100 protein-coding genes, 1 tRNA gene, 1 rRNA gene and 4 pseudogenes are annotated in these 106,774 nt (G+C 55.7%); 35 read left to right on the forward strand and 71 right to left on the reverse strand.

Annotated elements, in window-relative coordinates:
* Positions 1-47: 47 nt before the first annotated feature.
* Positions 48-743 carry a response regulator transcription factor gene (locus GE107_RS22130; protein ID WP_219643200.1) on the reverse strand — a complete coding sequence of 232 codons (696 nt, stop codon included), beginning with the start codon at positions 741-743 and terminating at the stop codon, positions 48-50.
* A 253-nt stretch (positions 744-996) separates the two neighbouring features.
* Here GE107_RS22130 and GE107_RS22135 point away from each other — a divergent pair, with 253 nt between their 5' ends.
* The 3 genes and pseudogenes from GE107_RS22135 to GE107_RS22145 all read left to right on the forward strand — a co-directional run bounded on the left by GE107_RS22135 (position 997) and on the right by GE107_RS22145 (position 3,684).
* Complete coding sequence (locus tag GE107_RS22135; RefSeq protein ID WP_219643203.1) at positions 997-1,701, forward strand: TVP38/TMEM64 family protein; 705 nt, start codon at positions 997-999, stop codon at positions 1,699-1,701.
* Between the two features lie 156 nt (positions 1,702-1,857).
* Positions 1,858-3,058: pseudogene (locus GE107_RS22140) on the forward strand (DUF418 domain-containing protein).
* 59 nt (positions 3,059-3,117) lie between these two features.
* Positions 3,118-3,684, forward strand: a complete 567-nt coding sequence (locus GE107_RS22145; protein ID WP_219643206.1) for a GNAT family N-acetyltransferase — start codon at positions 3,118-3,120, stop codon at positions 3,682-3,684.
* 168 nt (positions 3,685-3,852) lie between these two features.
* On the opposite strand, the gene GE107_RS22150 is transcribed toward GE107_RS22145, so the two are convergent.
* From GE107_RS22150 to GE107_RS22160, 3 genes and pseudogenes are all read right to left on the reverse strand, one after another.
* Positions 3,853-4,362 (reverse strand): GNAT family N-acetyltransferase, encoded by a 510-nt coding sequence (locus tag GE107_RS22150; RefSeq protein WP_370636491.1) that lies wholly within the window; start codon positions 4,360-4,362, stop codon positions 3,853-3,855.
* A 16-nt stretch (positions 4,363-4,378) separates the two neighbouring features.
* Complete coding sequence (locus GE107_RS22155; protein WP_219643212.1) at positions 4,379-4,912, reverse strand: DUF1572 family protein; 534 nt, start codon at positions 4,910-4,912, stop codon at positions 4,379-4,381.
* A pseudogene (locus tag GE107_RS22160) lies at positions 4,905-5,721 on the reverse strand (PhzF family phenazine biosynthesis protein). The gene GE107_RS22155 and the pseudogene GE107_RS22160 overlap by 8 nt, the downstream one beginning before the upstream one ends.
* Before the next feature lie 115 nt (positions 5,722-5,836).
* Here GE107_RS22160 and GE107_RS22165 point away from each other — a divergent pair.
* Complete coding sequence (locus GE107_RS22165) at positions 5,837-6,706, forward strand: LysR family transcriptional regulator (RefSeq protein WP_255570756.1); 870 nt, start codon at positions 5,837-5,839, stop codon at positions 6,704-6,706.
* Between the two features lie 196 nt (positions 6,707-6,902).
* On the opposite strand, the gene GE107_RS22170 is transcribed toward GE107_RS22165, so the two are convergent.
* Positions 6,903-7,844, reverse strand: a complete 942-nt coding sequence (locus GE107_RS22170) for a helix-turn-helix transcriptional regulator (protein ID WP_219643215.1) — start codon at positions 7,842-7,844, stop codon at positions 6,903-6,905.
* Between the two features lie 104 nt (positions 7,845-7,948).
* Between GE107_RS22170 and GE107_RS22175 the strand changes: the two genes are divergently transcribed.
* The gene (locus tag GE107_RS22175) at positions 7,949-8,731 is read left to right on the forward strand and encodes an alpha/beta fold hydrolase (RefSeq protein WP_255570757.1); all 783 of its coding nucleotides are present in this window, start codon (positions 7,949-7,951) and stop codon (positions 8,729-8,731) included.
* A gap of 517 nt (positions 8,732-9,248) precedes the next feature.
* Here GE107_RS22175 and GE107_RS22180 read toward each other — a convergent pair.
* On the reverse strand, positions 9,249-9,503 hold the full coding sequence (locus GE107_RS22180; RefSeq protein WP_219643218.1) for a hypothetical protein: 255 nt from the start codon (positions 9,501-9,503) through the stop codon (positions 9,249-9,251).
* A 409-nt stretch (positions 9,504-9,912) separates the two neighbouring features.
* Entirely contained in the window at positions 9,913-10,698 is a 786-nt protein-coding gene (locus GE107_RS22185) for a glycosyltransferase family 2 protein (RefSeq protein ID WP_219643221.1), read from the reverse strand.
* A gap of 204 nt (positions 10,699-10,902) precedes the next feature.
* Here GE107_RS22185 and GE107_RS22190 point away from each other — a divergent pair, with 204 nt between their 5' ends.
* Together GE107_RS22190 and GE107_RS22195 are read left to right on the forward strand one after the other, a co-directional pair.
* A complete protein-coding gene (locus GE107_RS22190; RefSeq protein ID WP_219643485.1) occupies positions 10,903-11,163 on the forward strand; it encodes a hypothetical protein in 261 nt (86 codons plus the stop codon).
* Complete coding sequence (locus GE107_RS22195) at positions 11,105-11,413, forward strand: effector binding domain-containing protein (RefSeq protein ID WP_255570758.1); 309 nt, start codon at positions 11,105-11,107, stop codon at positions 11,411-11,413. The genes GE107_RS22190 and GE107_RS22195 overlap by 59 nt, the downstream gene beginning before the upstream one ends.
* 163 nt (positions 11,414-11,576) lie before the next feature.
* Here the strand turns inward: GE107_RS22195 and GE107_RS22200 are convergent, their stop codons facing one another.
* The 3 genes from GE107_RS22200 to GE107_RS22210 all read right to left on the reverse strand — a co-directional run bounded on the left by GE107_RS22200 (position 11,577) and on the right by GE107_RS22210 (position 14,756).
* Positions 11,577-12,980 carry an MFS transporter gene (locus GE107_RS22200; protein WP_219643225.1) on the reverse strand — a complete coding sequence of 468 codons (1,404 nt, stop codon included), beginning with the start codon at positions 12,978-12,980 and terminating at the stop codon, positions 11,577-11,579.
* Between the two features lie 219 nt (positions 12,981-13,199).
* Positions 13,200-13,685, reverse strand: coding sequence for a MarR family transcriptional regulator (locus tag GE107_RS22205; RefSeq protein WP_219643228.1), 486 nt, complete (start codon positions 13,683-13,685; stop codon positions 13,200-13,202).
* 438 nt (positions 13,686-14,123) lie between these two features.
* Positions 14,124-14,756 carry an NAD(P)H-binding protein gene (locus tag GE107_RS22210; protein ID WP_219643230.1) on the reverse strand — a complete coding sequence of 211 codons (633 nt, stop codon included), beginning with the start codon at positions 14,754-14,756 and terminating at the stop codon, positions 14,124-14,126.
* A gap of 425 nt (positions 14,757-15,181) precedes the next feature.
* On the opposite strand from GE107_RS22210, the gene GE107_RS22215 reads away from it, so the two are divergent.
* A complete protein-coding gene (locus tag GE107_RS22215; RefSeq protein WP_219643232.1) occupies positions 15,182-15,931 on the forward strand; it encodes a class I SAM-dependent methyltransferase in 750 nt (249 codons plus the stop codon).
* A 240-nt stretch (positions 15,932-16,171) separates the two neighbouring features.
* Here GE107_RS22215 and GE107_RS22220 read toward each other — a convergent pair whose 3' ends face one another.
* The 6 genes from GE107_RS22220 to GE107_RS22245 form a co-directional block, all read right to left on the reverse strand.
* Positions 16,172-16,564, reverse strand: coding sequence for a VOC family protein (locus GE107_RS22220; protein WP_219643235.1), 393 nt, complete (start codon positions 16,562-16,564; stop codon positions 16,172-16,174).
* A gap of 60 nt (positions 16,565-16,624) precedes the next feature.
* Positions 16,625-17,023 carry a VOC family protein gene (locus tag GE107_RS22225; RefSeq protein ID WP_219643238.1) on the reverse strand — a complete coding sequence of 133 codons (399 nt, stop codon included), beginning with the start codon at positions 17,021-17,023 and terminating at the stop codon, positions 16,625-16,627.
* A 71-nt stretch (positions 17,024-17,094) separates the two neighbouring features.
* Positions 17,095-17,814 (reverse strand): sigma-70 family RNA polymerase sigma factor, encoded by a 720-nt coding sequence (locus GE107_RS22230; protein WP_219643240.1) that lies wholly within the window; start codon positions 17,812-17,814, stop codon positions 17,095-17,097.
* A 290-nt stretch (positions 17,815-18,104) separates the two neighbouring features.
* A complete protein-coding gene (rlmH, locus tag GE107_RS22235; protein WP_219643242.1) occupies positions 18,105-18,584 on the reverse strand; it encodes a 23S rRNA (pseudouridine(1915)-N(3))-methyltransferase RlmH in 480 nt (159 codons plus the stop codon).
* The gene (locus GE107_RS22240) at positions 18,584-18,817 is read right to left on the reverse strand and encodes a YwbE family protein (protein ID WP_219643245.1); all 234 of its coding nucleotides are present in this window, start codon (positions 18,815-18,817) and stop codon (positions 18,584-18,586) included. The genes rlmH and GE107_RS22240 overlap by 1 nt, the downstream gene beginning before the upstream one ends.
* A 19-nt stretch (positions 18,818-18,836) precedes the next feature.
* Entirely contained in the window at positions 18,837-19,298 is a 462-nt protein-coding gene (locus tag GE107_RS22245) for a MarR family winged helix-turn-helix transcriptional regulator (protein ID WP_483298241.1), read from the reverse strand.
* Positions 19,299-19,494: 196 nt separating this feature from the next.
* Here GE107_RS22245 and trxB point away from each other — a divergent pair, with 196 nt between their 5' ends.
* The 3 genes from trxB to GE107_RS22260 all read left to right on the forward strand — a co-directional run bounded on the left by trxB (position 19,495) and on the right by GE107_RS22260 (position 21,299).
* Positions 19,495-20,421, forward strand: a complete 927-nt coding sequence (gene trxB / locus GE107_RS22250) for a thioredoxin-disulfide reductase (protein ID WP_219643251.1) — start codon at positions 19,495-19,497, stop codon at positions 20,419-20,421.
* A 66-nt stretch (positions 20,422-20,487) separates the two neighbouring features.
* Positions 20,488-21,009 (forward strand): thiol peroxidase, encoded by a 522-nt coding sequence (tpx, locus tag GE107_RS22255; RefSeq protein ID WP_219643459.1) that lies wholly within the window; start codon positions 20,488-20,490, stop codon positions 21,007-21,009.
* A gap of 95 nt (positions 21,010-21,104) precedes the next feature.
* Positions 21,105-21,299 carry a DUF2524 domain-containing protein gene (locus GE107_RS22260; protein WP_219643460.1) on the forward strand — a complete coding sequence of 65 codons (195 nt, stop codon included), beginning with the start codon at positions 21,105-21,107 and terminating at the stop codon, positions 21,297-21,299.
* A gap of 81 nt (positions 21,300-21,380) precedes the next feature.
* Here GE107_RS22260 and GE107_RS22265 read toward each other — a convergent pair whose 3' ends face one another.
* Both GE107_RS22265 and GE107_RS22270 read right to left on the reverse strand, forming a co-directional pair.
* Positions 21,381-23,492: a methyl-accepting chemotaxis protein gene (locus tag GE107_RS22265; RefSeq protein ID WP_219643254.1), complete on the reverse strand. Its 2,112-nt coding sequence runs from the start codon at positions 23,490-23,492 to the stop codon at positions 21,381-21,383.
* Between the two features lie 421 nt (positions 23,493-23,913).
* Positions 23,914-25,431 carry a DEAD/DEAH box helicase gene (locus GE107_RS22270; RefSeq protein WP_219643256.1) on the reverse strand — a complete coding sequence of 506 codons (1,518 nt, stop codon included), beginning with the start codon at positions 25,429-25,431 and terminating at the stop codon, positions 23,914-23,916.
* Positions 25,432-25,690: 259 nt separating this feature from the next.
* Here GE107_RS22270 and GE107_RS22275 point away from each other — a divergent pair, with 259 nt between their 5' ends.
* A complete protein-coding gene (locus GE107_RS22275; protein WP_219643260.1) occupies positions 25,691-25,846 on the forward strand; it encodes a DUF1540 domain-containing protein in 156 nt (51 codons plus the stop codon).
* 193 nt (positions 25,847-26,039) lie between these two features.
* On the opposite strand, the gene GE107_RS22280 is transcribed toward GE107_RS22275, so the two are convergent.
* The gene (locus tag GE107_RS22280) at positions 26,040-26,708 is read right to left on the reverse strand and encodes a hypothetical protein (RefSeq protein ID WP_219643263.1); all 669 of its coding nucleotides are present in this window, start codon (positions 26,706-26,708) and stop codon (positions 26,040-26,042) included.
* Positions 26,709-26,898: 190 nt separating this feature from the next.
* Here GE107_RS22280 and GE107_RS27300 point away from each other — a divergent pair, with 190 nt between their 5' ends.
* Genes GE107_RS27300 through GE107_RS22295 form a run of 3 tightly spaced genes read left to right on the forward strand, consistent with a single transcriptional unit; the run spans position 26,899 to position 30,207 of the window.
* A complete protein-coding gene (locus GE107_RS27300; RefSeq protein WP_219643266.1) occupies positions 26,899-29,109 on the forward strand; it encodes a GAF domain-containing sensor histidine kinase in 2,211 nt (736 codons plus the stop codon).
* Positions 29,106-29,774, forward strand: coding sequence for a response regulator (locus GE107_RS22290; RefSeq protein WP_219643269.1), 669 nt, complete (start codon positions 29,106-29,108; stop codon positions 29,772-29,774). Before GE107_RS27300 ends, GE107_RS22290 begins: the two co-directional genes overlap by 4 nt.
* 40 nt (positions 29,775-29,814) lie before the next feature.
* On the forward strand, positions 29,815-30,207 hold the full coding sequence (locus GE107_RS22295) for a DnaJ family domain-containing protein (RefSeq protein WP_219643272.1): 393 nt from the start codon (positions 29,815-29,817) through the stop codon (positions 30,205-30,207).
* A gap of 669 nt (positions 30,208-30,876) precedes the next feature.
* Here the strand turns inward: GE107_RS22295 and GE107_RS22300 are convergent.
* From GE107_RS22300 to GE107_RS22310, 3 genes and pseudogenes are all read right to left on the reverse strand, one after another.
* Positions 30,877-32,370: pseudogene (locus GE107_RS22300) on the reverse strand (lamin tail domain-containing protein); the annotation flags it as partial.
* A 300-nt stretch (positions 32,371-32,670) separates the two neighbouring features.
* A complete protein-coding gene (locus tag GE107_RS22305) occupies positions 32,671-34,689 on the reverse strand; it encodes an ABC transporter ATP-binding protein (protein WP_219643277.1) in 2,019 nt (672 codons plus the stop codon).
* Between the two features lie 27 nt (positions 34,690-34,716).
* Positions 34,717-36,468 carry an ABC transporter ATP-binding protein gene (locus tag GE107_RS22310; protein WP_219643279.1) on the reverse strand — a complete coding sequence of 584 codons (1,752 nt, stop codon included), beginning with the start codon at positions 36,466-36,468 and terminating at the stop codon, positions 34,717-34,719.
* A gap of 528 nt (positions 36,469-36,996) precedes the next feature.
* On the opposite strand from GE107_RS22310, the gene GE107_RS22315 reads away from it, so the two are divergent.
* A complete protein-coding gene (locus GE107_RS22315; RefSeq protein WP_219643281.1) occupies positions 36,997-37,494 on the forward strand; it encodes a DinB family protein in 498 nt (165 codons plus the stop codon).
* Positions 37,495-37,555: 61 nt separating this feature from the next.
* A complete protein-coding gene (locus GE107_RS22320; protein WP_255570759.1) occupies positions 37,556-37,870 on the forward strand; it encodes a putative quinol monooxygenase in 315 nt (104 codons plus the stop codon).
* Between the two features lie 412 nt (positions 37,871-38,282).
* On the opposite strand, the gene GE107_RS22325 is transcribed toward GE107_RS22320, so the two are convergent.
* Both GE107_RS22325 and GE107_RS22330 read right to left on the reverse strand, forming a co-directional pair.
* Positions 38,283-38,450, reverse strand: a complete 168-nt coding sequence (locus GE107_RS22325; protein ID WP_219643286.1) for a CxxH/CxxC protein — start codon at positions 38,448-38,450, stop codon at positions 38,283-38,285.
* Between the two features lie 32 nt (positions 38,451-38,482).
* A complete protein-coding gene (locus tag GE107_RS22330) occupies positions 38,483-39,805 on the reverse strand; it encodes a S1C family serine protease (protein WP_219643465.1) in 1,323 nt (440 codons plus the stop codon).
* A 154-nt stretch (positions 39,806-39,959) separates the two neighbouring features.
* Between GE107_RS22330 and GE107_RS22335 the strand changes: the two genes are divergently transcribed.
* Entirely contained in the window at positions 39,960-40,160 is a 201-nt protein-coding gene (locus GE107_RS22335) for a hypothetical protein (protein WP_219643290.1), read from the forward strand.
* Between the two features lie 15 nt (positions 40,161-40,175).
* On the opposite strand, the gene GE107_RS22340 is transcribed toward GE107_RS22335, so the two are convergent.
* The 13 genes from GE107_RS22340 to GE107_RS22400 all read right to left on the reverse strand — a co-directional run bounded on the left by GE107_RS22340 (position 40,176) and on the right by GE107_RS22400 (position 53,764).
* A complete protein-coding gene (locus GE107_RS22340; protein WP_219643293.1) occupies positions 40,176-40,979 on the reverse strand; it encodes an MBL fold metallo-hydrolase in 804 nt (267 codons plus the stop codon).
* A 32-nt stretch (positions 40,980-41,011) separates the two neighbouring features.
* On the reverse strand, positions 41,012-41,794 hold the full coding sequence (yycI, locus tag GE107_RS22345) for a two-component system regulatory protein YycI (protein ID WP_219643296.1): 783 nt from the start codon (positions 41,792-41,794) through the stop codon (positions 41,012-41,014).
* 34 nt (positions 41,795-41,828) lie between these two features.
* Positions 41,829-43,145, reverse strand: a complete 1,317-nt coding sequence (gene yycH, locus GE107_RS22350) for a two-component system activity regulator YycH (RefSeq protein ID WP_219643300.1) — start codon at positions 43,143-43,145, stop codon at positions 41,829-41,831.
* Entirely contained in the window at positions 43,142-44,971 is a 1,830-nt protein-coding gene (gene walK / locus GE107_RS22355) for a cell wall metabolism sensor histidine kinase WalK (RefSeq protein WP_219643304.1), read from the reverse strand. Before walK ends, yycH begins: the two co-directional genes overlap by 4 nt.
* Positions 44,968-45,714: a response regulator YycF gene (gene yycF, locus GE107_RS22360; RefSeq protein ID WP_219643307.1), complete on the reverse strand. Its 747-nt coding sequence runs from the start codon at positions 45,712-45,714 to the stop codon at positions 44,968-44,970. The genes walK and yycF overlap by 4 nt, the downstream gene beginning before the upstream one ends.
* Before the next feature lie 154 nt (positions 45,715-45,868).
* Positions 45,869-47,440, reverse strand: coding sequence for a M23 family metallopeptidase (locus tag GE107_RS22365; protein WP_219643311.1), 1,572 nt, complete (start codon positions 47,438-47,440; stop codon positions 45,869-45,871).
* Between the two features lie 175 nt (positions 47,441-47,615).
* A complete protein-coding gene (locus GE107_RS22370; protein ID WP_219643313.1) occupies positions 47,616-48,377 on the reverse strand; it encodes a hypothetical protein in 762 nt (253 codons plus the stop codon).
* Positions 48,378-48,526: 149 nt separating this feature from the next.
* Positions 48,527-49,381: a metallophosphoesterase family protein gene (locus tag GE107_RS22375; RefSeq protein WP_219643316.1), complete on the reverse strand. Its 855-nt coding sequence runs from the start codon at positions 49,379-49,381 to the stop codon at positions 48,527-48,529.
* Between the two features lie 26 nt (positions 49,382-49,407).
* Positions 49,408-49,731 (reverse strand): DMT family transporter, encoded by a 324-nt coding sequence (locus tag GE107_RS22380; RefSeq protein ID WP_255570760.1) that lies wholly within the window; start codon positions 49,729-49,731, stop codon positions 49,408-49,410.
* Between the two features lie 14 nt (positions 49,732-49,745).
* The gene (locus GE107_RS22385) at positions 49,746-50,543 is read right to left on the reverse strand and encodes an HAD family hydrolase (RefSeq protein ID WP_219643322.1); all 798 of its coding nucleotides are present in this window, start codon (positions 50,541-50,543) and stop codon (positions 49,746-49,748) included.
* Between the two features lie 10 nt (positions 50,544-50,553).
* Complete coding sequence (locus GE107_RS22390) at positions 50,554-51,936, reverse strand: extracellular solute-binding protein (protein WP_219643325.1); 1,383 nt, start codon at positions 51,934-51,936, stop codon at positions 50,554-50,556.
* 75 nt (positions 51,937-52,011) lie between these two features.
* On the reverse strand, positions 52,012-52,854 hold the full coding sequence (locus tag GE107_RS22395) for a carbohydrate ABC transporter permease (RefSeq protein ID WP_219643327.1): 843 nt from the start codon (positions 52,852-52,854) through the stop codon (positions 52,012-52,014).
* Between the two features lie 28 nt (positions 52,855-52,882).
* The gene (locus GE107_RS22400) at positions 52,883-53,764 is read right to left on the reverse strand and encodes a carbohydrate ABC transporter permease (protein WP_219643330.1); all 882 of its coding nucleotides are present in this window, start codon (positions 53,762-53,764) and stop codon (positions 52,883-52,885) included.
* 223 nt (positions 53,765-53,987) lie between these two features.
* Here GE107_RS22400 and GE107_RS22405 point away from each other — a divergent pair, with 223 nt between their 5' ends.
* Positions 53,988-54,512, forward strand: a complete 525-nt coding sequence (locus tag GE107_RS22405; protein ID WP_219643468.1) for a GbsR/MarR family transcriptional regulator — start codon at positions 53,988-53,990, stop codon at positions 54,510-54,512.
* Between the two features lie 71 nt (positions 54,513-54,583).
* On the opposite strand, the gene GE107_RS22410 is transcribed toward GE107_RS22405, so the two are convergent.
* The 8 genes from GE107_RS22410 to GE107_RS22445 all read right to left on the reverse strand — a co-directional run bounded on the left by GE107_RS22410 (position 54,584) and on the right by GE107_RS22445 (position 65,563).
* Positions 54,584-55,867: an adenylosuccinate synthase gene (locus GE107_RS22410; protein WP_219643469.1), complete on the reverse strand. Its 1,284-nt coding sequence runs from the start codon at positions 55,865-55,867 to the stop codon at positions 54,584-54,586.
* Positions 55,868-56,818: 951 nt separating this feature from the next.
* Positions 56,819-58,183 (reverse strand): replicative DNA helicase, encoded by a 1,365-nt coding sequence (gene dnaB, locus GE107_RS22415; protein WP_219643332.1) that lies wholly within the window; start codon positions 58,181-58,183, stop codon positions 56,819-56,821.
* A gap of 4 nt (positions 58,184-58,187) precedes the next feature.
* Complete coding sequence (gene rplI, locus GE107_RS22420; RefSeq protein WP_219643336.1) at positions 58,188-58,631, reverse strand: 50S ribosomal protein L9; 444 nt, start codon at positions 58,629-58,631, stop codon at positions 58,188-58,190.
* Positions 58,628-60,598, reverse strand: a complete 1,971-nt coding sequence (locus GE107_RS22425; RefSeq protein WP_219643339.1) for a DHH family phosphoesterase — start codon at positions 60,596-60,598, stop codon at positions 58,628-58,630. The genes rplI and GE107_RS22425 overlap by 4 nt, the downstream gene beginning before the upstream one ends.
* A 69-nt stretch (positions 60,599-60,667) precedes the next feature.
* A complete protein-coding gene (locus tag GE107_RS22430) occupies positions 60,668-61,582 on the reverse strand; it encodes a DUF2232 domain-containing protein (RefSeq protein ID WP_219643342.1) in 915 nt (304 codons plus the stop codon).
* A gap of 513 nt (positions 61,583-62,095) precedes the next feature.
* Entirely contained in the window at positions 62,096-63,949 is a 1,854-nt protein-coding gene (locus GE107_RS22435) for an amidohydrolase family protein (RefSeq protein WP_255570761.1), read from the reverse strand.
* 130 nt (positions 63,950-64,079) lie between these two features.
* Positions 64,080-64,520, reverse strand: a complete 441-nt coding sequence (locus GE107_RS22440; protein ID WP_219643348.1) for a CBS domain-containing protein — start codon at positions 64,518-64,520, stop codon at positions 64,080-64,082.
* A gap of 23 nt (positions 64,521-64,543) precedes the next feature.
* The gene (locus tag GE107_RS22445) at positions 64,544-65,563 is read right to left on the reverse strand and encodes an LCP family protein (RefSeq protein WP_219643352.1); all 1,020 of its coding nucleotides are present in this window, start codon (positions 65,561-65,563) and stop codon (positions 64,544-64,546) included.
* 269 nt (positions 65,564-65,832) lie between these two features.
* Here GE107_RS22445 and GE107_RS27305 point away from each other — a divergent pair, with 269 nt between their 5' ends.
* The 4 genes from GE107_RS27305 to crcB (GE107_RS22465) all read left to right on the forward strand — a co-directional run bounded on the left by GE107_RS27305 (position 65,833) and on the right by crcB (GE107_RS22465) (position 70,818).
* Positions 65,833-68,880, forward strand: a complete 3,048-nt coding sequence (locus GE107_RS27305; protein ID WP_219643355.1) for a hybrid sensor histidine kinase/response regulator — start codon at positions 65,833-65,835, stop codon at positions 68,878-68,880.
* Positions 68,858-69,994 (forward strand): response regulator, encoded by a 1,137-nt coding sequence (locus GE107_RS22455; protein WP_219643357.1) that lies wholly within the window; start codon positions 68,858-68,860, stop codon positions 69,992-69,994. Before GE107_RS27305 ends, GE107_RS22455 begins: the two co-directional genes overlap by 23 nt.
* Before the next feature lie 69 nt (positions 69,995-70,063).
* Positions 70,064-70,462 (forward strand): fluoride efflux transporter CrcB, encoded by a 399-nt coding sequence (gene crcB, locus GE107_RS22460; RefSeq protein ID WP_219643360.1) that lies wholly within the window; start codon positions 70,064-70,066, stop codon positions 70,460-70,462.
* Entirely contained in the window at positions 70,459-70,818 is a 360-nt protein-coding gene (gene crcB / locus GE107_RS22465; RefSeq protein ID WP_219643363.1) for a fluoride efflux transporter CrcB, read from the forward strand. Before crcB (GE107_RS22460) ends, crcB (GE107_RS22465) begins: the two co-directional genes overlap by 4 nt.
* Positions 70,819-70,843: 25 nt before the next feature.
* Here the strand turns inward: crcB (GE107_RS22465) and GE107_RS22470 are convergent, their stop codons facing one another.
* The 4 genes from GE107_RS22470 to GE107_RS22485 form a co-directional block, all read right to left on the reverse strand.
* Entirely contained in the window at positions 70,844-72,199 is a 1,356-nt protein-coding gene (locus GE107_RS22470) for a sensor histidine kinase (RefSeq protein WP_219643366.1), read from the reverse strand.
* Entirely contained in the window at positions 72,183-72,863 is a 681-nt protein-coding gene (locus tag GE107_RS22475; RefSeq protein ID WP_370636493.1) for a response regulator transcription factor, read from the reverse strand. The genes GE107_RS22470 and GE107_RS22475 overlap by 17 nt, the downstream gene beginning before the upstream one ends.
* 119 nt (positions 72,864-72,982) lie before the next feature.
* Positions 72,983-73,498, reverse strand: a complete 516-nt coding sequence (locus GE107_RS22480; protein ID WP_219643369.1) for a hypothetical protein — start codon at positions 73,496-73,498, stop codon at positions 72,983-72,985.
* A 104-nt stretch (positions 73,499-73,602) separates the two neighbouring features.
* Positions 73,603-73,974: an ArsR/SmtB family transcription factor gene (locus GE107_RS22485; RefSeq protein WP_219643372.1), complete on the reverse strand. Its 372-nt coding sequence runs from the start codon at positions 73,972-73,974 to the stop codon at positions 73,603-73,605.
* Positions 73,975-74,093: 119 nt separating this feature from the next.
* Between GE107_RS22485 and GE107_RS22490 the strand changes: the two genes are divergently transcribed.
* Positions 74,094-74,282 (forward strand): YgaP family membrane protein, encoded by a 189-nt coding sequence (locus tag GE107_RS22490; protein WP_219643375.1) that lies wholly within the window; start codon positions 74,094-74,096, stop codon positions 74,280-74,282.
* Between the two features lie 150 nt (positions 74,283-74,432).
* On the opposite strand, the gene rpsR is transcribed toward GE107_RS22490, so the two are convergent.
* The 3 genes from rpsR to rpsF all read right to left on the reverse strand — a co-directional run bounded on the left by rpsR (position 74,433) and on the right by rpsF (position 75,619).
* Complete coding sequence (gene rpsR / locus GE107_RS22495) at positions 74,433-74,747, reverse strand: 30S ribosomal protein S18 (RefSeq protein ID WP_219643378.1); 315 nt, start codon at positions 74,745-74,747, stop codon at positions 74,433-74,435.
* 20 nt (positions 74,748-74,767) lie between these two features.
* The gene (gene ssb, locus GE107_RS22500) at positions 74,768-75,259 is read right to left on the reverse strand and encodes a single-stranded DNA-binding protein (RefSeq protein WP_219643381.1); all 492 of its coding nucleotides are present in this window, start codon (positions 75,257-75,259) and stop codon (positions 74,768-74,770) included.
* A gap of 69 nt (positions 75,260-75,328) precedes the next feature.
* On the reverse strand, positions 75,329-75,619 hold the full coding sequence (gene rpsF / locus GE107_RS22505; protein ID WP_219643384.1) for a 30S ribosomal protein S6: 291 nt from the start codon (positions 75,617-75,619) through the stop codon (positions 75,329-75,331).
* 206 nt (positions 75,620-75,825) lie between these two features.
* Here rpsF and GE107_RS22510 point away from each other — a divergent pair, with 206 nt between their 5' ends.
* Positions 75,826-76,008 (forward strand): YjzC family protein, encoded by a 183-nt coding sequence (locus GE107_RS22510; RefSeq protein WP_219643386.1) that lies wholly within the window; start codon positions 75,826-75,828, stop codon positions 76,006-76,008.
* Positions 76,009-76,644: 636 nt separating this feature from the next.
* Here the strand turns inward: GE107_RS22510 and GE107_RS22515 are convergent.
* From GE107_RS22515 to GE107_RS22540, 6 genes are all read right to left on the reverse strand, one after another.
* Positions 76,645-76,735 (reverse strand) — tRNA-Ser (locus GE107_RS22515).
* Between the two features lie 284 nt (positions 76,736-77,019).
* The gene (locus GE107_RS22520) at positions 77,020-78,798 is read right to left on the reverse strand and encodes an ABC transporter ATP-binding protein (protein ID WP_219643389.1); all 1,779 of its coding nucleotides are present in this window, start codon (positions 78,796-78,798) and stop codon (positions 77,020-77,022) included.
* A 2-nt stretch (positions 78,799-78,800) separates the two neighbouring features.
* Positions 78,801-80,561 (reverse strand): ABC transporter ATP-binding protein, encoded by a 1,761-nt coding sequence (locus GE107_RS22525; RefSeq protein ID WP_370636495.1) that lies wholly within the window; start codon positions 80,559-80,561, stop codon positions 78,801-78,803.
* 170 nt (positions 80,562-80,731) lie between these two features.
* Positions 80,732-80,953, reverse strand: a complete 222-nt coding sequence (locus tag GE107_RS22530; RefSeq protein WP_219643392.1) for a DUF951 domain-containing protein — start codon at positions 80,951-80,953, stop codon at positions 80,732-80,734.
* Between the two features lie 3 nt (positions 80,954-80,956).
* Positions 80,957-81,871: a mechanosensitive ion channel family protein gene (locus GE107_RS22535; protein ID WP_255570764.1), complete on the reverse strand. Its 915-nt coding sequence runs from the start codon at positions 81,869-81,871 to the stop codon at positions 80,957-80,959.
* A 30-nt stretch (positions 81,872-81,901) separates the two neighbouring features.
* Complete coding sequence (locus tag GE107_RS22540) at positions 81,902-82,150, reverse strand: putative Se/S carrier protein (RefSeq protein ID WP_219643396.1); 249 nt, start codon at positions 82,148-82,150, stop codon at positions 81,902-81,904.
* A gap of 217 nt (positions 82,151-82,367) precedes the next feature.
* Here GE107_RS22540 and yyaC point away from each other — a divergent pair, with 217 nt between their 5' ends.
* On the forward strand, positions 82,368-82,985 hold the full coding sequence (gene yyaC / locus GE107_RS22545; protein ID WP_219643399.1) for a spore protease YyaC: 618 nt from the start codon (positions 82,368-82,370) through the stop codon (positions 82,983-82,985).
* Here yyaC and GE107_RS22550 read toward each other — a convergent pair.
* The 12 genes and pseudogenes from GE107_RS22550 to rpmH form a co-directional block, all read right to left on the reverse strand.
* Entirely contained in the window at positions 82,960-83,451 is a 492-nt protein-coding gene (locus GE107_RS22550) for a DUF4446 family protein (protein WP_219643402.1), read from the reverse strand. The two genes, yyaC and GE107_RS22550, sit on opposite strands and share 26 nt — an antisense overlap.
* Before the next feature lie 195 nt (positions 83,452-83,646).
* Positions 83,647-84,819: an aminotransferase class V-fold PLP-dependent enzyme gene (locus tag GE107_RS22555; RefSeq protein ID WP_219643405.1), complete on the reverse strand. Its 1,173-nt coding sequence runs from the start codon at positions 84,817-84,819 to the stop codon at positions 83,647-83,649.
* A gap of 95 nt (positions 84,820-84,914) precedes the next feature.
* Positions 84,915-85,766: a ParB/RepB/Spo0J family partition protein gene (locus GE107_RS22560; RefSeq protein WP_219643407.1), complete on the reverse strand. Its 852-nt coding sequence runs from the start codon at positions 85,764-85,766 to the stop codon at positions 84,915-84,917.
* Positions 85,747-86,520 (reverse strand): ParA family protein, encoded by a 774-nt coding sequence (locus tag GE107_RS22565; protein ID WP_219643410.1) that lies wholly within the window; start codon positions 86,518-86,520, stop codon positions 85,747-85,749. Before GE107_RS22565 ends, GE107_RS22560 begins: the two co-directional genes overlap by 20 nt.
* Before the next feature lie 44 nt (positions 86,521-86,564).
* Complete coding sequence (noc, locus tag GE107_RS22570) at positions 86,565-87,380, reverse strand: nucleoid occlusion protein (RefSeq protein WP_219643412.1); 816 nt, start codon at positions 87,378-87,380, stop codon at positions 86,565-86,567.
* 676 nt (positions 87,381-88,056) lie between these two features.
* Positions 88,057-88,812, reverse strand: a complete 756-nt coding sequence (rsmG, locus tag GE107_RS22575) for a 16S rRNA (guanine(527)-N(7))-methyltransferase RsmG (protein ID WP_219643415.1) — start codon at positions 88,810-88,812, stop codon at positions 88,057-88,059.
* A gap of 3 nt (positions 88,813-88,815) precedes the next feature.
* Positions 88,816-90,711: a tRNA uridine-5-carboxymethylaminomethyl(34) synthesis enzyme MnmG gene (mnmG, locus tag GE107_RS22580; protein ID WP_219643418.1), complete on the reverse strand. Its 1,896-nt coding sequence runs from the start codon at positions 90,709-90,711 to the stop codon at positions 88,816-88,818.
* A gap of 18 nt (positions 90,712-90,729) precedes the next feature.
* Complete coding sequence (gene mnmE, locus GE107_RS22585; protein ID WP_219643481.1) at positions 90,730-92,106, reverse strand: tRNA uridine-5-carboxymethylaminomethyl(34) synthesis GTPase MnmE; 1,377 nt, start codon at positions 92,104-92,106, stop codon at positions 90,730-90,732.
* Between the two features lie 298 nt (positions 92,107-92,404).
* Positions 92,405-93,022, reverse strand: a complete 618-nt coding sequence (jag, locus tag GE107_RS22590; protein ID WP_219643420.1) for an RNA-binding cell elongation regulator Jag/EloR — start codon at positions 93,020-93,022, stop codon at positions 92,405-92,407.
* Positions 93,019-93,861 (reverse strand): YidC/Oxa1 family membrane protein insertase, encoded by an 843-nt coding sequence (locus GE107_RS22595; protein ID WP_219643483.1) that lies wholly within the window; start codon positions 93,859-93,861, stop codon positions 93,019-93,021. Before GE107_RS22595 ends, jag begins: the two co-directional genes overlap by 4 nt.
* A gap of 196 nt (positions 93,862-94,057) precedes the next feature.
* Positions 94,058-94,399 (reverse strand): annotated as a pseudogene (gene rnpA / locus GE107_RS22600) (ribonuclease P protein component); the annotation flags it as partial.
* 101 nt (positions 94,400-94,500) lie between these two features.
* The gene (gene rpmH / locus GE107_RS22605) at positions 94,501-94,635 is read right to left on the reverse strand and encodes a 50S ribosomal protein L34 (RefSeq protein WP_219643426.1); all 135 of its coding nucleotides are present in this window, start codon (positions 94,633-94,635) and stop codon (positions 94,501-94,503) included.
* Positions 94,636-95,246: 611 nt separating this feature from the next.
* Between rpmH and dnaA the strand changes: the two genes are divergently transcribed.
* From dnaA to gyrB, 6 genes are all read left to right on the forward strand, one after another.
* Positions 95,247-96,596 (forward strand): chromosomal replication initiator protein DnaA, encoded by a 1,350-nt coding sequence (gene dnaA, locus GE107_RS22610; RefSeq protein ID WP_219643429.1) that lies wholly within the window; start codon positions 95,247-95,249, stop codon positions 96,594-96,596.
* A 196-nt stretch (positions 96,597-96,792) separates the two neighbouring features.
* On the forward strand, positions 96,793-97,932 hold the full coding sequence (gene dnaN / locus GE107_RS22615) for a DNA polymerase III subunit beta (RefSeq protein ID WP_219643433.1): 1,140 nt from the start codon (positions 96,793-96,795) through the stop codon (positions 97,930-97,932).
* A gap of 11 nt (positions 97,933-97,943) precedes the next feature.
* Positions 97,944-98,165: a S4 domain-containing protein YaaA gene (gene yaaA, locus GE107_RS22620; RefSeq protein WP_219643436.1), complete on the forward strand. Its 222-nt coding sequence runs from the start codon at positions 97,944-97,946 to the stop codon at positions 98,163-98,165.
* A gap of 20 nt (positions 98,166-98,185) precedes the next feature.
* Positions 98,186-99,304 carry a DNA replication/repair protein RecF gene (gene recF, locus GE107_RS22625; RefSeq protein ID WP_219643438.1) on the forward strand — a complete coding sequence of 373 codons (1,119 nt, stop codon included), beginning with the start codon at positions 98,186-98,188 and terminating at the stop codon, positions 99,302-99,304.
* Between the two features lie 39 nt (positions 99,305-99,343).
* On the forward strand, positions 99,344-99,592 hold the full coding sequence (gene remB, locus GE107_RS22630) for an extracellular matrix regulator RemB (RefSeq protein WP_219643441.1): 249 nt from the start codon (positions 99,344-99,346) through the stop codon (positions 99,590-99,592).
* A gap of 94 nt (positions 99,593-99,686) precedes the next feature.
* The gene (gene gyrB, locus GE107_RS22635; protein ID WP_255570768.1) at positions 99,687-101,603 is read left to right on the forward strand and encodes a DNA topoisomerase (ATP-hydrolyzing) subunit B; all 1,917 of its coding nucleotides are present in this window, start codon (positions 99,687-99,689) and stop codon (positions 101,601-101,603) included.
* Between the two features lie 114 nt (positions 101,604-101,717).
* Here the strand turns inward: gyrB and GE107_RS22640 are convergent, their stop codons facing one another.
* A complete protein-coding gene (locus tag GE107_RS22640) occupies positions 101,718-102,494 on the reverse strand; it encodes a YheC/YheD family protein (RefSeq protein WP_219643446.1) in 777 nt (258 codons plus the stop codon).
* Positions 102,495-102,658: 164 nt separating this feature from the next.
* Between GE107_RS22640 and gyrA the strand changes: the two genes are divergently transcribed.
* The 3 genes from gyrA to GE107_RS22655 form a co-directional block, all read left to right on the forward strand.
* Complete coding sequence (gene gyrA / locus GE107_RS22645) at positions 102,659-105,139, forward strand: DNA gyrase subunit A (protein WP_219643449.1); 2,481 nt, start codon at positions 102,659-102,661, stop codon at positions 105,137-105,139.
* 44 nt (positions 105,140-105,183) lie between these two features.
* A complete protein-coding gene (locus GE107_RS22650; RefSeq protein ID WP_219643452.1) occupies positions 105,184-106,263 on the forward strand; it encodes an HD-GYP domain-containing protein in 1,080 nt (359 codons plus the stop codon).
* 290 nt (positions 106,264-106,553) lie between these two features.
* Positions 106,554-106,774, forward strand: a 16S ribosomal RNA gene (locus GE107_RS22655); the annotation flags it as partial.

The raw sequence follows: 106,774 nt of genomic DNA on the forward strand, positions 1-106,774 counted from the left end.
TCGCAGCAACCATGATCAGCATGGCCAGTTTTTTGGTTAGCGTAAATTTACGATGCGCCAAATCGATATCCTCTTCCCCATTCCGTTTGTATATAAACCGGACGTGCCGGATCATCCTCAATTTTGGAGCGCAGCTTCCGAATATGCACCATAACCGTATTGTTGGAACAGTAAAAATAAGGCTCTCCCCACACACTTTCATATATATTTTGGGCAGAAAATATTTTGTTGCGTTTGCTCATCAGCAGTTTCAGGATACGATATTCCAGATCGGACAACTTGAGTTGCTGCCCCTCTTTCCAGACATCATTAAATTCTTCGTTAACTCTAAGTTTGCCCCCAACCAGAAATGTTTCTTCATATTCCTTCTTTTCCTTATATATTGTGTATCTGCGCAATTGGGCAATCACTCTGGCGTGAAGTTCCTCTTCTGAGAAGGGTTTTGTCATATAGTCATCGCCGCCGGCGAGTAATCCTTCGGTTTTGTCGAGTGTACTTGATCTGGCCGTCAGGAACAGAATCGGAACGTTGGAAGATTCCCTGATCTGCTGGCAGGTTTCAATCCCTGAAATGCCCGGCATCATAATATCCAATATAACCAAGTCCAGCGAATCGTTCATCAGTTGCAGTGCTCGCTGCCCATCCTTGGCTCTTAACACCTCATATCCTGCGCGCGTAAGGGATTCCCCTAATAGATCGCCAATGTCCTGATCATCCTCTACGACTAATATTCGATGGGCCATGCCTCTCTCACCTCATGATTATTGATGGTACTACTCGTGTACCCTTACTATATATCGTCCATAAGTACACGTACGTTATAAGATACGACGTAAATCTTAACCGTTTATGAAAGCTGTTGTTCGCCACAAGTTTGTCACATTCACTAATAAAAATGATGGCCCTTCATAAATGGTTAAGATTCGGTCTTTATATTTATCCATTGTAAGGATCAAGTGATTGATTAATCATAAGCAAGCGAGAGAGGTAATAATTATGGGGTTATTATCAAAAAAAGGACTAGTCGGTAAAATTACAGTTGCCTCTTTGGGCCTTGTGATTTTTGTTTTAGTCATCCAATACTTGCCGCACATTCTTAGGTTGACTGTATCTATTGATGAATTTCGAGACTATATCCTTTCAACGGGGAAGTTAGGGCCAATTTTGCTTATTTTTTACCAATTACTCCAAATTATAATTGCTCCAATACCAGGCGAAGTGATTCAAATTGCAGGAGGATATATTTACGGAATATCCTTTGGCACGCTCTACATCACTGTAGGCATGTTGCTAGGCGCTATTGTGGCATTCTATTTTACTAGGTTTTTGGGCAGGACATTTATTGAGAGGTTACTGAAAAAAGATAAATTTAAATGGATGGCAAGAATGCTTGATAATAAAAAAATTTCTGTTTTCTTGTTCATTATATTTATTATTCCGGGACTTCCCAAGGATTTATTTATTTATGCCGCTGGACTAACGACGATAAAGCCTTTAAGATTCTTTACAATTTTACTTGTCGCGAGATTCCCTTGGCTTTTAGCTTCTGTGAGCATTGGGTCTAATATTTATCAACAGAATTATTTAACAACTATAATCATATCAGGAGTGTCCATCTTGGCTTTTATATTGGGATTAATTTATAAAGATAAGCTCATTAACAAATTGTCTGGATTTAAAAAAAGTATTAGTGAGTCGTAATCATTTGGATGACCAAGTTTTTCGCATTTCCTGCAAAAAAGTGATGGCCCTTCATAAATGGTTAAGATTCGCTCTTTATATTTATCCATTGTAAGGATCAAGTTTACGCAAGTTTCAGATCCGAACCCCATATTGCAGTGTAAAAGGAGCATTGATATGAATGTACTAAAAGAAGGACATGTGCAACCGATAAGCTTGCGGGAACGGGTTCATTTTCTGGACATCGTACGCGGATTCGCCATGCTGGGCATTATTATTGTCAATTATTTTCTGGATCGTGGATTCCGTAAAGGGATTCGAATCGGCAGTGAATGACGTATTTCGCAATTTGGTTACCTTGTTTGCCGAAGAGAAATTCGTTACGTTATTCTCCTTCCTGTTCGGTGTCGGGTTTATGATCTTTATGGATCGAGCCGCGCAGCGGGTTGAGAGTCCCAACAAGCTGTTTGCCCGTAGGCTATCCATCCTATTGGGATTTGGCGTCCTGCATATCACCTTTGTTTGGACCGGCGACATATTGGCCATTTACGCCATAATCGGGTTCCTTTTGCTCGTCTTCTACAAACGCACGCCCAAAACGTTGCTGCGCTGGATTATCGCACTCATCGTGATTCGATTCCTGACTCCTGTTTTCACAATATTGTACAACGGCGTAAATACTGCATCATCAGAAATGCCGAAATTTGCAGAGTTTGTTATGACTAGCCACAATAGCGGCCTTACCTACCTGGGATCCATCGGGGCTCGCTGGGCAGAAATGGGCACGATGCTCGCCAGCTCTTTCCCTATGCTCTATTCCATGTTTCTCATGTTTCTGCTGGGCATGTACTTTGTTAAAAAAGGATTTTTCAAAGACATGGAATCGAAAAAGCCCGTATGGAATCGAATTTGGATCATTAGCACGATCGCATTTCTGATCTCACAGAGCAGTATGTTGCTCGGCATGCTTAAGAATATGCTGTGGATGGAAATTTCCTCTATCCTGGGACAATACGGGGGCATAATTGGAAGTATGTTCTATATGAGCACTCTCGCGATGCTGTTCCTGCATGCACCCAAGCTGCGCGGCGCTTTAATGATTTTCACTAATGTCGGACGGATGTCATTGACCTGTTATCTGCTGCACTCTATCATCGGAACCATTCTGTTGCTCGGGTACGGATTCGGACTTGCGGATCGTATTCAATCCTCCGGCACGTTCATGATCGGTCTGGCCGTGTACGCAGTGCTCATGATCTTCAGTAAATTGTGGTTGAAACGGTTTAAGTACGGCCCGATGGAATGGATATGGCGCAAGCTGACATACGGCAAGATAAACGAGCGCCCCAAAGCAGCTCCACTGTATGCGGCAGAGTAGCTGAAATGTTGTACAAAACAACTGGACTTGGAATTTAGTAAATGGAGGAGCGAGTAATCATGAAAACAACAAAGGAAACGAACGTTACTCTGGAACTGGAAGAGGAATCCCATCTGCCGGAATTTCGGAAAAAATTGCAGGAAGCATTTGCGATTGCCGTGATTGAAACGTTCGGTGATTGCGATGATGAACCCATCCCATCGGACAAAGATGTTCAGGAGTCTTTCGATGCTCCTGGAGCGGTCGTATATCATATTCTTCAGGATGGTAAGAAGGTCGGTGGAGCAGTATTACGTATCGACAGCGAAACCCATCATAATTCGCTGGATTTGATCTATGTATCTCCAGAACATCACAGCCAGGGGATTGGTCTTTCTGCTTGGAAAGCCATTGAAGCACGGTATCCGGATACGGTGCTCTGGGAGACCGGGACACCTTATTTTGAAAAGCGGAATATCAACTTCTATGTGAATAAGTGCGGATTCCAAATCGTAGAGTTCTACAATGAATATCACTCTGACCCGCATATGCATCGCAATGGATGCGAAGATGACAATCCCCTGCCGGGTGGTGATGACTTTTTCAGATTTGAAAAGGTTATGAAGAAAAAAGGACTGAACAATTGAATAAATACGCGATAGTTTAGAAAACAAGCAAAACAGGTACAGGCTTTTATCTTAGAGGATGAGGAGCCTGTACCTGTTTTTTACCATAGCTTATCTTGAAGTGCAAAGGTTATACGGTTCACCTTAACGGTCATAACGGCGAAACTAGAAGACGCCCGGCATCTTGCGCTACCTTTTATCCGACCATTCTTTTTCTAAAATGCTCATTTCCCACAGATTCCAGAATTCGTCGTCGACTTTTCGCGCTTCCCGAAGCAAGCCTTCTTTCACGAAGCCCGCCTTCTCGTAACATGCAATCGCGGGAAGATTGAAATCGAATACGCCAAGGCTAACACGATGTAATTTTAACTGATCAAAAGCGATATGCAGAACGTTTTGTACCATCAGTTGTCCTATGCCATGTCCTTTCAGGGTTCTTTCCCCGACTAAGACCTTACCTATTCTCCCCGAATTGTTTATTCGGTCGATCGTTAAATTGATATGCCCGATAACCTCGTCATTTTCTTCAAGTACCACCCGATAAATTAGCGAATCGCTGCGGATATAATTCTCTAACTGTTGTTCCGTTAATGGGTAGCTAAACGTTCTGCCTCCCCATTGAAGCATGAATTTCGGCGAATCAATCCAATCGATGAGTTGCTTAAAGTCGGTACGTTCGAAGCGTTCAAGCTTGATCACGGCAATCTTACCTTCCTTAATGGTATTGACCCGTAACATGTTCATTCGTATCTTGCAGCATCTTGGCAAGCACCACGATCTGCCCCGCATGATATCCATAGTGTGCCGACACCTGTATAAGCAGACGGCCGATTACTCTTGTATCATAGGTTTCGTCGGCAGGGGCATCAACTCGGTGCATTCGGTTCCAATCCTCGTGTTCATAGCGAATGATGACCTCCCGAGACAAATCGTCGTTCGATAGAGCGGATAAAACAACTTCCGATTCGGATCGGGTTTTCCGAAGGAGTGCAATTAGTTCTTCTTTCGATATCCCCCCGTCCGTTGTAAATTCGCGGGTTCGCTCCCGGATAAACGGCCTGTTTCCGATCGCGCTCACGAAATTCTGATATTCGTTGCCCGCCAAATGCAAGATGAGATTACCGATGCTGTTCATAGAGTCCTTCATTCTTGTCCACATGAGCCCGTCGTCTAGCGAATTCAAGCTCTTCTCGATTCGGTCAAGCTGCTTGTTCATATCTTCCATGATGTATTTGGTCAGTTCAATCAAAGGAATCCCCCCAACTTTCAGGTAGTCGCAAATTACCTTCAATCGTTACATGCGCGAACCCTCCAACTTGGATGGCGATATCCGACCCCGTCGGTACGATGGTTACATATAGCGTGCCTGGACGACCGACTGCATCGCCTTGTCCTATCGTTAAGCGAGTCTTTTCTTTGCTTATGATGCTTTCCAAAACAAGATATCCGGTCAAAGCGCCATTGGCCGCCCCCGTCACGGGATCTTCCGGTATGCCAACCGCGGGTGCAAAATCCCGTGTATAGAGGTCAAACCCTTGCTTTGCGTCGAACGTAAATAGATGCGTGTTGCTAATAGAATGTTTTTTATTAGACAACGCCAATTGATCCATTTTCGGTTTGGCCGCGTCGATCGCTTGATGCGTCTTAATCGGAACAATCAGCTTTTACTTCTGGGGGAATCTGTGTCATCGTCACCTTGCCGATCTGATTTTCGTATTTATCCCAATGTACCGGAATTAAACCGATATTGGTTTGCAAGGTGATCCGATCTGCTCTATTGGCCCATCCGTATTCATTGGCAAGCAACCATACGGATGCGACCGTAGCGTGACCGCAGAAATTGATTTCTTCTTGCGGCGTGAAATAACGGACTCGGTAGTCTGCCTTCGGGTCACTAGCTGGCAACAAAAAAGCCGTCTCCGACAAATTTAGCTGGTTGGCAATCTTTTGCATTTGCGTTAATGTTAATCTACATGCATCAGGCACGACTCCAGCGGGGTTGCCTTCGAACGGATTTTGGGTAAAAGCATCGACATGGTAGATTCGTATCTGATTCATGGCTGCAACTCGCTCCCTTTTATCTATTGGATACATCATAATGAAGTTCCAATCGAGCGTAAAATGAAAATTTACCATACCATGCATGAAAAGTAGTTCATGGAAGCTTGGTGCGATGATGACACTCTATCAATTAGAAGTATTCCTAGCTGTCGTTCAAACGGGCAGTTTCACCAGAGCTGGAGAGGTTTTGCTTACAAGTCAATCGGGCATTAGCCACAGTATTGCCGATTTGGAAAAAGAATTAGGCATTGTTCTTTTTACGCGCAACCGCAACGGCGTAAAGCTGACGGATGCGGGCGAGCGAATCTTGCCGCATGCTCGTGAGATTGTGGATCAGAAAAACAAGATGATACAAGACGTTGCGGAGGCAAAAGGCGTTAGCAGCGGGACCCTGAGGATCGGTGCCTTCTCCAGCTTTTCGGTCAACGCGATTCCAGGTATTTTTCAAGCATTTCGCGGCCGCTATCCTGGCGTAGAATTGCTGCTCTTTGAAGGAAGTTATGCGGAGATTGAATCTTGGATCAAGGCAGGGACCGTTGACCTTGGGTTTCTTGCCCATCCATGCGATGGATTGGATTTCATACATCTCGTTAGCGATCCGTATGTGGCAGTCTTGCCAGCGACTCATCCACTCGGGAAGCTTGACAGGATCTCGATCGAGCAGCTTGCGTACGAACCGTTTCTTTCGCTTAAATCCGGATGCGAAAGACTTGTGATGAGAGCCTTTCAAGAGAAGGGGCTTGGCCTAAATAAGCAGTTAGAGGTTGCGGAGAACTCCACCATTATCTCTATGGTCGAAGCAGGCATCGGAGTGTCCATCGTGCCTTCGATGATCCTGCCGGCAATGCCGGCAAATATTGCGGTGAAACCGTTAAAGCCCCCTATTGCCCGTGATATAGGCTTAGCGGTGCGCTCGCAGGAAACCATCTCCCCTGCAATCAATGCCTTTATCAAGGAGACGCAAATCTTATTTGCCATTTGACAATATCTTCCTGAAATACGCTACAACCACCTCGTGGAATTCCATAGCAGCCTGAGACATTTAGCGACTTCTATGCAAAATTTTCGCCGTTACTTGTGGAAGGGTTCACCTTACAGCCGGCATGAGGATCATTTTTGAAACCTTGAAAGGCCCGAATTAGCCGTATTTCAAGCTAATCGGGCCTCACCAATAACGCTCAGGGATACAATAATTGCATAGCTTCGACTTTTTGCTGAAGGTACGAGATGGCTTCAATTGGCTCCAATATTTTGACATCATTCCCCAGGCTCCAGATCAACTCTACATAGAAATGTAAGTCTTCCGCCGCAATCTGAACTGCTACAGTTCCGCTGCCGTCCTCATTGCGCTGTATGTATGGAGCAAATCGAGGATTAGATTCCAGAAGCCATACACCCTTCTTCGTCATCTCCAAAAGAAGTACCCGTTGTTCTAGATGGTCTTTTTCAAGCTTATTGATCAATGTCATTTGACTTATATCTTCTCGGCAAGGAATCGCTTCGTTGAGTGATACAGAGAGGATACGATCCGCCCTGAACTGCCGGATTTCTTCCCGAAGGAAACAATACGCCGGGCAATACCAATATCCGGAACTCGTAAAGAGGCCAATGGGCTGAATATTCCGTTCCTCAACCCCGCTTTTTGATTTGTACTCGATTGTGACCACTCTGCGAATCATAATGGACTGCAGCAGAGATTGAAGAATCCCCGGAACCATCGATCGGTATGGACTCCATAACATGACTCGATTCTTCAAGCGGTCTATCTGTTCTCTTATATCGGCAGGCAAGTAATGATAAAACTTATGCAGAGCGGATTCGGCCCCTTCGCCAAAAGGCAAGGAACTGAAAAAATTCAATGACTGGCACGCGAAATACATAGCCATTGCTTCGCTTTCGGAGAAGCTGATCGGCGGAAGCAGCCTCTCTTTCAGCAGCTTATACCCTCCGCCTCTTCCCTGAATGGAATAGATCGGAATACCAAGTTCACTCAATTCCTGCAAGTCCCGTGTCATCGTTCGGCTGGATATCCCGAATTCATCGGCCAGTTCTTTAACGGTAAATGACTTTCTAGCGTTAATCATCATAATCAATTGAATGAGGCGCTGTGACTTTTGCATTGAACCACCTCTATCTCGATATTTTCTTCCATTGTATCCCTTAAATAAGACATCATTTGTCTTATTTAAGGGATACTATCATCCCACAAGACTTTGAAGGGAGTATGATCAAAATGCAAGAACACACACAAGAAAAGATAGGCTTTGTATTTATCAATGGAGCAGGCTTGGAAAGTCGAATCTGGAGCAAAGTTGTGGAGGGTCTTGATCATCCTTGTTTACTTGTTGAGTTTCCTCTAAGGAAAAGTTCTGTTGATTCAAGGAGTGAACTTTCTTTGGAGGATTATGTAGTACATATGAAAAAGCAAGTGGATGAATGGAGGACTCAAAGGTTTGTTATTGTAGCGCATTCGCTTGGGGGCGTTCTTGCTCTTAGGCTTGCATCCGAACTGAATCATCGATTGGCAGGATTCATCGCTGTAGGGGCAGCTATTCCAAAGAACGGCGGTTCATTCGTATCCGCTCTGCCTTTCCCTAAGAGAATCTTAATGTCTGCCATCTTGCGGAAATTGGGCACAAAACCCCCTGAGTCCGCAATCCGCACGGGGTTATGCAACGACCTTTCAGAAGATCAAACTATGGAGGTCGTAAAAGGATTCATCCCCGAGGCCGTACGTATTTATACAGACCGGATCGATGTATCCATTCCGTTTGTGCCTAAGCTTTACGTGAAGTTAACGAAGGATAAGGAATTCGGTCCGTCCTTACAAAGGAAAATGATCTCGAACCTCTCCCCGCAATCAGTCCAAAGTCTGGAAACCGGACATTTACCGATGATTAGCAATCCGGAAGGCTTGAAGCATGTATTGCTAACCTTCTTGAATAGCCTTAGAAACACTACGATAAATACCCGAGGTGTTGGCATGTACAAACATGCTTGTGATTGATTCGGTTCACCGCGCTGTCTGTAACGGCAAGTTTTTAGGTCATCCCTTGGGATGGCCCTTTCTTTTGAAAAAATTGAACCAACGTTCCTCGTTTAGTTGAATTCCATTACTAACACAGTCGTATTGTAAGGCTTCCATTTCACTTCATGTCTGCTGATAATTCACGGGAGATATCAGACAAGATCCACACAGAATTGTGTAGTATATTCCCTCGCTGTTAGCGGCTTGTTCCATGTCTATTTGTCCGATAAACATCATCGTCTCTGAGCAGCAAGGGCATATAGGATATTCAGCGTCTTGAATCCAGGCAGGATGACCGCCGATCTGAGATACTGGTGCCTCAAGCGTCCAGTAGGCTCCTGCGTAGGTCCCCATCAGTCGTTCCGATAATCGCATGGTACGCCATGTTGGCTCTTCAACCGGAACCGTTTCTTGAATATAATCCGGTAAAGAATTATATTCACTCCAAGAATAGCTACCATCCAGTTCCACTTTCATGAACATGGTGCCGTGACAGTTACAGTGCATGCAGGCCGCTTTCGGAATGGAAAAGCATCCGCTTCCGGCCGTATTGATCTAATTCCCATTCAGCTTCGTATGTATAGTTTTCCGGAGGCACATATAACTTAGATGCCCATGGAGGCGGATTTTCCCTCCATTTCGTGAACTGCCGAATGACATCTTCATCACCAATCCAGGCCAGTGCAAGCAAGACATGATTGCGATTTACTAACAAATGGGCCATTGTACTTTTTGCTGTGTTTAGTGCCATTGAACATTCTGCCACCCTAATCTCTCATAAAAACTCCCGATCCCTGATGTTAGCATCGAAATGTGGAAATCATTTTGTCTCATTAAATCCACGGCATGATTAAGTAATTTGATTTCTCACTAAAGTTGCGACTGCCCGTCGCACAATTAAAAACCCACAAATTATGCGGGTTTGAATCGGGCTATGTTCTCGTATCCGACACCCCGCTACCAACAAGCTTCTTGAAATATTCGATCTCCGCTTCGAGCGTATCTACTACGTTCTTGGCGGAAGTTTCTCTTTCAGGGGCTCATCTACAGAATAAACATTTTAGCGAATCAATAAAGCATGTTCCCTCCACAGATTCATGTAATCCGTGAAAGCCTGAAACATAGAACTAGCCCTGCCGTATGTTCGGGAAGTTCAACTATCATTCCCGTTCGATGAGATAGGAACCGTCATCAGTCCGAACCAGGCGATAACCGGATTTTTTAAGACGCTTCTCCCAGCCGCTGATCAGCAGCCAGTCTTTCGCCAAGCAATTGTTGACATAGTACGCCGTTTCCCGCTGAAATTCTTTAATGTTATGACCCCAATTCGTCACAACATAACGGTCGTTGAATGCGACTTCCTTGCCAAGTCTTTTTACGTTCAAGCTGAACATCCCGTCAGCCGGAAAATGAAACGCATGACGGACATAATTCTCCCATCGCAGTCCGAGCTTGATCAATTCGTTGCGCACGACACTTGTCGTCCCGACGTTTTGAGCTGCCAGAAACACGGCATCGCTTCCTCTTTCGACTAGTGTGGCCGGCCTCTCGCCGGCGATTTCGCCGAGCTCATATTGAGGAACGGGCGCGAAAGGGGAAATTTGACCAACCTCCGGAAATACCTCCAGTTTATGCAGCAGTTCGGTATCCCAACCCGGCCTGTATTCGATATCGTTTTCAGAGAAATGAACAAAGCCGCAGTTCGTATCGTTCAAAAATAGATTAAACGCCAAACCACCGATATTTTCCTTAACGTACACTGCACGAAAGCCATATTCCCGTTCCAGACTGCGTAGGCAAGTGGCAGTTTCTTCTTCCGAACCGTTATCGACAACTATCAGCTCATTATTGACCGAGACAGTCCGGTAATAGGATCGTACGGTCTGCTCCAACAGGACAGGCCGATTCCAACTGAGCATAATCGTGAGCATATCCGTTTTTTTCATTGTGCGTTTCTTCCTCCCTGCCGGAATGGTATACCCTATACTATGCACCGCGGCCATGCCTGAACAGGACAAAAAATAATAAACTTCGTTGGGGCGCTTATATCAATTCTTCTGACGCCCCCTTTCATACAATAGAAATTAGAAAGGAGAAGTCGCGTATGATGCCCGAGCTTCACCTCTTTATCGTCTGGGAGCATGCCTCCTATGCTTGTGCAGGAAATAACGGCAGACATTCAGCGTAAGTTTACCATCAAAAAGGCCTATCGCATTACTTGTGATCGTGCCCGCTATTCCGTCAATCTGTCGCGTTTGTACAGCCAGACGCTGCCAGAGGGCAGCTATAAGCAACTCCATTGCGGGACAGGGGCGTTTACCTTGTTCGTCGTGCTTGATGAAAATCCACGGTATGCCGAGAAATCCACACGGTCGTCCTGGACTTCCTCGCTGGGGACTACCTCACGGTGAGGTTTATCAAGGCAGACCGTGGAATTATTTCGCGGTAGAATCTGGCAAATCGGTGGCTGACGCAACACGCATCATCGAGTTTCCGGAAAGCGAGTACATCGTGGTCTCAGGAACCGGCGACAAGGAAACTTTGTTTGATCAGTTGACTTACCGTGCTTTTGGCGAAGTTTTGGCACAAATCACTGACTATGCTTACATCGGCGGTCCAAACGCGACTTATCGCAAAGAAAACGGTGACGGCACTTTCTAAGGCGAATTTTGGGTTCCTGTGGTTAAAAAATAGTAGGGTGAGACGGGGGATTACCCCCCCCCCCCGAAGGTATGTCACCATCCTGATCAATTTGCAGCAAAGATAATTTTAAGAGCCACCAATTAAAGTGAAGGATGGCTCTTAACTATCTAATTCGTCAGCCTTAAGGATCGGATGTGCTTTCCTTGGCATTCACTACGCCTCGTGAACAGACCATCGCCCAGACCACGAGCACTGCTGACACCGCTGTGAGCGACAGGCCAGCAATCGTTACCGCCTCCCGGAACTGCGCGACCTGCTGAGTGCTCCAGTTCGCCTTGGCGATGTCGCCGTTAAATAGCACTGCTAGGACGGTACCAACGACGGAAATGCCGACGGCGGTGGTGATCTGGGAGGACGTGTCGATGAGTGCCGCACCGATCGAGGTTCGATTTTTCGGCAGACCGCGGAACACGTTAATTGCTGCGACAACGCCGACCACACGCATTCCCGCAGCTACGATAACGAGTGAGATCGCAACCCATACGTAACCGAAACTGCTAAGTAAACTGTATATGGCGAGCCCGAACACGACAGCTCCTGTACCAAGCCATGCAGCTCGGCCAAGACCCACTTTATGTACAATTGGATTGATGAACGGACCGGCAGCGACAAGGACAATGACCTGTGGCAACATCCCGATGGCGGCAAGTCCCGGAGACCACCCCCAGTCAAGCTGCAACTGCAATGTCACCATGTAGCCCAGTCCAGCGATCGCCAGCCCGGACGAGGCTTTGTACGCTAGTCCGCTTGAGACAAGTGGGCGTGCGAAGATTTTGAGATCCAAGAGCGGATACCGCGCTAAGCTCTCGCGGATGAAGAAGAGGATCGCGCCTGCAACAGTTGCAGCGATGGCCGCCCATGAAATCCACGAAGCGGCGCCCTTGTTCACGAATAGAGTCGGTGCTAGAAGCGCAAGCACGATCGTCACTGTACTCAGAACCGCACCGAGAAAATCTACCGGATCGCGGTGGAGTTCTTCCGCGTCATCCTCAGCGATGCCGAATCGCACACCAACAATCGCGAGCACGGAGATCGGCACGTTCACCAGCAGTAAGGCCTGCCACGGTGCGATCGCGAGCATGAAACCACCCACTACCGGACCTATCGCAAGGCCTACCAATCCAACGGTCGAAATGAGTGTCGTCGCACGGACACGGAGACTGTCCTCCTCAAACAACCGAAAAGCCAGAGCCATCGACCCTGGAGTCGTCATTGCGGCCGCGCCCCCCATTGCTACCCGGACGGCGATTAATTCCCCGGAGGTGAAAACAAAAGCGGTCGCCAGGCTTGCAATTCCAAGCAGTACTAGCCCAACGAGCATGATCCGCCGCCGCCCGAAGCGGTCGGCTATTGCGCCAAATAAAAGCATCAACCCGCCGAAAACAACGGCATACGCATTCGTAACCCACTGCAACGTTATCGTTGAAGCGTGCAAATCTTGTCCGATCGTGGGCAGCGCGACATTCAGGATTGAGTTGTCTAGCATCTCGAACAAAAACACCGCCGAGAGTCCAGTCAATGCCACCCAAGCCTCCCGCAACGATCGGGGAGAGTTATTAGTTTGAACCGCATTACTCACGAAATCCCCCCCTTTGTGATTGTTACATCATAATTTTTCTTCCTCGTCAACAATAATCATCTTATTCTCATATTCCTTCCTTGTCAACAAAAAAAGAAAGTAATAAAGAGGCAGCCCTTTCCTTAGGATTGGGCTGCCTCTAGCTTGAGTGCTTTTTATTCAAACTTATTCTAACTTAGTGTCAACACCCTGTTTCTTTATTTCTGCATCCAGATGCTTGCTGTAGTTTTCCAGGAAACTCAGCATGCTGTCAAATTGTTGCTCTGTTATCTGCTCAAATACGACTTTATCCCGCTCTTGAAACTCTTTGTGTAGGTCCTCATGGATTTTATAAATGATTTTCCCTTCATCAGTAAGCTTAAAATAGATTTCTTTCTTATTATCTGACTTCTGGTAGCTTTCAATAAGACCTTTTTTTATTAGTTTTTTGGTCATTTTACTTATAGCGCCAGTAGTCAAATAAAGGCATTCTGCGAGTTTTGTCACATTCGGATCCGCATTGTTTTCTATACATTCGATGCAATGTACTTCAGTAGAAGTTTGGCCCTTTAGGCTTTCCTCCATCTTACTCTTATTGAGCCAGACAATCCTGTTATACAATTCTCTGAATCCCATTATGACCTGCTCTATTTTCTGTTCTTTTTTGTTCATAGCATGTCCTCCGAACCGTTAGTGTATTAACGGCATATAACGCAATATCAGATGTAAAGAGTCCTATAAATTATTTTACATATTCCAGGGGGAGTATGCCACCACACTACGTCGGCTCCTTCATTTCACAAAATATGAACCAAGAACCTTACACTATCTTCCAGTTGTCTAACAAGGGAAAGATCATTGTGCTCAATCCAACAATCGTAAAGCGTAATTTGACCGTGCTGGTACAGGTCAATGAAGTCGCTACCAGGGGAGACTTGTGTCATCAGGCCAGGGTGAATGTATGGCGAAATTAATTTGTCAATATGACTCAAAAGCTAATCTCCCACATCCGCTACAACACTCCCGCATACTCCAACAACCCCAATTTTCGCCGTTACTTGTGATATGGTTCTCCGCGCTGTCTGTAACGGCAAGTTTTGAAGCACCCGGTCAGCTACGCAATAGATCGTTCATTTCCTTCCAATGATAAATCTTTACTTTTTCGGATTGATGGTTTACGGCATTGCGCATTGCTTGAGCAATGTTTCTGGCTTCCATACCTTTGTAGCGGCTCATTCCCGCCATGAAGAATGGGTTCAGAAACTTCCAAATCGTCAAAACCGTTTTTTCCGTTAGATGAAATCCCTTACGCTTTCCCATGATCATGCAAGGACGAAAGATATGCGTATGTTCGAATTCCAATGCAATCAACTTCTTTTCTATTTCGCCTTTGACTCTTAAATAGGGCAACCGCGAACGAAGGCTTGCGCCGACCGCGGTAATCACAAATACCGATTGGGCTCCCTTTTCTTTGGCGATTTGGGCTGCAAGTACGGGGTAGTCTACATGAATCTTTGGCTTAGTTCCGCCTAATGCAATGAACATATCATCCGCCTCTATCTGATCTTTCAAGTTAGGCAAGGTATAATAATCCCCTATCAGCATTTTTAGCTTTGGATGCTGGATAGGCAAGGGTTTCCGGACTATGGCCGTTACTTGATCATAAGAAGAATTTTTGAGCAACTCGTCTAGGAGATGTGAACCTACCAACCCGCTTGCCCCGTAGATGACTGCTTTTTTCATAGCGAATTACCTCCTTGTTTAATAAACTTGCCGTCACTTATGATACGGTTCTCCCACTCTTCTTGCTTTGGTAAAGCATTGAACTCACCTTTGTCATCGTCTTCCGTAAACAAAGAAGACGATGTTTTTTATGCTCTTGCGGTCAGCTTCCACATCTTATAAATGTGTGAATATTGACGTAATAGCGAGAATTAAAGAGAACCTCATTTGTGAAAATGCCATGAAAGCATTCTGTACCTACAATCCTATCATCAAAACAAAATGCGAACGCTTGTTTTTGCCTTTTGTTCATTTCTTCTAGAAAATGATATGATTTTTGTATTCCACTGAACACTATTTGAGGGAATAAGATTATGGTTTGTATGGGGTGCATACGGTAAACAAATGAGCAGCGAACAAAATTTATATTAGAGGAGTTCATAAAGATGAACAAGGATAGTATTTATAAAACAAACAGCTTCTATTGGGATACAAAAGGAAATGACTTTTTAGGAGCAATTGTGCTTCCTCTTTATGGAGCATTTGTCTCAGAAGAAAAATGCCAACTTTTTGGTGATGTCTCAGGAAAAAAGATGCTGGAGATAGGCTGTGGAAACGGTCAATCCTTGAAGTATCATGGGGACCACAAAGCATCTGAACTATGGGGTATGGATATATCAGAAAAACAAATCGAAAAGGCAACGCAACATTTGTCGGAGTACGGTCTTTCAGCAAAATTAATCTGTTCTCCCATGGAAGAAGAATGTGGTATACCAGAGGATTATTTTGACTTTGTTTATTCGATTTATGCCATAGGCTGGACCACCGACCTAGAGGGTACTTTTAGCCGGATAGCTTCTTACCTAAAAAAAGACGGCGTATTTATTTTCAGTTGGTCTCATCCTATACACAAATGTGTTGTTAGAGAAAATGATATGTTTACTTTTAACAAGAGTTATTTCGATGATTCTTGGTACTCGGTACCTCTTGATTTAGCCGGAGAAGGCGTGCTAACACTTGCGGATTATAAACTATCAACCTATGTGAATGCGTTAGCAAAAGCAGGATTTGTCATTGAGCAAATGATTGAGGAAACCGACAAAGAAATATTGCAATTGCAGGATGAAAACAATGATTTCGCAAAAAGAGCGAAGCTGTTTCCTGTAACCTTCGTTATCAAAGCAAGAAAACTTTAAGCTGGATATATAGATGTTTAATAACGCGTTCAGCATGGTAATCAGATTGAAAAAATGACCGGATGAGCAATAGCTATCCCGGTCATTTTTCTTTATTAACTAAGCCAGATGTCGAAGTTCATTTAGTTTTACCACTACCTCAACCCTCCGCTTTACCACTATTTATGATACGGTTCTCCAAGTTTTAAGGCCATCCTGTGCGGATGGCCTGCATTTCGTAACAGTACTAATACTGCTGTGTTAATTATTTTTACTTCCTGACCCGAAGCCGATTACGTATCCGTCCAAATCTCGAACGGAGAAATCTTTCCAGGCCCCCCAATCATGTTCGGTTACTGTAGGTTCCGAAACGATTATTGCGCCATTTGTTTTAAATTCCCCATATAAAGCATCGAGTTCATCGTGAGTCCTTACATAAGCGTATGTATTCCAAGTGCCTTTATTGGGCTTAACATCTTCTAAATCTTTTGCCTGAATTAATTTGAACCCTAAACCAAAATCATCCCGAATTGCCCAATGATCATTAACTTCGCATCCCAAAGCATCTTCGTAATATTTCTTAGATTTTTCAAAGTCGGAAACTAACAACACTGTAAGTGAATTTTCAATCCTTGGCTTCTTCTTTTCTGCCATGTGGCTATCACTCCTTTCGCTTGAGCTAGCACGACTATAACCTTGGGCGTGGCGAAAAACTTAGTCTTCTTTTTTTGGCCAACCGCCCCATAATTTACCAAAGTGGCCGTCTGGGTCGCGGAAGGTAAAACTGTACCCACCCTGCGGTTTGTATACCATTTCTCCAACTTCGGCTCCCTTCTTCTTTAACTCTTCGTACGCCTCCTGAATGTTGTCAACCTGTAGCGAGATAATCGGCTGAAGCTGCCCCCGGCTGTTCGTGAAATCCAGCTTCGGTACCTCTGGGCAGAGAATGAGACCGAGCCCGACACCCCCGACGTTGAGCCATGCCTCTTGATCGCCCGGTGTGTATTCAAACGTGAACGGAATGCCAAGTACCTCCTTGTACCACCTAATGGATACTCCTAGATCGCGAACAGGCAGTTGGACGACCGCGTAATTTTTCACCTTGACTGCCACACTGAATACCTCCTTGGAAATCGTTTTCGCCACTTATAACGTATTCTAAGCCAGATAAGAAACGGGTAACGCTAAATATTTTGGAAAAATTCGAGCAAATGTCCGTCCGGGTCCCGCATCGTGAAAGAATAACGGCCTTCCTCCCTCGATACTTTCTCTATCGTGACGCCTTGGGCGGCTAGACTCAGGTAAGCGCGGCAAATCATGCCTGCATCACCTTTCCGAAAGCCTGTCAAAAATGTCTCGAACAAACCAGTAGTCATTTCAGTACCAGCTTGCCTCGTTTGCCTTCCATTTCGAGGGATGTCCTCCCCGTTCCCGGCAACGAGTGAGTGCAAGCGCCGACGTGCCCGTTTCAGCCCTTCCTTCACTGCGCCTTCCTTCATACCTAGTAACTCCGCCGTCTCGGCTGCACGGAAAGCGAATGCATCGATCAGGATGACGAGCACCATCTGCCTAGGATTTAGCGTTTCGGATAGCTGCTCAAGTAACTCTCGGGCTAGCCATTCATTCATTGCAAATGGGACAGACCAATGGTAATCTTCGTCGAAAGTCGTTTCGCCGCGCCGCTTCCGCTCTGCCCGGCAACGGTCAATCCAAGCGTTCTTCGCTATACGGAAAAGGAACGACCTGTTGATCGACCTCTCAGGAGAAAGCGAAAACGCATGCAAGACCTTCGTTAGTACATCCTGCATCAAGTCCTCCGCATCCCAATCGTTTCCGGCAAGTGAACGGCAATAAATCTTCAATCCCTTTAAGTATGGCTCCAGTTTAGCAAGTACGTCCAGCACTCTTAACTCCCCAGTTCGGTCGCATCAAGACAATTTTCAAATATATATCATATTCGTGATCTAATACCAAGACCCCTTTTTTCGAGGAGCCATTTTCATTTTCAGGAGGGACGTAAGAATGAGGATCATCAAGACACAGCAGGACTTTGACGCCATGAGCCGCTATGGTGCACTTCCGGCAATACTTCACGGTCAGGTCGAGGACTACTTCTTTCAACGACGTCCGAAACCTTGGCAGTGCCGGGTTGGCGGACTAATTTAGTACCCACCCATTAAAAAATTTTTCGCCGTTACTTGTGGTAGGGTTCCCCCCGATTGATCTTGAACGCACGGTAAATCTGCTCCAGCAGAAGAACCCGCATCAATTGGTGCGGGTAGGTCATCCGCCCGAAGCTGAGCCGCTTATCGGAGCGCGACAAAACAGCCGGCGACAGCCCGAGCGAGCCGCCGATGACGAAGGCGACCGAGCCGCCGCCGTAGACGGCTTGCTTCTCCAAGTGCGCGGCGAGCTGCTCGCTCGACCAAGTCTCGCCGTCGATGGCCAGCGCCACGACATGTGCGTCCGGCCGCAGAGCCGCGAGGATCCGCTCGCCTTCGCGCACGCGCACCTGATCTTCTTCCGCCGGGCTCATGGAGTCCGGCGTCTTCTCATCCGGCAGCTCGCGGATGTCCAATCGCGCGTAAGCGCCCAGCCGCTTGGCGTACTCCGCGACACCCTCCGTCCAATACTTCTCCTTCAGCTTCCCGACGCACACCACTTGAATCTGCATCAGGAGTTACCCCCGCCTCCGGTGCCTCCGGTTCCGCCGATTATCGCCTGTACGCGCCCAACCTGCCCGTCCTGCAGCCGCACCTTAATGCCGTGCGGATGCGTCGGCGAATTCGTCAGAATATCTTTCACGACTCCGCGCGTCAACGCGCCGGTCCGCTGGTCCTTTTTCAGCACGATATCGACTTCCAGCCCCGGACGCACGTCGTTCCGGATTTTCCCGCTTCCTGCCATAACCTGAGATCTCTCCGTTTCATCCATTTTGCAGCTGACTGCGTTCCACATGGCTCATTAATTTTTGGATGGCTTGATTAAGCAATCTTAATTCCTCCGGCTTCATGCCGCTGGCAGCGAGCATCGCTTCCGGAATACAGACCGCTTTATCCTGCAATGCCATTCCCTTATCGGTAATTCGGACAAGGACGACTCTCTCGTCGCTCTGGTGGCGCGTTCGGGTAATCAAGCCTGCCGACTCCATTCTTTTGAGCATAGGCGTAAGCGTGCCGGAATCCAGGCTCAGAATTTCGCTGATTTCTTTAATCGACAGTTCATGACGATCCCATAGAACCAACAGGACAAGATACTGCGGGTAGGTCAAATCCAATTCGTCCAACAGGGGCCGGTACATCCGAAAGATCGCCCTCGAACAAGCATATAAGGAAAAGCAAATGTGCCCCTCCAGATTGGGTCGGCTCGTCTCCCTCAAAACGATCAACTCCTTATCCCCTATTTAATTTTGCACAATATTATCTCACAAAATCATCATTTGAGCGAGATGGGGAACGAAATTTTAGATTGTTTAAAATTAATTTGTTGACAAAGTATTTGAGGCAAGTTACGATAGAGTCATAAAATTTGTGCAAAATCATTTTGTGAACAAAATCATTATCGAAAGGAAAGGAGAAATCACCATGCACCACCAAGCGGTCATCATCGGAACAGGCCCCGCCGGTCTGACGGCAGCGATCTATTTGGCCAGGGCGAATTTGGCTCCGCTCGTGATCGATGGAACGCAACCGGGCGGACAGTTGACCACGACGACCGAAGTGGAAAATTATCCGGGCTTCCCGCAAGGGATAACGGGGCCGGAGCTTATGGATAACATGCGAAAGCAGGCAGAACGATTCGGAGCTCGGATTCAATCCGGTACCGTCACCCGCGTCGACCTGTCGAAGCGCCCGTTCACGTTGTATCTGGAAGGCGAATCCGCCATCACCGCGGATGCGGTTATCATCTCGACCGGGGCTTCGGCCAAAAAAATCGGCATTCCCGGCGAAGCCGAAAATATCGGCAGAGGAGTCAGCACTTGCGCGACTTGCGACGGATTTTTCTTCCGAAACAAGAAAATCGTCGTGATCGGCGGAGGCGACACTGCCATGGAGGAAGCCCAGTTCTTGACCCGATTCGCTTCCGACGTGCGGATCGTTCACCGCAGGAAGGAACTCCGGGCCTCCCAAATCATGCAGGACCGCGCGCGCAAAAACGATAAAATCGATTGGAGCCTGGATTGCACGCCGCTCGAAGTGATGTCGAACGAAAACGGGGTTACGGGTCTGAGGGTTCGCAATAACGACGACGGAGAGGAGGAGATTTTGGCGGCCGACGGTATTTTCCTGGCGATCGGCCATCAACCGAATACCCGATTCCTCGACGGACAGCTCAAAACCGACGAGCTGGGCTACATCGAAGTCGTCCCGGGTTCTTCCCGAACAAGCCTGCCCGGCGTGTTCGCATGCGGCGACGTCATGGATCCGATCTACCGCCAGGCGATAACGTCAGCGGGCAGCGGCTGCAAGGCGGCGTTGGACTGCGAGAGCTTTCTGCTTGAGCATCCGTAAGTACGATAATCACTTCACAATCATTCATTCATAACTAAACTTTGACTCATTTGGAGGTCATTCATGATGACACAAGAACGCGCAGGAGTCGCAACGTTAGGCGGACAACCGATTACGCTGACAGGCCCGGAATTAAAGGTCGGAGACAAGGCTCCGGAGTTTACGATCAATAAAGATTTGATGACGGAAACGAGCCTGTCCGACTTTAAAGGCCAAATCAAATTGATTTCCGTCGTTCCTTCGCTGGATACCGACGTTTGCGACGCGCAAACGCGCCGCTTCAATCAAGAAGCATCCAAGCTGGGCGAAAATGTGGTCATATTGACGATTTCGGCAGACTTGCCGTTCGCGCAGACCCGTTTTTGCGCAGCCGCGGGCATCGATAGAGTCGTCACCCTGTCGGATTATAAGCACCGTTCCTTCGGCCGAGCGTACGGCGTTTTGATCAAAGAACTGCAGCTCGACCATCGCGCGATTTTTATCGTAGATGCCGACGATACCATCAGATATGTGGAGTACTTGCAGGATATGACGGCACACCCCGACTACGAAGCCGCTCTGGAAGCATTGCGCGAGTTGGCGAAATAACAAAGCCGACGGGGATGACCGTCATGCATAACTTGCCCGAGAACTTCCATAATAGTGGGGACACTCGCTCGGCGAATGGGGGATTCGGATTCAGCATGCTCGACAATCTCGAAAGCAACTACGACTGCTCCCATGCGGGAGACGATCTGCACCAATTAAAGCAAGAGCTTGCCGCGCTTCGGGGACGGGGCTCCGAAGATCCGCAATCGCAAGAAACGATCAACCGGCTCGAGAACCAGATCAACTTCATCCTGAACAAATGCGGCATCAACCCCTCGTCCCTCACCTGAACGACGCACGAATGCACAAGGCCTCTTCTCCGTTCGACGGGGAAGAGGCCTTGTGCGTTTCGCTACGTTCCATGCCGATGGCTAGGCCTGGAAGTTCCGGACCAGACCGTTCAGCTCCTGGGCCATCCGGCTCAAGCCGCGGGTCGACTCCGTAATCCGCTCGGCCGAGCTCCTCTGCTCCTCCGAAGCCGCCGCCACCTTCTGCGTAATGGACGCCGACTGCTTCGCGATCGCGGCCATCTCCGCGATGGAGGCCGTAACTTCCTCCGATCCGGCGGCCATCTGCCGGGCGACCGAGGACACGTCGTCGATTTTATCGGCGACGAGCCGGACGGCCTCCAGGATACTCGTGAAAGCCTCGCTCGTATCGTGAATGCGCTTAGTTCCTTTCTCTACTTCTTCCACGCCCGCGTTCGTGGAAGCCGCGGCGGCCAGCGTGGATTCCTGGATGTCCCGGATCATGCCGGCAATCTCCGTCGCGGACGATTTGGTCTGCTCCGCGAGCTTCCGGATTTCGCCGGCGACGACGGCGAATCCCTTGCCGTGTTCCCCTACTCTTGCCGCTTCGATGTTCGCGTTCAGCGCCAGCAAGTTCGTTTGCGTGGAAATGTCCGAGATCACGGTCGCGATCTGCCCGATGCGCTGCGCCGTCGCTTCCAGCCGCTGAACTAGCATGGCGGTATGGCCCGTCGCTTCCTGCACGGAGCTCATTTGCGACACCGCGAATTGCAAGGAACGATGACCCCGCTCCGCCTGCTCCAACATCTCCGACGACAATTGCGAGACCGCTCCCGACGAGTCCGCGACCCGTTGGATTCCGACGGACATCTCTTCCATCGACTGCGCCGTTTGCGCGGCCCCGTCCGCCTGATTCTCCGCTCCCGATGCCGCTTCCCGGTTCATGGCGGCGATCTCCGCCGTCACCCGGTCGGCTTCATCCGCGATGGCCGCCAGCTCGCCCGCCGACACGTCGATTTGCTCGGCGAGCCGCTTGTTGACGGAAACCATCGCTTTGAAGGATTCCGCCATCTCGTTAAACGCATTGCCGACCGACAGAAGCTCGTCCCGCGCCGCAAGTTCGGCCCGCGCCGTCAGATCCCCTCCCGCAAGCCTCTGGGCGGAATGCCGGAGGGCGTTCACCGTCAGAATGACGGATAGATAGAATCCCGTAAACAAATAGGTTAGCAGCAGCAGGACGACCAGTGACGAGAGAAAGCTGACGAGCCTCTTCCCGGAATCATTGTTGATTCGCTTCTGCAGCATGCCGTCGAGCGCGCGGGCTTCCGTATCGTACAGCTTGTACGCGGCATCGATCGCTTGGTTCGCAGCCTTGCGGTATTCATCCGGGTTCACCCCGGTGCCTTGAGCGGAGATGAAGCCCTGGTCCAGCAGCTGAGCGAACGCCTGAACGGCTGTCATGAACGGCTGCCGATCTGCTTCCACTTCGTCCTTCAGTCCCGGTTGCTCCCGATAAGCCACCTTAAGGCCGGCAACCGCCGCCTCGTATGCGGTTTGGATTTGGACGGACAATGCGATGAACCGCGATTTTTCCTTATCAATACTCTTCTTCCCCGCGGCGACCTCTGCCCCGAGCTCCCGGGCCTGCCCCACCTGCTCCGACAAGATCGGCAGCTTGTTCACGACCGAATCCATCAGGTAGTAGCTGGCGAGCTCCGGATCCAAAATAAGATTCGACGTGTCCCCGATATGGGCGATGAATGCCAGCGTTTCGTTGATCAAAGCCGTATGTTCGGCCATGCTGTCTTCGGGGGACAGGCTGGAAAGCTTATTTTTCAAAGCTGCCCAATGTTCCCGAATGTTCTTCCACTTGTCTCCCGTTCTTAAAGACGCTCCGTACCGAGCGTCCGCCTCGTCCACCTTCAGAGCGTCCGCCTCGATCCGTTCCTGTTGCGCAGCAAGCTGCCCGCGCGCGGATTCGTCGTCGCTGGGCCCGGAACCTGCAGTCAGCCCCCGGTGAAGCTGCACATCGGCCAGAAACTCCTTCAACGGCTCGTAATAGGCGAGACCTTGCCTTTCCCGGTCCGTGAAATCGATGTTCCTGTTCATTTCCGTGATCAGAAGATACAGCAGGGAGGCAAGGGACAGCATGACGAGCATGCCGATCAACACGAATTTCCGGGGGTACTTCAACCGATTCATCAAAGCCGTGGCAGGAACAAACAACCGTTTCACGCCGTTCTACTCCCCTATCGACATTTTTGCATGGCTCTCTTCCCGTCTGTCTGTCCCTCACCCCATCAAGTCATCCCCAAAAATGACGCGAGCCTTCGAAGCCAATTCCGATTCTTTATGGGGGACCGCGGGGTGAAAAAAAAGCCAATCAAACCCGGTCCGCAGGGACACAGCAAGCTGTGCCCGATGGGACAGGGTCGATTGGCTCCATTGCCGTCGAGCGATTGACCTCGTTGTCAATCGGATCCGATTTCATCCAAAATCAAATTCAGTATAAATCTTCCACTCTCGCCGTACAAGACATAAATCGATCAGAATTGATAATCTTCGCGTTACTTTGACTCCGCCGCTCCCCCGCACTTTTCCGTTCGTTCGGGCTCGACATGATACATGCGCATCGCAGAAGCATCGATCGTTACCGTTACCGAGACTTCCCTCGCAGCGAGCGGATGGGTGACTTCTTGCCCGCTCCGGCGCCGAATCCCGACCCGGAGCGTCCCCCTTTGCCCTGCTGACGATTTCCGCCCCCGCCGGAGGCGTCCGTCCGGCCGCCTTGCGGACCTCCGCGACCCCTGCCCCCGGGCTGGGTTTCCCCTCTGCCGACGCCTTGCGGTCCGCCGCGCACCCTGCCGCCGCTGCCGCCAGCGCCGCTGCGGCCCCGGCCGTGCTGCTCCTGCGGCCGGCCCTCCCGGCTCCGCTGCGGCTTACCGCCGCCCGGCGCCGGCGCTCCGCCGCCTCCGGCTCGGCTGCCGCGGCCGCCCTGCCGCGGACGCGCCCCGCGTTCCCCCGCCGCCTCAGCCGCAGCGGCTGCCGCGCCGCCTTGGCCCTCGGCACCCAGCCGCACCCGCTCCATCGCCATGCCGATGGCGTTCTCGATCGCGGCCAGCTCCGGCCGGTCCCTCGGCGCGACGAACGTGATCGCGAGCCCCGAAGCGCCGGCGCGGCCGGTCCGGCCAATCCGGTGGATGTAGCTGTCCACATCCTGCGGAATGTCATAGTTGTAGACGTGCGTAACGCCTTCCACGTCGAGCCCCCTCGCCGCGACGTCCGTCGCCACGAGCAGCTGCAGCTTCGCCTGGCGGAACCTCGTCATCACCTGCTCCCGCTTCGCCTGCGACAGATCGCCGTGCAGCTCGTCCGAGTTGTAGCCGAGGCTTTGCAGCGCCTCGTTGAGCGTGCTCGCCCGCCGCTTCGTGCGGCAGAAGATCATCGCCAGGAACGGCCGCTGCTCGTCGATCAGCTTGCGGAGCGCCGCCTGCTTCGCGCGGTCGGTCGTCTCCACGGCCCATTGGCGGATATCCTTGACCGTCACCTGCTTGCCTCTGACCGTCACTTCCTCCGGCTTGTCCATGATCCTCGCCGCCAGGTTACGCACGTTCGCGGGCATCGTGGCCGAGAACAGCAGCGTCTGCCGCCGGTACGGCACCGCGCGCAGAATCTCCTCGACCTCGTTCAGAAATCCCATGTGCAGCATTTGGTCGGCCTCGTCGAGCACCAGCATTTTCACGTGCGACAGCTCGATCGTCCCGCGCCGGAGATGGTCGAGCAGCCGCCCCGGCGTGCAGACGATGATGTGCATCGTCTTCTGCAGCTTGTGCAGCTGGGCCTCGACGTCTTGGCCGCCGTATACGGCCAGAACCCGGTAATCCGAGCCCGCGGTCAGCTTCTTCACTTCCTCCGTGATCTGGATCGCCAGCTCCCGCGTCGGACTGACGATCAGCCCTTGCACGTGCGGAGCTGACGGGTTCAGCCTCTCCAGCATCGGAAGCACGAAGGCCAGCGTCTTGCCCGTGCCCGTCTGCGCTTGCCCGATCACATCCCGCCCGGCCAGAACCGTCGGAATCGCCTGCTCCTGGATCGGCGTAGGCGCGGAGATGCCCATCCGGCGCAGCAGCGCCGCCCTTTCCTCGCCGATTCCCAACTCCTGAAAACTTGCCATATCAGCACCCCATCCGGTTATCGTTCGCGTTCTACCGCTTTCCCTATCGTACCATATTCAGGGAAGCTTTACCGATCGATGGCCTTGTCCCCCGGGTAGACGTCCAAGTCCCATCCGTCCCGCTTTCCCCTGAAATATGCAGAAACCCGCTCCCCGGATCTCCGGGCAAGCGGGTTCGTTCCACGCGTATGGATCCCTCGCGACGTATAAAGCCCTGCTGCATTCGACCATCCTAAATAGGAAGGAGGTGAACGCCGTCATGGCCAGAGACGTGCTTTGCGAGGTCAATTCCTGCAAATACTGGGCGCCGGGCAACGAGTGCCACGCCAAGTCGATTTACGTCGTCAACAACCGAAACAAACAAGCGACCGATTCCGCGGAAACGGACTGCAAAACGTTCGAACCCAAGCTTTAAGCCACCACGCAAGGCGGAAGCGTCCGACGCGCTTCCGTCTCTTATTGTAACCAAAGCTGAGAATGGTTATCACCGAAATCGCCAAAATTGGCAAACTTCCCGCTTCAAATCGTCGAGCAGCTTCTCCGACAGGTCGGGCCGGTCGAACGTGCGTCTCCGAAGGCAGTCCCCATTTCCCCAACACGACCTCTCGTTAAGCCGCCGCCCGCGCCTCGAACGTTGCCGCTTCCCCTTTGCCGAAAGCGAGAATCCCTCCGAAAAGGGCGAATACGACATGGATCGCCGGAAATACGTTAATCGTCGGAACCGCGATGCCGCCGATCAAGATGACGAGAACGACGAGCGTAAGAATGCCCAGCCATTTGGGGAAAATGCGGGCTTTGATCGTGGCGATCCCCAGCAGCAGGAGGCCGAGCAGGATGCCCGGAATAATCGGAATGAGCACGACGAGCGTAAGCGGGTATTGATCCACCATCAGGTTGTTGATTTGGTTGTTAACCACCTTCAGCGTCTCCGCGTCTTTTACGTGGTCGTAGATGATGGGGTAACCCAGAATTTGAAACGGACCGTGGAAAATTTCGAGAATCATCCCCATGAATAGAAGCGGAAATCCGATCCAGCCCCATTTTTTCAACCCCTCTCCCTGCCTCATATAGATGCCCGGCATCCCCATCAAGATCAGGATGGAGGCCCAAGCCAACAGCACATGCGTGTTAACGGCCGTGGAAAGGAAGCCGGGAATCTCCTCCAGCGTAGCCGGCGTATCCCCGATGTGCAGCAACTGCCCCGTGACCCCCATTGCGCCCCCGATCAGCAGCGTCCATCCCGCGAATTTCAAATATCCCTTCGGTAATGCAATCATTACTTACTCCTCCTCGTGGAATCATTCCGCGTTCTTGCCCTCCCATCATAGCCCGGCGGGCATTCCCAACAGGTAGAGGACACGACTCCCAAGGACCGGGAAATCGGTTCGGGAAATGCAGCGGGACGGCGAATCCGGCGTTTACGGTCCGTTTCCGCGGCTGTTATACTTTGACCAGGGAGGGAAGCTCGTGAAAATCGCGCGCCTTATCGCGGGACTCGTCTGTTTGTGCGGCATCGTCCTGTTCGTCATATCGGTTCCGATTTTTTACGTGGAATTGCGGGACCATTGCGTCGGCTTGGCAGAATGCACAGCCTTCTACGATACGGCTCCCACCCCGGAATGGCTGCGGGCGCACGGCATGACGACGGTGGCATTCGCTTCCGCGTACACCGCTCTCTATACCTTGTTCGGATTGGTCTACATCTCCGTGGGCGTTTTGATTTTCCGCTATAAATCCAAGGAATTCGTCGGCCTCATGGCCGCCGTCGCCCTGGTAACGCAAGGGTACATGTTCGCATCGCTGCCGATGTACCTGCTCAAGACCCATCCCTCCGTCGCCCTCTTGATCCAGATTGTCCAAGTTTTCTCTTTCGCCTCGCTGATGACACTGTATTACGTATTTCCGAACGGCCGCTTCGACCCGCGATGGACGAGGTACGTCCTGCTCTTCATCCTTATTCCCGGCACCCTGCGTACCTTATTCCCCGATACCGTGCTCGACTTGCAATTTTGGGGCCGCAATCTGTTTCTCGCCTGGACGATGTGCTGGATGGTCAGTCTGCTGGCCGTGCAAATCTACCGTTACCGCAAGGTTCTGAACCCGGTCGAGAAGCAGCAAGCCAAATGGGCGTTCTTCGGCATGTTCACGGGCATCGTATTTCTGCTTAGCATTACGCTCGTCTTCGTTTTCAAAGCCGATGCGTTGAACCGAAATCCTCTGCTGATGTTTTCCATGGACGCGCTGCTCGATTTCGGCATGATGCTCATTCCCGTCACCCTTTTGATCGCCCTGCTCAAACGGAGGCTGTGGGACATCGACGCGCTCGTAAACCGTGCGCTCGTCTACGGCGCGCTCAGTCTCTTCGTCATTGCCGTCTATGTCGTGGGGGTGTGGTACGTCGGCACGGTGTTCCGCTCCGCTTCCAATCTCATCTCGTCCTTGATCGCGACCGGGCTGATCGCCGTGCTGTTCGCTCCCTTGAAAGAATTTCTGCAGCGCCGGGTGAACCGGCTGATCTACGGACACAACGAAGATCCGCTATCCGTGCTCGGTACGCTAGGCCGCCGGTTGGAAAACCCGTTGTCCCCCCAAGAGTCGCTGAAAGTCGTCGTCCGGACCGTCAAGGAAGCGCTGAAGCTTCCGTATGCAGGGCTGTCGATCGCAAGGGACGGCGAACTGCTCACCATAGCGGAGGACGGCACGCCGCCGGAAGGCGAGCCGGTTCGGCTGCCGCTCGTGCATCGTGGCGAGAAGCTGGGCGAGCTGCTGGCGGCTCCCCGGTCGCCGGGCGAGTCGTTCACGGCGTCCGACCGCCGCTTCCTCGACATGCTCGTGCGGCAAGCCGGCGCCGTCGTCCAGAGCGCCACGGCGTCGCTGGATTTGATCCGCGCGGCCGAGGACCTGCGCGAGTCCCGCGAGCGACTCGTCCTCGCGCGGGAAGAGGAACGCCGGCGGCTGCGCGGCAACCTGCACGACGACCTGGCGCCGAGGCTGGCGGCGCTCGCGTTCACCGCATCGGCGGCCGAGACGCTGCTCGAATCCGATCCGGCCCGGACCAAGACGATTCTGGCCGAGCTTCAGACGGTTATCCGCTCCTCCGTCGCGGACATCCGACGGCTCGTCCACGATCTGCGCCCGCCTTCCCTGGACGAACTGGGCTTGGTCGGGGCGATCCGGGAGCGGATCCACGATTTGACCCGCCCCCTCGCCCAACGGAGCGGAGAAGCCGGAAGCAGCGCGACGGAGTTCCGGCTAAGCGCGCCGGACGCCCTGCCCGCTCTCCCGGCCGCGGTGGAAGTGGCGGCGTTCCGGATCGTGACGGAAGCGATGGTGAACGTCGTCCGCCATTCCGGCGCCTCGAGTTGCGAAGTCCGCATCTCGTACGACCGCGAGCCGGAACGCGCTCTGACGCTCGAGGTCGCCGACGACGGGGGAGGGGTTGGCGACCGGCGCCGCAGCCTGCCGGGACCCGGAGGCATCGGCCTTCAATCGATGCGGGAGAGAGCGGAAGAGCTCGGCGGCTGGTTCCGCATTGAGAACGCGGAGCCTTCCGGAACTCGGGTGTCAGCGCGATTGCCCTTGCCCGCGGAGGCGGTTCCCGGGGGTTTGGAAGCGGGGGCGGAAATCGGAGAGAGCGGCGGAAACGGAAAAACCGCGGAAAGGAGTGAAAGCGCATGAATCCGCTTCGGATCGTCATCGTGGACGACCATCCTTTGTTTCGCCACGGCGTCAAGACGCTGTTCTCGACCACGCCGGATCTCGAAGTGGTCGGGGAAGCCGGAAACGGGGAAGAAGCCTTGATCCTGGCGGATCGATTGTTGCCGGACGTCATGTTGATGGACGTCCGGATGCCGGGCGCGAGCGGCGTGGATATTACCCGCCGGATTACGGCCAAATTCCCGTCCATCCGCATCCTGATCCTGACCATGTTCGAGGACGACGCCTCCGTCTTCACCGCCATGCGCAGCGGAGCCAAAGGCTACGTGCTTAAGGACGCGGATAAGGATGAGCTGCTGAGAGCCATTCGGGCGGTGGGCAACGGGGAGGCGATCTTCAGCCCCGGCATCGCCTCGCGCATGATCGAATATTTCGCCATGTCCCGGCCCGCCGCGAGCGAGGAGGTATTTCCGGAGCTCAGCACGCGCGAGCGGGAAGTGCTGTATTTGATGACCGAGGGATTGTCCAACGCCGCCATCGCTTCCAAGCTGGAGATCAGCGGCAAGACGGTGGCCAACTACATCACGAACATCCTGAACAAGCTGCAGGTGCAGGACCGCCAGGAAGCGATGCGCCTTGCCCGGGAAACCCGCAAAGACATCCAGCCTCTGGATCGGATACAATAAAGGCAAGTACTTGAATCGGCCTCGGAAGGAGCGATGGGGATTGAATTGGTTCGCATCCGTCGCGGACGAGAAAATCCGCGAATCCATCCTGAAGGGAGAGTTCGACGACCTCCCCGGCAGAGGAAAGCCGCTGCCGCCCGACGATATGGAGGGCGTGCCGGAAGAGCTGCGCGCCGGTTTCAAGCTGCTGAAGAACGCCGGCGTGCTGCCGGAGGAGATGCAGCTGCGCAAGGACATGGTCACGCTGGGCGACCTTCTCGCCGCGTGCCGCGACGACGGGGAGCGCGCGCAGCTCCAGCGGGAGCTGTCCGCCAAGAAGCTGCGCTACCAGGCGCTGATGTCGGACCGGGGCTGGCACGCAATCGGAGCCTTCACCGAGTACGAGCAGCAGATCCAGGAGAAGTTGATGAGGGAACGCGCGGATCGGAACTAGCAATCAATAAAAAAGAGGCAGGGAGAAAATCTCCTTGCCTCGTTTTTGCTTCCTTCTTTAATTATAAATCTTCAGGTCATCGATATTCAGCCTTGCGCCGGCGGTTCCGGAAACGACAATCCGGAAACGGACGCTCGCGCTTTCGTTAACGGTGACGGTTTGTTCCGTCAGGGAGGTGCCGCTGCTGATGGAGCCGGTTACGTCCACCCACGTGCTGCCGTTGTCCACGGATTTCTGCAGCTTCCATGCGGCGCCGGTATCGCTTCCGAAGAGGGCATGGGACACTTTGACGGTTTTGGCTCCGGCCGCGTTGAAGCTCATGGCGATAGATCCCGGCGCTCTGATTCGGGCGGACATGGTGCCGTTTTTCTTGTCCGTGCTGAGGTTGCCGAGCAGCGCGTTGTCGAAATACCAGCTGCCCGACGACAGCGTTACGCTGCCGGCGGCATAAGCGGTTTTGCTGCCGCTCTCGAAGGATTCGCTGACTATCAGCGTGGAAGCGGTAACGGTATGGGCTCCCAAGTAGGTAAAGGTATCGACGGCATACGAATCCCACTGCGAGGAGGCGTAGGAAGCGGAACCTGCCGTTACCGAGCTTTTGCGGACCATGGTTTTATCCGTGCCGAATGCAGTGCCCGCGGTGCCGATTACGTCGACTGCGCTGCCGTTAAGGTTCAGGGTGACGGAATCATCGCCGTTAAATACGAGGTTGTCCGTCAGCAGGTCGGCTTTGGACGTAATGCCGGAGGCCGCGCTGGAATGGGCGACCACATACGCGTCTCCGCTAGCCAGCGTGCCGCTAAGGCTGATGGAGGAGGTCGAATTCGACTGGCTAAGCGTGTAACCGGCTAGATTTACGGCAGCGCCGGTGCCGTTGTAAATTTCGATCGCCTTGTTGTAGCTGCTGCCTTCGACATATTCGGAGATGAATACGCCGCTTGTGCCTGAACCGCCGCCGCCACCGGTGCTGTCGTAACCGTAAGAGCCCGGCTTAAAGGTAGACGGGTCCCACCACTTGTAGCCTGCGGCCGGTGCCGCCCAAGGCTCGGGCTGCGGCTCGGTGGACGAAGCCGGATCCTCCATGGCCAGAAGCGGCGTCGGCTGGTCCAGCTGCAGCCCGCTGACCTGGGATAAGGAGGTATACGTCTCTTTGACGGACAGCCAGTCGATCATGTTGACCAGCAGAGTCGAGTCGTTCTGCTCCTTGAAGCCGTCATAGGTCTTCTTGGAAGCTCCCGTTTCTTCACGCAGGTACTTGGGTGTCGCATCTTCTACCGGTGAAGAGTCGCCGATAAAACCCGCTTTCCCCTGGCCGACCTTCGAAACGGCCGCGTAAGGGCCCTCCGCGACGCCTCCGCCGGCGTAAACGCCCTGGTCTACCGCGTTCGCCCATTTCGTTGTGGTCGCAGGGAGATAGACGATGCCTTTCGCTTTGTTGGGGTCGAGAATGGCGAGCGTCGAACCGGCGTGCATCGCGACGGTGCTGACGCCGGCGGTGATGCCGAAGGCCTGGCTTGCCGGTACGATATTGTTGGCCGTCACGTCGCCAATGGCATTGTAGCGGAAGCGGACGCCGAAGTTGGCGGCTAACCAATCGGAGCTGACGATGTCCTGCATGGCCGCGGAATTCCTTTCCTCGGCGCTCATCCCCTTGGCGGGATCCGTCCAGGCCCCCCGCCGATAGCCGTTGAACACCTCCGAGGAATCCCAACGGTTCTTGTTGCGGTCCGCATTATAGTGGTCGGCGATGAAGAAAATGCTCCCGCCGTTTTGCGCGTATTGGAGAAGAGCAGCCTGTTCCGACGATTTATACGGTATATTCGCTTCCCCGATCACGACGACGTCATATCCGGACAGATCGGCGTACGTAATCGGGGCCGCCTTGCGAAGTTCCTTGACGTAATACCCTTTGTTCGCCAGCGCCGTCGCGAAGTCGGAGAACGCGCCGTCGATTACCCAGTCTGCCGCGCCGGCGGTTTGGCCGTGGGTGTTGTCGAACAGAATTTTTTTGCCGTTCGGGGTTCCGGAGGGTTGAAGCTCGGGGGCCGGATCATTCGGTCCTTCCGCGTAAGTCGAAGGGGCATACCCGAAACTTCCCCAAACGGTGCTGACGGCAATCGAGAATGAGAGCAGCAGGCGGGACCAAGTCTTCCTGGATTTCATTAATTCATCTCCTCACGATTATGATTTGGTCTACCAAGGCGATTCTAGCAAACGGAATATAGATCTGGTACTAGTTTTTGGTAAATGGAATGTAAATCGGAAATCCAACATCCGTTTCTCAACCGCCTTAGCGTCGGAATCGTACGGGCGAGGAGTTCCCACATGGCAGCATGTTTGTCTGAAAAAAATTCCGATGCTCTTCGAGTGTCCTTTCGGACGGATAGACGTATTATCGAGGTGGTTCAGGAAATGAAAAATGGCCGGTCCCCCGCACGATACGGGTGAACCGGCCTTCTTCGTTTACACCGCGACTTCGATGCCTCCCAGCTGCAGCTGGTACATGGCGTGGTATTTGCCCCCGAGCTGCATCAGCTCGTCGTGGTTGCCGCGCTCCACGATTTTGCCCCGATCGAGCACGAGGATCTGGTCCGCCGAGCGGATCGTCGACAGCCGGTGGGCGATGACGAACGTCGTACGGCCGCGTTTGAGCACGTCGAGCGCCCGCTGAATGATCGCTTCGGTCTCGGTGTCGATGCTCGCCGTGGCTTCGTCCAGGATCAGGATCGCGGGATCGAACGCGAGCGCCCGGGCGAACGAGATCAGCTGGCGCTGCCCCGCGGACAGCGTGCTGCCCTTCTCGATCACCGGCTCGTCGATCCCGTTCGGCAACTGCATGAACATATCGTAAGCGCCGACGTCCTTCAGCGCCTGCTCCACCCTCTCCCGGGTGATCGACGGATCGCCCAGGCTGACGTTCGAAGCGATCGTTCCCGTGAACAGGAAAGGATCCTGAAGCACGATGCCCATGTGCTGGCGCAGCTCCTGCTTCGGAATGTCGCGGACGTCCATGCCGTCGATCGAAATCGTTCCCCGCTCCACGTCGTAGAACCGGAAGAGCAGGTTCAGGATCGAGCTCTTGCCCGAGCCGGTATGGCCGACGAGCGCCACCGTCTCCCCCTGGCGGGCGCCGAACGTGATGTTCTTGAGCACGTCCTCGCCTTCCTTATAGGCGAACGATACGTTCTCGAACCGGACGTCCCCGCGGTAACGCGGCAATCGGCCTTCGGATACGTCAACGCCTTCCTGGTCCAGCAGCTCGAACACCCGCTCCGCGGACACCCGCGCCGTCTCCAGGTTGGCCAGCTGATTCACGATCCCGACGACCGGCTGCATCATCCGGCCGATATAGTCGATGAAAGCGTACAGCATGCCGACTGTCATCGCCGCGCCCAGCCAATCCTTCGCGAACATCCACAGGGCGATCAGGAAAAACAGGTTCCGGAACACGTTGACCAGGTTGTGAGACATGATGGAGTTCAGCCTCAGCAGCTTGTTTCGGTAGTTGAGGTAATCCTTGTTCAGCTCCTCGAACTCGTTCTCCGTCTGCTTCTCCCTCCGGAACGCCTGAATGATCGGCATGCCCTGGATGGATTCGTTGATGATCGCGTTGATGTCGCTGAGCCGCGAACGGATCACGTGGTTGTATTTCGCCGCGAATTTGCGGTAAACGACGATCCAGTAGTACAGGAGCGGCGCGACGGGCAGCGAGATGACCGCCAGCCTCCAGTCCAACAGGAACAGCGCGCCCAGAATGGCGGCGATGAAGATCACGCCCGAGAAGAAGTTCGCGAGCACGTTCACGTAAAGCTCCCGGATGGCTTCCGTATCGTTCGTCACCCGGGCGACCACTTTGCCCGCCGGCAGGTTGTCGAAGTACCGGACCGGAAGCCGCTGGATGTGCGCGAACACGTCGTTGCGCATCCGGTGGATGATCCGGTTCGCGGACACCTGCAGCAAATACCGCTGCCCATAGGCGAGTACCGAACCCGCCACCAGGAATCCGAAATACGTCAGCGCCAGCGAGAGCAAGCCGCGGAATTCCGGCTGGTAGAACCCGTAAATCTCCCCGCCGGTCAGCTTCACGGCCGGGAACGTAACCGGGCTGCCTTCCGAAGGGGTCACCTTCAGCATTCCGTTCTCGACCGCCATCGTTCCGGTCACCGGCACCGCGTCTTTCACGAAATAGTAAGACCTTCCCACCTGCAGCACGCGGGCCGCTGCGCCCTGCGGCTCGCCTGCCGCGAAACGGTCTTCCCGCTTATACCGGGTTCCGTCGTACGGGACGCTGAACCGGTCTTGACTCTGCGTCTCGTGCCATACCTTCTGGATCCCCATAATGTGGTCGTCGATCATCCGCTTCGCGTAGACCGGTCCGACCAGCTCGGCGCTGACCGCCAGCGCCAAGAGCAGAAGCGCCGCCAGAATCGGCTTTTTGTACAGGAGGGCATATCGAAACAATCGTTTTCCTGTTGTATTCATCTTCTCTCACCCACATTCCCCATTCGCTTAAGCATTCAATACTTCCGACAGCTGCTGGCGTTCGTACTGTTCTTTGTACCATCCGCCCAGCTCCAGCAGCTGCTCATGCGTTCCTTCCTCCGCGATCCGGCCTTCGTCCAGCACGAGAATCCAATCCGCGTGCTGGACGGCGGACAGCCGGTGCGTCGTGATGATCGTCGTTTTGCCGGCGCGTTCGCGGCGCACGCCCTCCAGGATTTCGACCTCGGTTTTCGCGTCCACCGCGGACAGAGCATCGTCCAGCATCAGGATCTCCGGATCGGCGATCACCGCCCGGGCGATGCTGACCCGCTGCTTCTGGCCGCCCGACAGCGCCACGCCTTTCTCCCCGACCAGCGTCTCGAGGCCGTCCGGCAGGAACGCCACGTCCTTGCGGAACGAGGCCAGCTCCAGCGCCCGGTTCAACCTCTCCTCGGTAAACTCGCGGTCCCCGTTGCCGAACCGGATGTTCTCCCGGATCGTCTTGCTGAACAGCACCGGCTGCTGGGGTACGTACCCGAGCCACCCCCGAATCCGTTCCAGCGGGATTTCGCCGAGCGGCGTTCCGGAGACGGCGATGCTGCCGTTACCGAGCGGATATTCCCGAAGCAGCTGGCGCAGAACCGTCGTCTTGCCGCTGCCGGTCCGCCCGACGATGCCCAGCGTCTGCCCGCGTTTGATCGTGAACGAGATGTCCACCAGATTATCGATCGAAGAGGACGGATACCGGAACGTTACCCGGTCGAACGCGATTTCTTCCGGCACCTCGACATCCGTCAGCTTCGCGGCATCCGCCACGTCCGGCTTCACGCCGAGCGTCTCGTGGATCCGGTCGAGCGAGGCGTTGCCCCGCTGCATGATGTTGATCAGCTCGCCGATGGCGAACATCGGCCAGATCAGCATGCCGAGGAACATGTTGAAGGAAACCAGCTCCCCGAGCGTAATCTCGTTTCGATAGACCAGAGTGGCACCGTAGACCAGGCCGATCAAATAGCTGAGGCCTACCAGGATTTTGATCGACGGTTCGAACAAGGAATCGATTTGCGCCACCTGTACGTTCTTCTGCAGCACTTCGTCCGTCTTGGCGCGGAAACGGGCTTTGTCGGCTTTCTCCTGCACGAACGCCCGCACCACGCGGACCCCCGACACCGACTCCAGCACTTGGTCATTCAGCTCCCCGAAGGAGTCCTGGGCTTTCATGAAACGCTTGTGGATCATCGATCCGAAATATTTCAGCACGACCGCGATAACCGGCAGCGGGATCATGGCGGCAAGTGTCAGCTTCCAGCTGATCGTGCCTGCCATGACGATAAGCAGCGTAGCCATGAACAGAGTGGAATCGATCAACGTCAGGATGCCGAATCCCGCGGTATTCGATATCGCGCCCAAATCGTTCGTGGCCCGCGCCATCAAGTCTCCCGTCCGATTGCGCTCATAGAAGGTCGGCGTCATTTTCAGAAAATGCTTCATGAGCTGCGACCGCATCATCCGCTCCAGGATGAACGAGCCTCCGAACAGCTGGTACAGCCAGATGAGCGTAAGCCCGTAGCTCGCGGCGGTGATGGCGAACCAATAAAGCACCACCTCGGTCCATTCGCCTGCGGTAAGCGTCCCTTCCCGGATCCCGTCGATCGTGTACTCGATCAGCTTCGGCGGCAGGATGTCGATGACCCCTACGATGCCGAGCAGAATGACGGCCGACGTATACCTCTTCCAGTGCAAGCGGAAAAACCAACTCAATTTCTTTAAAACGTCAAACATGCTCTCTCTACCCCTCTCCCGGGCGCAAAACTCATATATATTGCTGAACGTGGAAAAAAATGAAAGGCGTACCGCCCGCAAGCGATACGCCTTTCGCCGGGAACCGTGCCGCAGCACGGTCCGCGAATGTTCCCTGTGGAACGAAAAAGGCGCATGGTTACGGTCACGTAACCACACGCCTCCACGCCGTCTTCAGAACGAGCCGTTCTTAAGCCGCCGTGTGCTCCGCGCGAGGGTTACGTCCAACGAAACGGCCGAAGCCGCCAGCCAACAACATCATCGGCACAATCATGATCGTATGGTTCCGCATGGGACGTAACCCCCTTTCCGTTCATCAAGTATATGTGTCACTTTAGCATCCGGTTTCGGCGACTGTCAACCTTTCCCTTGAAAATTTATTGAATTTTTTACTTTGGGCTTGTCCGAAAATCCTGACAAAGATTCCCGCTTCACTGACCGTCTCTGTCAGCGAAACCGGTTTATACTCAATTCGAAAGACCACAAAGATCCAATGGGAGGATACGAAGCATGTTCAGGAAAATCGGCGATTTCGCCGCGGAATGGAACCGGGAATCCGCCATTACCTTGCGCGTTCTGGAGGCGCTCACTGACGAATCCTTGAAGAGGGAAATCGTGCCCGGGCGCCGGACGTTAGGCCGGCTCGCCTGGCACTTGGTGGAGTCGCTGCATTATATGACCGCGCTGGGGCTTACCTTCGAGGCACCGGCAGAAGGCCGGGAAGTTCCCGCTTCGGCTGCCGCCATCGCGGACCGGTATCGCCGGATCAGCGCCGCCCTGCTGGACGCGGTGATTGCGCAATGGAGCGACGAATCGCTTGCGGAAACGCAGACGGTCATGGGCGAGCCTTACGAGAACGGAAGATCGCTCAGCTTCACCCTTGCGCATCAAGCCCACCACCGCGGACAAATGACCGTTCTGATGCGGCAAGCCGGCGTGCGCCTGCCCGATCTTTACGGTCCCACGTACGAGTCCTGGATCGAGAAGGGAATGGAACCGCTCGCGTAGGTTCGCTATGATGGGGATATCAGGAAAACCATTCAAGCATCGATCAGGGAGGGTATCGGTTTTGGACAAGTTCGGGTTCATCGGCAAATTCAAAACGGTTCCGGGCAGCAAGGATGCGCTCGTCGGGATTTTGCTGGAAGCGGCGGAAGGGGCGGAGGCGATAGAGGGCTGCGAGCAGTACATCATCCACGTCTCGGATGAGGAACCGGATGCCGTATGGGTGACGGAGATTTGGCGCGACAAGGATTCGCACGCCGCATCCCTGCAGCTGCCGGAGACCGCCGCGCTTATCGGCAAGGCTAAGCCATTGATCGCCGGCGTGGAGAGTACCCGGCTGCGCTCTTTGGGAGGCAAGGGATTTCCGGCTGACGGATAATGAGCAGAAGGCACCAGAACGCCATCCGCTGCTCAGCTTGAAGTCACTACAACGCTCGAACACGGTACTTCAGACCAAATAACGTCTCCAGAAGTCACTACAGCGCTCCAACACGGTACTTTAGACCAAATAACGTCTCCGGAAATCACTGCAGCGCTCGAACACGGTACTTCGGACCAAATAACGTCTCCAGAAGTCACTACAGCGCTCGAACACGGTTCTTTAGACCAAATAACGTCTCCGGAAGTCACTGCAGCGCTCGAACACGGTACTTCGGACCATATAACGTCTCCGGAAGTCACTGGGACAAGTATGGGATGCACCTTCTGCCTGATCCATTCTTTATCGTTTGCAACCGAACGGCCGCCTGGCTATGAAGCCGGCGGCCGTTCTTGTCCAAGGCAATATTCGATTACAAAACCAACACTTCCGCCGGCCCGTCGCACCAATCGCAGCGCGCGGGCGGCGTCCATTCCGAGAACGACGTCGTCTGCAAATTCACCAAGTCGGGGGCGTCTTCGTATTCGTCAACGAATTTGTCGATCGCCAGCTCCACGTGTTCCCGGCATACGCAATACATAAGCTGTTATGTTCCTTTCCTCAGGCGCCGGCCTATTCCTCTTTGTCTTTCTCCGTCAGCGTCAGCTTAAGCTCCTCTTTTTTGCCGTCCCGATAGTAGGTCACGGTAAGAGAATCCCCGATTTTTTTCTCGTTATACAAGTACTTGCGCAAATCGAGCGTGCCCTTGATCGGCTTGCCGTCGAGCTCCGTGATGATGTCGTTCAGCCGAAGACCCGCCTCCTTAGCGGGTCCGACGGCTTCCAGCACGAGCGCGCCGTCCTTCACCCCTTCCGGCACGACCGGACCGCCCTTGGAACCGTCTTCGCCGTGACCGGAATCGGTGCCGGATTCGGAATCCTTCGCGGAATCGTCCGATCCGGAGCCGACGGGATTGTCGAGATACACGGACAAATCCATCGAGAATACGCCCATGTAGGGCCGAAGCACTTTGCCGTTCTTCATCAGCTGCTCTACCACGGGCATGACCGCGTCGATCGGAATCGCGAACCCGATCCCTTCCACGCCGGTGTCGGCGATCTTCATGCTGTTGATGCCGATGACGCTGCCATTCAGGTCGGCCAGCACGCCCCCGCTGTTCCCTTGGTTGATGGCGGCGGTCGTCTGGATCACTTCCTGCTCCCAATCATAGATTCCGTCCTGATTGAGAGAGACCGGCACGATCCGGTGCAGGAAGGAGACGATTCCGTTCGTCACCGAATCGCCGAAGCCGAGCGGGTTGCCGACGGCGATGACCATCTCCCCGACCCTCAGCTTGTCGGATTCGCCGATTTCGGCCACCTTGTCGATGCCTTTGGCATCGACGGACAGAACCGCCAGATCGCTGATCGTATCCTGACCCACGATCCTGGCTTCTTTCTTGGTACCGTCCATCAGGACCGCCTGCACTTCGGCGGCATCCGTGACGACGTGAGCGTTCGTAATGATAAACGCCTTGCCGTCCTTCTTCTCGAAGATGACGCCCGAACCCAAGCTGGCGTTCTCCGGCACCTCGTTGTCATGCGCGCTTCCGCCGTCCTTTTCAGACGCATGATCTTTCGCTTCCCGGGTGATGTTGATGATGCTGACGACCGTCGGCCGAATCTTCTCGGATGCCGTGATGATCCGCTCGGATGTTTCCACCAGCGATTGGCCGCCCGCCATCGCGGGTCTGGCGGCGGGCGATTCCTCCCTGTTCCCCACGATGAGCATGAACAGCAGCACCACCGCAAGCGCGCTGACGAGCGAGGAGGCGACCGCCACGCGGAGCGTCGACATCGAGCGGAAGCCCCTCCCGCCCCCGAATCCGGCCTGTCCGTAACGCTTCGTGCCGCGCCTTGTTTTCGTGGAATAAAAATCGTCGTCGAACAGGCTCAACGTCATTACACCCTCTTTCACTCGGATTCTCTCTCGATCTCGCGGAAAAACAGGAATGTTTTCAAAGGTTGTGACTAAAATACTAATAGAATCGCCTGCGGTAAGCAAGCGGACAAGCTCGCAAATCCTTATGTAAAGAAAGGAAGAATCGCTCATGCAGAACGCATCGTACGACTGGCATTACCTCGACCTCGCCTCCCGTCTCGGAGACATGAAGGACGATCAGTACCGTCAGCTTCTGGCGCTCAGCACGCTCATCGAGCTGCTGGTGGACAAGGGCATCCTCACGCCGGAGGAGATCCGAGCCAAATCGTCGTACATGGAAGCCGAGCTGAACCGCCAGCTGTTGCTCTAGCGCCAATCCGCCGCTTCAAGCCTTCACGAGATCCCACTCGGTCGGGCGGTCGGGATGCGTTTCGCACAAGGCGAACTCATGCCTGTGATAGAAAAAACCGTTGTCTTCTAATACTGTATTCACCGTCAGTTTGGCTAAATCCATGAGATTGTGCTGCAGGCTGAGATGGGCCAAATAGACCCTCCGGGTCGTCCCGTTCAACAGCCTGCACAGCGCTTCCCCCGCGGCTTCGTTCGACAAATGGCCGGTGTCTCCGAGAATGCGCCGCTTGATGTTCCATGGGTACCTGCCCATTCTCAGCATCTCGATGTCATGGTTCGATTCCAGCACGAGCACGTCGGAGTCCCGAAGCTTCTCCATCACTTTGTCGCTCATGTAGCCCATGTCGGTCGCCAGGCTCAGCTTGGCTCCGCCCGACCGGAAGCAATAGCCGACCGGCTCCGCCGCGTCGTGCGAGATCGCGTAGGATTCGATCCGCAGGTCGAACAGCTCCATCGCGCTGTCCGAGTCCAGCACTTTGCGCTGATGGTCGGGCAGCTCCCCGACGTGCTTATGCATCGCGGCCCACGTCTTCTCGTTCGCGTAAACCGGAAGCTCGAATTTCCGCGCGAACGCCCCGAGTCCCTTGATGTGGTCGGAGTGCTCGTGCGTGACGAACACCGCGTCCAGATCGCTTCCCGCGACGCCGCGCTGCTGCATCAATTCTTCTATCTTCTTGCCGCTCAGCCCCGCATCGACGAGCACCGTCGCCGCATCCGAAGATACGACGGTCGCGTTGCCCGTAGAGCCGCTGGCCAGCACCGTGAAACGAAGGCCCATGGCGGTTTCCTTTCCCTCTCCCGTGTTGCGCGTTAGTCTGTTGTCGATGATGATCCCGCCTGAGTTGCCGGCTTGGACGCCTCCCCTTTGCCGGTCGTTACCTCCGCGCTGATGGCGTGTACATAGTACACTTCGCCATTTTCCAGCAAAACCCTCCAATAAGGCGCCGAAACTTGCATTTCCGCATCGGGAAAAATTTGGCCGTGGTAGCCCAGCCGGATGTCCTTGATGACGGAGCCCGCCGGCAAATAGTTCTCGATCACGACGGCCACCGCTTTGGAAGCCGGAAGCACCTGCTGCGCCTCGGCGTCGTCCGAAGAGAGCGTCTGGACGATGTCCTGCCGGTAAGCCTGGATCTTCTGCTCGCTGTTGTACAGCTCCAAATGAATGTCGAACATCGGGAACCCGTCGATCATCCGGTTGAGCACGAATACGCCTTCCCGGCTTCCCGGGTCGTCGTACGCATATTTCCCGAGCTCCGGAATGACGCCGCCGAGCGCGTCCTCCAATTCCTGCGGCGAGAACACGATCCGCGCCTCCGGCGGAGAGGGGAGCGGAACGCGCTCCTTCGCGCCGGCCGCCGGCTCCTTGAGCTTGAAGAACAGATCGCGCATGGCCGGCGTCTCCGTCGGAAGCGTGGCGCCGATCCGGATTCCTTTGGCCTGCATGACCTGGCGCGTCTCGGCGGGAAGGGACGTCCAGTCGACGGACGCGTTCACCTGCGCCCGCCATTCCGTCCACAGCTGGTAGCCGAGCAGCGCGTTCAGCATGAGAAAGGCGAGGATCAGCACGCTTTTCGCCCGTCTCCAGTCCATCCCTATCCCTCCTTAGGCCTTCGATCCAATTCCGTTACGGCGCGGCGGACGACTCCGCCACGATCTGAAGGGTACCGTCCGCCAGTCGTACGGCCCATACGGGTCGGAGCGTAATCGCGTCCTTCTCCAGCGACGGGCGGTAAGCCGGGAAGAGCGACACGGCTTTGGAAGCCAAGCCGGCCCCTGCGATCAGGGCGCGGAGCGTGTCGCCGCCCGGCAGCAGCCGCCCCTTGCGGTTCTTCGGCGTATCGCCCAGGATGATCAGCGACCGGTCATACGAGGTCACGGTCCCTTGCTGAAGCTGAAGCTGCATGTAGCCGAACGTCAAATTCCGGCCCGGCAGAACCGGAACCTTGCCGTAATATTGCTGAAACCGGAGGACGCTGCCCGTATCCGCTTCCCCGGAGAGGGTCAGGCGGTACTGACCGTTCCAACCGCCATGCTGGTTGACGAACCGAACCGCGCCGGTCACGTTGTCGACCAGATCGGTTTGGCTCTCGGGCGGAGCCACGGGATCGGTATAAGACATCCAGCCGCCGTTCTCCCCGACCTTGAGCGCCCGCCTGCCGTCCGTATAGATGAGGTTGCCGTCCTTGCGTTCCTGGATCGCCCGGGTCGTGCCCGGATCGAAAAACAGGTTGCGCTGCATCTGCTCGGTCGTATACCGGGTGATCGGCACCTGCATCTCGTTCAACCAGTTGTACGGCTTCTCCGGTACGTACAGCTCTCCGTCCGTCGTCCGATAAGGCGTCCAGTATTGGCCGAACCCCACGTTCGTCGCCACGTCCCCGACCGTCAGATCCGCGCGGAGCGACTCGTACACGTTGCTTCCGTCGGCGCTGAAGAAGAACGTGCGCACCTCTTCGCTGTCCTTCCGGACGAAAATCCAGATCCGGTCGATCGAATCGCCGGAGAACAGGAAGTCGGTTTCGATTTTGAAGCCGCCTTCCCCCTGGCCTTGCAGCAGCTTAAACGGGATCGGCCGGCCGAACCGCAGCTCGAGGCCCAAATCATCGCGCCGCACCTGGTCCCAGTCGACCGTGTCGGCGGCGCTGCGTTCGAATCCCTTGAAGTCCCGGCCCTTCAGCTTCGTCAGAATCAAATCGTAATAAGGCGCGTTGTCCGGATAGAACACCGTATGCTTGTCTTCGCCCATGTGGAGAATGATCTGTTCCGGAAAAATGAGCTGCTCCACTTTCTGTTCCGGCCCCAGCGGCTCCGTCGACACGTAATCCTGATTGGACCGGACTTTGGCTTCCATGCTCGGCATGCTGTAAGCGAGAAAATAGCTCTGCACCAGACTGAGCGCCACCAGCAACCCGAGAAGCACGGATTTGGCCTTCTCCATCATGCCGGCTCACTTCCTTCCTGCACGATCGGGAGCGTGACGGTCACGGCGGTGCCGGCGCCGGACTCGGATTCGATCGAGATCGCGCCGCCGTGGGCCCGGACGATTTCCCGGGCAATCGACAAGCCGAGACCCGTGCCGCCCATGTTGCGCGAGCGGGCCTTGTCCACGCGATAGAAGCGGTCGAAAATCCGCTCCAGGTCCTTCTTGGGAATCCCGATGCCCGTGTCCTTCACGACGACGCAGAGCTGCCCGGCCGGATTGCAGAAGGCGGAGAGCTTGATCGTCCCTCCGTCGAGCGTATATTTCACCGCGTTGGACACGAGGTTATCCAACACTTGATCGATGCCGTCCCGGTCCAGCCAAACCGGCTGCAGATCGGGACTTGCTTGCACCGTGGCGGTGATCGCTTTCTGACGCAGCTGGAACGAGAACCGGTCGACCACTTCGTCCAGCATCTCGTTCATGTTGATCTTCTCTCGCCTGAGCTGGAGACGCCGGGAATCGAACCGCGACAGATGAAGCAGGTCGCTGACCAAGCGGATCATCCGCTCCGTTTCGTTCCGGATGACGCCGACGAACCGCCGCGCCAAATCCCGCTCCTCCATAGCGCCGTCATCCAGGGCTTCGGCGTAGCTCTTGATCGTCGTCAGCGGCGTGCGCAGCTCGTGCGAGACGTTCGCCACGAACTCCCGCCGGGACTGCTCGAGCTTCTCCGCTTCCGTGATGTCGTGCAGCACGGCGATCGCGCCCGCCACGCCCTTGTCCCGCCGGCGGATCGGCGTCAAGGTGACGCGCACGATCATCTCGTCCCCGCCATCCTCCGCCTCCCGGCGAAGCAGCAGCCACGACTCCTTGCCTTCCAGCGTCTCGGCGATCGGCCCTTTATCCACGTTCAAGGCTTCGGACAACGTACGGCCCTCCCAGCCACCGGAGCCGAGCATGGCCTGGGCGCGCCGGTTGGCAATGATCACGCGTCCGAGCTCGTCCGTTGCCAATACCCCGTCGCTCATATTGGAAAGAACGGAGCTGAGCTTCTCCTTCTCCTCTTCGCCGAGCGCCAGCGCTTCGCTCAGGCGGTCGGTCATGTCGTTGAACGCGGCGCTCAGCTGCCCGATCTCGTCGGTGCCGAACACCGGCACGCGCTGGTCGAAGCGTCCCTCGGCCACGGCCGTCACCTGGCGGGTAAGCGCCTTGATCGGCGCGGTAATCGTGCCGGCCAGCAGAACGCCGAGCACGGCGGTCAGGCCGAGGGCGATCAGGATCGCCGAGACGAAAATCCGGTTGATCCGCTCCACCGTCTGGTACAGGTCTTTCATCGAAGCGGTAATGTAGACGGCGCCGACGACTTTGCCCTCGTTGATCACGGGCTTGGCGATGATCTTCTTCCGTTCGTTCTGATCGTCGATGATTTCTTCCTCGTTGTCGGGAATACGCTGAAGGGCGCGGCTGACGAGCAGGGACGTGTTTTTGCGGCCGATGATCGAGGGATCCGTCGATTTGGACGTCGTGAGCACTCGGCCGCCCGCGTCGAGCACCTGGATTTCGGCGCCGCTGAAGGTGGACAAGCTGCCCGCGAGCGCCTTGAGCTCTTCCCCGGCGTCCTGGCGGGCGCCTCCGCTCTTGTCCTGCTCGGCGAGCGCCGATGCCGACAAGCTCGTCAGCAGGTTCACCTGGTTGTTGAGCGTAGTGGTGAACGATTCGATGAGCGAGCTCTTCATCGCGCTGATGAAATACACCCCGATCAGCTGCACCGCGATCAGGATCAGCATCAGCACCATCAGGATGAGCTTGGCCTGAATGCTTCGGAACACCCGAAGGTATTTCATCCCAGCAGCCCGCCCGACGTCCGGGGATTGCGCATCAAGTACCCGAGCCCGCGGCGGGTCATGATGATGTCCGGCCGGCTCGGGTCATCCTCGATCTTCTCGCGGAGCCGGCGGATCGTGACGTCGACCGTGCGGACGTCGCCGAAATATTCGAAGCCCCAGACCGCCTGCAGCAGGTGCTCCCGCGTCATGACCTTGCCGCTGTTGCGGGCCAGGTAATGCAGCAGCTCGAACTCCCGGTGGGTCAGGTCCAGCGGCTGTCCGTTTTTGTATACTACGTACATGTCCGTATCGATGAACAGGTTGAACAGCTTCAGCCCTTGCGGTTCCGCCGCCTCTTGCTGCGCATTGTCGTCGCTCCCGCGGGGCGACTCGAGGTTGCGCTGGCGCCGCAGATGGGCCTTCACCCGCGCGAGCAGCTCGCGCGTGCCGAACGGCTTCGTCACGTAATCGTCGGCGCCCAGCTCGAGGCCGAGCACCTTGTCGATCTCCGTGTCCTTGGCCGTCAGCATGATGATCGGCGTGGACAGACGCGTCCGCACCTCGCGGCAGACGTCCATTCCGTCCTTGACCGGCAGCATCAGGTCGAGGAGGATCAGGTCCGGGTCCTCCTCGAAGGCGAGCCGCACCGCCGCTTCCCCGTCGAAAGCGCAGACGACCTCGTAGCCTTCTTTTTCCAGATTGAATTTCAGAATATCCGCGATCGGCCGCTCATCGTCCACGACCAGAATTTTACCCGGCATGCGTGCACCGCCTCCTTGCTCCGGAAGCTATTCGAATATCTCTATCTTACCATATCAGGATAGCCGGGAGAACGGCGGGAAATAATCTCCTGCGCTCTCCCGCCGGAAGGAAGAAGGCTTTCTCCCGCGGGGAAGAAAGCCTTCTCGAAGCGTCTTATAGATAACTCAAAGGATTCTTGAGCTTGCCGTCCAGATGGATTTCGAAATGCAAATGAGTGCCGGTGGAATGTCCTGTGCTGCCCATGATGCCGATCGTGTCGCCCTTCTCCACGATCTGGCCCTTCTTCACTTTCAAGCTCTTCATATGGCCGTACACGGTCTTAAAGCCGTTCTTGTGATCGATGATGATCATGTTGCCCAGGCCGCCGGACTTATAGCCCGCGAACTCGACAACCCCGTTGTCGGCGGCGAGAATGCTGCTCCGGCCGACGATGTCGATGCCGTTGTGCATCCGGCCCCACCGCATGCCCAGGTAGCTGGTGACCCGGTGGCCGATGACCGGCCAGGCGAACTTGCCGGTGCCTTCCCCCGCGATCACCTTGGTGCCTTTCAGGATGATCGTCGATACCGGCTTCTCCAACAGCGTCTCGGAGACGATTTCTTCCTCCAGCAGGCTGCCGTTCTTCTTGACGAGCCTGTACGTGACCCGTTTCTTGCCGTCGCGGCCTTGCCGGATCACCTTCGACTCGCCGGCCCGCATGTCCTCGCTCTTCCTGTACTCGATCGGGGCCTCCACCGTCTCGGTCTGCGTCACCTGCTCCTCCGAATGGACGTTAAGGACGGGCTTCAGCTCGGTTAAATCGAGAACGTCTCCGATGTGCAGCATGTCGTCCACGATCCACGGGTTGTTCCGGTAGATGAGCTCGGGAGACACATTGAACTTCTCGGCGATGCAGCCCAGGCAATCGCCTTCCTTGACCGTGTACTTCACCGCCGTCGGATTTCCCGTCACGAGCTGCTTGTAGAGCTTGTCGGGATCGGACAGGACGCCCCCCGTAAGCTTAACCTCCGCGAGATCCACCTTCTCGGCGAAATCGATCCGGGTCACCTTCCGCTCCGGAACGGCCGATGCCGGTTTGGAGCCGGCGGTCGCGGAGAGCACCTTGATTTGAGGAGCAGGTTTATTCGCCGTCGCCTGGACGGGGACGGCTTCCGGGACATATTTCTTTTTGACTTTCGCCAGGAGGGCTTCCGCCGCCTCCCGGTCGCGGACGACGCCGACGACTTTCCCGTTCACCTTGAGCTCCACGCCTACCGGATGGGTCGTCACTCGAGCCGCCAAAGCGGCCAGCGTGGCTTCGTCGTCCGGACTCGCTTTGTAAGCCCTTTCCAGTTGGTATGTAACTTGATCTTCATCCAACGCCTGCAGGACGGGGGTATCCGCTCCGTTCAGTTCGGCCGCTTTGGCTGCCAGCCATCGCTCGACCTTCGTTTTGTCGCTGATTTGCCCGACCGGCGTGCCCTTGACATACACTTGGAAATAGTCGTTCGTATGCGCTTCGACGTACTGCTGTCCGCCGATCGCCACGGCGCCTACGCCCAAGAGAGCAACCGCCGTTGCGGCGATCGGCTTGCGGTATTGCCGGATGAAACGGCTCTTTTTCGGATTAAGTGTCTGGTTAACAATCGTTATTCCTTTCAAGCAGTAAGACCGAACATGCCGGAGACTGCCCATTGCTGCGGCAGCTGCGCTCCGGATCCGGTCCGTTCCCCTGAAAACGGCCATGATCTTCTCCTTTACGCGCAAAATGATAGGACGAGATTTCGTTCCCGTTCGAGCCAAAACTTGTATCCTACTTTAGCATATGTCGAACGGCGCAGACAACCAAACAGACGTTTGTTGGAACGGAACTGGAAATAAGCCGCCTCGCGGGAGGCGGCTTCGCAAACGATCACGCTGCTTATCGATCGGGTCCTGTAGGCTGATCGGGCGGGGCTTCGGAGCCTTCGGGGGCTTCTTCGGGGCTCTCGGCTTTCAGCCGGAGCAGTTCCATGATTTGGCCGTATTCCGTTTCGGTCAAGGAAGGCTTGATCGCATCTCCGATTATCGTCAACTCTTCCTCCGTCAATCCGTCCTCCAAATATCCCGACAATCGCTCCAATTGCTCCGCGCTCAGCTTGGCCATCACCGTTCGGAGGAGCTGGCGCTGTTCCTCGGTCATGCCCAGAATGTTCGCGCCCCCGTTCTGAAAGACCGGGACGGAGCCGTCACCGTCCGAAGGGGACGGACTTCCGGACGCTTGCGAGTCCGGGGCGTCCGATTCCGGAGCCGGCGGGCTCGTGTGGGCGCCGTTTCGGGAGGCCGTATCGGTGTCCGTTTGAGAGTCGCTGCGGCTGTCCGGATTCGGGCTCCCGTCTTCACTCCCTTCCGGCAGGGCGGCGTTCCCGTTGTCATGCGCGGGTTCTGTAGAGGTCGATTCGGAAGAGGGAGACGGCGGCGCGGCATTATTCTCCTCGGGTTTGGCGGGCGGATTTGCGCCCCACAGCTTGCCCCAGACGCCGGACAAAGCGAACGGCTGCGTCTGAAGGGGCAGATCCAACTGCTTCAACAGAGATTCCATATAGCTGTTCACGATGTATCCGGTCGTCCATATGCTGAGAAAACTGAGGAGCAAGGCCGTCGACAGCGTGCGCGCCGCCCAGTTCAACCACCATTTCCACATGCGGCTGTCACCTGTTTCCATCTGATTTTCATAGTTTTCAGTATGGGCAAACCTCGATTCTTTTAACCTCTAAAACAAAAAAGCTCTTCCCGTTGAAAGAGAAGAGCGCTGATGAAGTTCCAGCCGGCTATTCGGCGAACCGGCGATTTTTAACGAAACGGATCGTCCACCCGGAATTGCGCGGCTTCCACCCATTTCCCCGTCGAGAAATCCCGGCCTCTTACGCGCACGTGGTCGGCATACACCTCGACATAGTAGCCTTGGCTGCCTTCCTTGCGCTCGTCCTCGTCCGTCCAGAGATAGGCGACCGAAGCGGCATTGAACATGGCGGGCAGCTTGCCCGCGCCGTCATAATAGGTGAGAGGCGATCCCAATTCCCAATGCCCATGCCCCGTGAAGAGAATGGCTTGGCGATGCTTGGACAGAACCCGCTTGAGTTCCTCGTCCTCCGTCACCCCGTACCACTTGTGGGGTTCCACCGTGCCCGCCACCGTGTCCTTTAACGGCTGATGGAGGAAGACGAAAACCGGTTTGCCAGGAGACGCGTCCTCTCCCAATTTGGCATCCAGCCATGCGAGCTGCTCTTCCGACAGCTTGCAGAACAGCTCCAGCCCTTGCTCCGTCCCGAGAAAAATAAAATGATAGCCGCAGATCCAATGGTCGTGGTACGCGGCCGTCATCCCCGTAGCCGTAAGGAAGTCGGACAAGCGCGAGCTCCATTCCCCCAGAGCGACATCGTGGTTGCCCATCGTGAAGTAAAGAGGGGGCAATCGGTCGTTCCAGCGGTTCCAGATTCTCTTCATCTCTTCATATTCTGCCGGAAAGCCATGGTCGGTAACATCCCCGGCGTGCATGATGCCGCAGCTGCCCGGGGCGTTCTCCGCGATATCCTGAAGCGCCCGCTCCAGATTCAGGTTGTACGGGTGATTCGGGTCGACGGTGACATGGGTATCCGTGATCACCTGGAAAGAGAGAAGGGGGCGGGTGACATCGGTATGCATCATGAAACCTCCTTGGACGAATGGATGGCTCAGTGGCCGCTTCTGCTCACGTTCAAACCGACGACTCCCGCCACGATCACGGCGATCCAGAGCAGGGAGCCGAGAGGCAATTTTTCTTGGAAAAAGAAATAGCCTGCGAGCGCGATGAGGACGATGCCGATTCCCGACCAGATCGCATATACCGCTGCCACTTCCATGTAGCCGAGCGCGAAGTTCAGGCACGTGAAGCTGATTCCGTAAAACAGGAACATGAGCACGGAAGGGACGAGACGCGTAAAGCTTTCCGAGAGCTTCATCGAGATCGTGCCGGACAGCTCGAAGAAAATCGCCAGGCTTAAGAACAACCAACCCATACGGCTCCCCCTTTTCATGCTTCGTCCTTCTCCGGCATGATCGCAAGCTCCCGGTAGGATCTGATCAGGGCGTCCGCATCGGGCAATGGCGCTGCGCCTTCCGCTTCGCCTGCGCCGGGGAACGAGATCCCGACGGCGACGGCCGCGCCGGCCGATTTGGCCATGCGCATATCCCCGTTCGTATCTCCGATCACGGCGACTTGCGAACCATCCAGAGAGAGCTGGCGGCAGGCCAACAGGGCCATATCGGGATACGGCTTCCCTCGCTCCACCTGATCCGTGCCGACACATGCGGAGAAATACCCGAGGATGCCGAGCCATTCCAGATGCTTAAGGGCCGACACGGTCTCGTCCGCCGTCACGACCGCCATCTTGACCCCGCTCCGGCGGCAGCTCTCCAGGAACGGAACGGCGTCCGGAATCGGACGCACCGCGCGCGTTTCGTCCAGCCGCTCGTCGGCGAACCGCCTGCTTGCATCGGCAAGGGTCCTGGCTTCCGCCCATGACAGGCCGGCCCGGTATCCGTGCCATGCCAGTATCGTCAGCATGTCGTCAACCGTCCCCATCGCCAGCGGTCCGCTTCGGTCGTAATCGGTGACCCGCCCGCAGGCGCCATGGAGAGTCCCCCACAGCACGTCGGGGCCGACGCCGAGAGGCGGAAGATTTCTCGCTTCCAGTAAAGCGGAGAACCGGGCGAGCATTTGCCCGCTCCAGTCCCCCCAGGTGTAAATGAAATCCATCAGCGTTCCATCCTTATCGAACAAAATGCCTTCGATCCGATAAGTTCTGCCCGCCGCATGCAATACCGGCATGGCCCGTCACCTACTTGTTCAGCTTGTCCAGCTCGCGCTGCGCGGTCTCTTTGGCCGCCTTCAGGGCTTCGGCAGCCGGCACGTTGTTGATCTGCACCTTGTCCGCCGCGATCTTGAGCGCATCTGCGATTTTGCCGCCGGTCGGATCGAGGAACGGCGCGGAGGCATGAGCCGCCTGCTTCAGCGGGATCGTAATCTGCGGATGCGTCTTGCTGAATTCCACGAATGCCGGATCCTGCTGCGCGGATTGGCGAACGGCGATATAACCGGTGTTCATCGACCAGAAGGCGGTGTTCTCCGGGCTCATGAAGAACTGGAACCATTTGAAGGCCGCTTGCTGTTGCTCCGGGCTTGCCTTGGCCGGGATACCCGCCATGATCGCCTGCGCGACCGGCTTGCCGGCGCCGACGCCTTCCCAGCCCGGCTGCTCCATCGCGCCAACGATGTTAAAGTCCAGATCCCCTTGGTCGCCGCTCGATCCGGTGTATCCGGCTGCCTGGCCTTTCATGACGTCGTCGATCGTTTTGTACCAATACTCCCAGCCCTGTCCGCCGGAGTGAATGCGCATGATCTTATCTTCATGAATCCATTTGCGGAACAGCTCCCAGGTGTCGACCCATTCCGGCGAATCGATCAGGACGGTTTTGCCGTCGTCGCTCAGCACTTTGCCGCCTTTGCCCAGCACGGCGTCCATCATGTTCTCGTAACCCCACATCGGCTCCCAGCCGTAAAACGACGTTTTGCCGCCCTGCTTAACCGCCATGGTTGCCGCCGCTTTCGCCAGCGCTTCCCACGTGGTCAGATCCTCGGGTTTGAGGTTCGCTTTCTTCAAGGCGTCCTTGCGGTAATACATGACCTGGGTCGTGCCGTACATCGGCAGGAAATACTGCTTGCCGTCCACTTGTCCCTGCTCGAGGAATGTCGGAATGACATCGCTCTTATTGAAATCGGCCGAAGCCGCGATCATGTCGTCCATCGGTGCGTAATAGCCTTTGCGCGCCCAATCCACGTTCGCGGAAAGGACTGCGGCGGGAACCGTTCCGGATGCGATGGCCGCCTGCAGCTTCTTCTCCGTCTCCGAGTAGTCTCCTTGCACGACCGGCTTGACGATCACTTCCTGCTGCGACGAATTGAACTTGTCGATCAGCTTCTGCATGTTCTCGCCGAGTTTGCCTCCAAGACCATACCAGAACTCGATCGTGACCGGTTCCTTCGCGGCCGAAGGAGAAGCTTCGCTCGCGGACGGGGATTCGGAAGCGGATGCTTCGGCGGACGCGGAGCCGGACGGCGAAGCGCCGCCGCTCTCGTTCGTGCCCGCATTCTTACCGCAAGCGGTCAGCATCAAAATCGCGGCAAGAACGAGCCCTACCCAACCTTTTTTCAACGTCATCATCGTGGTTTCCTCCACCTTCGCTTTGGGGTTTTCTTTTTGGTCTCATTTCCTATCCGTTTGTACACTCTGCAGATGTCAACCTTTGCTGGCGCCTGCCGAGAGGTTTACGCTCTGCATGATCGTCTTCTGGGTCAGCAGGAACAGAGCCAGCAGCGGTACGATCGTAAAGGCGCTGGCGGCCATAATGAGCGGCCACTTAAGCCCGTAAGCACCCCCTTCCACGAAGAAGCTGCGGAGACCGGCCGACACGAGCTGCAAATCCGGATTTTTCGTGATGAGCATCGGCCAGAAGTAATTGTTGTACTGCTCGATGAAGGTAATGAGCGCGAGCACCGCGAACGAAGAGCGGGCCAGCGGGAATAAGATCGTCCACAAAATGCGGAAATGGGAGGCACCATCGATTTGACCCGCTTCCACCAGCTCGTGGGACACCTGCAGGAACGCTTGGCGGATCAGAAAAATCGAAAAGATGCTGACGCAGTTGGAAAGGATGAGCCCCCCGTACGAATCGAGCAGCCCTAATCTGCTCAAGACGATATAACCGGGCAAATAAACGGCGGTGACGGGGATCATGTACCCGACGAGAATGAGCGAGGTCAACGCGCCTTTCAGGCGAAACGCCATGTGCGTCAACGCGTAGGCCATCATGCCTGAGTTGATGATTTGAAGGACGACGATGACTCCCGCGACGACTATGCTGTTAAGCATGTAGCGGGCGAACGGCGCGGCGTTCCACGCATCCGCGAAGTTGCTCCACAAGGGGGATTGCGGCCATAACGTCGGCGGAAACCGCCAGATTTCGTCGTTCGTTTTGAGTGCGCTGGTCGCCATCCAATAGAACGGAAAGGCCATGATCAGCGCGGCTGCAGCGAGCAGCGCATGTGCGGATATGCGGCCAAGCTTTCCCTGATGTTGCATCGTTTTTCCCTGCCTTTCGATGCGCTTGTCAAGCGTAATGCACGGTGCGGCGGCCGATCCAGAACGAGAGCAGCGACAACAAGACGCAGCCCGCAATCAGCAGGATGGCGACGGAGGAGGCTTCCCCGATTTGGTACGAGTCGAATGCCGACAAATAGTAGAAATACAGGATGGTTCGGGTCGAGCCGGCCGGTCCGCCTTGGGTTAGGACATTGATTTGGTCGTAGGCCTGCAGAGCCGAGATGGTCAGCACGACGAACAGGAAGAACGTGGTCGGCGAGATCAGCGGCAGCGTGACGCGGCGGAACTTGCGCCAGCCGTTCGCCCCGTCCAGTTCGGCCGCTTCCAAATAATCGGGCGGCACGTTGCCGATCGCCACGAGATAGAAAATCATGCTCCAGCCCGCCGATTTCCAGATGGTCACGAGCAGAATCCCGATAAGCGCCCAGTTCGGGTCTTCCAGCCAGCGGACTCCTTCCAGCCCGAACAGCCTCAACAGGGTGTTCGCGAGTCCCACTTCGGGTTCGTAGATCCATGACCAGACGATCGAGACCGCCACGGTCGGCGTCACCCAAGGAGAGAAGATGAGCGTCCGGTAGACGGCGCCTCCTCTTCGCTTACGGCTCAGCAGCGCGGCGAGGGCCAGTCCGACCGCCATGATCGGCAGCACGCTTCCGGCGCAAAACAACAGCGTGACGCGCAGCGAATCGTAGAAATCGGGGTTGTCCAGCAAATAGCGGTAGTTGTCCAGACCTACGAAGGTTTTGTCGGGGCTCATGAAGTCCCATTCCATGAAGCTCAAGTAGATCACGTACCCGAGCGGAATAAACCAGAACAAGGTCAGAGGAATCATGGCCGGCAAGGTGAACAACAGCGCCTTCAGATCTCCGATCAGCCTCGAAAGTTTCATTTCTCCTCCTAGAATCCGTTCAATTATTTTTTGCTTTTGCTATAATATTGAGGTGCGTCAACAGAATTCCCATGAATGTTCAATTTTTATTGTACGTTCATGGTGGGGCGAAATGGTTATTGTTTCGTGATGCCCAGGTCAAGTTTCTGTAAAATCGCAATCGATTCCGTCATCACGCACGGATACAGGAGGCGCGAAGGTGAAGAAAGCCACTTCCGGTAAAATGAATCCCTCATCGCGCCGCGAAGAGCTTCGGTTCAAGGTCATCGACGCGATTGCGCAGACGATGGATCTCTACGGCGCCAATTACTCTTTCGGACAGCTCTACGGGATCATGTTTTTCGAGGACAAACCGATGACGCTGGAAGAAATGCAGAGCCGCATGAACATGAGCAAAAGCAATATGAGCTATGCGGTCCGTTCGCTGATGGACTCCAAAATGGTGGCCAAGCTGCCGGAAAAAGAAGAACGGAAAGATCTGTACGCCGCGGAAACGGACTTTTTCCAGGCGTTCCGAAACTTCTTCACGACCAAGCTGCAGCGGGAGATCGATGTGATGCGCGGTGCGATCGACGCGGTCATTCCGGAGCTATCCGCCGCGATCCTGGACCGGGACACGCCGGAAGAGGAGCGCCGTCTTTGCCTGGAGGATCTGCACAAGCTCAAACACGCGGTCGGCTACTACGACTGGCTGCAGCAATTCGTCAACGACTTGCAGGCAGGCGTTTATTTCGAGAAAAAGGAATGAAAAAAAAGCCGTTTTGCCCGGGAAGGCAAACGGCTTTTCCTATTCATTTCTGAATTCGTTATCGAGTTTTCTTAATAAATCTTGGCCACCTGGTTCGTCTGTTCGCGGTTGCGGCCGACGGAGAAGATGGCGATCGGGATGCCGGTCAGCTCGGATACCCGCTGAACGAAGTTGCGCGTCGTCTCCGGAAGGTCCTCCAGCGTCTTCGCGTTCGAAATGTCCTCGCTCCAGCCCGGCAGCTCCTCGTATACCGCCTCGCATTCGCCGAGAATTTTCAGATTCGCCGGATAATGCTCCATCAGCTCGCCGCGATAGCGGTAAGCCGTGCAAATTTTGACCGTTTCCAGACCCGTCAGCACGTCCAGCGAGTTGAGCGACAGGCCCGTAATACCGCTCACCCGGCGCGCATGGCGGACGACGACCGTGTCGAACCAGCCGACGCGGCGCGGACGGCCCGTTACCGTGCCGTATTCATGCCCTTTGTCGCGGATCCATTGGCCGAGCTCGTCGTGCAGCTCCGTCGGGAAAGGTCCGTCGCCTACGCGCGTGGTGTAGGCTTTGGCGACTCCGATGACTTCCCTGATTTTGGACGGACCGACGCCCGACCCGATGCAGACGCCGCCCGCGGACGGGTTCGAGCTCGTGACGAACGGATAGGTTCCCTGGTCGATATCGAGCATGACGCCTTGCGCGCCCTCGAACAGCACCTTCTTGCCCGCGTCGATCGCGTCGTTCAGCACGACGGACGTGTCGGTCACGTATGGACGCAGCTGTTCGGCATAACCCAAATATTCCGAAATGATGCTTTCCGCGTCCAGCGGCTGGCCCGCGTACATCTGGGTGATGATCTGGTTCTTCTCGGCGATCAGGCGGCGGGCTTTGTCCTTGAACTCCTCCGCGACCATGAGGTCGGCGATGCGGATGCCGTTGCGCGCCGCTTTGTCCATGTAGGCCGGGCCGATGCCCTTGCGGGTGGTGCCGATTTTATTGTCCGCTTTGCGGTCCTCTTCGAGCGCATCCAGAACCAGATGATAAGGCATGATGACGTGCGCGCGGTCGCTGATTTTCAGGTTGTCCGTGGAAAATCCGTTGTCGTGGATGTATTGGATCTCTTCGACCAGCGCCGCCGGATTGATGACCATTCCGTTCCCGATGACGCAAAGTTTGTTTTCGTTGAAGATTCCGGACGGAATCATGGTAAGTTTGTACTTCTTGTTCTGGATCAAAATGGTGTGGCCGGCGTTGTTGCCGCCCTGGTAACGCGCAACGACGTCGGCTTTCTCGGCGAGAAAATCGGTGATCTTCCCTTTTCCTTCGTCTCCCCACTGCGTCCCCACTACGACGACTGTAGACAAGGCAATCCCTCCGTCCGGCGTATGTTCGGCCGCCGGCATCATAATTCCCCCTCTGCCAACGCCGGGCAACAGGGCATGCGAAGCCCTGCCGCCGAAGGATGGTTCGGGGCATGATTAGTTTATCAATTGACCCCCGCGAAGTCAACGAATAAACGAACATTTATTGGGTTGATGAAAGTATTATTCGGAAATAATCATGGAATTTTCATGTTCGGACGATTTCGCGCAGATGATCTGCCACAAATCCAGTGCATTCGGGATTCAACGGCAAACTTCGTTTCCTTGCACACACCTGGAGTTTTCCCCAAAATGTCCGTTTCCGTACGTGCCCGCAGCCGAAATGCCGGTATTTGGATTGTAAGTTTGTGCCTCAACTGCGCCGATCCCTCCACATTTGGGTGGAGTTAAGTCCGTGTGTGCCTCAACTGAGCCGATCCCACCACATTTGGGTGGAGTTAAGTCCGTTTGTGCCTCAACTGCGCCGATCCCACCTCATTTGGGTGGAGTTAAGTCCTTTTGTGCCTCAACTGCGCCGATCCCACCACATTTGGGTGGAGTTAAGTCCGTTTGTGCCTCAACTGGACCAATCTAACCACATTTGGCTGGAGTTAAGTCCGTTTGTGCCTCAACTGAGCCGATCCCACCACATTTGGGTGGAGTTAAGTCCGTTTGTGCCTCAACTGAGCCGATCCTACCACATTTGGGTGGAGTTAAGTCCGTTTGTGCCTCAACTGAGCCTGGATAGAGAAAAAGAGGCGCCTAAGCGCCTCCGCACGATATGCCGGCCTAATGTCTTCCTATCTTTATTCGTTCTTTCTTTAGCCTGCAACCCCTGACTCAGTCATCAATCCTTAAGCTCAGCCTTCATCAGTTCGCCTTCATCAGTTCGCCTTCATCAGTTCGCCCTCGGCAGATCGCCTTCGCGCCGCCTTCGCGCCGCCTTAACGCGCGTCACCCCGTCATGCCCGCATGCTGCCGGTCCAAGCTGACGAACTTGTTGAACTGCTTCAGGAACACCAGCTCGACCGTACCGACCGGGCCGTTCCGCTGCTTGGCGATGATAATCTCGATGATGTTCTTCTTCTCGGTTTCCTTGTCGTAGTAGTCGTCCCGGTACAGGAACGCGACGATGTCGGCATCCTGCTCGATCGAGCCGGATTCCCGCAAGTCCGACATCATCGGACGTTTGTCCTGCCGCTGCTCTACGCCCCTCGACAGCTGCGAGAGCGCGATGACCGGCACTTCCAGTTCGCGGGCGATCTGCTTGAGCGTACGGGAAATTTCCGAAACTTCCTGCTGGCGGTTCTCACCCGCTTTGCCGCGTCCCTGAATGAGCTGCAGGTAATCGATGAGGATCATGCCGAGGCCTTTCTCTTTCTTGAGCCGGCGGCATTTCGCGCGGATGTCGGCCACCGTGATGCCCGGCGTATCGTCGATAAACACCTGCGCCTCCGACAAGGAGCCGATCGCCATGGACAGCTTCTCCCAATCGTCGCCTTCCAGGTGCCCCGTCCGCATCCGTCCCGCGTCGACGTTCGACTCCGCGCAGATCATCCGCTGAACGAGCTGGGCCGCCGACATCTCGAGACTGAAAATCGCGACCGTCTCGCCTGCCCGCACGGCCACGTTCTGGGCGATGTTGAGCGCGAACGCCGTCTTGCCGACGGAAGGACGCGCGGCTACGATGATCAAGTCGCTGCGCTGGAAGCCGGACGTCATCTTGTCCAGATCGATGAATCCGGACGGGATGCCGGTGACCCCGCCCTTGTGGTTGTACAGATGCTCGACCCGCTCGAACACGTCCATCAGGACGTCGCGGATGCTGATGAAACCATGCGAGGCGCGCCGGTTGGACAGTTCGAGAATGCGTTGCTCGGCATCGTTGAGCAGGGCGCCGACATCGTCTCCCTCGGCGTATCCGTTGGAGACGATTTGCGTCGCCGTGCGGATCAGCCGCCGGAGCATGGACTTTTCTTCTACGATTTGCGCGTAATAGTCCACGTTGGCCGCCGTCGGCACCGATCCGATCAGCTTCGCCAAATAGCTGACGCCGCCGACCTCCTCAAGCTCGCCCTGATCCCGGAGGCGGGCGGTGAGCGTGATGAGGTCGAGCGGCTGGTTGTCTTCGTTCAAGGAGACGATGGCTTCGAAAATCCGCTGGTGCGCCACGCTGTAGAAATCTTCCGCGCGCAGCCGCTCCATCGCCGTGATCAGCGCTTCCGCCTCGAGCAGGATAGCCCCTAGTACGGCTTGCTCGGCTTCCAGGTTCTGCGGGGGAACGCGGCCTTCCATCAGCGTCTCCGCATTCGCGCTCATCCGATCATTCCTCCACGACTTGCACGTTAAGCGTGCCCTTCACTTCCGGATAGAGCTTAAGCGGCACCTTCGTCACGCCCAAGGTGCGGATCGGCTCGTCAAGCTCGATTTTGCGCTTGTCGATTGCGATTTTCATCTTCTCCAGCGCTTCGGAGATCTGCTTGCTCGTGATCGCGCCGAACAGGCGGCCGCCTTCCCCGGCTTTCGCCTTGATGACGACCGTCGTTTCGGACAGCCTGGCGGCCAGCGCGATGGCATCCTGCTTCTCGCGCTCCTTCTTCTTCTCCGCCGCGGCATTCATCTGTTCGAGCGATTTCGCCGCGCCTGCCGTTGCGACTTGAACGAGCCCCTTCGGGATCAGGAAATTGCGAGCGTAGCCTTCCGACACTTCTTTGATTTCGCCTTTTTTCCCCTGGCCCTTCACGTCTTGCAAGAATATGACCTTCATTCCGGAAACCCCTCTTCCCCATCGATTTCTTTCAGGATTTTCTTCAGTTTCTTGACCGCTTCGGGCACGGTGCCCTGCAATTGCGCGGCTGCATTGGTCAGATGCCCGCCCCCGCCCAGCTTCTCCATCACGACCTGCACGTTGATCTGCCCGAGGGACCGCGCGCTGATGCCGACCGTCCCGTCCGGACGCTGCCCGAGGACGAACGAGGCTTTAACGCCCGTCATGTTCAGCAGCGTATCCGCGGCTTGCGCGATGAGCAGCTGGGGCACCGCCTTGCCGGCGTCCACCGCTGCGATCGCGAGATGATCGCGGAAAATCTCGGCGTGCCGGATGATTTCCGCCTTGCGGATGTATTCCTCCAGATCTTCTTTGAGCATCCGGTGGATCAGCATCGAATCCGCTCCGTTCCGCCGCAGGAACGACGCCGCTTCGAACGTCCGCGAACCCGTGCGGAAAGAGAAGCTCTTCGTGTCGACCGTAATGCCCGCGAGCAGCGCCGTCGCTTCCTTCACTTCAAGCGCCGCTCTCTCATGGATATATTGCAACAGTTCCGTCACCAGTTCGCAAGTGGAAGATGCGTATGGCTCCATATAAATCAGCACGGCATCGTCGATGAATTCCTCGCTGCGCCGGTGGTGGTCGATGATGACGATCCGATCCGTCTGCTGCAGCAATCGCGGTTCCGCGACCATCGTGCCCCGGTGCGTGTCGACCACGACGGCGAGCGACCGCTTGCCGACGAGTCCAAGCGCATGGTCCGGCGTGATGAACCTCCGGTACAGCTTGTCGTCCTCTTTGATCATTTCCATCAACCGCTGGATGGAGGGGTTGACCCCTTCCAGCACGATGAACGCTTCCTTCCCGTGCAGCTGCGCCGCCTTGAGCACCCCGATCGCGGCCCCTACGGCGTCCATATCGGGAATTTTATGCCCCATGATGACGACATTGTCGCTTTCCTTCATCAGGTCGCGAAGCGCGTGGGCGATCACGCGCGCCCGGACCCGGGTCCGCTTCTCGACCGCGTTGCTCTTGCCGCCGTAGAAATTCTGCCGCTGGCCGACCTTCACGACCGCTTGGTCCCCGCCGCGCCCCAGCGCGATGTCGAGGCTGCTCTGCGCCAGATGTCCCAGCTCGATCACGTTGTCGCTGCCCGAAGCGAAGCCGATGCTGAGCGTCATCGGCAGCTTCTGGTCGACCGTGATCTCCCGGACCTCGTCCAGCAGGTCGAAACGGGATTGCTCGAGCTGCTTGAGCGAAACTTGATTGGCGATGACCATGTATCGGTCGGAGGACAGCCGGCGCAGGAACAAGCCGTATCTGTTGGCCCATTCGTTGATTTCTCCGGTCACCTTGGACAGCATGAGGGCGCGCTGCTGCTCGTCCATGCCTTGGGCGACCTCCTCGAGATTGTCCATCATGACGATTCCGAGCGCCAGCTTCTCTTCCTCGTAACGCTTCTTCAGCGTCCACATGTCCGTCACGTCGCGTACGTACACCATGCGTTCCTGCGGACGGAAAATCAGCTCGTAAACGCGTCCTCCGATCGTCGTTTCGATGGGCGGCCCGTCCTTATCCTTCTCCTTCACCTGCTGCAGGACGGGAAACAGCTGGCCGAGCGGCTCGCCGACGGCGGTCGGGCGTCCGGTCACCGAGGCGACGAACGCGTTGTGCCACTCCACTTCCTTCTCTTCGTTGTACAAAATGATGCCGAACGGCAACTGCCCGATGACATCGTTGCCTGCTCCCTTTATCCGATAGCTCAGGGTCAGCACATAGTCGTTCAGGTCCTTGCGGAAAGCCCGTTCCGCCATGATCCCGAACACGCCGACCGCGCCGCCGAGCACGAGGCCGAGAAGGCCGAGCACCCATTGATACCAAGTCAGCGCCACCGTCAGCACGAAAATGAGCACCAACGCCCACACGATATGCATGCCATGCCATCGATTCACGAGAAACTTGGGCATGTTCCGATTCGCTCCCGTCTCCCGGATCCGGTTGTCCGCCGCGCGTGAGGCGCGCGAAACCGGCCGATCTTATTTCACAAAGTAACGACGCAGCGGGAAAGCCGCGTCCAGCAATCCGATGAGGTAGAAAGGGAAGATCGGCGTAAAAAGAACGAGCAATACCGAAATGAGAACGGGCACGCCTTTGCTCCACTTCTTGGCGTCCGCCAGGAAGAAGAAGAAGCCGATGGCCTGCACGGTGAACGCGTACTGGAGCAAGGGCACGAGATTGGCGGTGACGACCGTCCAATACCCGGTTCCCTTCTCGGGCACGGCGAACGAGACGACAAGAGCGATGAGATAATACCATACCAGGCTGCGCGGCAATCTCCACGTCTTGGCTTGGGGCAAGCCGGGAATCTCGATGCCGCCGCGCTTCAGCGCGAGCCGGGTAAGCCCGTGCGTGACGATCGTAAACAGGAACGAGGAGAGAATGAGCAGCAGCGGCAGCATGGTCACGATCGCCTCGCCCAGCTCCGTCGCGGTGTCCGCTGCCCATCCGGCCGGGAACATGCCGCCGGTCTCGAACTGCATGAGAGAAGTCTTCAGCAGGGATGCCAGTTCCGCGGCCAGGTCGATCCGGAATTGCAGGGAGAACAGGACCAGTTCGATCAGCAATTGCGCCAGCAGCACGATGAATCCCGACAGGATGACCGTCCTGGCTTTTCGGCGTTTTTTGTACAAATACCCCATGACGATCGAAGGAACGAGGAAGAAAATCAAGAGCGTCAGGGCGAGCGGTCCGGCCGACCCGCTTAGGATGAAGGCAGCCGCTCCGATCGCAGCCGCATGCCCGGCAAAGGCGAGCGGTTTGAGCATCGTGAACAGGACGACAAGCGGCGTCATCAGCAGAAACAGGGTGATCGCGTTCAGCGGCGTCGGAACGGACAGCAGAACCGCAAGCGCCATCACGCTCCAGACGAGCGACTTCCAACTATTATTCAAAAGGGCCACCTCTTGCGCATGTCTGAGCTTGTCCGAGATCGTCGATCTGCGGCACCTGCCCGTAAAAGCTGCAATCTCCATTATATCATAAGCAAGTAAAACGGCTAAGCCGTCCTTTTTCGAACGGATCGGCGTTTTGACGTTTGCTCGAAGCGATTCAGGATTTATCGCATATTCCTTGCTTACCGAAGCGCTGAAAACGGCTAGTCGTCATTATAAACAGAGGATGCCTTTTTTATCGGTCCCGCGCCAAGGTTCGCGGAGAAACCGCCGGTTGCTCCCCCCAACCGATCCGAAATCAACGACTATGTTTCCTATCGTATGTTCGATTTGCCGGATCCATGCGGTTTGCGAGACTAACGGAAAGCGGGCTCGATTAATCGCATAAGCGGCTTCACAGGCTCACCCCTTCTCCCAGTATAAACTCCGGCGCGACGTTCGGGGGATGCATCTCGAAAAAAGCCGCAAGGGTCTCATCCGGCATCCGGATCCGGTTTGCCCCTTGCGGCTTGGTCATGCACTCCGAATCGTCCAGGCGAACTCGCCGCCGACGTCACGATTCAGCTTCCATCCGAGCGCTTGCAGCAGCGAGAGCGGAACGTACGTCCGATCTCCTACCGACAGCACCTCGGTTTGCCCTCCATCCCACCGGAGCAGGCAGCCCCGCTCCAGCATCAACTCCCCGGCGGCCGGTTTCGGCACACGGATTTCTCCTCCGCCGGCGCTTGCATCCGGGCGCAGAGCGAACGTCTTGGAAACCTCATCCCATTCATATCCGTATCCGTGCGCCCGTAAAGCCTCCAAATCGAAGTACATCGCGTTCCGATAGTCCAGGAGAGGCGTGGATGCGCCGTCCCAATCGGCGACGGCGTAATCCGCCGGGACGCGGAGGAATTCGCTCTTGATCGGCTTGCCGGCCCGCACCTCCTTGTGCAGGCCCTGAGGATCGAGCGCGATCCGGCCGCCGACGATCACGTACCGGATCCCCGCGGAAGGCAGATTCGGCTTCTCGACCGTAGACATGTCGCGGATCTCCCCGTAATCGAAAATCACGAAATCCGCGTCCATGCCTCTCGCGATGCGGCCTTTCTTCTTCAGCGCCGGGGCCTGCCTCTCGAGCCTCTTGGCGGGCAGAAGCGAGAGCTTGGCGATCGCGTCCGTCAGGGAGATGACCTTCCGATCGCGAACGTATAAGCCGATCGTTCTGGCGAACGTTCCCGAGGCGCGCGGATGGTTGTTGAATCCGGGCTCCAGAATGGCGTCGCTTCCGATCATCACATAGGGAGCCCGGAGCGCTTCGACGACGTCGTCCTCCGGAATCGCATACGCAACCGCCAGCTTGCCTTCTTTCCGATATTTCCGGAATGTGCCCGCCGTCAGGCGTTCGTTCGTGCCCGCGATCTGCAAGTCCCGGTAAGAGATGCGGAATCGGTCCTGCCAGCCGTTGTCGAACCTCGCGGAGTTCAAATAGGTCCCCCAATAATCGTACGGGTACACGCACGACGTGATGTCCAGTCCCCCCGAGCGAGCTTCGCTCACCATGCCGAGCGATTGCTTCATGGAGAACGTGCCGCCCGTACTGTTGATATGGTCGATATGGACGGCTGCTCCCGAAGCCCGGGCGTAACCGACCAACTCCCGGATCGTATCGAAGTTCGTTCCCGGCTCTTCCATGTCGGAGTACCGTCCGTGAAAATACACCGGAACGTTGTATTTCCGCGCCAGCTTCATCAGCGGCATGATTTCCTTGCTCGTAATGCCCGGCACGTATTCCAGGCTGAACGAGATGCCCAATGCACCGTCGTTCAGCGCCTTCTCCGCCTGCGCCGCGAGCTCGGCCGACTGCTCCGCGCTGGCGGTGGCATATCGGCTCAGCTGGAACCGGTTGCGCGCCTGCGTGTAGAAGAAGGAAGCTCCGTAGTGAACGGGCGGCCGGTTTCTCTCGTAGTAGGGATACCATTTGGCCGGGGTCGAGGTTCCGCCGTGCATCGCGATATTGGTCGTGACGCCGTCTGCGATCTTGTTCCATACGCCCAGCGGGTTGGGGTCATAGGACAGGTTGTCGATAAACCCCGGCGCGACGACGAGCCCGGCCGCGTCGATCACCTTCTTGCCCCGCAGCGGTTGGTCGGTCACCAGGGCGATGGTGCCGTCCTTGACGGCGACGCTGAGCCCCGTCCGATCGAGCTTCGTCTCGGGATTGATAACCCTTCCGCCCCGAATGACCAGGTCGTAGACCTCATCCCGCTCCTCGACAGACGGCCGGTCGAGCGCCGCGGACGCTTCCTCGGCCAGCGAAGCCGATGACGGCCGAAAGGCCGCCTCTCCCCCTCGCGGGGAGAGAGCGGCCCATATTCCTGCTGCCATCGTCATTAAACCGAGTCCAACTACAATCGATAAACGTTTGCTTCTCTTAAATCCTATCCGATAGGGAGCCATGCCATCCGTTCCTCCGTGCAGCTGCAACAGTGATGGGTCGCGTACGCTCGCGAGGCTCCTAGGCTTCCCTCATCCACTTCGTTTTATTCTTATCCGCAGGCACGAGGAGGTTTGCGCAATAATCGATAATGTCGCTCCGGCGCACGATGCCGATGAAATGATTCATGTCGTCGACGACCGGCACGAAGTTCTGGGTTTTGGCCAGGGAAATCAGATCTTCCATATCGGCGTCGATGCGGACGGCGCGGTTGTTCATCCGAAGCGGCACCTCCGACAGCGAGACGCGGTGCAGTTGGTCAAACGTGAGTTCCGGACGGTTCTTCAGAAACCACAGAAGGTCTCCCTCCGTGACCGTGGCCCGGTACTCGCCTCTCTCGCTGATCACCGGAACGGCCGTATAGCGGTGATGCTCCATCCGCTCCAAGGTCTGCCTGAAGGTCGCGTTGTCCGTCACGCAGATCACTTCCTGCTTGGGCAGCAGAAAAAAAGCGATATTCATTTTGTCCTCTCCTTACCGTGGCGTTAATCGGCATACGCGTTCGTGTCGGGGGAAGGAACGGTCAGCTGTTCCGCCGGGGTGTTAGGATCCAGCCAGGCGGAGATCGTTTTCTTGACGGCTGCAAGATCCGCCTCGTCAGCCACATAATACCACAAATTCTGTTCTCCCATCCTCTTCCCTTCGCCATGCAGCGTATAACTGACGATGCGGTGGTCGGTCTGCAGGAATTGCTTGGCCAGGTCGGTCAGCGCGGAGGGCTGGATGTCCGTACGGAAATTGTCCCCGAGGATGCCGAGAATCTCGGGAATCTTGGTCCATTGCTGCAGCGACGAAGCCTTGCGGACCAACGCCTCGAGAAACTGCCGGTTCCGCTCCGTTCGCGACACGTCATCTCCCGCGTCCTCGCGGTAACGGACGAAGTTGAGCGCATCCCTGCCGTCATAGCTGGATTGGCCGGCTTTGATCGTGAACTTCTCGTGGTCTTTGCCTTTGTTGACGATGTCCTTCGTAATCGGCAGCGGGATCCCGCCGAGCGTATCCACGACCCGCACGAAGCCTTGGAAATCGATCGAGGCATAGTGGTCGATTCTCGCATCCAGCAGCTTCTCCACGCTCGCCACCGCCATCTCCGGTCCCCCGTATGCGTACGCGTGCGTGATTTTATCCTTCAAATCTCTACCCGCGATATCGGCATACGTATCGCGCGGGACCGAGAGCAAGAGAACTTGGCCGTCTTGGGGACGCACCACGGTGTAGATCAGCGTGTCGGACCTGCCTCTCTCCTCGCCTCTCGCGTCCACGCCCATTAGCAGCACGCTGAACGGCTTCTCCACGATCGGCGTTTCCTCCGCGGAAACACTCCGGGGCCGGGTCGTCAGAGGCACGTAGGAATTCGCAAGCTTCTTCTCGACTTCCTTGGACAGAAGTCGGTCGTACCCCCAGGCGGCCAAAGCGCCCCGGTTGGCGTAAGCAAGACAGCCCCCGACCAACAGCACCGCCAATACGCTTATCAACGATATTTTCAGTTTACGGTATTTATTCATGTTATGAGTGCCTCGCTTTCCGAAAAACTTTCCCATTTCTAGAACACGGCATGACTCCAAGTATACGATAAACCCGCTTCATAAGTTGCCGATTGCTACGATTTGTTTTGTGCCGCTTATTCCCAATGATACATAAAAGACAGCCGAATCGGTCAGGATGCGAACCTTAAATTTTCCTCATTCGAACAGAAATTTTGGGGGTTTCTGTCAAGATTTCGTAGATTTACTCGGCGATTTTCGTTACCATTCAGGAAAAGGAGGTTGTGTTCGTGCCGGCGCGCCGCTGGATCATCGGCATCACCGTATTTTATTTGCTTCTGCTCGCCGCCGTCATGGTCCAATACCGGTACGATGAACGTGCCTGGCTGAAGGCGAAGGACGGACAACTCGATCTGACGGCCTGGGACTGGGAGAGGGACGGAGTGGCGAAGATCGCCGGGGAATGGCTCTTCTATCCGAATCGGCTCATGACCGATCCCGCTTCCATTCCGCCCGGAACCCAGGCCGTTAAAGCAGAAGTCCCGGGCAAATGGCCGGAACCTTATATCGGATACGGAACGTACAGGGTACGGTTGGTCATCCCGCCGCAGAGGACCGGGGAGAACGGCTCGCTGGCCTATTTCCTGCAATCGGTCATCGCGTCGCACCAACTGTCGGTGAACGGCCAGTTGATCGACAGCGTGGGGAGGCCCGCCGCCGGCAAAGACGAGTACAAGGCAGCTGCCTACCCCCATATCTCCTATGCGCATTCGCACGCTGGCGTTCTTGACATCCTGATACCCGTGGCCAATTTCGATAACCGAGTGAAGGCGGGCATGTACAGTCCCCTGATGATCGGGCTTCCCGATTCCGTCACGACGGACCATCTCTTCAGCTTGGTCGTCGAATTCATCAGCGGCTTGATCTATCTCGTTCTCGCTTTCATCTTCCTGCTGTACGTCTATTTCAACCGCAAGAAGAGAGACGGCTGGCTGTATTTCTCCCTGTTCTTCTTCTGCGCCGCCGTCCACTCCGCCCAGCACGGGTCGCGGTGGATTTACCGCCTGTTCCCGCAGCTGTCGTATGAAGACAATCTCCGCCTCATTCTGTTGTCGATGCTGGGCGTCGTGCTTTTCGTTTCCCTGTTTCTGGCCAAGCGGTACCGAATCCGGAACCTGCAAATCGCGAACCGGGTCATGCTCCCGCTCCTCGTCTCGCTGTTTCTGTTCTGTTCGATTACGCCGGCCGATCTGTTTTCGTGGCTCTTCATCCCGATTCTCGTTCTGATCGGGGGCAGCCTGGTCTTCCTCATCGCCCTGTTGGCCATTCAGGTATGGCAAGGCCGGGAGGAAGCGCTGTACGACTATGTGATCCTTCTCGGCACGCTGATCATCGGAGCCAGCCGTTTCCTGTATTTATCCGGCATGTTCGGCGTTCATGAACCGAATCGCGCCTGGAGCGTGCTGCTTCTGCTTTTCGGTTTCTCCCTGATCCTGATCGTCGCGCACCGGATTCTCCTCCATGCCAGGCGCAGCGAAGCGATGTCGCTTGAACTCAAACGCCTGAACAGGAGCAAGGACGAGTTTCTGCAGCATGCCGCTTATCAGCTGCACGCTCCCTTGCAGGCGATGACGACGCTCACCGCTACGATTCTCAGCCAAGTCCGGCGCCCGGAGGACGCCTTTAAGCAGCTGAAGCTGCTGGAAGCGATCGGAAGGCAAATGGATCTGCAGCTGCACGAGCTCACGGATTGGTCGAGATTGCAGGAAGGCACGCTGGAGCTCCATGCGAAACCGGTCGAGCTGGGGGCTCTCGTGAGACGGGTCATCGAGTGGAAAGAATATTTAATGCCCGGTTTATACGAACTTCAAATCATCGATCGCATCGGCAATCATCCCGTCTACGTGCAGGCGGACGAAGATCGGCTTCTGCAGGTCGTGTTCAATCTGCTGTCCGCCGCTATCGCCCAGACGGAATACGGGGATTTGATCGTCGAATCCTCTTCTTTCGGCAGCAAGGTCGAACTCGCGCTTCGCGGTTTCGCCCGCTACGACTTCGGCGGGGCTCAGGACCGCCGCCAAGCTCTTGACGTGAACTTGGCCGTCAGCCGGAAATTGATCGAACTTCACGGAGGCACGCTCCTCCTCGGAATTCATCCCGCCGGAAGCATCAACATCCGCATGACGCTTCCGACCGCGGACGCGGCTCCTGAATCCTGCCGGAGTCCGGAGATGCCGCCGCTTCGCGATAACGAGCCGCCAGCCGTGCCGGCCGCGGGTTCCGCCTTCCAGGAAATCGCATTCTCCCGGGAAATGACGGACATTCGGATACTGGTATTGGACGATGATCCGGTTAACCTGGAGATCATCCGGAACCTGCTGCTGATCGATGGAATCGCGACGGACAGCGTTTCTTCCGCGAAGGATATCGATGCCCTGCTCGATTCCGTCCGTAAATACGATCTCGTGATCCTCGACGCGGGGCTCCCCGGCATCTCGGGCATCGAGATCTGCAGGAGAATCCGCCGGGTTTACCCGCTCTTCGACCTTCCGGTCTTGATGACGACCTCCAGCATCCGCCCGGGCGAAGTGATCGCCGCGCTGGCCGCGGGCGCCAACGACACCCTGGCCGTCCCGATCGCGTCCACCGAGCTTCGGGCCCGGGTTCGGAACCTTCTGCGGATCAAGGCGTCGGCAGCGGATTTCATCCGGATGGAGATGGCTTTCTTGCAGGCGCAAATCAAACCCCACTTTCTGTTCAACACGCTCAATTCGATCGCCGCGTTAAGCGAAGAGGATCCCGCAGGCTTGCGCAGGCTGCTGGACAGCTTCGCGACGTATTTGCGGGAGAGCTTCCGGTTCGACAGCATGGAGCCCCTCATTCCCCTCGATCGGGAACTCGGGCTCGTCCGTTCCTACTTGGAAATCGAGAAAATCCGATTCGGCGACCGCTTGTCGATTGAGATGGACATCGATGACGGCGTGCAGAAAGCGCTCATCCCGCCGCTTACGATTCAGCCCCTCGTCGAGAACGCGGTGCGTCACGGCTTGATGACCCGCAAACGAGGCGGCTTGCTGAAGGTTGCCGTCAAGGCGGAAGACCCCTTCTGTTCGATCGCGGTTATCGACGACGGAGTTGGCATGGAGATGCCCGGGAATCCGCTGCAGGCTCCGAACGGAAGCAAGCAGGGCGTCGGGATGCAAAACGTGGAAAGAAGACTTCGGCAAGTGTACGGCACGGGGTTGACGGTAACGAGCAATCCGGATCTCGGATCGACGGTTTCTTTCCGAATTCCCCTCACAGGAGGACACCAAGATGAGAACCATCCTTATCGATGACGAAGCGTTGGCGCTTCGGGATTTGGAGCGTCAGCTCGCCAAAATCGGCGGCGTCGAAATTTCCGCGACCTACCTCGATCCCGGGGAAGCGATCTCGGTTCTGGAGGCGGTTAAACCCGACGTCGTCTTCATGGATATCGATATGCCCGACATGAACGGTCTGGAAGCGGCCGAACGGATTCAGCAGATCGACGCTTCCATCGATATCGTGTTCGTCACGGCTTACGAGGAATACGCCGTTCGGGCCTTCGAGATTAACGCGCTCGATTATTTGCTGAAGCCGATTCGTCCGGAACGGCTGGCCAAAACGCTGGAACGCGTCAAATCGCGCGACAGGTCCGCCCCTTCGGTCGTCCCCGTCCAGCCGGTCACGGTGCGCTGTTTTCAACAAATCGCGATCGAATTCGCGGGCGGCGATCCCTTTGCCTGGAGGACGACGAAAGCGCAGGAATTGTTCGCTTACCTGGTCTACCGAAGGCACCAGCCGATCCGTAAAGACGCGTTGATCGAAATTCTGTGGCCGCACATGGACATGAAACGGGCTTACTCCCTCCTCTACACGACCATTTACCAGCTGCGCAAATCTTTCGAGTCGGCCGGATTCCCGTTCCAGATCAAAAGCTCCGGCAACGGTTACGCGATTTACCTGGGAGACGCCGACTTGGACGTCGAACAGTGGGAGTACGGGCTTCATCACGCTCCCGCCATCGATGAAGCTTCCTTGCCTCAACATACCAGGCTTCTGGACATGTATCGGGGGGACTTTCTCGCCGATCACGACTACCCCTGGGCCGACAACGAGAGGGAGAGACTGCGTACGCTGTGGTACCAGCACGCGCTCGCGGTAGGCCTCTACCTGCAGGACAACGGCAAGAGGCTGGAGGCCGCGGCCGTCTACTTGCGCGTCCAGATGCTGTTCCCCTACAGCGAATCCAACTATTGGACGCTGATCCGGCTCTATGCCGAAATCGGGGACCGTTCGTCCGTGGAGCTTCATTATGAGCAGTTGGTCACCATGCTTCAAGAAGAGTACGGGGAAACCCCGTCCATCGCCATGCAGGAACAATTCGAGCAATGGCTGAGAAGGGCCGAATCGCCGCAAGCGAAGCCGTGAGGTTGAAAACGCGGGCTTCTTGGCGTAATTTAATAAAGGTAGGGCAGAACCGGAGAGGGGCAATAGGGTGTGGTAGCGCTGGCGCTGGCGGTCGGGGCTTTCATCGGGGCGGTGTTACGGTACGAAATGGGTCAATGGGTAGCGCCATTGCCGAACGGCTTTCCCGCGGGGACGCTGGCGATTAACCTTGCCGGATGTTTGTTCCTCGGCTGGTTTCTGACCGCTTCGGCAAGCCGGCTGAAGATCCCGCAGACCGTTCGCATCGGGCTCGGCACCGGCCTCACCGGATCGTTCACGACGTTCTCCACGTTCTCCGTGGAAGCCGTGAACCTGTGCCGGAGCGGACAAGTCTGGCTTGCGGCCCTCTATGTAGGCGTAAGCATCGCAGGAGGCATCGGCTTGGCCGGATTGGGACATCTGGCCGCGAAATCCCACTTCCATTCTCCGAAAGAGAGGACATCGGCATGATCTTCCTGATCGGCGTCGGCGGAATCGCGGGTGCGTATGCCCGGTATTACCTCGGCAAACGGATCGATAACGCCGCCGCTTCCCTGTTCCCCTGGGGCACCTTCGTCATCAACGCCACCGGTTCTTTCTTGCTGGGAGTGCTCTTCACCCTGCACACCCGGGATTTGATACCGCTGTGGACATGGCTTCTGCTGGGTACGGGATTCTGCGGGGCTTACACGACGTTCTCGACGTTCGGGTATGAAGCGGTGAAGCTGCTTGAACGGAGACGGCTGGGTTTGGCGGCAGCGTATGCGCTGGGCTCGGCGGCGATCGGATTGCTAATCGCTTGGCTCGGCATGAGCCTGGTTCGTTAATGGATCACCAAGGACCGGGCGCTCGTCAAACCTCGCCCGGATTCAAGGGCAGAAGTATACGAAAGACCGCTCCGGCCGGTATTCCCTGATCGGCTTGCACCTTGCCTCCGTGCGCTTCGATGATGACTTTGGCCATCGAGAGCCCGATGCCGGTGCCGCCTTGTTCCCCTTTATAGAACCGGTCGAACACTTTGGCCGCCTCACCGGGAGCGAACCCTTTGCCGTCATCCGTGCAGGTAATCTGCGCCAGGTTCCCGTTCGCCTTCACTTCGAATCGCAGGAAGGTTCCGGCATACCGAACTCCGTTGCCCGCGATGTTGAGCAGCGCCCTCATCAGCTTCTCCCGGTCGAAGTTCCCCACCCTGTCAAGATCTCCTTCCAGCATCATTCGGATCCCTTGCTGCTCGGCCAACCCCCGAACGCGTTCCATGGCCGCCTCGATCACGTCGCCGATCCGAACCGGCTCGAACCGGTACAACTCGGTCGTCTGTTCCAAGCGGGTCAGATAGATCAGTTCGTCCACCAGGCCTTTGAGACGTTGGCATTCCGCCACGATCAGATCCAGGCTTTGTTCCGCTTCCTCACCGGTGACGATTCCGTCCTTGACCGCTTCCGCGTTCCCTTGGATCGTCATGAGCGGGGTCTTCAATTCATGCGAGGCGTTCTGCAGGAACTCGGATTGCAGCCGGTCATGGGCTTGCAGCTGCGAAGCCATTACTTGAAAAGACTGCGCCAGCTCCCCGATTTCGTCTTGGGAGCGAATCGAGACTTGCGGTACCTCTTTCTTCGGAGAGAATTGCTTCATGGCGGCTGCCAGATTACGGACCGGACGCGTAATCGTTCGCGCGAGCAACGAGCCCATGAGCAGCGCGGCCAATGCGCCGATCAGAGCGCTGGCCCACTCGGCACCTCTCAGGACGCGGTTTAATCCGTTAACGTCCTTGACCTCGATCGCCAGGATCATGCGCCCCTGCAGTTGTCCGTCCGGCGAGCGGATTTCGCGGCGTTGAACGAGATACCCTCGGTCGTCTTTGCGGCTTAACTCCCGAAGGGTATTGATTTCATTCCGGCTCGCGTTGGTATACAGGATCCGGTTGTCCGCATCCACGATGGCGAGACGCGAATTGATCGTTCGGCCGACGAGCTTCAGCTTGGCCCGGTTCGCGATGCGTTCCGCCACGATCCGGCCCGAGAGCGCCGGCGTCCCTTTCAGAGACAGCGCGATGGACTCCGCGTCCTCCTTCAGCTGCTTTTTCGCTTCCTGCAGAAGATAACGGCCCGACAGCACATGGAATACGAGCGCAGCCACGAGAAGAACCGTCATGATCAGGAGAAGGTTATGGAGCCGGATCTTGCCCCCGATTCTAAGATTGCGGATCAAGGCGGTAGCCGTACCCCCAAACCGTCGTAATCTGCACGCTCGAGCTTTGCTCGGCCAGTTTTTTCCGGATCCGCTTCACAAGATCGTCCACCAGCCGTTCGTCGCCGTAATAATCGTAGCCCCATACCTGCTGGGTCAGCTGCTCCCGCTTGAAAGGCATCCGGGGATGGTCGGCCAGAAACTCCAGCAGCTCGTATTCCTTGCCCGTAAGCTTGATTTCCCGGCCGTCCTTGTCGACCTGCCGGCGTTCTTTGTCTACGGTCAAATCGCCGATCGCAACCGGGCCTGTCGGGGATGCCGACCTCTCCAACCGTCTCAGCAGGTTCTTGATCCGCACGACCAGCTCCCGCGGACTGAACGGCTTGGACAAATAATCGTCCGCTCCGAGCTCCAGGCCGAGAATCCGGTCCAGCTCCTCGTTTTTGGCCGATACGAAAATGATCGGAATGTCGCTCGTTTTCCGAATCGATTTGCATAGCTCCATGCCGTCAGTCCCGGGCATCATGATGTCCAGAACGAGTAGATCCGGCTTCAGCCTCCCGATCTCCGCCTGCACTTGGCTGCCGTTGTCGAACAGGGTGACCTTGAAGCCTTCGCTTTCGATATATTTTTTGAGGATGTTGCGGATATTCATCTCGTCATCCACGACGAATACATGCTTCACGCGCGGCCCTCCTCCCCTTCCCTGCTATTATAGCACCCGGTCATTCGGCGCCGGCCAGAAAAAAGAGAACAGGTTCCCCTGTCCTCTGATGAGCGAGAACATTCACGCGTTTCGGGCGATCAGTCCAGAATCGCGATGATTTGATCGTACAAGCCGGATTTCTCTTTTAATTTCGCGTTGATTTGTCCGAAAATGCGGATCGCGTTGTCGATGTGCGTTTGCGCTTGGTCGGAATCGCGGTTTTTGACGGCTTCGCGGAACGCCTTGATCTCGGCGTGCATGCTGTCGTAGAGGCCGCCGGTTTCTTGGCCCAAGGCGTGAATTTGCTTGCGGATCTGAGCCGCTTGTTTCAAGCCTTCTTTCTTGCCCTGCTCCTTCGCCGCCAGGGTGAGATCCAGCAGCCGGTCCTGTTTGCGCACGATCTCGGCTTTGGTCTCCAGCCGCACCGCCCGCAGATCGTTGACCGCGTGAAGCTCATCCTGGAACTCCTTCATCAGCTGCAGCTTTTTGACCGGGGCGGCGATCTGCGCTGCCGTAGGATCGGCTGCGGTCCCTTGGGCCGGCGTTTCGGCAAACGCGCTTCCCGCTCCAATCAGCATCATGCACATCGTAAGTACCGCAAGCTTTTTCTTCATGTTCCATCTCTCCTCATTCTGATTATCCTTGCAAGCACAGTATAGGAGGAGAGTTTGGAACAACCCGGTGACAATTGCGGAAAAAGTGTGGAAACGAATTGATGTTACACATACTCCAGGATTGAAAAGGGCATGAACCAAGCGATGCCGTAACGGATACGGTTCCATTTTTGCGTTAAGGGCAGAAGAAGAAGAAACATTTCTTTAATATCCGAATCCGCGATGGAGTAACGGACCTCACGTTCCGTCCTGCGCTTGTTTAAGAGCTTGTGATCATGGAAAAAGCGGAGATGTTTCGAGATGACGGCCTTATCCGTACCCAGCAAAGCGGCAAGATCGTCCACGCCGAACTCCTCTTGAATCAGCAACCCGATTAATTCGATTCTTGTCGGATGGCTCATCGACCGAAAGATGACGCTTAACTGGTTCGCCGTGAATTTATCAAAATGAAAGTTCCGCGAAACATTTGATTTCAACGCCGCTCACCTCCTGCTTCCCAATGTAACACAAAGAAATGTTATTGCCCATAACCACGCGTTTGATCTTTGGATAACTTTCTTTGCTTGAGGAAATCATGTGCGAAGAGGTGATGTGCATGAAGTGCAACGTAGGCAATACCGAACGAATCCTCCGCATTTCCGCCGGAGTAATCATCCTCGCGGCCGGCATCGCGGCAAGAAGCTGGTGGGGACTGATCGGAGCGGCGCCGATCCTAACGGGGGCGACCCGGTATTGCCCCGCCAACGCCCTTCTAGGCATCGATAATTGCGAAACGGCCAAATGACCGGGTCACTCTTCATGGAGCAACTCTGAGCTGCTTACCGCATCGCGGGCCAACCATCCCCATAATGAACTCTTCAGATTTCCAATAAAAAAAGCTCTTCCGACTACCATTACGTAGTCCGGAAGAGCCTTTGGTTTGAATCCGATCCTTTTACTCGGTCGTGTACGGCAGCAGAGCCATTTGACGCGAGCGCTTGATCGCGACCGTCAGCATGCGCTGATATTTCGCCTTCGTGCCCGTCACACGGCGGGGCAGGATTTTGCCGCGCTCGCTGATGAACTTGCGAAGCAGGTCGAGATCTTTGTAATCGATATGTTGAATCTTGTTAACGGTGAAGTAGCACACTTTGCGGCGCTTGTTGCGGCCGCGGCGGAACTTGCGGGGCTCGCGTTGTTCGCCGCCCTCGCGAGGACCGCGGGGTCCGCGCTCTTCACGCGCTTGCGATTGCGCTTGTTGTTCGCTCATGGATTTTCAATCCTTTCCGTTCAGAATGGCAAATCATCGTCCGATATATCGATCGGTCGTCCGTCGTCGGCGAAGGGATCCTGGTTGTTTCCGCTGCTCCTGGAGCCGGCACTGCGGCTGCCTCCTCCGTACCCGCCTCCGCCGGAATATTCGTCCCTTCCCTGCCCGCCTCCGCCGCTCTCGCGGTTCGGCGATTCCAGAAAACGCACGTTATCGGCGATCACTTCCGTTACATAAACGCGGCGGCCTTCGTTGTTCTCGTAGTTGCGCACTTGGATGCGGCCCTCTACGGCGGTCAGGCGACCTTTGCGAAGGTAATTCGCGCACGTCTCGGCCAGCTGGCGCCAAGTCACGACCGGGATGAAATCCGCTTCGCGCTCTCCTCCTTGTTCCCTGGAGGAAAACGGACGGTCCACCGCGAGGGTGAATTGGGCAATGGCTACGCCTGCAGGCGTGTAACGAAGCTCGGGGTCTTTGGTCAGGCGTCCGATCAGAATAACCCGGTTCAACATGGAAACGTTCCCTCCCCGTACTTGACGGTCTAACGGCGGCTATCCGCCAGGGTTTGTGCGGCCGGTTGCTTACGCGCTGACAACGTCTTTGGTTACCATGTGCCGGATAACTTCGTCCGTAATCTTCAGCACGCGCTCAAGCTCCGCAACAACGGATGCGGGAGCTTTGAACTGAACCAGCACATACGTTCCTTCGCGGTGCTTGTTGATCTCGTAAGCCAGACGTTTCTTGCCCCATACGTCGTGCTTCGCGATCTCTCCGCCGTTCGCGATGATGCCTTGGAATTTCTCCGTAACGGCTTGAACGGTTTCGGCTTCCACGTCAGGACGGATGATGTACATCAACTCATAGTTGCGCATCTTCCGTTCACCTCCTTTTGGTCTGTGGCCCCCCGCTTGGGATACCGCAAGAGGTTGTCTCACGGCCGGGGAGCAAGGATATGCGTGTAGATTGCATACCTAAATAATTTATCACGTTTGACCGCATAGGTCAATGTAAATGTCGTTACACTACTCGGAGAGAAAGGCTGTCCGCCCCTGCTGCGGCAGCGCGGGAGGTGAACCCAGTGGGAGAACAAACCGAATTCAAGCCGGGCGATCAGGCGCCCAACGACGGTGTTTACATCGAGGTCGGAGAGAACGACTTCCACATGCACATCAATAACCCTAAACGCATCAAAATGCGGGCCGGAGGCCGTTTTCCCGAGACGACCAACCACAATCGGATCTGGAAAAGGTTCAAGCGGTAGCGCCGAAATCATTTCGCCATCTGCAGCATAATCCGAGACCGTTCGGGCATGATAAGTTTCGGCGACGGCATGAGAGGTGTGGTTCCCTTGAACGAGGTGAAGCAACATCCGTTAGACGCGTTCCATTCGTAGTAGGTCAACTGGAGGGTTTTGCCAAAGACACTTGTCTGTAACACACGTTGAAACTCCGTAACCGAAGCGCTGAATTGGTTCAGCAACGTTTGGCAACGATCTCGCAACTCAGAAACCCGTCGCCCGGAAGACCCCGCAAGGGGTCTTTCGTTCGTGCCGGGAGCGCCCAAACCCCTTTTTTCGCCCATCCCCCTAAGTCCCTCTCCCGGGGGAGGGGGATTCCGAGGCGCTCGGCCCTCTGGACTCCCGGATTAAGTGCCCCGTGCTTCGGGTGACCTTTGCAGGAGGTACGTGGGCGAGCGCGAAAGCGGATTTGCTGCCATTCACGGATCTCGCTTCGCTTGCTCCGTTCTGCCGGCCATGGTATAGGTTGTCTCCTATTCTCTTACTCCGTTATGCCGGCCATTGGCTTGATTTCCGCCATTCGCGTTTCTCGTTTCTGACGACTTCAAGTAAAATCAAAAAGCGGTCCTTACGGACCGCTTCAGTTCGTTCTCGTATTGGTGGCGGAGAGGGTGGGATTCGAACCCACGCACGCCTTGCGACGCCTAGTTGATTTCGAGTCAACCCCCTTGGGCCTCTTGGGTACCTCTCCACAGCAAAATTGATTCTAGCACATTTACACTGCCCATGCAACTGGATCATTTGGCCATCGCTCCAATCGCCGTCAGGAACGTTGCAGGCGAAGCGAGAAACGTGACTGTCGGCACCCCAACCACCGATTCCGCACTCTCCCCCGTTCGCTCCTCCTCAGTCTCCCGAAGCACGACGCTTTGAATCCGGGAGTAGAGGGCGGAGCGCCTCGGAATCCCCCTCCCGGGGGAGGGAGACTTAGGGGGATGGGCGATCAATTAGGGGTGGGCGTATAATTGGGCGGCACTACGATACCAGCGCTCCGCCCTTTTGCAATTCGTACATCTTATAATAGCGGCCCCTGAGTTCCATCAATTCGTCATGTTTGCCGCGTTCGACAATCTCCCCTTTGTGGAGGACGAGAATCTGATCCGCGTCGCGGATCGTGGACAACCGATGGGCGATTACGAACGTCGTACGGCCGCGGCTCAGCACTTGGAGCGCGTTTTGGATGAGTCCCTCCGTTTCGCTGTCAATGGAGGCCGTCGCCTCGTCCAGGATCAGGATCGACGGATTAAACGCAAGCGCCCGCGCGAATGTAATCAATTGGCGCTGCCCTGCAGACAGGGTGCTTCCCCGTTCCACGACCGGTTCGTCGATCCCTTTCGGCAACCGGTCGACGAACGTATCCGCGCCAACGTCCCGCAGCGCCTTGCGGACTTCCTCCGGTCCGATCGCCGGATTGTATAAACTGACATTGAATTTGATATCCCCCGCAAACAGAAACGGATCCTGCAGCACCACCGCCATATCTTGGCGCAGATGCTGCTTGGGCATCCCCGAGATGTCGTGCCCGTCTACCAAGATCGTGCCTTTCCGGGCTTCATAAAACCCGAGCAGCAAATTCATGACAGAGCTCTTGCCGGATCCGGTATGGCCGACGAACGCCACCGTTTGTCCTCGCTTTGCTTCGAAAGAGATTCCCCTCAGTACATATTCGTCGTCCTTGTACGCGAACCAGACGTTATCGAATTTGACGTCTCCCCTCTTCCTGCCCTCTTGCAGCTCCCGTTCCGCGATCTCCGCGCCCGGTTCATTCAAAATCGCGAACACGCGCTCTGCGGATACGAATGCGCGCTGAGCATTCACGAGTTGATCGAAGGTCGCGATGACGGGGTGGAAGAGACGGTTGATGTAATCCAAGAATGCCACCAACACCCCGATTTCGATCGACGTTCGAAGCGATTGACCGCCGTAATGCCAGATCACCCCGGCCACCAGCAATGCGCCGGAGAAGCCGATCAGGTTGCGCGTAATGGTGGAAAGCAGCCGCAGGTGCTTAAAATTGTTGTTTTGCCAGTCCTGGTTGAATCGCTCGAATTCCCGGATCGTTTCCTTCTCCCGGCGGAAAAGCTGCAGAACCGGCATGACCAGAATCGATTCGCTCAGCAGCGTGTTCATATCGCTGATTCTGGCCCGCATGGCGCTCATGTAACGGTTCCCGTATTTGAGAAGGAAAAACATGATCGTCGCGTACAACGGAAGCAGGATTAACGTGTAACTCGCCATTCTCGCATCCAGATAGAACAAGTAAAGGAAGATTCCGGACACTTGGACCAGACTGACCGTAAACGTAGCCATAAAGCTCATATAGAGATCCCGGATGGACTCCGTATCGTTGGCAATGCGGTTGACCAGTTGCCCGACGGGCGCGTTATCGAAAAATTTGACCGCCATCCGTTGTATGTGCCGGATCAAATCCATCCGCATGTTGAACACGATCCGCAGCGCCGTCGTTTGAAGCAGATAGGATTGCGTGTAGTTCAGGATGCCGGCCGCCGCGATTGCCCCGATATAGAGCCCGATCAGCTGCAGAACCGGCGCGAAATCGAAGGCGTTCGTCCCTATCCGGCTTAAGTGCTTGTCGATGATCGTTTTGTAAATGACCGGTCCCAGCAGGTCGATCCCGACTGCCGTCATCAAGACGAAGATGGCAACGGCCAAACGATACTTATAGGGAAGCGCGTACGAGGCTAGCCGGCGAATGGTGGCTCTGCTAACCGGCTTGGCGGCTTCTTTCTCCATGGCTAACCCTCCTGCTGAAGCAGAGAAGCTTCGATTTGCTGCCGTTCGTATTGCTCTCTATACCAACCGCCGCGAAACATAAGGTGATCATGGGTGCCTTCTTCGACGATCCGGCCGTCCTCGAGCACGATGATCCAATCGGCGTGGCTGACGGCGGACATCCGATGGGTCGCGATCATCGTCGTTTTCCCTTTTCTTACTTGGCGAATGTTATGCAGGATCGCGCTTTCCGTTCTTGCGTCTACAGCCGACAAGGCATCGTCCAGAATGAGGATTTCCGGATCGATGAGAAGCGCCCTGGCGATGCCGATCCTCTGCTTCTGTCCGCCGGAAAGCATCAGCCCGTTCTCGCCGATCAGCGTGTCCATGCCGTCCTTCATTTGCGCGATGTCAAAGGTCAGCGAGGCCGAATCGGCCGCGCGCTCCACTTCTTCCGGGTAAGCATCGATTCGGCCTAGACGAATATTCTCCGAGATCGTTTTGGATAACAACAGATGCTCTTGCGGCACGTAGCCCACCCAACGTTTGATTTGGTCAACCGCGATCTCTTCGATCGGAACCCCTCCGACCAGGAGAGAATGGGGCTGAATCGGATATTGCCGGAGCAGTTGCTTGAGCAGCGTCGTCTTCCCGCTTCCGGTTCGTCCGACGATGCCCAGCGTCTGGCCTTTCTCCAAAACGATCGAGATGCCGGTTAAGCTGTCCCCGGACGCTTCCGGATAACGGAACGTCAACCTCCGGAACTCGATCCGGTCCGGATCGATTCCCTCCACGGGATGATCGGCTTCCACGATCTCGGATTTCTGCACGAGCGTCTCGTGAATCCGGCCGGCCGACGCGCCGCCCCGCTGCATGACGTTAATGAACTCGCCGAATGCGATCATCGGCCAGATCAACATGCCGAGGTAGATCATGAAGGCGACCAGATCGCCGAGCTCAATCTCTCCTTCCGACACCAAGTAGGAGCCGTAACCGATTCCGATGGAAAAGCTCATCCCGACGAGAATCGAGATGGTCGGCTGGAACGAGGCGTGGATGACCGCCACGCGGGCGTTTTTGCGTCTCGTTGCCTCGGCGACTTGGCGGAACGCCTCCACGTCATGCTTCTCTTGTCCGTAGGAACGGATAACGCGGAGTCCCGAGATCGATTCCAGCGCCTGATCGTTCAGCTTGCCGAACGCCTCCTGGGCCGCCAGGAAGCGAACCCGCACCATATTGCCGAGCACCCGAATGAAGAAAGCCAGAACCGGCATGGGAAGCAAGGAAGCGAGCATGAGCTTGACGTCGACGAACACGGCCATCATGGTCACGACCAGCAGCGCGCCGATCACCGTGTGCACGAAGGTCATAATCCCGTAACCGGCGGCAAAATTGACCGCCCGAATATCGTTGGTCGCCTGGGCCATTAAATCCCCCCGGCTGAATCTTTGGAAGAAAGAAGGCGACATCTTCGTCAGATGCTCCAGCAGCTTCGATCTCAGCATCCGCTCGATGAGGATCGCGTTGCGAAACATGAGATTGACCCAACCCACGATCATCACATAAGCCAAAACAGCGATCCCGAAGAGCGTCAGAACGCGGCTATGCAGCCAGGGTCCGGTCAGTTCGCCTTCCTTGATCGCGTCGATAACGTTTCCTATTAACTTCGGCGGAAGCATATTGATCGAGTATTCCAAGACGATCAATAGAATGGCTGCCGCATAATGAATCCATCTGAGCTTGAAAAACCACGCCATCTTCTGTAATAATACCAACGACTCCACCTCGCCATCCACCGTTTGGGAACGTATGTTCCATGTTAGCACAGTGCAATTTTTCCTACAAGACTGAAATTTGGCATATTTTTTCGAACGAAAAACAAAAAAGAACGCCGAACGCGTCAGCTGACTCGCTGCGCGGCGGAGTTCTTCCCGCGATCTCGCAATACCCTTTCTTACTCGGCGTTTTCAGGCGTTCCCCCATCCGGCGCGGAGCGAAGAACCTTTTTCATGCTCTTCTCGAACTTCGCCCGCGGCAATAGGATGCTATGTTTGCAGTGTACGCATTTGATGCGGATATCCATGCCCATCCGGATGACTTCCATCTCGTTCGCGCCGCAGGGATGCGGCTTTTTCATCTGCACGATATCGCCCAACTGGAATTGTTTCCGTTCCACCGGTTATCCCCCCGCCAGCGTCTTCTCTTCCATGCTGAAAAATCTCGGGTTCCTTTCCGCTTCGAACGCTTTTTTGATCGCGACGTTCAAATGCCGGGTGACCGAAGCTTGGGTGTTCGGCCGGCATTCGGCGATGACCCGGAAGATGATGTCGGTGGCGCTGATCGTCTGCACGCCCAGCAGATCCGGCTGCCCGACCAGGTTCGCGTCGTCGAACTTGTGCAGGACGCCGCGGATGATCTCCGTTACTGCCTCTACGTCGTCCGTCGCGGCGACCGGGATGTCGATCACGGCGAGCGAGTTGTTGATCGAGAAATTGGTCACGTCGTTGATGGCGCCGTTCGGCAGGATGAACACCTCGCCTGTCCAACTCCGGATGCGAGTCGCCCGCAGCCCGATCATTTCGACGGTGCCTTTGTACTTCCCGGTCTCGATCACGTCGCCTACGGAGAAATGATCCTCCAGAATAATGAAGAAGCCCGTAATGACATCCTTGACCAGGCTCTGAGCTCCGAACCCGATGGCAAGGCCCAATACCCCGGCTCCCGCAAGCAGCGGGGCCAGATTGATGTTGAATTCTCCGAGAATGAGCAGGATGACGATGAAGTTGGTGACGTACCCCGCCGTGTTCTTCATAAGCCTGCCGACGGTCTGCACTCGTCTGGAGCGGAGTTTCAGCCGGGCATGGTCACGGTCGACGGTGAGCCGGTCGATGATCCGTCCGATGATGTACAGAGCCAATCGGCTGACGAGAATAATCAGCAAGATCCGCCCGATCACCATCGCTGCCGTTTGCCACATCTCCACGTCTTGCAGGGTAGCGACTACGGTATCCACGAATTGTTGCCACAAGTTTTTTCCGGATGCCGCGGCATTTTCACCGGCTGCAGCGGCGGCCATCCAAACCCCGTTTCGCATCGTGAGGTCTCCCCTTCCCCATGGAACAACTTAAACTTCGATCTCCTCGTATCCGTTTTCCGTTTTCCGGAACAGTCCCCGGATCTCCACTTTCTCCTCCGCGATCACGCGCCTCGCTTCCGGCAAGGACGATGCCGCAAACTCGATGGAAAGCGCGCAACCCGCCGTGATCTCCTTGGGCGTCGGCCGGATATCGATTTCTATGTCCGCGTATTCCAGCAGCATTTCCGCGCGAAGCGCTTGCTGGGTCGAATCGAAAGCGATCAATAGAGGCTCCATGCGGAGCAACCTCCCCAGGTTCACGTGATCAATCAGCATTGATAAATTTCTGTTATTGATTTCTGATTGATCTCGATAAAAACGACTTTCTCTTTCCCTAATGACGAAGTCGTTTTCACTTGCACGAATTTGTAAACGGTTGTCCAACCAGACGAGTATAAATGCGCCATCCCGTCCATATACTAGTAACAGCGTTGGGAGGAGGCGGAACGTACGAATGAACGGATTATGGGACAAACGGCAGGGCCCTGCGGCGGACGCTGCCGCGCTCTCTTTGAAAATTCCTTTTAATGAACCCGCCGTATTGCAGCGATTATCGCAGAAGTTGGAGCAATTCCTGGAGCCGCTGACGCATGATCGGCGCATCGTCATCGTTTGCGTCGGAACCGACCGGTCGACAGGGGACTCCTTGGGGCCTCTCGTCGGCTCTTCGCTCGCGCGCGAAGCAAGCCCTCATTTCGATTTGTACGGCACGCTTGACGATCCCGTTCATGCGATGAATCTGAGCGAAACGCTGCTTAAAATCACGCGTTCGTCCCGTCATCCCTACGTCATCGCGGTAGACGCCTGTTTGGGCCAGGTATCCAGCGTGGGCTGCATTCAGCTCGGGGCAGGGCCCGTACGCCCTGGCGCTGGCGTCAATAAGGAGCTGCCCCCCGTCGGGGACATCCATATGACGGGGATCGTGAACGTGGGCGGATTCATGGAATATTTCGTGTTGCAGAATACTCGGCTCAATCTCGTCATGAAGATGTCGGACGTCATCGCCCAGAGCCTTAGGCGGGCCATTCTCCGCGTACGCGGGGACTTTATCCCTTATGCAATGCCAGACTGATCGCCGTCTTCTCTTCCGGTGACAGCATGTAGGCGGATTGGCCTTTGTCAATCGGCTTGGCGTAGAGGAACGTCTGTTCCCGGCCATGGATTCCGGTGATTACGACGCCGTCCTGTTCTTCATTAATGAAGGCAACCGAAAAACTGAGGTCGCTTCCGGAATCCGAAAACGCGTTAAAGCGGTGGACGCCTACTTTCCCCTTCATGGCGGCAAGGCGTCTTTCTTGCTGCTTCAGCGTCGCCTCCTGCTCCGATTGCTTGCGGTCGAGCACCCCGAGATGTTCATGAACCGCATGAAGCACGTCTTCCAATCCTTGCACGCCGGTTTCTCCGATCATTCGGGCATGCGCCTTTTTCAATTTTCCGAGCTTGGATCCAAGCCGCATGACCCAGATTAACAGGATGAGCAGCAGCACTCCTTCTCCTGCGGCGACCGCCATCGCGATTTGATCGTTCCAACCGTTCATGTCTGTGATTCTCCCCCGTTTGTACATCACTCAGTGTTCTCTGTCTGACCGGAAGCGGAGGTCGTTTTCTCGATCCTTCAGAATTTATCGGCTTTACGTCTATCCATCTCTGAATGATCTTCGATAAAAACGACATCCTCTGTTCCCGTGAACGACAAAGGCGTTTTTACTTGGTCCCTATCTCTTGATCGGTTGTCAGCTCCGATAAGCCTTTACGATTTCTCCGACGGCGTCGATGAAGGATACGATTTCCGATTCCGCGGTGAAATATCCGGGACTCGCGCGCACCGCTCCGGTTTCCGTCGTTCCGGCGCTTTCGTGTCCCAGCGGCGTACAATGAAATCCTGAACGGACGGCAATGCCGAATTGCTGGTCGAGGATGAACGCCGTTTCGGAGGGGTCTATGCCTTCGATCACGAAGGACACGATGGCCGTCCGATCCTCGCCAAGCTCGGGGCCGAGGACCTTAATGCCCGGAAGCCCGAGCAGCCCCTCCATCAGTTTGTCCGTCATCGTCTTCTCCCGGGCTTGGATTTTCTCCACCGTTTCCCCCAGAACGAACTCCACGCCCGCGGTTAATCCGGCGATCCCCACGGTGTTCGGGGTTCCGGCTTCATAACGGTCGGGTCTTACGGTCGGCTGCTCCGGAGATTCCGACCGGCTGCCCGTTCCTCCGTACAGGAGGGGTTCCAATTCCAATTCCGGGCTCACATAGAGACCGCCGGTACCTTGGGGACCCATCAGTCCTTTATGCCCCGGAAAAGCGAGCAGGTCGATGTTCATGAACTCCACGTCGATGGGCAGCACGCCCGCGCTTTGGGAAGCGTCGACGAGAAACCGGATGCCCCTACCGCGAGCCAATGCTCCCAGCTCCTGCACGGGCAAGATGGAACCTAACAAATTCGAGCTGTGCGTTGCCGCCAGCAGCCGAGTGCGCGACTGGACCGCCGCTTCGACGCGATCCAGATCGAGCCGTCCCCGATCGTCAGTCGGCACGTAGGTAACTTCGATCCCCCGCGTCCTCCTTAACGCTTCCAGCGGACGCCGGATGGAGTTGTGTTCGAGCGACGTCGCGATCACGTGGTCGCCGGGTTGAAGCAGCCCTTGGATGGCCATGTTCAACGCATGGGTCGCATTCAACGTAAACGCGATATCGTTCGGATTCGCCACCCGGAACAACCGGGCCAGACGCTTGCGTCCTTCGAACAAGATACGGCTGGCCCGGACCGCCATAGTGTGGCTTCCCCTGCCGGGATTGGCCGAGGATTCCTCGAGACACCTTGCCATCGCTTCCGCGACTCCCGGCGGTTTCGGCCAGGATGTGGCGGCATTATCCATATAAATAAGAGGCTTGTTGCTTTCCGACATTTCCTTCGTCACCGTCCTGACGCAAGGATAGCATACCTTAGTTTAATCCTTCGCGGGAAAGATTACAACTTGGGTATGCTATCTCCTGAAGTCCCTTATGCGAGGGCTTTTAGCAATTCCAGCAGCCTCTCCAGATCTCCCCTGTTGAAGTAGGAGAGTTCAATCCGGCCCTTGTCCTTGTTCGTTTTGATCCTTACCGTCGTTTGGAATTTTTCCCGCAGCGAGCTCTCGATTTCTTCCAGATAGGGATCGCGTTTCTTCGCCTTGCTCGTCTTTGCCTTCGCCTTCACCTTCAGCTCCAGGTTCTGAATCGCTTCTTCCAATTCCCGGACGCTCCAATCATGGCTCAGCGTCTGCTTGGCAAGCTCGCTTCTTTTCGCATCTTCCTTAACGCCCGCCAGCGCTCTCGCGTGACCCATCGATAATGTTCCACGTGAAACATGATCTTTGATCTCATCCGGCAGCGACAACAGCCTCAGGAAATTCGCGATGTGAGAACGGGATTTGCCCACCTTCAGGGACAATTCTTCCTGTGTCAGGGCAAACTGCGTCATGATCGCCTGGTAGGCGATCGCGATTTCAATCGCGTTGAGGTCCTCTCTCTGCACGTTCTCGATCAACGCGATTTCCATCACCTGTTGATCGCTATAGGAACGAACGACAGCCGGAATCGTCGGATTGCCGAGCAATTGCGATGCGCGGAACCGCCGTTCCCCGGCAATGATCTCGTATCCCTTTAACGCTTGCCGGACGACGATCGGCTGGATAACGCCATGCTCGCGGATCGACTCCGCCAGCTCCTTGATCGCGTCGTCGTCGAACGTTTTCCGAGGCTGATATGGATTCGCCCGCAATTGAGACAGCGGAATTTCGACGATCTTGTCGTCTTCCTTAATCGATAATGACGTAATTAGCGCATCCAGGCCTTTACCTAGCCGCTTGCTCATACGTGATCACTTCCTTCGCCAGCTCGAGATAAACTTCGGCGCCTTTGGACTTCGGATCGTACGTGATGATGGACTGCCCATGGGAAGGGGCTTCGCTCAAACGAACGTTGCGCGGAATAATCGTCTGGTATACCTTTTGCTGAAAATACTTCTTCACTTCTTCGATGACTTGAATACCGAGATTCGTACGGGCATCGAACATCGTGAGCAATACGCCCTCGATCTGCAGGGATGTATTCAGATGTTTCTGGACAAGCCGGATCGAATTCAGCAGCTGGCTCAAGCCTTCCAACGCATAATACTCGCATTGGATCGGAATCAACACCGAGTTGGCTGCCGTCAGCGAGTTGATGGTCAGGATGCCCAGAGACGGCGGACAATCGATCAGAACGTAATCAAAATCGTTGTTAACGAGCGTTAGCGCCTTCTTCAACCGGACTTCGCGCGACATCGTCGGAACCAGCTCAATTTCCGCTCCGGCCAGTTGAATCGTGGCGGGAATGATTTTCAAGTTATCGATTGCGGTCTCCGCGATCGCCTGTTTGGGGTGCACCTCGTTAATCAATACGTCATAGATGCAATAGGCGACATCGGCTTTGTTGATGCCGATGCCGCTCGTCGTGTTCCCCTGCGGGTCGATATCGACGATCAGAACTCTTTTGCCCAAGGTGGCAAGACATGCGCCCAAATTGACCGCTGTCGTCGTTTTGCCGACGCCGCCTTTCTGATTGGCAATCGCAATGATTTTGGACACCCGTTTCACCTCAATATAATCCGCCCGCACCCCGCGGCCGGTTCTTAACGCTTGGGAATGTGGATGATGATTTCATAATGGTCCTCGCAATCCTTCTCGCTGGCTTTGATCGGAATGCCAGATCCCGTCACCATGTCCACGGATTGGCGAATCGTATTCAAAGCAAGCCGCACGTCTTTCGTAAAGGAGATCCGGTTTTTCTTCTGCGGTTTGGATACCTCGAGATAGAAAGCAACCCTTGTCTCCGTCTGCTTGACGTTAAGTTCCTTCTCGATGATTTCCGCCAGCAGCTTGTTCTGGAGTTCTTCGTTCGGCAGCGACAGAAGCGCCCGCGCATGACGTTCCGTAATCTTGCGCTCCAGCAAGGCGTTTTTCACTTCATCGCCCAGTTGGAGCAGCCGGATCTTGTTGGCGATCGTGGACTGGCTTTTGCCGAGCCGCTGTGCCAAGCTTTCCTGCGTCAATTGATGCAAATCGATCAGCTTCTGATAGGCGATCGCTTCTTCGAGCGCCGTTAGACCTTCCCGTTGCAGGTTCTCGATCAAAGCCATCGAAGCCGCTTGGGAATCGTTGATTTCCCGTACGATCGCCGGTATCGTCTCCATCCCCAGCTTCGTGACCGCGCGCCAGCGGCGCTCCCCGGCAATGATTTCGTATTTGCCGCTCCGGATACGCACAACGATCGGCTGAATGATGCCATGCGTCTTGATCGTCTGGCACAACTCGTCGATTCGCTCGTCGTCGAATACCGAACGAGGTTGATAGGGGCTCGGCACTACGTCTTTCACGGGAATTTGTTTGACTTCATCTTGATTGCCTTTATCGGACAATCCAAGCAAACGCGAGAACGGTTCTCTCATCTGTCTCTGATCACCACATTCAATGAAAATAAGGACAGGGCTCGGCGTTCCAGCCGATCACCTCTAGACGAACACGTCGACTGGCTTCTCCAACGCCGGAGCTCCTTGCATCGGGATCTTCCATCCATCCGCGCATGACGCTGCCGTATCTCCTAAGCCGAACCCACAGCGACAAAAAGCGCCGCTATTCTGCGCCCGAAAGCGCCCATGCGGCACAAGTTCTTCTTGTTTCCTTATGTAATTCAATTCGATGTCGGTCTTTCATTTCCTGCTTCCTTCTCGTTATCAACCGAGGGAATGCGATTCGTTAACGATCTTCGCGGCTGATCCTATTATACCTGAGATAGAGAGTTTTCGCTACAAGTATAAACGTCGGACGCTCATCATTCATGCCCGGGATAATCTGGATGAACAAGTAAAACGGCTACTCCGTCCTTTACGGACCGATAGATGTTTTATCGGAGCTGATTCAAAATAAAATGGCGGATTTCATGTTTTCTGAATCACCAAGTGAAACGACTTCTTCGTACTCCCGAAACAGAGACTGCGGTAATGATCGAAAATCATACAGAAATGAGCTGCATGATTCTGATAAAGTGTGAACGGGAATAAAAATGTTCCACGTGAAACAAGGCGGCCATGCACCCAATGTTTCACGTGGAACATGAAATGAATTTCATGAAGAACCCGTTTTTCCGGAACCGATGACTAGTGGCTGCTTAAGCGGTAACCCGGGTTTGCGCGGATAAGCCTTCGGCGTGGACCCTGTCTTCGCGATCACGATCAAGTGGCGAGCCGATCCTTCTTCGGGCAGCTGCAGCTGAACGGTATCGCGAATCGTTCCGTTTAACTGTTTCACGCTGTACAAGCTCTCTTCCAGCTCCTCCGTGATGTCCGACCCCTTCATGGCAACGAAAGTACCCCCGGTCCTTACGAAGGGCAAACACAGCTCGTTCAGCGCAGCGAGCCTGGCCACCGCGCGTGCGGTCACCAAGTCGTAACGGTCCCGATGCTCGGATTTGCGGCTGACCTCTTCCGCCCGCCCGTGCAGGCAGACTACGTTCGCCAGCCCCACCGACGACACGACCTCTTCGAGAAACCGGATCCGCTTGGCCAGCGCGTCTACGATCGTAATTTTCAAATGAGGAAAAGCGATTTTCACCGGAAGGGAAGGAAAACCAGCACCCGACCCAATATCCGCCATCGAGGCGGTATCCCGCAGGTCGGTTACGCTCGCAAGCGTCAAGGAGTCGTAAAAATGTTTCTCGTACACCGCCGACCGCTCTGTAATGCCCGTCAAATTCATTTTTTCGTTCCATTCGACCAACAAGCGATAGTAAGCCTCGAATTGTTCCAGTTGCTGGGCCGGTTCGCTAAGAACGATGCCCAAATCCGCAAGGCGATCGACAAAATCCCGTTGAATCTGATCCATACGTCAAGCCTGCGCTGCCGTTACCCGGTTGTAATGCTCCAGGTGAACGAGCAGGATGGACAGGTCGGCCGGCGTAACGCCGGAAATACGGGACGCTTGGCCGATCGAGAGCGGCCGAACTTGTGCCAGCTTCTGCTTCGCTTCGGTGGCGAGTCCATGGATGATATTGTAGTCGATTCCCTCGGGAATCCGTTTCTTCTCCATCTTCTCCAGCCGCTCCACTTGCAGAAGCTGCTTCTCGATGTACCCCGAGTACTTGATCTGGATTTCGACCTGTTCCTTCATTTCGTCCGTCAATTCGACGGGTGCGGGCGACAAACGTTCCAACATCTCGTACGTCACTTCGGGTCGTCGGAGAAGAGTGACGCCGTCCACGGTATTCTGGAGAGGAGCCGATCCGCAAGCTTCCAGCATCGACTGAACGGCTTCGTCGGGACGGAATTTCGTTTCCCTCAGGCGCTCAATTTCGGCTTCTACGCGCTCTTTCTTCTCCAGGAATTTGCGATACCGCGTTTCCGGAATCAACCCGATCTCGTAACCGAGAGGCGTAAGCCTCAAGTCCGCGTTGTCGTGCCGGAGCAGCAAACGATACTCCGCGCGGGAAGTCAATAGCCGGTAAGGTTCGTTCGTCCCCTTCGTCACCAAGTCGTCGATCATGACGCCGATGTAGCCTTGGGACCGGTCGATGATGACGGGGCTCTCTCCTTTGACTTTGCGGGCGGCGTTGATTCCCGCCATGATGCCCTGACCCGCAGCTTCCTCGTAACCCGAAGTGCCATTGATTTGACCCGCCGTAAACAGGTTTTGGATGAGCTTCGTTTCCAGAGAAGGCCACAGCTGCGTTGGGACGACGGCATCGTATTCGATCGCATAGCCGGTCCGCATCATATCGACGTTCTCCAAGCCCGGAATGGAACGCAAAATGCGGAGCTGAACGTCTTCCGGCATACTCGTGGAAAGCCCTTGCACGTAATATTCCTTCGTATTGCGTCCTTCCGGCTCCAGGAAAATCTGGTGCTTCGGCTTGTCGGCGAACCGGACGATTTTATCCTCGATCGAGGGACAATAGCGCGGGCCCGTCCCTTCGATCGCGCCGGAAAACATCGGAGCGCGGTGTAGGTTGTCGTTAATGATCCTGTGCGTTTCTTCCGAGGTATAGGTCAGCCAGCAAGGCAGCTGGTTTTCGGAATGCGCCAAATACTCGGTTTCGTAAGAGAAATATTTAGGCTTGTCGTCACCGGGTTGAATCTCCGTCTTGGAGAAGTCGATCGTGTCCTGATGGACGCGCGGCGGCGTGCCGGTTTTGAAACGGACCAACTGCAGTCCCAGGCTGCGGAGACATTCCGAGAGCTTCACCGAAGGCTGCTGGTTGTTCGGACCGCTCTCGTACATGAGCTCGCCCATGATGACCTTGCCGCGCAAATAAGTGCCCGTCGTCAGAACGACGGCTTTCGCTCCGTATTCGGCGCCCGTCTTGGTCACGACACCGCGGACGACGCCCTCTTCTACCAGCAGCTCCTCGACCATGCCTTGGCGAAGCGTCAGCCTCTCCTGCTTCTCGATCGTTTCCTTCATCGTGTGCTGATACAGGAATTTATCCGCCTGCGCACGCAGCGCATGAACGGCGGGTCCTTTGCCCGTATTCAGCATTCTCATTTGGATAAACGTTCTGTCGATATTCCGTCCCATCTCGCCGCCGAGCGCGTCGATTTCGCGCACGACGTGCCCTTTGGCCGGACCGCCGACGGACGGGTTGCACGGCATGAACGCCACCATATCCAGGTTGATCGTAAGCAGCAGCGTTTCGCAGCCCATCCGTGCCGAAGCCAGCGCGGCTTCCACGCCCGCGTGCCCGGCTCCGATGACGATGACGTCGTAATCACCCGCGCGGTATCCCATGTGAATCCCTCCTTCAGTCTATTTGCCTAAACAAAATTGCGAAAAGATTTGATCAAGCAGCGATTCTCCGGCCGTATCGCCGAGGATTTCGCCCAACGCTTCCCATGCCGCGGAAATATCGATCTGGATCAGATCGACCGGCACCCCTTCGCCCGCCGCCGCGATTGCGTCTTCGAGCGATTTCCCGGCCCGATGCAGCGCCGCGATATGACGGGAATTGCTTACGTAGGTCAGATCGGACGCTTCGACCGATCCGCTGAAGAACATCCGGCTGACCGCCGCTTCCAATTCATCCAGCCCGATGCCTTCCTTGGCGGAAACCGGTACGATCCTCTCGGAACCGTACAGGCTCACAATTTCGGATACCTCTAGCTGTGCAGGCAAATCGATCTTGTTCACGACGACGAGCGCAGGCCGGTCCTTGAGCTGCATGAGCAGCTCCCGTTCATCCTCGTGCAGCGGTTCGTGCCGGTTCAGCACCAGCAAAATGAGATCCGCCTCTCCCAATGCGCTGCGGGACCGTTCGACGCCGATCCGTTCCACCACGTCGCTCGTTTCCCGGATGCCTGCCGTGTCTAGCAGGCGCAGAGGGATGCCTCCGAGCGAGACCGTCTCCTCGACGATATCCCGGGTCGTGCCGGGAATGTCCGTCACGATCGCTTTGTTCTCCCGCGCTAAAGCGTTAAGCAAGGACGATTTGCCCGCGTTCGGTCGGCCCACGATCGCCGTCGTGATACCCTCCCTCAAAATTTTCCCTTCTCCCGCCGTCCGAAGAAGGTCCTTCACCTGCAACAATACCGTGCCGCATGTGTCCCGGATTACGCCGGAGGTAACTTCGGCCACATCGTGCTCAGGATAATCTATGTTCACTTCCACATGCGCGAGAAGCTCGATTAGTTGCGCGCGCAGCGGAACGATCCTCTTCGACAGCGAACCTTCGGATTGCTTCCTCGCCAATTGGAACGCGCGGTCCGACTTGGACCGGATCAGGTCGATGACGGCTTCGGCTTGCGCCAGGTCAATCCGTCCGTTCAAGAACGCTCTCTTCGTAAACTCGCCGGGTTCGGCCATCCGTGCGCCATGCCGCAAAATCAGCTCCAACACCGATTTCACGGCAATAATGCCGCCATGCGTGCTTACTTCCACCACGTCTTCGGCCGTAAACGATCTCGGTCCCTTCAGGACGGTCACGAGCACTTCGTCAAGCACCCGTCCATCGTCCGGATCGGCGATCCATCCGTAATGAACCGTATGGGTCGCCGCCGAACGCAAATCGGATTTGGAGCGGAACACCTTGTCCACCGTTTCGATCGCCTCGGGACCGCTGACGCGGACGACGGCGATGCTGCCTTCTCCGAGGGCGGTGGCGACCGCCGCGATCGTATCCTCCGACATCCCCATACGTTCACCCTCTTTCATGCATCAATCAGAATTTATTCATTTCATCATGATTCATTTTACTTGGCATAAGCAGTATTCCCCAATCGAACGGCTTCCCGTCCCCCGGGACACCTTTCAATCCGCCACCAAGCAAAACGCCCCATCATCCTTGGAATGATGGGGATCCGTTTTATTACGCATAAACGGCCCTCCGCCGTCCTTATGGACCGGTGGAATGCGTTTATGTCGAGACGAATCGGAAGAAGATCGAAATGAGCACCTTTTCCGAATCGTGAACATCCTTATTTTCCGCTTACTTGGGCGCGATGACGATACGCCGGTTCGGCTCGTCCCCTTGGCTGTAGGTCCTGATTTCAGGATGCCCCTGAAGCCGGGCGTGGATAATTTTCCTTTCCTGCGAAGTCATCGGCTCGAGAACGATTTCCTTCCTCGTCCTGATGACCCTGACCGCCATCTTCTCCGAGAGCGCCTCAAGCGTCCGCCGGCGGCGTTCCCGAAACTGCTCGGCATCAAGCACGATGCGAAGATGCCGGTCCGAATGGCGATTGGCCACGATGTTCACGAGGTACTGCAGGGAATCGAGCGTCTGTCCCCGGCGCCCGATCAGAAGACCGAGGTCCGAGCCCTTCACATTGAGTCGGATCGAATCGGCATCGTCTTCGCGCTCGACCGATACGGACAATCCCATCGCGTCCGCGACTTCGCGCAAAAACAGGGCCGCTTCCTCCACTCCGTCCGGCAGCAATTCCAGTTCCACTCTCGCTTCTTTGGCTCCGATGAGCCCGAACAAGCCCTTGCTCGGCTGTTCCAACACCGTGACCTTCACCCGGTTCTCCTCTACCCCCAGGCGGGAGAGACCGTTTCGTACCGCTTCTTCGATCGTTTTACCGGATGCCTGCAGCTTTTTCACTTGGCATGGGCCCCCTTCTTGCCTTTACCCCGAGGCTTGCCGCCGGACTTCTTCGGTTCCGGCTGCTTGTCCTCCGGTTTGGGCGAACGACGCACATACATGAAATAGTTTTGCACGATCGTATAGAGGTTGCTGTAAATCCAGTACAGCGGGAGCGCCACGGCGAAGTTGATCGCCATGACGAAAATCAGGACCGGGAATACCATCATGAGGCCCTTCATCGGACCCATCATCTGCTGTTGCGCCGACATCATCTTGGATTGGACGAACGTCGTGATCGCCGCGCAGATTGGGATCAAATAGTAGTACCAATGGCCCGACTGACTGGGCGAAAGTCCGAGCTGCAGCCCGAGGAACGTATGCTCCCGGATCGGCTCGTTCATATAAATCGAATTATAGAGCGCGATGAAAATCGGCATTTGGACGATCAGCGGCAAACACCCGGCAAGCGGATTGACCTGGTGCGTCTGGTACAGCTTCATCATCTCTTCTTGCTGCTTGCGGGGATCGTCCTTGTACTTCTCCCGGATCTGCTTCATCTCCGGTTGCAGCGCTTGCATTGCCTTCGTATTCTTGTACTGCTTGATCATCAGCGGAAGAATTATCGTCCGGACGATGATCGTCAGCAGCAGAATCGCGATGCCGTATTCTCCGTTAAACCAATTGGCGAACGTATCGAGCATCAGCGAGAACCAATAGACGACGTTGCGCGTCCACCAAGAGGCGCTCTGCGCCATTTCGGGCGTCGTAATCGGGTGGGATACGGGCGAACACCCCGACAAAATCGCAACCAGCGCCAATGCACCGATCACGAGCCAAAATTTGCGATTTCGCAACAACAAAACCTTTAACTCCTCTCTGCGGACCGTAAACGAACGATTGTCACACGATCACTATACCATAAGAAGGAAGACAAAATAAAGCGCGCGTCCCAGTCGAAGCTAACGCTTACTTCTTCGGTTTCAAGGCTTGCTTGCGAGGTTCGGATCCGCGCCCCGTGCCGGGTTTGCCGTTCATCCCGCCAGACGGCGGATTGCTTCCTTTCAGCAGTCCGGCTTTGCGAAGCACGTGCAAAATGCTGCCCTCCAATTGCTGGTAGGTCATCACCAGCGCCGGTTTGCGGACGATCAGGATTAAATCGTGCTCGTCCTGCAGCTTCGCCGCGTTGAGCCGAACGATCTCTTTCACCTGCCTGCGTATGCGGTTCCGCACGACGGCGCCTCCCAGCTTGCTGCTAGCGGACACCCCCAAGCGGAAACAGCCCGGGTTCGTCTGCTTGCGCCAATAAACGACGAACTGGCTGTTCGCGAACGAACGTCCCTGGCGGTACACCCTGCCGAAATCTTCCCTCTTGCGCAGCCTCAATTTCCTCTGCACGTTATCCGCTCCACCATTCCGGCCGTCCTTATCGTCTTGCGGCCCAACCAACAGTTTGTTCTTTTATATAAGAAAAAAGACCACCGCAGTGGTCTTTGCTCTTATGCCGTCAGCACTTTGCGGCCTTTTTGGCGGCGGGCTTTCAATACTTTGCGGCCGTTCTTCGAGCTCATGCGCGCACGGAAACCGTGAACTTTCTTGCGCTTGCTCACGTTCGGTTTAAATGTCGGACCCATGGATCAATACCCCCTCACTTGCAAACTCAGGTTTTTTCATTAAACCATTTTGGCGGCCAAAAGTCAACTATTCGCCTCTATTTCAAAGAAAACTTATACACATGTGAATAAGAATCCGGAAGTTTTCCACGATTCGATCCCGTTTGTCGAACTCTCTCACAATTTATCAACAATATCTAGTATTGTGCACATCTTTGCTCCACAAGTTATTGAAAATGTGGATAACACCCGGAATTTCGTTGAATTTCGGGGGTTTCTCTGCTATGATTAGTCATGTTCTTCCCAGTGGATTTCATCCTTTCCCCCGATATTTATCAACACCCTGTGTATAACATTGTGAACAAACCCCCATGTATCTGGACAACCCATCAAAGAATTCAGGGAATCGTGTGGATAACTCAATCAACTTGTTGATGGCGTTACCGTTCTTTGAATCGTCATTCCGGATGGACGGAGCCCCGTTCTTTCCCCGAATGATCTCCGAATACGAACGATGGACGCTGTAATTTCCTGCGTTTTTCGTTTATATTTGGTTCTTTGGCGTCCTAAACGGGGAGAGTTTGACTCCGTGCAAAACTCCCTATTAGAGGGATAGAAGGAGTGACGTTCTTGTGGACAGCCGCAACAGCGAGATCTGGCAACAAGTGTTGTCGGTGATCCAAACCAAATTGAGCAAACCGAGTTTCGATACCTGGTTCAAATCCACCAAAGCCACTTTCCTCTCCGACGAAGTCGTGATCGTGACCGCGCCGACCACCTTCGCCGCCGAATGGCTGGAGACGCGATATACGAAACTGGTTTCCTCGACGATCGCCGAATATACCGGCCGGCCCGTCGAAGTGAAATTCGCCATAGAAGAAGCCCGGACCGCCGAACCGCCGGCACCGTTCCCGCAAATCCCGGCCGCGAAGCCCGCCATGCCGGAAGAGAACGTGTCGATGCTCAATCCCAAATACACCTTCGATACCTTCGTCATCGGGGCGGGCAACCGTTTCGCCCATGCCGCGTCCCTCGCGGTCGCGGAAGCGCCGGCCAAAGCCTACAATCCCTTCTTCTTATACGGGGGCGTAGGACTCGGGAAAACCCATTTGATGCACGCGATCGGACACTACATATTGGAAAACAATCCAAATATGAAGGTGCTGTACATCTCGTCCGAGAAGTTCACGAACGAATTCATCAACGCGATCCGCGACAACCGCGGCGAAAGCTTCCGCAACAAGTACCGCAATATCGACGTGCTGCTGATCGACGACATTCAATTCCTGGCGGGCAAGGAAGGCACGCAGGAGGAATTTTTCCATACGTTTAACGCTTTGCACGAAGAGCACAAGCAAATCATCATTTCGTCCGACCGGCCTCCGAAGGAAATTCCGACACTGGAAGAGCGGCTGCGTTCCCGCTTCGAATGGGGCCTGATCACCGACATCCAGCCTCCGGACCTGGAAACCCGGATCGCGATTCTGCGCAAGAAAGCGAAGGCCGAAAACCTCGATATTCCGAACGAAGCGATGATGTATATCGCCAACATGATCGACACGAACATCCGCGAGCTGGAAGGCGCCCTGATCCGCATCGTCGCCTACTCCTCCCTCACCAACCAGGACGTGTCGTCCCATCTGGCGGCGGAAGCGCTGAAGGACATCCTTCCGACCGGCCGCAACCGGCTGATCACGATCCAGGACATTCAGCAGCGCGTCGGCGAATTTTACGGACTCAAGCTCGAAGATTTCAAAGCCCGCAAACGGACCAAGGCCGTCGCGTTCCCGCGCCAGATCGCCATGTATCTCTCCCGCGAAATGACGGACTATTCGCTCCCCAAAATCGGGGACGCTTTCGGCGGGCGCGACCATACGACGGTCATCCACGCCCACGAGAAAATCTCGCAGCAGCTGAAGGTCGACCAGGAACTTTATAAAATCATCCACAACCTGACGGAACGGATCAAAAATTTGAACTGATGTCCACATGGGACAAGATGAATCGCAAACGAGTGAATCCCGGTTGATAAAAAAACGCCTATGCACAATTCATTCACACTGTGGATAGGCGTTCTTTTCGGCTTTATCGGCGTTATCCACAAATCCACCGCGCCTACTGCTACGACTTAAGAATTCAAACATGATACAATAATGTTGAAACGACGAGGTGAACCCATTGAAATTGACGATATTGCGCCATGAATTGAACGAAGCGATCCAGAACGTCTCGAAAGCCGTTTCCTCCCGCACGACCATCCCGATTCTCAGCGGGATCAAGATCGACGCAACCTTTACCGGGGTCACGCTGACGGCAAGCGATACCGACATTTCCATTCAAAGCTTTGTCCCGCTCGAGACGGCGGACAAAAGGATCGCCACCGTCGAACGGACGGGCAGCGTCGTGCTGCCGGCCAAGTTTTTCGTCGAAATGGTGAAGAAGCTTCCGCACGAAGAAGTCCATCTCGAAGTGGGCGAGCGATTCCAAACGATGATCCGCTCCGGCTCTACCGATATCCAGCTCGCCGGTCTCGATCCCGAAGAGTTTCCGGTCATGCCTACGGTCGCGGAAGACCAGATCATTTCCGTTCCCGGCGACCTGCTTCGCGAAATGATCCGGCAAACCGTCTTCGCCGTGACGACGAATGAATCGTCTCCCATTCTGACGGGGGTTCTCTGGAACCTGCAGGACGGCTCCTTCAAATTCGTCGCGACAGACCGCCATCGTCTGGCCAGCCGCACCGCGCCTGTCGAATCCGGGGACGTCCGGTTTTCGAACGTCGTCATATCGGGCAAGACGCTGTCGGAATTAGCCAAAATCGTACCGGACCAGAACGTCCTGGTGGACATCGTCGTCGCGGAGAGCCAGGTTCTCTTCAAGCTCGGCAACGTGCTGTTCTTCTCCCGCATGCTGGACGGGACTTATCCGGATACTTCCAAGATTATTCCGCAAACTTTCAAAACAGAACTCGTCCTGAACACCAAAATGCTGAGCGACGCCATCGACCGCGCCTATTTGCTGTCCCGCGAGGAGAAAACGAATATCGTGCGCTTGTCGACGATGGAGGACGGCAGCATCGAAATCTCGTCCAGCTCCTCCGAACTGGGGCGGGTGACGGAACAGCTGGAGGCCGTGCAGCTAAACGGAGATCCGCTGCGCATCGCGTTCAACTCCAAATACATGCTGGACGCGCTGAAGGTTATCGACAGCGAAGAGCTGTTCATCGGCTTTACGGGCGCGATGAGCCCGATCATCATCAAGCCGCGCGACCATGACCACAGCCTGCATCTCATTCTTCCCTATCGAACGACGAATTGAGGGATGGCCGGATGAAGAAAATCGGCATTTCCACCGAATACATCACGCTCGGTCAGCTGCTCAAGCTGGGCGATTGCATCGCAACGGGCGGAGAAGCGAAAATGTTCCTGCAGGAGAAGAAGGTGCTCGTAAACGGAGAGCCGGACAACCGGAGGGGACGCAAGCTCGTGCCGGGAGACACGGTTGAGGTCGAAGGATGCGGAACCTTTACCGTAACGGTCCGTAAGGCTTAAGGGCAGGAGAGATTCCTTCTATGCAACTGAAATCGATCGAGCTTCACGGATTCCGCAATTATGACTCTTTGCAGCTGGCAATCGGCTCGGGAGTCAATATTTTTATCGGGCCCAACGCGCAAGGGAAAACGAACCTGCTTGAAGCCATCCACGTGCTGGCGCTCACGAAGTCTCACCGGACTTCCAAGGACCGGGAGCTCATCGGATGGAATGCGCAGACGACCCGCATCCGCGCGGAACTGGAACGCAAATACGGCAATATGACGCTGGAGCTGCAAATTTCGTCCCAAGGGAAGAAAGCGAAGCTGAACGGACTGGAGCAGCGCAAGCTCAGCGGCTTCGTCGGTTCGCTGAACGTGGTGCTGTTCGCGCCTGAAGATCTGGATATCGTGAAGGGTGCGCCGGGCGTGCGCCGCCGGTTCATGGACATGGAAATCGGCCAGGTGCATCCCGGTTATTTGTACGATTTGTCGCAATACCAGAAGGTGCTCCAACAGCGCAACAACTACCTGAAGGCGACGGACGCCTCCAAAGCTTCTCCGGAGCTGATGGAGGTATGGAACGAACAGCTTGCCGCTTATGGTGTTAAAATGATGCAAAAAAGGAAAAACTTTATTTATCATCTCCAGCAATGGGCCGAGAAAATCCACGCGGGCATAACGGCGGGAACGGAGAAGCTCGAGGTCGCCTATAAGCCGTCCTTCGGCATGGAGGACAAGAGCGAGCCCCAAGATGAATCTTCTTTATTCCAGCAATTTATGATAAAGTTAACACAGAGCAGAGAGCAGGAATTCCGCCGCGGCATGACGCTGACCGGCCCCCATCGGGACGATCTGGCGTTCGCCATTAACGGCAAGGACGTCCAGTCCTTCGGCTCCCAGGGGCAGCAACGGACGGCGGCGTTGTCGCTCAAGCTCGCCGAACTGGAGCTCATGCGCGAGGAAATCGGGGAATACCCCATTCTCCTGCTGGACGACGTATTATCGGAATTGGACCAGACGCGGCAGACGCAGCTCATCGAGACGTTCCAAAGCCGGGTGCAGACCTTCATCACCACGACCGGATTGGAAAGCGTGAACATGAGCCGGCTACGGGATGCCGCCGTTTTTCATGTTCGAGGCGGCGCTCTCATGCAGTAATCGGCGGCCGGCATCCGCAGGTTCGGAAGGGGGAGGCTCATGTACATTCATCTCGGCGGCGAGAAGATCATCCGGACGTCGCAGGTTGTGGCCATCTTCGACATTTCGATCGAGCAGTCTTCCAAGCTCTCGCGCCAGTTCGTAGCGCAGGCGCAGAAGAACCGCGGGGTGGAGACGATCGGGGAAGAAGAACCGAAATCCATCGTCGTGACGGAAGACCGGGTGTACTACTCGCCGATTTCCACGTCCACTTTGAAGAAAAGGGCTCACGTTTTGGACCAGGGATAGGAGGCGGCCGCCGTTCCTCGCGGCGGGATTCGTTTATCCCGAGGGGCTTCGGAACAGGCAACATTTCGGCAACGCAAAGAAGGCGGTGGAGGGTTTGTCCGTGAATTCGCAACAGCATACGTATGATGAAAGTCAGATCCAGGTACTCGAAGGGTTGGAAGCGGTCCGCAAACGCCCCGGCATGTATATCGGTTCCACGAGCGCCCGCGGGTTGCACCATCTCGTCTGGGAAGTCGTGGACAACAGTATCGACGAAGCCCTGCAGGGTTACTGCGATAAAATCCAAGTCATCATTCACGAAGATAACAGCATAACCGTCATCGATAACGGACGGGGCATCCCGGTCGGCGAGCATCCGAAAATGAAGAAATCGACGCTCGAAGTCGTCATGACCGTGCTCCATGCCGGCGGCAAATTCGGCGGTGAAGGATATAAGGTATCCGGCGGTCTTCACGGCGTCGGCGTTTCCGTCGTGAACGCCTTGTCCGAGTGGGTCATCGTCAGCGTCAAGCGCGATGGACATATCCATCAACAGGAGTACCGCCGCGGTAATCCCCAGTATGACGTCAAGATCGTCGGAGATACGGAGGAAACAGGCACGACGACGCATTTCAAGCCGGATCCTGAGGTATTTACCGAGACGACCGTTTATGACTACGACACGCTGGTCGGCCGGATCCGGGAGCTTGCTTTCTTGAACAAAGGAATCGAAATTTCGATCACGGACGAAAGAACCGGCATCAGCGAAACGTTCAAATACGACGGCGGCATCATGGAATTCGTCCAGTATCTGAACCGGACGCGGGAAGCGCTCCATGAGCAGCCGATTTACGTGGAAGGTACGAAGGAACATATCGCGTGCGAAATCGCGCTCCAATATAACGACGGATACACCGAAAACATCTATTCGTTCGCGAACAACATCAATACCCATGAAGGCGGGACGCACGAATCCGGCTTCAAAGCCGCGCTGACGCGGATCATTAACGATTACGCCCGCAAAATGGGCTTCGTGAAGGAAAGCGAATCGAATTTGACCGGGGACGATTGTCGGGAAGGCCTTGCCGCCATCATTTCCGTCAAAATCCCCGAGCCTCAATTCGAAGGCCAGACGAAGACGAAGCTGGGCAACAGCGAAGTCCGCGGCATCGTGGAATCGCTGCTTGCCGAGAAGCTGATGGAATTCATGGACGAGAATCCCTCGGTGGCCCGCAAAATCATCGACAAGTCGCTGCAAGCGTCCCGCGCACGGGAAGCGGCGCGCAAAGCGCGGGAACTCACCCGCCGCAAGAGCGCGTTGGAAGTCAGCGCCCTTCCCGGCAAGCTGGCGGACTGCTCGTCCAAAGACGCTTCGATCAGCGAGCTGTTCATCGTCGAAGGCGACTCCGCCGGCGGCTCGGCGAAACAAGGCCGGGACCGGCACTTCCAGGCGATTCTGCCGCTTCGGGGCAAAATCCTCAACGTCGAGAAAGCGCGCTTGGACAAAATCTTGAGCAACCTTGAAATCCGCGCGATCATTACCGCACTCGGCACGGGGATCGGCGACGATTTCGACCTGGGCAAGGCGCGTTACCACAAAATTTGCATCATGACCGACGCCGACGTGGATGGCGCGCATATCCGAACGCTTTTGCTGACCTTCTTCTATCGCTACATGCGCAAGCTGATCGAGGCCGGTTACGTTTATATCGCGCAACCCCCTCTGTTCAAGATCGAGCGGAACAAAGTCGTCCGATACGCGCAGTCGGAGAAGGAACGCGACCAGATCATCGCCGAGTACGGCGAAGGCGCGAAGGTGAACATCCAGCGTTACAAAGGCTTGGGTGAAATGAACGCGGAGCAGCTGTGGGAAACGACGATGGATCCGGACAGCCGGACGATGCTTCAGGTGCGGATCGAGGACGCGATCCAGGCGGATCTCATATTCGATACGCTCATGGGCGACAACGTCGAGCCGAGGCGCGATTTCATCCAGCAGTACGCGAAGTTCGTCAAGAATCTCGATATCTAAACGAATCCCCAAAAAGTGACGAGAAGCTTCGACGCTTATTCCGATTACTTCTCGGGGACCCCGATCAAGGTCGAAACAGGGGGTATCTCTTCCAGGGAGGAGATACCCCTTTCGTCAAGCTCCGGGAAACGACTGGCGGATGGGCCTTCCGTATTGGACGGCATAACGGCAAATTCGCCGGAATACCGATGGATCCGGCAGCTTTCGGAAAATATACGGATCGGGTTTCGTGTTGACCTCCAGAATCCACGGCTTTAGCGTCCGATCGATCGCGAAATCGATGCCAATCTCCTTCAGGCGCGGATATTTGCGGCTCATCGCGGAGGCGACCATCGTTCCCAATTTGCAAAGTCCATCCCGGAATTGGGCGAACTGCTCCGGCGACATATAGGGTTCGAACAGCTTCTCCGGGCCCATTGGGGTGCCGCCGCTGTGGTAATTCGTCACGATTTTGCGGGGGTGGGCAACGCGTCCGATCAGCCCGGTCGAGACCCATTCGGAACGGGAATTATGCTGCACCATGAGGCGCAGATCGAACCGGCGGTCCGCATGCTGGAGCAGCTCGATTCCTTGCTGTACCAGATACGGCTTCGATAATTTGACTTCCTCCAGCTTGCCGAACATTTGCCCAAACGTTTCGTAACGGTATTTTCGCACGCCGGATTGAAATCCATACGGGCGATCGTCTCCGTTATTCTTTTCCACCCGGATCACGCCTTTTCCGAACGTGCCGTTTACGGGTTTTACGTAAACCATACCCATCCTGTGGAGCATTTCCTTGAGCTTCTCTCTCGAGTACGGACGGGTTTCGGGCACGAAACGTTTCACGTCGGGATCCGCGAGCAAGGCTTCGGTCTTGGCCCACTTGCTGCGGACGCGTTGGATTCGCATAGGGTTTATCCAACCTTTCCCGTTTACGATATGGTATAATGGATTTATGCGTTTTTTTTAATTTATGTCGGGATTCGTTATCGGGTGTGGAGTCTTATCACCCACTTTACGTTCCTGTCCGCGGCTCCCGCGGAAACGGGTATAGACAGGTAAGGAGGATCTTCATGGCGGAAGAGCAACGCTCCCACGTTCACGACCGGGATATCGGCACCGAGATGCGGGAATCGTTCATGGATTACGCAATGAGCATTATCGTCAGCCGTGCGCTGCCGGACGTTCGGGACGGACTGAAGCCGGTTCATCGCCGCATCCTGTTCGGTATGTCGGAGCTTGGCATGACCCCGGACAAGCCCTACAAGAAATCGGCTCGCATCGTCGGGGAAGTGATCGGTAAATACCATCCGCACGGGGATTCCTCGATCTACGAAGCGATGGTCCGGATGGCGCAGGATTTCTCCATGCGGTACATGCTCGTCGACGGACACGGCAACTTCGGTTCCATCGACGGCGACTCGGCCGCGGCGATGCGTTACACCGAAGCGAAGATGTCGAAGATTGCCCTCGAAATGCTTCGGGATTTGAACAAGGAAACCGTCGATTTCGTGCCCAATTACGACGGAGAGGAACAGGAGCCTTCCGTTCTGCCCTCCAGATTCCCGAATTTGCTGGTGAACGGTAACACGGGGATTGCCGTCGGCATGGCCACCAACATTCCGCCGCACAATTTGCGGGAAGTCATCAACGGCACGCAAGCTCTGATCCGGAATCCGGAATTGACGGCCGTCGATTTGATGGAATATATCCACGGTCCGGATTTCCCGACCGCCGGCTTCATTCTCGGCCGGGAAGGAATCCGGCAGGCGTACCGAACGGGACGCGGTTCGGTGACGATGCGGGCCCGCGCGGATATCGAGGAAGTAGGCGGGAAAGCCCGCATTATCGTTCACGAATTGCCTTATCAAGTGATCAAGGCACGATTGGTCGAGAAAATCGCCGAGCTCGTGCGCGAGAAGAAGATCGATGGCATTACCGACCTGCGGGACGAATCGGACCGCAACGGAATGCGGATCGTCATCGAGCTCCGCCGGGACGTGACGCCTACCGTCGTTCTGAACAATCTGTACAAGCAAACGCCGATGCAGTCCACTTTCGGGATCAATATGCTCGCGATCGTCAACAAAGAGCCGAAAATCCTGAATCTGCGAGATATGCTGCATTACTATATCCTGCATCAAGTCGAAGTCATTACCCGCCGCACGGAGTTCGACTTGAAGAAGGCCGAAGCGCGCGCCCATATCCTGGAAGGGCTCCGAATCGCGCTGGATCACCTGGACGAAGTCATCAGCCTGATCCGTTCGTCCCAGACGACCGACGAAGCGCGCGAAGGATTGATGACGCGTTTCGGGCTGTCCCACGACCAAGCGCAAGCCATTCTCGATATGCGCCTGCAGCGGTTGACCGGTTTGGAACGGGAGAAAATCGAGCAGGAGTACCAAGAGATCATGGTGAAAATCGCGGAATACAAGGCGATTTTGGCCGATGAGCAGCTCAAGCTGAATATCATCGACGAAGAGCTCGAGGAGATCAAGATCAAATTCGGGGACGAACGCCGGACGGAAATCACGCACAGCGACGACGAAATCCTCGACGAGGATCTCATTCCCCGGGACGACGTCGTCATCACGATGACCCACTCCGGCTACATCAAACGCCTGCCGGTTTCCACCTACAGAAGCCAACGCCGCGGCGGACGGGGCGTCACCGGGATGGGGACCAAGGAAGACGATTACGTCGAAAACCTGTTCATCTCGAATACCCATCATTACCTGCTGTTCTTCACGAACAAGGGCCGGGTATTCCGCCTCAAGGCGTACGAGATTCCGGATTTAAGCCGGACGGCGCGGGGCACGCCGATCATCAACCTGATCCAGATCGAGCAGGGCGAGACGATCAACGCGGTCATTCCGGTCGAGAATTTCGAGACGGACCAGTATCTCTTCTTCGCAACCCGGGGTGGAGTCGTGAAGAAAACGCCGCTTGACGATTATTCCAACATCCGCAAAGTCGGTCTGATTGCGATTTCGCTGCGCGAAGACGACGACTTGATCGGCGTGAAGCTGACGGACGGAGATCGGGAAATCATCATGGCGACAAGCGAAGGCATGTCCATCCGGTTCCCGGAGAAAGACGTCCGCGCCATGGGCCGTTCGGCGACCGGCGTTAAGGGCATTCAGCTGGACGATGGCGATACCGTTATCGATATGGATGTCGTGGATTCGGAGAAGGACGTGCTGATCGTTACCGCCAAAGGCTACGGCAAACGGACGCCGATGTCGGAATACCGTATCCAGACGCGCGGGGGCAAAGGAATCAAGACGCTGAACGTGACCGAGAAGAACGGCGCGGTCGTCAGCCTGAAGGTCGTCTCGGACGACGAAGATTTAATGATCATGACGACATCGGGCACCTTGATCCGGACCAGCATGTCCGGCATCAATACGATGGGGCGCATCACGCAAGGCGTAAAGCTGATCAATATCCGCGAAGACGATGCCGTGTCCACGGTTACGCGCGCTCCGCGCAGCGAAGATGAACAAGGGGACGGAGACGACGCCGCAGGCGATCAAGAGACGCCGGCCGAGTAATACCCGCCCGTAACGGCGGCTGACGTTAGAAGGAGGTAACCCGCATGCCGGTAGTACCCGTGATGCAAGCTCAGGTCGGAGACCGGTTGGGATGCGATGTCCAAACGGCGCTGGGCAGCGTACTCTTGGAAGAGGGACGTTCCCTGACGGAACGGGACCTGGAAATCTTGCAGGCGTTCTTGATTCCCACCGTCGATATCCGGCGTGCGGGTTTGGAAGAAGCGGCTGCCGAAACGTCAACGGACGAAAGCGCGGGCGCGGCGGCGGACGTGAAGCTGTCCTCGCTGCAGCAGGAGTTCGTGCAGTTGGAGAGGTTGCTGAAACGCACCTTCTCCATGGTTTCCTCGGGCATGAAGCTGCCGGTGCTCGAGCTGCGGAACGGACTGAGCGCTCTCCTGAGCCACATCGACGATTACAATGTCATTTCATTCCTCGTTCCGGGAGGAAGCACCAAGGAAGACGTTCTGCTGCGCAACAGCGTGTTGTGCGCGATGACATCCTATCTGCTCGCCAAGTGGAACAAGTTTCCCGAGAAGGATTGGCTCCAAATCGCGATGGCGGGATTGCTTCACGACATCGGCAACGTGAAAGTCGACGCGGCGATTCTGAAAAAGTCCGGCCGTCTGACGAACGACGAATTGCAGGAAATCCGGCAGCATACCGTTTACGGATTCCGTTTGCTGGAGGGCGGCACCGCCTTGAACCAAGGCGTATGGCTGGCCGCGCTGCAGCATCACGAGAGAATCGACGGCAGCGGCTACCCGATGAAGGTCAAGGGAGAGAAGATCCACCCTTATGCCAAGATCGTGGCCATCGCGGACATGTACCATGCCATGACCTCCCACCGCAATTACAAGAAAGCGGAATCGCCGTACCTGGTGCTGGAGGAGTTGCAGGCCGAAGCGTTCGGGAAGCTTGACCCTGTGTACGTGCAGACGTTTATCGAGCGCACGACTCAGTTCCACCACGGGGTGTTCGTACGGCTGAACGATGGCAGGATCGGCGAGATCGTGTTTTCGGACCGCAATCACCCGACCCGTCCGATGGTTTCCGTACACGGAAACATCGTGAATTTGATGCAAGAACGACAGCTGTTCATACGAGAAGTATTCGCGACGAATTAAGATTCTCGAGGGGAAGACAGATGCCGGCCGGTGTGCCGGCTTTTACTTATCCTGTATGTTTTTAACCCGTTATATTTCCCGAGCATTTGTTTAAAAATAACAGTTGCATCGCTCGCGTCAGCGTGATATATTATTTAAGTCGCCGCTGACGCGGTGGCGCTAGCGAGGCTGACGAAGCCGAGCGAATTGCTCCTTGAAAACTGAACATCGAGCGTAATACGGATTCGAACTTCGGTTCGAAAAACCAGCTTTAACTTTTGAGCCATCATGGCTCTTCAATAAGGTTTACCTTTATGGAGAGTTTGATCCTGGCTCAGGACGAACGCTGGCGGCGTGCCTAATACATGCAAGTCGAGCGGAGTTGTGAGAGAGCTTGCTCTCGATCAGCTTAGCGGCGGACGGGTGAGTAACACGTAGGCAACCTGCCCGTAAGACCGGGATAACATGCGGAAACGGATGCTAAGACCGGATACGCAGCCCCCTCGCATGAGGGAGCTGGGAAACGCGGAGC

The sequence above is a fragment of the Cohnella sp. CFH 77786 genome (assembly GCF_019400745.1).
Lineage (GTDB): Bacteria > Bacillota > Bacilli > Paenibacillales > Paenibacillaceae > Cohnella.

Excerpts from the sequence above, each read along its gene's own strand:
- yyaC (WP_219643399.1), top strand. The coding sequence starts at position 82,368 with ATGAACGGATTATGGGACAAACGGCAGGGCCCTGCGGCGGACGCTGCC.
- rlmH (WP_219643242.1), bottom strand. The coding sequence starts at position 18,584 with ATGCAGATTCAAGTGGTGTGCGTCGGGAAGCTGAAGGAGAAGTATTGG.
- GE107_RS22280 (WP_219643263.1), bottom strand. The coding sequence starts at position 26,708 with ATGATTGCATTACCGAAGGGATATTTGAAATTCGCGGGATGGACGCTG.
- GE107_RS22385 (WP_219643322.1), bottom strand. The coding sequence starts at position 50,543 with ATGCCGGTATTGCATGCGGCGGGCAGAACTTATCGGATCGAAGGCATT.
- rpmH (WP_219643426.1), bottom strand. The coding sequence starts at position 94,635 with ATGGGTCCGACATTTAAACCGAACGTGAGCAAGCGCAAGAAAGTTCAC.
- GE107_RS22165 (WP_255570756.1), top strand. The coding sequence starts at position 5,837 with ATGATGACACTCTATCAATTAGAAGTATTCCTAGCTGTCGTTCAAACG.
- remB (WP_219643441.1), top strand. The coding sequence starts at position 99,344 with ATGTACATTCATCTCGGCGGCGAGAAGATCATCCGGACGTCGCAGGTT.
- GE107_RS22375 (WP_219643316.1), bottom strand. The coding sequence starts at position 49,381 with ATGATGCATACCGATGTCACCCGCCCCCTTCTCTCTTTCCAGGTGATC.
- GE107_RS22455 (WP_219643357.1), top strand. The coding sequence starts at position 68,858 with ATGAGAACCATCCTTATCGATGACGAAGCGTTGGCGCTTCGGGATTTG.
- GE107_RS22305 (WP_219643277.1), bottom strand. The coding sequence starts at position 34,689 with ATGAATACAACAGGAAAACGATTGTTTCGATATGCCCTCCTGTACAAA.
- GE107_RS22185 (WP_219643221.1), bottom strand. The coding sequence starts at position 10,698 with ATGAAAAAAACGGATATGCTCACGATTATGCTCAGTTGGAATCGGCCT.
- walK (WP_219643304.1), bottom strand. The coding sequence starts at position 44,971 with ATGAAATACCTTCGGGTGTTCCGAAGCATTCAGGCCAAGCTCATCCTG.
- GE107_RS22275 (WP_219643260.1), top strand. The coding sequence starts at position 25,691 with ATGGCCAGAGACGTGCTTTGCGAGGTCAATTCCTGCAAATACTGGGCG.
- GE107_RS22195 (WP_255570758.1), top strand. The coding sequence starts at position 11,105 with ATGCCGAGAAATCCACACGGTCGTCCTGGACTTCCTCGCTGGGGACTA.
- GE107_RS22535 (WP_255570764.1), bottom strand. The coding sequence starts at position 81,871 with ATGCGAAACGGGGTTTGGATGGCCGCCGCTGCAGCCGGTGAAAATGCC.
- GE107_RS22190 (WP_219643485.1), top strand. The coding sequence starts at position 10,903 with ATGCTTGTGCAGGAAATAACGGCAGACATTCAGCGTAAGTTTACCATC.
- GE107_RS22365 (WP_219643311.1), bottom strand. The coding sequence starts at position 47,440 with ATGGCCGTTTTCAGGGGAACGGACCGGATCCGGAGCGCAGCTGCCGCA.
- ssb (WP_219643381.1), bottom strand. The coding sequence starts at position 75,259 with ATGTTGAACCGGGTTATTCTGATCGGACGCCTGACCAAAGACCCCGAG.
- dnaB (WP_219643332.1), bottom strand. The coding sequence starts at position 58,183 with ATGAGCGCGAATGCGGAGACGCTGATGGAAGGCCGCGTTCCCCCGCAG.
- GE107_RS22380 (WP_255570760.1), bottom strand. The coding sequence starts at position 49,731 with ATGGGTTGGTTGTTCTTAAGCCTGGCGATTTTCTTCGAGCTGTCCGGC.
- GE107_RS22175 (WP_255570757.1), top strand. The coding sequence starts at position 7,949 with ATGATCAAAATGCAAGAACACACACAAGAAAAGATAGGCTTTGTATTT.
- yycH (WP_219643300.1), bottom strand. The coding sequence starts at position 43,145 with ATGATGGAGAAGGCCAAATCCGTGCTTCTCGGGTTGCTGGTGGCGCTC.
- tpx (WP_219643459.1), top strand. The coding sequence starts at position 20,488 with ATGACACAAGAACGCGCAGGAGTCGCAACGTTAGGCGGACAACCGATT.
- GE107_RS22220 (WP_219643235.1), bottom strand. The coding sequence starts at position 16,564 with ATGGCAGAAAAGAAGAAGCCAAGGATTGAAAATTCACTTACAGTGTTG.
- GE107_RS22480 (WP_219643369.1), bottom strand. The coding sequence starts at position 73,498 with ATGAAGAAAAAGCTTGCGGTACTTACGATGTGCATGATGCTGATTGGA.
- GE107_RS22130 (WP_219643200.1), bottom strand. The coding sequence starts at position 743 with ATGGCCCATCGAATATTAGTCGTAGAGGATGATCAGGACATTGGCGAT.
- GE107_RS22215 (WP_219643232.1), top strand. The coding sequence starts at position 15,182 with ATGAACAAGGATAGTATTTATAAAACAAACAGCTTCTATTGGGATACA.
- GE107_RS22315 (WP_219643281.1), top strand. The coding sequence starts at position 36,997 with ATGTTCAGGAAAATCGGCGATTTCGCCGCGGAATGGAACCGGGAATCC.
- GE107_RS22135 (WP_219643203.1), top strand. The coding sequence starts at position 997 with ATGGGGTTATTATCAAAAAAAGGACTAGTCGGTAAAATTACAGTTGCC.
- GE107_RS22445 (WP_219643352.1), bottom strand. The coding sequence starts at position 65,563 with ATGAATAAATACCGTAAACTGAAAATATCGTTGATAAGCGTATTGGCG.
- rpsR (WP_219643378.1), bottom strand. The coding sequence starts at position 74,747 with ATGAGCGAACAACAAGCGCAATCGCAAGCGCGTGAAGAGCGCGGACCC.
- GE107_RS22395 (WP_219643327.1), bottom strand. The coding sequence starts at position 52,854 with ATGCAACATCAGGGAAAGCTTGGCCGCATATCCGCACATGCGCTGCTC.
- GE107_RS22340 (WP_219643293.1), bottom strand. The coding sequence starts at position 40,979 with ATGGGCCTTCGTTTCACGGTGCTGGCCAGCGGCTCTACGGGCAACGCG.
- mnmE (WP_219643481.1), bottom strand. The coding sequence starts at position 92,106 with ATGTCGGAGGATACGATCGCGGCGGTCGCCACCGCCCTCGGAGAAGGC.
- crcB (WP_219643363.1), top strand. The coding sequence starts at position 70,459 with ATGATCTTCCTGATCGGCGTCGGCGGAATCGCGGGTGCGTATGCCCGG.
- GE107_RS22440 (WP_219643348.1), bottom strand. The coding sequence starts at position 64,520 with ATGAATATCGCTTTTTTTCTGCTGCCCAAGCAGGAAGTGATCTGCGTG.
- rplI (WP_219643336.1), bottom strand. The coding sequence starts at position 58,631 with ATGAAGGTCATATTCTTGCAAGACGTGAAGGGCCAGGGGAAAAAAGGC.
- GE107_RS22425 (WP_219643339.1), bottom strand. The coding sequence starts at position 60,598 with ATGCCCAAGTTTCTCGTGAATCGATGGCATGGCATGCATATCGTGTGG.
- noc (WP_219643412.1), bottom strand. The coding sequence starts at position 87,380 with ATGAGAGAACCGTTCTCGCGTTTGCTTGGATTGTCCGATAAAGGCAAT.
- GE107_RS22435 (WP_255570761.1), bottom strand. The coding sequence starts at position 63,949 with ATGGCAGCAGGAATATGGGCCGCTCTCTCCCCGCGAGGGGGAGAGGCG.
- GE107_RS22370 (WP_219643313.1), bottom strand. The coding sequence starts at position 48,377 with ATGTGGAAATGGTGGTTGAACTGGGCGGCGCGCACGCTGTCGACGGCC.
- GE107_RS22260 (WP_219643460.1), top strand. The coding sequence starts at position 21,105 with ATGCTCGACAATCTCGAAAGCAACTACGACTGCTCCCATGCGGGAGAC.
- GE107_RS22490 (WP_219643375.1), top strand. The coding sequence starts at position 74,094 with ATGAAGTGCAACGTAGGCAATACCGAACGAATCCTCCGCATTTCCGCC.
- GE107_RS22390 (WP_219643325.1), bottom strand. The coding sequence starts at position 51,936 with ATGATGACGTTGAAAAAAGGTTGGGTAGGGCTCGTTCTTGCCGCGATT.
- GE107_RS22205 (WP_219643228.1), bottom strand. The coding sequence starts at position 13,685 with ATGAACAAAAAAGAACAGAAAATAGAGCAGGTCATAATGGGATTCAGA.
- GE107_RS22170 (WP_219643215.1), bottom strand. The coding sequence starts at position 7,844 with ATGCAAAAGTCACAGCGCCTCATTCAATTGATTATGATGATTAACGCT.
- rsmG (WP_219643415.1), bottom strand. The coding sequence starts at position 88,812 with ATGGATCAGATTCAACGGGATTTTGTCGATCGCCTTGCGGATTTGGGC.
- recF (WP_219643438.1), top strand. The coding sequence starts at position 98,186 with ATGCAACTGAAATCGATCGAGCTTCACGGATTCCGCAATTATGACTCT.
- GE107_RS22145 (WP_219643206.1), top strand. The coding sequence starts at position 3,118 with ATGAAAACAACAAAGGAAACGAACGTTACTCTGGAACTGGAAGAGGAA.
- rpsF (WP_219643384.1), bottom strand. The coding sequence starts at position 75,619 with ATGCGCAACTATGAGTTGATGTACATCATCCGTCCTGACGTGGAAGCC.
- GE107_RS22240 (WP_219643245.1), bottom strand. The coding sequence starts at position 18,817 with ATGGCAGGAAGCGGGAAAATCCGGAACGACGTGCGTCCGGGGCTGGAA.
- GE107_RS22210 (WP_219643230.1), bottom strand. The coding sequence starts at position 14,756 with ATGAAAAAAGCAGTCATCTACGGGGCAAGCGGGTTGGTAGGTTCACAT.
- GE107_RS22310 (WP_219643279.1), bottom strand. The coding sequence starts at position 36,468 with ATGTTTGACGTTTTAAAGAAATTGAGTTGGTTTTTCCGCTTGCACTGG.
- gyrA (WP_219643449.1), top strand. The coding sequence starts at position 102,659 with ATGGCGGAAGAGCAACGCTCCCACGTTCACGACCGGGATATCGGCACC.
- GE107_RS22650 (WP_219643452.1), top strand. The coding sequence starts at position 105,184 with ATGCCGGTAGTACCCGTGATGCAAGCTCAGGTCGGAGACCGGTTGGGA.
- GE107_RS22335 (WP_219643290.1), top strand. The coding sequence starts at position 39,960 with ATGCAGAACGCATCGTACGACTGGCATTACCTCGACCTCGCCTCCCGT.
- GE107_RS22400 (WP_219643330.1), bottom strand. The coding sequence starts at position 53,764 with ATGAAACTTTCGAGGCTGATCGGAGATCTGAAGGCGCTGTTGTTCACC.
- GE107_RS22270 (WP_219643256.1), bottom strand. The coding sequence starts at position 25,431 with ATGGCAAGTTTTCAGGAGTTGGGAATCGGCGAGGAAAGGGCGGCGCTG.
- GE107_RS22560 (WP_219643407.1), bottom strand. The coding sequence starts at position 85,766 with ATGAGCAAGCGGCTAGGTAAAGGCCTGGATGCGCTAATTACGTCATTA.
- yycI (WP_219643296.1), bottom strand. The coding sequence starts at position 41,794 with ATGGACTGGAGACGGGCGAAAAGCGTGCTGATCCTCGCCTTTCTCATG.
- GE107_RS22405 (WP_219643468.1), top strand. The coding sequence starts at position 53,988 with ATGAATCCCTCATCGCGCCGCGAAGAGCTTCGGTTCAAGGTCATCGAC.
- GE107_RS22555 (WP_219643405.1), bottom strand. The coding sequence starts at position 84,819 with ATGTCGGAAAGCAACAAGCCTCTTATTTATATGGATAATGCCGCCACA.
- GE107_RS22325 (WP_219643286.1), bottom strand. The coding sequence starts at position 38,450 with ATGTATTGCGTATGCCGGGAACACGTGGAGCTGGCGATCGACAAATTC.
- mnmG (WP_219643418.1), bottom strand. The coding sequence starts at position 90,711 with ATGGGATACCGCGCGGGTGATTACGACGTCATCGTCATCGGAGCCGGG.
- GE107_RS22520 (WP_219643389.1), bottom strand. The coding sequence starts at position 78,798 with ATGGAGAAAGAAGCCGCCAAGCCGGTTAGCAGAGCCACCATTCGCCGG.
- GE107_RS22180 (WP_219643218.1), bottom strand. The coding sequence starts at position 9,503 with ATGGCACTAAACACAGCAAAAAGTACAATGGCCCATTTGTTAGTAAAT.
- GE107_RS22540 (WP_219643396.1), bottom strand. The coding sequence starts at position 82,150 with ATGGAGCCTCTATTGATCGCTTTCGATTCGACCCAGCAAGCGCTTCGC.
- GE107_RS22640 (WP_219643446.1), bottom strand. The coding sequence starts at position 102,494 with ATGCGAATCCAACGCGTCCGCAGCAAGTGGGCCAAGACCGAAGCCTTG.
- yycF (WP_219643307.1), bottom strand. The coding sequence starts at position 45,714 with ATGCCGGGTAAAATTCTGGTCGTGGACGATGAGCGGCCGATCGCGGAT.
- yaaA (WP_219643436.1), top strand. The coding sequence starts at position 97,944 with ATGAAGAAAATCGGCATTTCCACCGAATACATCACGCTCGGTCAGCTG.
- trxB (WP_219643251.1), top strand. The coding sequence starts at position 19,495 with ATGCACCACCAAGCGGTCATCATCGGAACAGGCCCCGCCGGTCTGACG.
- GE107_RS22290 (WP_219643269.1), top strand. The coding sequence starts at position 29,106 with ATGAATCCGCTTCGGATCGTCATCGTGGACGACCATCCTTTGTTTCGC.
- GE107_RS22550 (WP_219643402.1), bottom strand. The coding sequence starts at position 83,451 with ATGAACGGTTGGAACGATCAAATCGCGATGGCGGTCGCCGCAGGAGAA.